Source organism: Quyinboa mangrovi, assembly GCF_042219825.1.
In the GTDB taxonomy this organism is placed as follows: domain Bacteria; phylum Bacteroidota; class Bacteroidia; order Bacteroidales; family UBA5342; genus JBHJHP01.
In genome coordinates this window covers 257924-373266 of sequence record NZ_JBHJHQ010000003.1, presented here as the reverse complement: position 1 = coordinate 373266, position 115343 = coordinate 257924, and the positions used below count along the sequence as shown (strand labels likewise).

The window sequence follows — 115343 nt, the reverse complement described above, 5'->3', positions numbered from 1 at the left end:
TAAGTTCTTCTATGGTGTAAAAGGCGTTTGGGTTGTGTTCATTGATAATATTTATAACCCTGGGCAGTTGTTTTCTTTTAACGATGGTGAGAATAATATTCACTGGACCTTTCCCTCCTTTGGCATCAAGGTAAGTTACACCAAATTTTTCATTTTTCAGGTTCTCTATGAGTTTTGTTGTATCTTTTTTAGGTATGATCCGAACCAGAACCGTTCCGAGGGAAAGTCTTTCTTCCAGCAGCATCCCGATGTAATTTCCTGTTGCAAATCCACCACCGTAAGCCAGATAGCACCACACATTATTGAGGTGTTGCATTATTTGCCCCATTGCCAGTAACCAGATAATTACTTCAAAAAAGCCCAACATAGGGCCAATCGCCTTAAATCCCTTGGAAACAAAAATAATGCGTAGCGTTCCAATACTTTGATCAGCGATACGTGCTAAAAAAATCAATAGTGGAATTAATATGTACGTATACATAAACGAATCTGTCGAAATCAGATCAGACATAATCGATATATTTTGTTTCCCGAAGGCGGTTATTGCTTAATGCAAAGTTACTTTTTGCGCATGAAAACGCGAATTGGAACGCCTGAAAAATCCCAGTTTTTTCTGATTTGGTTTTCAAGGTATCGCCGGTATGGTTCTTTGACATACTGTGGCAGGTTACAGAAAAACGCAAATGAAGGCGTGGTTGAAGGCAGCTGGGTCACAAATTTAATTTTGATGAATTTACCTTTTACGGCTGGCGGATGGTAATTTTCGATGGCTTCCAGCATTACCTCGTTCAGTTTCGAGGTAGGAACTTTTCTGGTTTTATTTTCATACACCTTCATTGCCATTTCAAGCACCTTTAAAATCCTTTGTTTATCAGGAACCGATGTAAACAGTATAGGGAAATCTGTAAAAGGGGCAAAGCGTTCGCGAACATCCCGTTCAAATTCTTTAGCCGTATGTGTATCTTTTTCAATCAGATCCCATTTGTTAACACAAACGACAACACCTTTCCGGTTCTTGTTTATGATGCTGTAAATGTTCATGTCCTGTGCTTCGACTCCACGAGTGGCGTCAAGCATTAATACACAAACATCGGAGTATTCAATGGAGCGTATGGTACGCAGAACAGAATAAAATTCAAGATCTTCACTGACCTTTCCTTTTTTACGCAGACCGGCAGTGTCGATCAGAATAAAATCGTGTCCGAACTTATTGAACCGGGTATTGATAGAATCGCGTGTTGTTCCTGCCACTTCAGTTACAATATTGCGTTCCTCGCCAATAAAGGCATTAATAATAGATGACTTGCCCACATTCGGTCTTCCAACCACGGCAATTCTGGGGAGTTCTTCCTCTACTTCAGTTGTGTCTTCGGTAAGATTTGCTGCTATTTCATCCATCAGTTCTCCAGTTCCTGAGCCGTTCATGGAAGATATCATAAAGTAGTCGCCCAGTCCGAGGTTGTAAAATTCATAAGCATCGTTGATAAGCATATTGTTATCAACTTTATTGACCACAAGAATTACTTTTTTCTCCGTTTTTCTGAGAATTTCTGCTACCGCTGAATCCATATCGGTGATGCCGGTGGTTACATCAACCAGCATAATAATTACATCAGCTTCGGCTATTGCAATAAGGACCTGTTTTCGGATCTGTTCCTCAAACACATCGTCCGAATTTACCACATAACCTCCGGTATCCACCACAGAAAAATCTTTTCCGTTCCATAACGACTTTCCGTAATGGCGGTCACGGGTCACTCCGGCCGTCTCATCAACGATAGCCCTTTTAGACTCGGTTAAACGATTAAACAGTGTCGATTTGCCAACATTTGGTCTCCCTACAATAGCTACAATACTCATGTCAAAATTTTTGCAAAAGTAATTAAATCAACAGAATTACATTCTTTTAAATAGTAAAAGTCTTTTCTATCTAAGTTTAATTCTCTTAGCGAATTAACTTTTATGAATATTTATCGTACACACCAGGAGTGTAATTTACAGATGTTCTTCCAGCGGATCATTTCCATTCCACGATCCAAGGGTTTTAAAAGGCGTGAAATTGGCAAACAGATCTTCTCTGAACCAGTCGTGTTGTCTCGTCATTTGAACTGCCTTCATGTGCTGTTCATTTCTGTACGCGAATTGAGCCATGTGTGATCTATCCTTCCATAAGCTGAATGTAACCTGCATAAATAAAGGGTATTCCCCGATTCCAATAGAAAAGATCAACCCCTGACTTTGTTTTAAATTATGTCGGACAGCAGGAACTTTAGTCCAGAAACGCGGTACATGATTCCATTTAATAGTGGCACGCGTTATAACAGCAATTATTCCAGCTTTGGTTTCACTAAAGTCGGTAAAAGGTGTTTGCTTCGACCAGGAGCCTCTGGAGTTTGCAGCATGCATAAATACTGTCCATGCATACTTTGAATGAGACTTAAACTGCTGAAACAGGTCCGAATGATTGAAAAATGTATCAGCAAATGTTTCATTATCCCACACGCACAAAATTGCAAATGTTGTAAAATCAGGAATTACCGAGAATCCTCCCTTTCTGCCACTTCCCAATAATTTAAAGAACCGTAATCCTTTGGTTTGCTCGAGGGCAGGTTTGGCTAACTGCATTTGAGGAAGCATCCAGAAAATCTCTTTCCCTTTAAATTTTAATATGGTAAGTGTTGTAACCTGCATGTGATCAGTAAGGATTATTACAAAAACAACAGCAGAAGAATAAAATAGTTTTACATAAAAAACAGTGCAACACCACCAACAGAAATAATTGCTCCTGCAATTTCTGCGATATGCACCTTCTCTTTATTGATAAGAATCGCAGGCGGAATAATTAATACGGGAACAATGGCCATTATGGTGGCGGCTATACCTGCATTGGTATTCTGAACAGCTAACAGCGAAAAAGCAACTCCCAGAAATGGACCGGTAAAAGATCCTAAAGCCATACGTTTAACGGCCGGGATATTCAGCAATCCTGCTCTGACATTTTTCCATCTTCGCATTACCGTAACAACTATAATAAAACCTGCAATTCCCGCAATGATGCGTATTTGCGTGGCCGCAAAAGCATCATAACTTCCCATTCCTTTTTTGCTGAGGACCAGTCCGGTTGCCTGACCTAAAGCACCACCAAAGGCAAAAAGTAATCCCAACATTGTTTTGGAGAACCGCTCTTTTTTAAGGGTTTTGTTGGACTCTTTTTGGTTGACCCGTTTGCGTACGAGCATAACAATAACTATCCCGGTAATGGTCAAACCCATTGCGAGAAAATCTTTTACTGTCAGGACTTCGCCGAGTGTAATCCAGGCGATGATAGCTGTGATGAGCGGTACCAGCGACATAATAAGCATTGATATGCGGGCACCAATCAGGATAAAGGCCTGAAAAAGCATTAGATCACCCAGGACAAAGCCTATAATCCCCGACAAAAAAAGCCAGAACCATTGGTAAGAAGTTGCATCGACCGGTAATAGCAAATCACGGCTGATAAGGCTGTAAATACTCAGATAGATAAAGCCCATAAAAAGCCTTATCAGGTTCAGAGAAAGAGCTCCGACCCGTTTACCTGCTGCCTCAAACGCCAGTGCTGTAACCGTCCAGAAAAGGGCAGTCAAAACAGAGGCAACTTCACCAAAATGGGTTTGAAACATGTCCGAAAATTTTCGCTAAGATAGAAAATGGTTTACACTATAACGATAGTGTAAGTGAATTAGCAAAAATATTCAGAACGTGTTATGCCCTGGTGCTGATCAAGCTGTTTGTATCTCCAAAGGCATTGGAAATGAAACCTTCTGCTTCAGAGTCGTTAATCCACGATGAATTATTGACCAGATAGCGGAACTCGATTTCCTGGTCAACCGGTAATTCAACAGTTGCGGTAAAATCACCGTTCTTCAATTGTTTCATTGGCTCAGCACCTTTATCCCAGTTATTGAATGATCCAAGGATCTTCACATCACTGGCACTTTCAACTTCAGATTTAGATAACCGGAATGCAACTTTACATACCGGTTTTGATTTTAAAAATGTTTTTTTAAAACTCATGACAAATATCTTTAGAATTAATAGATGAGATTTCTTTTTGGAAACAGAATGAATCCAATTAATCAGGTTGCGGTGCTGCAAAAGTAAAGTTTAATACTAAAATGACATAACAATTGTAAAATATTTTGCGTGATTACAAATATGTACATTTCTGTTCCGCTTATTCAGACACGTAAGAGTAAATGATAATTATTAAAAAAACATTAAAAGTGATATGTCAAAAAGGCATTTCGGATGAATTGGCATTTGATTTGAGGCAATTCTGACATTAAATTTAAAGGTTATGATGTCGTATATTTTATTGATCATTATTATTATGATTCCCGGTCTGATCGTACAGAGTACGCTCAAGCAAAAGTTTAAAAAATATTCCAAAGTTGGAATCAACGGGATGACTGGTAGGGATATCGCTGAAAAGATGTTACACGACCATGGTATTTATGATGTGCGTATTACATCTGTAAACGGGCAGTTAACAGACCATTATAACCCTGCAAATAAAACTGTGAATTTGAGTCACGATGTTTATTATGGGAGCAGTGTTGCGGCAGCAGCAGTTGCTGCACACGAGTGCGGGCATGCCGTGCAACATGCCAGATCGTATGCATGGCTGAATATGCGTTCTGCTCTGGTTCCATTTGTAAGTTTGGCTTCTAACTGGGTTCAATGGGTAATCATTGCAGGGATTATAATGATTAACACCTTTCCGCAGATTTTTATGGTAGGGATCATTTTATTTGCGATTACCACATTGTTTTCATTCATTACCTTACCGGTAGAAATGGATGCCAGCCGGAGAGCAATAGCATGGTTAGGACAATCCGGCATAACCACATCTCAGAACAATGCCATGGCTAAGGATGCACTGAAATGGGCAGGAAGAACTTACGTTGTGGCTGCTTTAGGTTCTTTGGTTACGCTGCTTTATTATATTATGATAGCCAGAAGCAGGTAAAGGAAATTACAAAATTTGGAAAAGCATTCCTCTTTAGGGATGCTTTTTTTGTGGCATTAACTTCATATCAGTTTCATTCATCTTTAATTTGGTTGCAATAAAAGCGTAATACGCAGGCTATACTTTTGTGATCAAAAGGTTATGTCTTTCCTCAATATCAACATAATACCTTCCCAAAGTGAGAAGTTGCAGTTCTGTAACTTCTCTTTTTTATGTCATACACTTAAAACAATAGAAGATGAGTAAAAAAGATATGATTTCAGGTAAGAAAAATCTGTTGATTCCCACAAGTGGCTATTATAAATCCTACATTGCAGATATCTCTGTATGTGGGTATGAAAAAATTCTTGTTGCAGGCTATGAAGCTGAAAAACTCGTAAAGCATCTCCATAAAAAATGCTTGACAGGTAAAATTACGCTTAGTGGATTATCGGATGAAGAAATCAAAGCCGCATCAAAAAAATACGTTCTGAAAAAACGTATTGATGTGAGTTCCGAAAGCATGAAGGCAATGTTGATTTCAGGCAGGGTATTTGATATTATCATTCTGCATTTGAACTACAACGACCTTGACATAGAACCGGACCTGAAGATTCTTAAGCAGCTACTGAATCATACCGGGACATTGTTTGTGCGGGAGCGTAGTCTGAGCTTTGATTTGGAAGATATGGGGGCTGCTGTTGAAAATGAAGACCTTTCTCTTATAAAGTCGTTGCAGACAAACACAAATCTGTTTGGTGATGTCTACGATTTAAAAATCCGACATAAATAATTGGTTCATAAGAAGATATTGTGTGGCGTAAACATTTGAAAGTTTTAAAGGTTAAATGTTTAGTTTCATATTAGTATCTTTTATAAGTTTTAACTAATTTTAGTCCATCAAAACTTAGACTGATTGATGTATTATTTTTTGTTCGAAAAGAAACCCTGATAAGTTTTATAATACTGTTTTTATGAGAATAATTTGTACTTCACTTTTTGTATTATTTTTTTCAATTATCACTTACGGCCAGGGGCAGGTAAGTGGTATTGTTGTAGATAAGGATACAAAAGAAACCCTGATTGGGGCAACTGTTGTGCTTAAAGGTACAACTATCGGTACTGTTGCCGATATGGATGGAGTCTTTACACTTAAAGCTCCGCGAGGCAAAAACACCATCATGGTATCTTTTGTGGGGTACCTTTCAAAAGAAATACCGGTTGAGGTAACAAACAAGGATATTGATCTTGGCGTAATAGGCCTGCAGTCGGATGCCATCGGTATTCATGAGATCAGTGTTTTGGCGAATGTGGCAATCGACCGAAAAACACCGATTGCAGTGACAAATATAAAGCCCAGGCAAATTGAACTTAAACTTGGCACACAGGAATTTCCCGAAATACTTAAGTCTACACCGGGCGTTTATGTAACAAAACGTGGAGGGGGCTTTGGTGATGCCGATGTGCGCATCCGTGGATTTAGCAGCAATAATGTTGCCGTTATGATCAATGGGATGCCTGTTAACGGGATGGAAAACGACAGGGTTTATTGGTCAAACTGGGCAGGTTTGTCTGATGTTACACGTACCATGCAGGTTCAGAGAGGTGTGGGTGCTTCTAAGATCGCAGTGCCTTCGGTTGGAGGTACTATAAATGTGCTAACCAAAACAACAGAGGCTAGAAAAGGAGGCAACGTTTTTTATAATCTGGGTAATAATAATTACAACAAAACAGGGATTACATTATCAACAGGCTTACTCGAAAACAACTGGGCGCTAACCATGATGTTCTCAAAGACTAAGGGGGATGGTTACGTGGAAGGGTCCCCGTTTAATGGCTATTCATACTTTTTTAGTCTTGCCAAAAGACTCAGCGACAGACAGCAGTTGGCTCTAACCATTTTTGGGGCCTCGCAGTGGCATGCCCGACGCTATAATTATCAACCGTTAAGTGTGCTTACAAAGCCGGATGGTCTTCGGTTTAATGAGGATTGGGGATATAAAAACGGACAGTTCTTCAGCAACTCTACAAACTTTTACAGTAAACCTGTTGCGATTATTAACCACTATTTCAATATTGATGAAACCACCTTTTTAAGTTCATCATTGTATGGGTCGTGGGGATCAGGTGGTGGCGGCTATACCAGTTCAAACGGGGTGAATTTGTCTTTCAATTCTGAAGGTCATATTGACTGGGACAGGATTGTGCAGAACAATAAACAATATGCTGCCCAGGGTACCGGAGGGGGAATATATTTTCAGAATTCCTATAATAATCATCAATGGTATGGTTTACTTTCCACATTAAAGAAGAGCCTTGGCGACATCAACCTGTTATCCGGCGTTGACCTGAGATATTATAAAGGGTCGCACTGGCAGCAGGCAGATGATTTGCTCGGAACCGATTTTGTAATCGACAAAAGCAATAAAGCTGCGGTGGCATTTTACAACCATCCGATTAGGAAAGGCGAAAAATTAAGTTATAATAATGATGGTGAAGTGGCGTGGGAAGGATTGTTTCTTCAGGGCGAATATTCCCGCAACAGGCTCTCAGCATTTCTATCGGGTACCATATCAAACCGGTCTTACCGGCGTATTGATTATGCCCAGTATTTTTCGGATGCGGAGAAAGCCCGTTTAGCGGCTGATCCGGAGCTAAGAGCAAAGTACGAAAGTAAGCTGATGGATTATATGCTCAGCCAGGACAAAACTTCAATACTGGAAACTGAGGCCTACAAGGTTAATCAGGTCACTCCCTGGCACAGCTTTATCGGATATTCATTAAAAACAGGTGCTAACTATAACCTGAACAGGAAACACAATGTTTTTATTAATGGTGGGTATATGGAGCGCCAGCCGGTTATGAATACAGTATTTCAGAATAACAGAAACCTGTTTAATGATGGTGCAGTAAACGAAAAAGTGCTGTCAACAGAAATCGGTTACGGATTCAGAAGTCAGTATTTCTCAAGCCACCTGAACATTTATTATACCTTCTGGAAAAATAAAACAAGAACCGGAAATGTGACAGATCCGACAAATCCTGATGAACGCCTGTTTTATAATATTGAAGGAATCAATGCACGGCACGAAGGTATTGAGCTTGACTTCAACGCAAAACCAACAGAAAAAGTTGAAATCAATGGTATGATCTCCGTGGGTGACTGGATTTGGGCTAATAATGTTGATTCGGTCAAAATTTTCAAGGATCAGACACTTGTATATACAATACCCAAAATGTACCTGAATGGAATTCATGTTGCTGATGCAGCACAGACAACCGCTGCCCTGGGAGTGAATGTGGAAGTATTATCAGGCTTGAAAGTAGGAGTGGATATGAATTATGCCGCAAGGTTGTTTGCCAATTTCAATCTTAATGCACGGACAATGCCGGAAGATGAGGGCGTGGATGTGGAAAAGGTTCCTGCTTACATGTTATTTGATCTTAATGCATTTTACGATTTTAAAATCGGAAATCTTAATGCATCATTACACGGTAACATGAATAACGCTCTTAATACAACTTACATTGCCGATGCCTACGAAGGGCAGGGCTATTATTTTGGGTTTGGACGCACATTTTCGTTTGGGTTAAAAGTGAGGTTTTAATTAGAAATTTTTAAAAGTATAATAATGAAAAATTACTTTTTATTATTAATTGTTTTTAGTTTGGCAATCGTCTCCTGTGAGGTTATTGATCCGCTGAGAGAGGACCTAAATAATTTGAATAATGAATTCAATCAGAATATAGATTACACCCTGACTGCTGCTGATTATACAGCGTTGCACGACAGGATATTATATCTTGATTCAAATGATGTGACTGTAGCAGAATTTATTGCCGCCAATGAATATTTCACTGATGAAATACAGGGTAGTAAGTACATTCCGATGTTGCTGGATGTAATTATGCCTAACCTGACAGGGACCAAGGCTTCGGTAACTTTTAACTATAATGGGGAAGCACCGGGAATGCTGACTGATATTGCCGGAATGGATTCGTATTCCATTACGCATAACGACTATCAAAGCATCGACTCAACTCTGGGCTACCTGAACTATTTTGCTCCGCCATACCTGCCTGAACATTATATATCGAATATTTTAAAACATAAGGTGAAATATCAGGGAAGCAGTGATACGATAGTCGTAAATTATATGTACTCCGATAACGAAGCAAACGTCGTGTTTAATAAGCAAATAATTCCAAGTTTATCTGAGTCATTTGATAATGGAGGATTTGGTTTATTCAGCAGTTTAGACATCAAAGGTAATCAGTCTTGGATATATAGTCCCAGGGATAATGGTTCGGTTACCATGAACGGTTATGATGGGAAGTACTTCGACAATGAAGACTGGCTTGTATCTCCTGTTATTGATTTGAGTGATGTGACAAATACATACCTCCGGATTAAGCATAATGTGCGGTATTTCGAAACAGGATGTCTGTCGTTGCTTGTAACAACAGATATTGATCGCAGTATTGATTCAGCACGTTGGTCTGAGTATGCAATCAGTGATCCGAAAACGGCGATTGGGGTATTTGTTAACTCTAAATTATTTAATCTTAGTGCTTATGATGGGAATAAGATAAAAGTTGCTTTCAGGTATATCTCAACGGCATCTTCATCTAAGGCACCGGAATGGTCAATCAGCGAAGTGAACGTAGGGAATTACGGTTACCCGGTAATTGGTGGTGGATATACTTACCAAATCCAGGATTATTATGCGTTTGATTCCATATCTGCAAAATGGATGCCTATGGATAATATCCACCGGTTGAACCGATCCGATTATGAAAGTCTCGGCATTGCTGAAGCAGCTTTTTCTGTAGCCAGTCCATCCCAGGAGTATTTACCGGAACTGGCCGATAAAATGTATCCATTTGCTAAGATGGATGATGAAGTATTTTTCGTATTTGATTACGATAACGGGAAAATTTTAACTTTAGCAGACAAGCTTACCAAAGCAGATTCCGGATGGATATCTACATATGCTTATATACAGCAAATAACAGAGCCCTACCGTAATGTTGATTCGGAATGGAGGTTTGATCCGACCGTGATTCTAAACATGGAAAAATCGGATTACCAGATTATTGTGGATTATGTGAACAGTGTACCGGAATATGCCGCCCAAAATTCGTCAACCTACAGTAATACTGAGTACTATTTTGGCACCTCGGCATATTATCCTGACTTTGATGTGAGGATCGGTCAGTATAACAGTAGCTTTGAAACCTGGCAGGATGCAGTTACAACGGCGCTGCTCGAAGGTTTACTGCCCAATAAGTATCCCAATGCAACCAAGTATGTCAGTGGAGTGGAAGTGTTCTATTATATAACATTTAAGGTGTATAGCGGAGCAACCCAAACGTACACCTGTATATTTGGGGTAAGCAAGGACGCGCCTAATCCGGAGTTCTACCTGGTAGATGGTCCTACAAAAGCAGAATAGAAATTTATTTATTAACACTAAAACATATTAAAATGAAAAAATTATTTACACTTTCAATTTTCATGCTTGTTGCTTATTTTTCAGGCTATGCACAGGTGAATGAAGATTTTTCCACTCTGGTTAAAAATGAAACCGTTGCCCTTGATGGTTGGGTTAATTATGCAGAAGCCGGTTCTAAGGTATGGGTTGGTGGATCATATAGTGGTGAAATCTACGCTTATTTTAATGCGTATAATTCCGGTGATGACAGCAATATCGGCTGGTTAATTACACCTGGTGTTAATCTTGATGAATTTCCCAACGATTCAGTTAAATTTGATCTGGCATACGGATATTTCGTTCAGGATGACCCTCTTGCAATAATGTATTCTACTGATTATGATGGAACAGAAGGCGGTATAGCATCTGCTACCTGGACAGATATCACTGCTCAGTGCAATATTCCAATCAAAGATGAGGTGACAAGTACTTTTACACCGTTTAAACATACCGCCATTAATATTGATGATATGTCTGGTACAATATACGTAGCCTTTGTATTTACTGGTAGTGGCAATGACGGTAATACTACTGCTGTAGAGGTTGATAATGTGGTTGTGGGAAATCCAAAGCCACAGAGCCGTGTATTGTCTTTTTCTGTTTCTGATCAGATTTTGGGTACAGATATTGACGTAGAAAATTCTGCAATTGCTTTAACTGTTTATCCCGGTACAGATGTTACTGCTTTGGTACCGGAAATGGAACTCTCAAAAGGAGCAACCGTTTCACCGGCTATCGGAAGTGCGCAGGATTTTACTAATCCGGTAGAATATACGGTGACTTCCAGCGATGAGGAATCGGTCACTACATGGACAGTAACCGTGGATGTACTTTCATCAACACCAACACCCATATACGATCTGCAGTTTGTAAGCGATCCTGAAACAAGTGATGCATCACCTTACGTTGGAAAACCGGTATTTACAACAGGTATTGTAACATATGGATCCGGTTCGGGTAGTGCGTACATTCAGTCAGCTGCAGGTGAATGGAATGGTGTATATGTCTATGTCAGCTCAAGCAAAACGAATATTTCGCTGAACAAGGGTGATTCTGTTTTAATCTATGGTACACTGAGTGAATATTATCACCTCACTGAATTTGTACCGGATTCAGTTTTAACTGTTTCAGATCGCAAATCTGTTGATCCGACAACGGTAACAGCGCCATTGAGCGAGGGAACAGAAGGTGTTTTGGTTAAAGTGAATAGCTTACAGATTAAAGACAATGGTGACACGTATGCCGGTTTTAATGCATCAGGTGATTCTGTGGTTATTGAGAAAGAATTGTATGCCGATTTAATGCTGACAGATGGTTCGTATTATAATATAACCGGTATAGTTACTTACAGTTATTCAAAATACAGGTTATATCCAAGGAGCAGTGATGATGTAGAATTAGCAACCAGCATTCATTCTCCAGCAGAAACAAGTTTATCAGTATATCCGAATCCTGTTTCAGATGTTTTGTATATTGAAGGAACGTCATCAAATAAAGTAAAAGTGATGAATATTCTGGGTTCAGTTGTAAAAACACTGGATGTTTCTAACAATCAAATCAATGTTTCTTCACTGGATAATGGTGTTTATCTGTTGTCTGTTGATTCGAACGTGGTACGTTTTGTGAAAAAATAAAATATAAGATTAAAGATGAAGGAAAGAGGTTGTCGTTATGATAGCCTCTTTTTTTATACCACATAATTCTTGCGTTGGTTGGCTTTGCGATAAATAATAATACCAACTCCGGTTCAGTAAAAAGAGATGTTGTAAAAAATGAATTTGATTCAGGTTACAGGTCCGGATAAAGACTGAAATGAGGCTTCTTTAAGAAATGGAAAGATGAGGGATTTTAAGAGTTCGAATGAACTGGTACCATAGACAGCAAGACCGTCCATGATCTGTTCTTCTGTCATCATAAAGCGTTCACCGGTCAACTCATCCCTGCATTTATCCACTATAGATTTTAATGCAGACTCATCCATCTCAAGGTGACACTGAAATGCAATAACATTTTTGTTGTATGTAAAAATCTGATTTTCGCATGCTGCCGAAGATGCAAGTAATTCGGCACCCACAGGAAGGTCGTAGGTTTCACCATGCCAGTGAAAGACAAAATGCAGATCATTGTTATTCAGACGTACCGGATACCAGCCAATCTCTTTTTCTTCTCCCAGGAAAACCGGCTCACCCAATGCGCCGGCTATAAGCTGTGCGCCCAGACAAATACCGATAACCTTTTTACCTGCATTAATAGCACTGCGAATAAATTGTTTTTCGGTCTCTAGCCAGGGGAAGTCGTCAGTATCGTTAACGCTCATAGGACCACCCATAATAAGGAATATATCGTAATCCTTTATGGCTGGGAGTGAATCTTTCCATATGTTGCAATAGGTTATGGTATAGTTTAAAGATTCAAAAATCTTTAAAAACCTTCCCGGACCTTCGAATTCAACATGTTTTAAAATAAGCACTTTCTTCATACACGTTTTATTTCGCCACAAAACAGTTAAAGTGTAAATACGCCTGAAGCTTCCAGTCGTGATGTCAGTTGTATATTGTACCTGGCATTTAATTCAGAAAATGTATTAACAGCTAACTCCGGTGTATTGTTCTCCTGAGACAAATGTGATAACAATACATGATTCAGATTAGCCCCTGCATGCTCTTTTAAAAGTGTCAAAGCCTGAATATTGCTCAGATGCCCGTTTGTTGAAGCCACCCTTTGTTTCAAATAGTAGGGGTATGGTCCGTTCCACAACATCTCTTCATCATAATTTGTCTCCAGGAACATCGCATCACATTGTTTAAAATGGGATATCATATTTTCGCAGGGTTCGCCAATATCGGTAAATACCCCAACCTGTTTGCCGTTAATTTCAATCCTGAAGCTACAAGGTTCAATGGCATCGTGATTTTTAAGGAATGGATGAACCGTAACGGATCCTATAGTTACCGGCTGATCCGGTTCAAAAAAAGCATACTTCCCGGGACGGTTTGGGTTCCAGGAAGATTCATATGTTTTTTTTGTCAGATAAACAGGAATATCCAAAACTTTTGAAAGAACTTTAACACCCCTCATATGGTCGGCGTGTTCGTGCGATATAAAAATGGCCCTGACCTTATGTTTATCTAACCCCATTGCTTCCATTCTCAGCAAAACCTGTTTACGGCTTATCCCTACATCTACCAGGACAGCATCGGAACCATTTCCAACATAATAACAATTTCCATTGCTGCCTGAAGCAATCGCACAAATCTCAACCATTCATCTCTCTCTTTAAAATATCTTCAACCATTGAAGCAGCTTCGCTGACAAATTTATCACAAAAATGTTTAGTATCATCATTTTGTTTGGGTTCGGTTAAAATTTTGCACTGTATTGATCCAAACTTTTCTTCGAACATTTGCATGAGTTCTTTCGACTGTTCGTAGGTCAGTTCTTTCGATTTTCCTTCCCCTGTTCCTGCAAGTCCCAGTGCCATTATAGCCCCGGTTACTGCACCACAGGTTAATCCCGACATGGCAATTCCACCTCCGAACCCTGATGCAATTTGTATACATTGTGATTGACTTAATCCTTTCTCAGTTCCAAAAGGAACCAGGACAGATTGCGCACAGTTATTGTCGTCACTGAACACAGCAACGGCATATTCCGATTTTGATTGTGGTTTCATAGTGGTTAGTATTTTGCTGCAATTTATTACAAATTTCTGCAACAAAAAAGGAGATCCGAAGACCTCCTTTCAACAAAATGTATAATCAAACTACTCTGCCAACCCTTCCTGGGACAGCAGAGTCCATCCTTCTATCCAGTTATCTTCCGGTCCGAAAGCGCCTTTATAATCCACCCAGTCGTACCAATCGGAGGAATAGGAGTCCATGTTTGTTTCCGGAAGAGAATCAGAGGTTACCTTGAACGATGATCCGCTGTAACCAATACCATAATTCTCAATTTCGTTCCCTTCGGAGATAATATCCAGAATAAACACATCGCTCTTATCAGGGATTTCATTGAATGACTGATCCACAACTTCCCCAAGGGATTCAAATGTGTTGTCGGCCACGTTATAAAATATGTTTTTCTTAAATGCCAGATCACCTGTCTCCAGTCTTTCGTAGCTCGAAGCATCTCCTACATATTCCACGGTGATCCCAAGATCCTGGTTCACAAAAATGGAATTGGAATAGACACCACCACCGTTATCCTGAAATGTGATCAGATTATGGATAAGCGATTGTCCGCTTCCTATAAATGTGGCATTATAAATTTGCGGTATGGTGTAAGGAATCCCGTCTTCAGGGGTTACTCCACCATCGTGTTCAGCCAGACAATCACCAACCTGTTCCCCCTGGATGGCCAGCAAAAACTGGCATCTGCCGTGATAACCCAGATCGAAGTCAAATGCATCGTCACCGCAAAATGCCACGGCAATATTTTTCAGGTTTACGGATCCCCCAAAAAGTTCTATCCCGTCATCTTTATTTGATATGATTTCAATATGACTGATTTTTGTTCCTTTACCTACGCCACCCAATGTCAGGCCATTAATTTCGTTATCTGTACCGATATCTGTACCTCCGTGACGAATAGAGACATATTCAAGAATCCCGGAATTGTCGGCTTCGTTGTCTCCACCATATACGCCACGGGGTTCTGATAATGGTATCCCTTCAATGTATGCTTCACCAGAAGTAGTGTTTACCGGTGCATTACCAAGAATGATAACCCCTCCCCATAAACCGCGGGTATATACATCGATTGAACCCTGCAGGTCATCACCGTCACACGTGAATATAATGGGTTCTTCTTTTGTCCCCTGGGCAAATATTTTACCACCACGGGCAACAATCAGGGCACTGGCATTCACCCCTTGTCCGGTCTTTGCCCTTATCACAGTTCCTTTTTCAATTATCAGGGTCTGACCCGGATTTACAAACACAAATCCGTCCAGCAAATATTCCTTGTCACTTGTCCATGTTGTTGTTCCTACACCACCTGCATTGGCTGCAACTACCTGAAGTTCATCCTCCGTTAGTTCATAATCACTTTTCCGGCAGGAAGATAAGACCATCAGGACAGCCATTAGATATAAAAATGTATTTTTCATGCTGGCCTGATTTAAAAGTTAATTTCGAGATTCAGATAAATGGCTGAAGCGTAGTCCAGGTTTTTAGCATAAGGCATCCAGTCCTGGTAATTTAACGATGCTCTCATGTGTTTGTTTACACTGTATTCCAGTCCTCCTACCAGGGCACTCCCGTCTTTGCTCAGGTTCCACGGACGTTCATCGCCTTCCAGAATGTTAGAATAAATCATGTCGTAACGGCCAAAAATGCTCAGTTTGTCTGACAAAAATAATTCACCGAAAACAGAACCTCCCTGCCGGGTGTATCCTTCACGGTTTTTGTAGTTTTGTTCGAGTGTGAAGTCTGCTCCCAGTTTGAATTTTTCTCCTTTGTAACCTCCGTAAAGCGTATATACTGTATTTATATTATCATTATTCGGAGCAAGGTCGATACCTGCCCTGAATTGAAAATCTGCAGGTTTGGCAACCACACCGGCAGAATACCGTAAGAAATCGTCGTATTGAAAATCCTTATAACCTTCGCCGTTGGCGATCATAAAATCAACATCAAAAATATCGTTCAGCGATTTCTTTACGAAAAATCCAAGGTCTGCTGAGGAGTTAAATTTAAATTCATCCTGAAATGATTTGCGGATGTAACGTTTTCCCCAAAGTTTCTCCTGAAGTTTAAACTGGTAGGTTCCAATTAATCCCAGTTGCAATTCCCAACCGTTTTTTTTGTATTTCAGTCCGGCATTTTTGAAGTAAGTGTATCTTCTGATGAGTGCGTATTCAGAATCGTCGTTAATACTACCAATGTCCAGAAGCACAAATGCTGACCAACCTTCAGCAAATTCGTTGCTGTAACCGAAATAGGCTCGGGTAACCTCAAATGCCATACTGGCAGAATTGTAATCTCCGATTGTATTCACATAGGCATCGGTAAAAATTCTACCTGTAACTTTACCTCCTGCCAGAGGAGTCTCTGCTCTGCCGATTGTAGATATACCAATGACTGCAAAGCACAATAATAAAATTCTCTTCATTGTTGTTTTGTTTGTTGCTGCTGTAAGAAGGCAGCCGGAATTATTCCGGCTGCTAAATTATGTTGTTGCTTTTATTTTTGCGATAAAAAGTCGCGCTGAGCTTTAATAAGGTTATTCAGATTAAGCAGTAACCCCTTAGTCTCCTGTAGAATAGTGATGAACAACATACTGGATCTTGTTCCATCCTCAGCTTTTTTGAGACGTTTAATCTGGTTCTTGTTGAATCGCTTAAGCATTTCAAGAATAGCTACCTGTTCTTTAAACAGTGCATCCATTTTTTCAAAATCCTTATCTTTCACAATTCTGGAAGCATGATATAAAAAGCTCTTGATGTTTTTGCAAACTTCTGCAAGTTCCTGCTGCTGAATATTAGAAAATGGTTTGTGAATATTTTCGAAGTGCGTGAACGTTGGCTCTACAATATATTCCAGTGAATGAGCTGTTTCACGTAAGTAATCAAGTATTTGAATATAGTAGAGTCCGGTTTCAAGGCCTGTATCCTCCAGCAATTTTAATTTCTCATGCGAGCGCTTTTTCAGCTTTTTAGCCCGCTTACTTATTGCTTCAGATTCAGCCAGCTGTTCTTTCAGTCCCTTGCGTTCTTCAACCCTGGCATGATTGATTGTTTTACAGAAAATATCACCCATTCTGTCAATCACATCATTTACTTCTGTAGAACAGGAATTGATTAATGAACTTTCAACTGAAACAACTTTGGATTTTTGTTCTTTGGTATCAGCCGCAATTTCTGCCTGACGTCTTTTGTAAATCTTTTGGGTTCTGATCACAAGGAATATAGCCAGAGCAATAAGGAGAATAATGGCAATGGTTCCTCCCCAGTAAATAATATTTGCAATGACAAATGCAACTGTAAATGCAATCAATGCCGTAAGAAACCAGCCACCAATTACGGATAATACCCCGGTAACACGATAAACAGCACTGTCTCTTCCCCACGCTTTGTCAGCCAGTGAAGTACCCATGGCAACCATGAAGGTAACATAAGTTGTAGATAAAGGCAGTTTTAATGATGTTGCAAATGCAATAAGAATACTTGCTACAACCAGGTTCACAGAAGCACGGATCAGGTCAAATGAAGGTGGTTCCTCCATTTGTGCTATTTTAGCATTGTACTCGGTACTGTCAAATCGTTTTTGCACAAACCGCTTCAACACACCAGGTGTTATGGCTGATGCTCCACTTGCGATATTACCTGAAAACCTGACAACCGAACGGGCCAGTAATGATGAACCAAAGCGTTCTTCCCCTTCATCCTGACGGGCAAGGTCGATAGATGTTTTAATAACTGATCTTGCCTTGCGTGAAGTCCACAATGTAACTACCATTACAAGACCTGCAATAACGAGCAGATAAGTATCCGTTTTAATTTTTCCTCCCAGGAAAGCCATTCCAAATGTATTCGGATCTGCACCTGGATTGGCAATAAATTCTTTAAAAGACTGGAATCCGGCCAGCGGAACACCAATAAAGTTTACAAGGTCGTTGCCGGCAAAAGCCATGGCCAAACCGAATGTACCAACAAGTACAATAAATTTCAGGATGTTGGCCTTGAATATCCATACTGCCAATTGCATAATCAGAGTCCATGCAATAAACCCAACACCAACTATGGTCCAGACGTGCTCATGTATCCAGTCCTTGGCCTCACTGGAAATAAATGTTACCTCTTTTGCGCCTTTGATAAGTATAAAATATGTGATAAATGTTATGGCAATACCTCCAAAAATGGATCCGTAATATTTCATGGTTTTCTCATAATTAAATGAAAACCATAAACGGGACAGGTACTGAACAATGGCTCCAACCGTAAAGGCTACAACCACCGATATGAGGATCCCCGATATAATGGCCAGTGCTTTTGAGGTATTGATGTATTCATACAGATGCAGGGCATTCGGATCTGTATTAATTTTAATTAATGAAATGGCAACGGCTGATCCCAACAATTCAAATACAATTGATACAGTTGTCGACGTCGGCAGTCCCAGCGTGTTAAAGGTGTCCAGCAGGATAATGTCGGTTAACATTACTGCAAGAAACATGTACATGATCTCTGAAAAGTAAAAATGTTCCGGGTGAAAAATACCTTTACGGGCAACTTCCATCATCCCACTGGAAAACGTTGCTCCGACAAAAACGCCGAGAGCGGCAACGATCATAATTACTTTAAATGATGCTGCTTTAGAACCAACAGCCGAGTTAAGAAAGTTTACTGCATCATTACTTACTCCTACAATAAGGTCAGAAATTGCCAGAGCAAATAGCACAATAACGATAAATAAAAACAGGGTCTCCATGATTATTTTTTATATTAACATTAAATCCTTTTAGATTTTTCCGCTGCAAAAGAGCGAAATAAATGTTACAAATATGTTACATGTTCATGACATAGGAATGACATTAAAGCCTATTCGCAATGATAAACTTACTGTCAATTCATTTAATAATCAAATATTTAATTAAATTAATCTAAATAATAATGAAATTGTAACAGGATTGTGTTATCTGATACAGAAAAGCATAATAGTTGTGATAGTTGTGTGTGGGACTAAATGCTACTTTCAGCGGTTTATTTTATTTTCCGAAAGCAATTTCAGCGTAAATTGAAACCGAAGACTTTTTCAATATTCTTTTTTACAATTCGTTTGGCATCTTCAAAATCAATTTCTTTTCCAAGTTCTTTTTGAACAGAAGTAACACCTTTATCGATAAAACCACACGGATTGATATAATTGAAATATTCAAGTTGCGTATTAATATTAAGTGCAAATCCATGCATGGTAACATAGCGACTGCTTTTTACACCGATGGCACATATTTTACGGGCGTTTTTGGTTTCCGGTTCCAGCCAGACACCTGTAGCTCCATCCAGACGGCTTCCTGTAATACCATATTCCGCAATACTCAGAATAATGCTATCTTCCAACAGGTGGATGTATTGTTTTAAACCAAGTCCTAATGCTTCCAGATCGAGAATTGGATAACCTACAATTTGTCCCGGGCCGTGATATGTGATGTCTCCGCCACGGTTGGTGTTAACAAATGTGGCATGTTTGGCCTGAAGCTGGATAGCATTAATCAGCAAATTATTTTCTGAGCCACTTTTACCCAGTGTATAAACATGAGGATGTTCTACAAATACCACATAATGATCAATAATATCCGGATCAGCTTTACCTTCCCGTACATCTTTTTTGGCATTCATTATAGAATCGAAAAGCACTTCCTGTTTTTTCCATGCCTCGTTATAATCTGTTACTCCCCAATCCTGAAAATATGTTTTACCCACAATAATTAGTTTTAAAACCAGTACCCAAGACTCAGATAACTGATAAATTCCATGTTGTTTGATGACGTAGTGAGTGTAAATGATAGAGGCCCGCCAAAGCTGTTAATTGAATACCCTAAACCACCTCCCCATATCATACGTCCGTTTTTTGTAAAATTAAAGTCTGACGATATCCCGCCAAAATTAAAAAAAGTATGCAAGTAATGGGTCTTAAATAAGTTATATCTAAGTTCTATTCTACCTATAGCAACTTCATTGGTCTGTATTTCAGCCAACCGCATACCATAGAACGGAATCTGGTTCTCAATAATTTCCACCCAGTCGTCACCACCTATTCTTGAATAGTGGTAGGGAGGAACATTATCACCATACAGAATTCGTGTATAAAATGCCGGTAGCACTGTAAATCTTGGTAATATTTCGTTGGCATATTTATATTTAATGCTCCCTATAATTAAAGGATTCGACCCGTATAACGATACAAAATCACTGGTGACAACTTTTGCGTAGGCTTGCAAAAAAGTTCCATCATGCGGGAAATACTTACTATCCCTGTCGTCAAGTTTGATAAAGAACTGATAGTTATAAAAATTTTCATCGCTCAATACCAGAGGATCTTCGCCATCAGGAACATTGTAATAATAGGAACTTACATCATACATTTCCATCTCAAATCCGGCCCCAATGGTAAAGGTATGGTTAAATATTGTATGTGTGTTCAGCTGAACTTTATTGTAGTTTCCCTTTACAAATCCGGCCAGGTTCCCGCCGTTATACAAGTCGAAGCTTGCGCCCGAAAAATCATACCTGAATTCCAGGCCAGGAATGGTACCTTTATCCAGGGTATACCTGAATTTAAAACCCGGAAGACGTGACAGGTTCAAATCTACTGACAGTAATGAACCCAGACCAAGTTTATTCTTCAGGGTCCCGTTAATTAGAAGAGAAGCCTGGCTTTCCACGTTGTAATGCAGACCAATGTTCAGATAACTGCTGTTGGCTTCCAAAAGGTCCAGAACAAGCGTTTTTTCCTTGTCGCCAATTAGTCTGTAATCCACTTTCTGATAGTTGGTTGTGGCATATAACTTTTCCACTCCTTCTTTTATGAGGTAAAAAGGAACAAATGATCCCTCCTGAAGCTCCAGTTTCCCCTTTACGTAATTTGTCAGTTCATCGTCTCCGTTTTCAACCGTTATTTTTCGTAAAAAGAATACATCGTCATCCGTTACAGGATTATATTTTGGGATAGGATTATAACTCAGATGCAGGGAATCACGCAAATGAATGAGTTTGTCCTTTTGCTGCATTACTGCATCGTAACCAAGCTGATACATAGCTGCTGCTGCAGGCTTATTAAAGCTCGTCATAGTATAACCGGTCAAGTCAGGTTTGATGTGAATGTCACAGTTCTTTACATTCTTTTCGTACAAATCCTTCGATAAAATGGCCACAAGCTGATTGACAAGATTTCGTGCATCATTCAGTTCATCTTTACTTTTAAGACCCGTTTGAATATCTATTCCAATAACGATATCCGCACCAATTTCTCTAACCCTGTCTACAGGAAATACATTGGTTACACCTCCATCCACCAGTAGTTTCCCATCAATCAATTCTGCACTGACAGCAGCCGGAACAGCCATACTTGCCCGCATGCTTTGGGGCAGAGATCCATGGTTTAATACAATTTCGTCACCATTTTCCAGATCGGTGGCGATACATACAAACGGGATTGGGAATTTTAAGAAATCTACATCATCATGATAGCCAACGGTCAGATCGGACAATAACTGCATTATGTTTTGGCCTTCCACAAAATAGGATGGCAGTTCAATTTTCTTTCCTGTAATTGGAAGTGAGATGATATACCTGTCCATTTCTTCTTTCTCGAAAAAGGGCATCTGATCACGGATCATCTTATCACTAAGCACAAACTCCCAATCCTGTTGATTGATCAGCTTCATCATCTCATCCGGTTTATAACCTATAGCGTACATGCCACCGACGATTGATCCAATGCTGGTTCCGCTAATGTAATCTACCGGCATCTGCAGTTCTTCAAGTGCTTTTATCGCTCCGATATGTGCAAATCCTTTTGCGCCACCTCCGCTTAATGTAAGACCAATCGTTGTGTCGTTTTTTGCATAAGCAAATGAAAAGCACACCTGCAAAGCGCAAAAAATGAGCACCATCAAACTGTTTTTATATATGGTTATTTTTTTCATTCAGCTAAATAAACCAATACGTGTTATTGTATAACAAAAAAGTGATTTGTCAGGTTTTTAATATATTGACCAAAAGTACAAAAATTAATATCTATTTTTGAATTAAATTAATATAATTATGAGGAACCGGATTACGGAGTTATTTAAGATTAAATATCCTGTTATTCAAGCAGGTATGGTGTGGTGTAGTGGATGGAGACTGGCTTCGGCAGTGGCAAATAACGGAGGCCTCGGGATACTGGGTGCAGGATCGATGTATCCGGAAATTTTAAAAGAAAATATTCTGAAAACCAAAGCGGCAACAAATAAACCGTTTGGGGTGAATGTCCCTTTATTATATCCCAATGTGGATAAGATAATGGAGATCATAAAGGATGAGGAGATTAAAATAGTTATTACCTCGGCAGGTAATCCCAAACAATGGACGTCTTACTTAAAGGATCTTGGTGTGACGGTGGTTCATGTGGTCTCGGCAACCCGATTTGCAGAAAAATGCGAAGCTGCCGGAGTGGATGCCATTGTCGCCGAAGGTTTCGAAGCAGGAGGGCATAACGGAAGGGACGAAACAACAACCATGACCCTAATCCCCGCCGTAAGAAGGGCTACATCGTTACCTCTTATTGCTGCAGGAGGAATTGGTTCAGGCGAAAGTATGCTGGCAGCTTTTGCGCTGGGAGCCGAAGGTGTGCAGATTGGTTCATTGTTTGCTGCTTCAGAAGAATCGTCTGCACACGTCAATTTTAAACAGAAAGTCGCCTCTATAAGCGAAGGAGACACTATGCTGTCTTTAAAAAAGCTTACCCCGGTGCGTTTAATTAGAAACAGCTTTTACAACAGGGTTGCTGAAGCCGAATTGCGGTGCGCAACAGTTGAAGAACTTAAGGATATTTTAGGAAGGGGAAGGGCAAAAAGAGGAATCTTTGAAGGCGATATGGAAGAGGGCGAACTGGAAATTGGCCAGGTATCGGCAACGATAAATTACATTAAGCCGGTTAAAGAGATTATGAAAGATTTAATGGAGTCATATAATCAGGCTTTGACCCGGATTACAAATTCAGGAACCTTATAAAATGGATATTTACGATTATACAGAACCCGTGGAAGTTGCAAAACAATCCGGACATCTTTCTAAAGGTCAGTCGCTTGGTGAAGTTTTAAAATCTGTTGTTTCTACACAGGTGGATTATGATGTGGCGATCATCGGAATTTCGAACGATACTAACGGGACCACTAATAAAGGATCGGCGAAAAGCACTGAGACCATCAGACAGGCACTGTACGGTTTACGCGGAAGCTTCAAGAACATTTATGTTTCTGATTTGGGTAACATAAAAAGCAAAACGGTAAAAGATGCTTATTTTGCACTGGAGGAGGTGGTTGCCTATCTGATAACAAACAGGGTTATTCCGGTTATATTAGGCGGATCCAACGATTTTGCACTACCGCTTTTCAACGGTGTGAAAGAGGCATGTGGAAAGGTCAACATGGTTGCCGTGGATCAAACACTGGATGCTAACGATTCGGAGGATTTTGATCATCGGAATTATCTGAATCAGGTGCTGAATGATCCGGACCTGTTATCGTTCAGTTTGGTTGGCTATCAAAGTTATTTGTACGACGAGACCTATTTGAAGCCCTTTACAAATTTTCCGAAGAATGTGATCAGATTGGGACAGTTGAGAAAGCAGATTCATATTACAGAACCACTTTTTCGTGATGCGGATATCGTAGCTATGGATATGGGTGCCGTTCGTTTGGCAGACGGACCGGGTGTGGAATACGGATCACCAAATGGTTTGTTTGGAGAAGAATTGTGTCAGCTTGCCCGCTATGCCGGTTTCAGCGACAGGATTTCATTATTTTCGTTATTTGAGACTAACCCGGAATGTGATCTGAATAACCAGACCTCAAAACTTGCAGCCCAGGCCATATGGCATTTTTTGGATGGTCTGGATAAGCGTTACAAAGATTATCCGGTCAGGGACATTTCAACATATAAAAAATTCGTGGTGCAGCAATCTGATATTGACCATGAGATGGTATTCTACAATAACCCGCAGAATAACCGCTGGTGGCTGGAGATTGATGCGGTGAAACAAATGATCGTGTCCTGTACCATTGATGATTATCATTATGCCCGGGCCAATAAAATTCCGGATGTGTATTATAAGTGGCACAAACACCTTAAATAATCAGTAAAGGGGAATGATGAATTACGAATTAACCGAGGGCTTCGTTTAAAACGAAACCCTCGGTTCGAATTAATTCGTAAATCGTAATTGATTTCCTACTTTTGTAGCCGTAAAAATTTAAATAACCATGATTACAATTGAAAATATCAAAGAACTCTCATCCCGACGGGATGTTCTGAGGAGGTACCTTTGACATCGACCGAAAGCAGATAGAACTCGAAGAACAGGAAATGCGTACCCAGGCGCCCGATTTCTGGGATGACCCTAAATCAGCCGAGGCTCAGATGAAAGAGCTGAACGATCTGAAAGACTGGGTTGGTAGATACAACGACATCAATACTTCCATTGAAGATTTACAGGTGCTTTACGATTTTCAGAAAGAAGGGGAAGCTTCCGAAGATGAGGTGGACCAACACTATGCTGAAACAGTTAACCTGATTGAGGCGCTGGAGCTGAAAAATATGCTGCGCCGCGAAGAAGATCGCATGGGTACTATTATTAAAATCAACGCAGGAGCCGGAGGAACAGAATCCAACGATTGGGCTGATATGCTGCTGCGCATGTACCTGCGCTGGTGCGAAAGTCATAAATACAAAGTTACTGAAACACATTTTGTACCTGGTGATGAAACCGGTGTTAAATCGGTTACGCTCCAGGTGGAAGGCGATTATGCCTACGGTTATCTCAAAGGCGAAAATGGTGTGCATCGGCTGGTTCGCTTGTCGCCGTTTAATGCGCAGAACAAACGTATGACATCGTTTACTTCGGTTTTTGTAGCGCCTTTGGTGGATGATACCATTGAAATTGAGGTTAATCCGGCTGATATTACATGGGAAACCTTCCGTTCGGGTGGTGCCGGAGGACAGAATGTGAACAAGGTGGAAACCGGTGTCCGTTTGCGGCATGCGCCTTCCGGGATCATTATTGAAAATACAGAGAGTCGTTCCCAGTTGGGCAATAAGGAAAATGCCATGCGAATTTTAAAGTCGCAACTGTACGAACTTGAACTTCGCAAGCGCATGGAAGAGCAGGAAAAGATTGAAGGAACGAAGCAGAAAAACGAGTGGGGATCACAAATTCGTTCGTATGTGTTTCAGCCTTACAAAATGGTGAAGGACCTGCGTACCGGTCATGAAACATCCAATGTTCCGGCTGTTATGGATGGCGATCTGGATGATTTCATCAAGGCTTATCTCATGATGTTCGGTGCCAGCGACAGTGTGGTATCAACACGTTAATTTTCGGTTTGAACACAAACGCAACATCCGTATTAGTGGCCATGAGTGGCGGCGTGGATTCCACGGCAACCGCACTGATGTTAAAAGATCAGGGGTATGTGGTATACGGCATTCACTTTGTTTTTTATCACGAATCAGATAACCTGCAACCGGTTTTTGATGTGTTTGAAAATCTTGCCATCCAAACAGGCATTCCCATTGATGTAGTGGATGTGCGGGAAGACTTTGCCAAAACCATCATTCAACCGTTTATTGATCAGTATATAAACGGTATTACACCCTTTCCGTGCGCATTGTGCAACAAAACGCTGAAATGGCCCTTGCTGCTGGAGTATGCAGATCGGCTGAATTGCAGGTTTGTAGGCACGGGGCACTATTCGCAGATTGAAAACTGGCAGGAACAACAGGTCATTTCTGTGGCCGCTGATCCTGATAAGGATCAAAGCTTTTTTTTGTGGAGCATACGTAAAGAGTGGATGCCCCGGATTTTATTCCCGTTGGGACAGACCACTAAAGTAAAAGTCCGCGAATACCTGGACAAAGTCGGATTTACGTCCATGGCTAAAAAGAAGGACAGCCTGAGTGTATGTTTCGCCGGCGAAGGATACCAGCAGTTTTTAGAAAAATATGTGCCGGAGGGGAAGCTGAATGCACTAAAAGGAAACTTTGTTTCGCCGGAAGGAGAAGTTCTTGGTCCGCATAACGGCATTCATCTGTATACAGTAGGCCAGCGCAGAGGGTTTAATCTCAATATTGATGGCCCGCTGTTTGTCACTGAAATTGATCCCACAACCAAAAATATTACGCTGGGCCCACACGATCAGCTTTACAAATCTGAATTTTTTATCACCAACTTCTATTTTATCGATCTTGAAAAAGTGATGGAAACGGAGCTGGATGTAAAAATCCGCTATCGCAAACAACTGGCCAAAGGACGGCTGTATAAAACCGATGATGATCAGATTTTAAAAGTTGTTTTATCCGAACCCGAATATGCCATCGCCAAAGGCCAGACTGCCGTTTTTATGCAGGGGAATTTGATTTTGGGAGGAGGGTTTATTATCAATTAGGAATTATATCCACAAAATCCTCAGTCTTAATTCATGATTATTTTTTGTGCTGCAATATTTAAATTGAATTTGGTATGCCATCAGGAAGCCAGTATTTTTATTATCATTGCAACAATTGCAATGGCAACAAGCCCAAGTACATAATACTTTATCCTATCAAAGTCCCAGTGGTTGCGATATGCTGCTTCCACTGAAATACCTTGCTTAATATAAGTTCGACGCATAATTTGCTCTTTAGTAGGCGTTTGTATCTCAACCTTTTTATTGTATTGTTCAACATTGTTTAATAATTCAGATTTATTGAATCCATGGCATATTTCCTTTTGATAGCTTTCTAGATCTTTATTATTATTCTGATGCCACTTTTTAAAGTAATTTGAGAACTGTTCTGTGCAGTTATAACACCAAATATGATTTGTATGCTTTATTTCTGTCAGGTAACCACAATTTTCACACTTGTAATAATACTTTGTTTGATCATTTTCCATTAGTCCTTAATTTAAAGTTGTAGTATTGGTTTAAATTTATGAATGAATAAATTAAAAACAAGCTCGCTGCTATTGCAAATACGTAAAACAAAGCTTTTGAGTAAGTCAGATAATTCCTAATTCCTCATTCGTAACTCGAAATTATAACATTTTCCATCGCCAGTGTTTACTTATCCAGGGCTCGCCGGCATAGTCAATACCAATGCGTGGTGTGGTGACAAGATCAGAAATCACCGGAGCATCTTCGATCCAGATACGGTTGGAAGTAGTCAGATCTTCGCCGTAAAATGATTTGTCCAGTCCAAGTGCTTTTCCTGCTTTCCCGGGACCATCGAACCCTTCAATACCGCGGATCAGAACAGCCTGCGGAATATCTTTTGGTCCGGTTACAATATTCAGCATCCAGTACATGCCATAGATAAGGTACATGTATACATGGCCACCTTCGTGAAACATGATTTCGGTGCGCTTGGTACGGCCCTTGGAAGCATGGCAGGCTTTGTCTTCGAATCCGTTATAGGCCTCAACTTCAGTAATTTTATAGCGCAAAATTTCATCGCCATGATTTACAGCAATGGTTTTTCCCAGCAGATTCGGAGCTACCTTAAGCACATTACGTATGTAAAATTCCCGTTTAAGTCTTTCAGCCATAACCAGCATTTAGTTTGACTAAAATAGTGAATTTCTTTAATAGTTAGCGAGGGTTTCGCTCAAAGCGAAGCCCTCGCTACGACATTGTTCCGGAGGGACATAATATCGGTAGAGTTTGATGTTAAAGTTTTAAATGGTAAAAAATCCCCTGTCATGACATTGCAGTCATGACACCCCCTTTTTCTAAGGGGGACTTTGAAACCTTTAATTAGTGGATGACTGTCCTCCTTGCCTGAAAGGAGGTGGATCCCGACCAAAGCGTCGGGAGACGGAGGATTTAAAACTATTGTTTTCTAGATTTGTGTCGCGCTCCCACCAAAAACAAATTAAGGGCCCCGCATATGCGAAACCCTTAATTATCTAACCTCTAACAATCGCTACTATAACAAAAACTGGTTTGTAATTGGCTGTATTACGAAACCGGATGTTATATTTTATACTGCACTAATGGCAATTTCTTCTTCTTTTTCAACGAATACACTGCGCACGTAATCTGATGTTGAAAGTGCTGCAATGGTACCATCTGCTACGGCAGTGGTTACCTGTCTGTATCTTTTTTGAATGGAATCACCAGCTGCAAACACACCGGGAATATTAGTTTTCATATCGGCATCAGCCAGAATTTCTCCCCGGTCGTTTGTTTTAACCAGGTGTTTGATATTATCAGTGTTCGGCACATAGCCGATGAACACAAACACACCGTCTGTTTTTAGTTCGGTTTGTTCGCCGCTTTTCAGGTTTTCAATTACCACAGATTCCACGCCATCTGTTCCGCTGATTTTGCGTAATTCACTTTCCATTACGAAGGCAATCTTTGGATTATTTTTGGCCTCATTCACTGCATGTTCAAAAGCCTGAAAATGATCGAACTGATGAACGATAGTCACCTTTGTGGCATAATTCGTCAGTGCCACAGCCTCTTCCAGCGCAGAGTTTCCTCCGCCTACCACTACCAGTTCCTTTCCTGTAAAAAAGTCACCATCGCAGGTGGCACAATAGGATACGCCGCGGCCTTTCAATTCGGCTTCACCCGGTATACCCAATGGGCGGGGTTTACCACCAGCAGCTATGATTACCGATTTTGCCTTATATACTTCTTTTCCGTTCACCTCAATCTCTTTGATATTTTGGTTCAACCGGTAACCGGTAACTGACAGGTTGGCTTTGATTTTACATCCGAACGATTTGGCCTGGTTCTTCATGGTATTCACCAGCATGTATCCGTGTGTGGTTTCAACACCCGGATAGTTTGCAATCTCCTCTGTAAGCGTAACCTGCCCTCCAATCGCTCCTTCATTCAAAATCAGTGTTTTAAGCTTACTCCGTGAAGCATAAATTCCGGCGGAGAGTCCTGCCGGTCCGGCCCCTAAAATGATTACATCATATAATTCTTCGTTCATGGTAAAATTATTTATTAAGCAAGAAAATTGGGATAAATGAATTTGGTTCACGCATGAAAGCATGAACCAAATAATCATTTGACCTGGGTCTTATTTTTCTACATTAGCAGCGGCGAATTCTCTGTCAAGAATTGAAGTCACCATATCCATACTCTGGATGCTTGATGTAGCGTGTGCTGTTTCTCCGTTTTTGTAATACATGGTAAAAGGCAATCCCATAAAACCTGCACATTTGGGATCGTTACGAACGATGTGTGCTTCAGGGCTGTCAAATGCCATTACAGCAAATTTAACATGGCTGTATTTCTCTTCTTCTTCCAGTTCTTCCATGATTCCGTAAACAGGAATACACATAGGACCCATACGGCCTGTACAAACCATTACGTTTTCATTTTCCTGAATAAACTTCTGCAATTCTGCAGCTGTCTCAAACTCATGTAAGCCAGTTCTTAAATACTTCATTTTACTTTATGTTTAATTGTTATACAAATGCATTACTTTTTGATCCGAGGTGAGCTGTCCGTCTAAATATTGACGGACAAGCACATCCGGATCGCTGTTTTTAACCCCAATAAAAACCTGAATTTTGTGCTGAGCCAAATATCCTATGATGCCCGGCTCTATGAAGTTTGTGATCACAATACCAATACCCATTGCATTCAGTTGAGTTGCAATTTCCTCGGTTGATCCGGTTACAGGAAGTAATGTTTCCTTTCCAACAACTTTTCTGCCTTCCGTTGCATAGACAGTCAGAAAATCGCATGTTCCGTATTTGGAACTCAGCCTGTTGTCTTGTATTGGAATTGCGATGCGTTTCATTCACTAAATTTCTATGCAACAAAAGTACGGCGCTACCAAATTCCGGTAAAGAAAAAGCCATTGAAGTATTACAATCCAAAAATTGAAATTTTACAAAGCAATTTTTAGCGAGGGTGGTAGCGAGGGTTTCGCTTTAAGCGAAGCCCTCGCTAAAACATTAAAATATTTGCATAAATAAAATTAATTACTACATTTGTAGTATTAAAACTACATTTATGGTTATAAGGCAGCTTAATAAGTCCGAACTTCAGATTATGGGATATCTCTGGGAGATAGAAGAAGGATTTATGAAAGATATCGTTGAAAAGTTTCCTGAACCAAAGCCGGCGTATACTACCATCTCAACACAGTTGAACAGAATGTGCTCCAAAAAATACATCGGATTCAAGAAACTTGGAAGGGATAAATTGTATTTTCCAATCCTACAGAAAAAGGACTATTTTTCAGGATATTTGAAAAGTATCATCTCTCTCTTTTTTAATGATTCAGCAACGCAGTTTGCATCCTTTTTTACAAAAAACAGTGACCTCAGTGTTGAAGAACTGGAAGAGCTGAAAGAACTGGTTAAGTCACAAATTTCCCAAAAAAACCAATGATATGGTTGAATATATTTTAAAATCCACCATAGGTTTAGGAATTGCGATTCTGCTTTATTACACCTTACTTAAATCCCTTAAGAATTTTATTTTCATCAGGTTCTTCTTGTTAACAGCATTGGTGCTAAGCTTAATTGTTCCAACAATGAATATTAAGGTAAATAATATGCCTTCCGTAATTAAAGATCTTGGTCTAAGAAGAACAGAAAAAAGTTTTGTACAGAAGGATTTTGTACAAAATGAGGAGATTATGTTTGGGGAGCCAGAGAATATCAAATTTTCAAAACGGCAAAAAATATTATTCGGATATTTTCTTGTTGCTTCAGTCTTTTTGATCCGTTTTGTTTTCAACCTTATGTTGATCCTTTTTAGTACCAGACATGGGCGGGTAAAAATTGACGGATTGAAAATGATAGTAAAAGAGAAGCGGATTAAACCTTATAGTTTTTTGAATTATCTGTTTATAAGCAGCCATGATTTAAAAAATGATGCATCGGCTTCTATATTGATTCAACATGAGAGGGTCCATATAAAACAGTTTCATTCTTTGGATATCATTTTGGTGGAACTGATAAAATGTACGTTCTGGTTCAATCCGTTGATTTGGGTATTTAAAAGAATAATGGTGTTGAACCATGAATATCTGGCAGATGATGGTGTTGTGAAATCGGGAACGGATAGAGAGAAATATTTTAATTGTCTGATTAATAGTTCAATAAAAAAGCAAAGCTATCAATTGGTCAGTGGATTTAATTTTACGCAAACTAAAAACAGAATACGTATGGTAAACCGAAAAAGTCCTGCAAAATTCAGAAGATGGGTTACTCTTCTTTTTGCATTGTCATTGTCTGTTTCCTTTTTTATTTTAACCTCCTTCGATCTGGGTGCAGAACGTGAACCTTTCGTAGTTGTAATTGATTCCGGTCATGGAGGGAAAGATCCCGGAGCTGTATTGAATGGCATACAGGAAAAGGATATTAATTTGAGTGTGAGTAAGCTTCTGTATTCCTTGAGTTTAAATAATGACGATAATATTAAAATTATACTCACTAAAACAGACGATGAATTTTTGAAGTTACAAGAACGGGTGGATATCTCAACTGAAAATCATCCTGACTTTTTCCTGAGCATTCATTGCCAGGATAATATTTCGAAAGGAGTCAACGATTTTATATCCTATTTTAATGATGGTAAGTATTCTTCAGAATCGTTTTCCTGTTGTGAAGACTTGCTTTCAGAATCTTTGAACAAGGAAACTAATAAAATTATAAGCGGGCCATTTTATGTGCTCAAGCATAGTGAATGTCCTTCTGCATTATATTCTATTGATCTTTCAGTTGATGATCTGGATGTAACAACGTTTTCGGATCCCGATTACCAAACACAAATTGCAAAATCCATTTATAACGGACTTCTGAAAATTCAGGAAAACAGAAAGTAAATTTGCATAAACTAGGGCTTCATTTAAAACGAAACCCTCGCTAATGCTGTCTAAAACAAGACTCTTAATATTTTGTGGTTTTTTGTATCTTCGTATTTTAAATAAAATGCGATGGAAGAACACCAGGTACCCCACCTGAACTCTATTTTCAGCAAGAGCAGTTGTTTTATGATGCTGACAGAGGATGAGCTCGATTTTATCAGCACCAAGAAACGTCAGATTGTGTATAACAGTGGTGAGACTGTATGCAAGCAGGGCGCGTTTGCCCCGTATGTATTGTATGTGCTGGATGGTCTGGTGAAGGTTTTTGTGGAAACGGGCAGAGGAAAATTTAAAAGCATCAGCCTGATGAAAGGCGGTGACTTCATTGCGTTTTCAACGGTATTTGGGGAGAGTGTTTACAATTATACCGCCATGGCATTGAAAGAGTCTGCAGTTTGCATGATAGATAAAGAGGGCCTTAAGAAGATCCTGAAAGATAACCGCGATTTTGCATTTAATATAGTATCACGTAATTACAGAACGGAAAACCATTTGCTGGAGATTATCAAGACGATTACACACAAACAAATGCCTGGAAAGCTTGCAACAACGTTGCTATATCTTGCACAGGAAGATTTTCTGGCGGAAGATGTGTTTCATCATTTAACCAGAAAAGAGATCGCTGAATTTGCCGGAATAACGATGGAAAGTACCGTAAAACTTTTAAAGGAATTTGAACAGGATAAATTGATATCACTGGATGGTAAGGACATCAAAATTCTGGATAAACACGGTCTTGAAGATGTAAGCATCAAAGGATAAAAAATTAATTTGGAATTATGAATTACATCGTTCCAATTCTTAATTCTTAATTCTTAACTCGTAATTAACTAAGCTATTTCCTCGGTGACTTTCCTTGTAATTTTTTCGTGATATCTCGAAAACCGTTCATCCAGCATATGAACTTCAAGCTGTTTTTTCCATTCTTCAGCTTCTGCCGACAAGGCCATCAGTTTTTTGTTGTTTTCAAGGTTGGTAAAGTCAGCCTTTTGTTTTTTTACAAACCCGTGAAATTCACCAAGCCACTTTTCATACGTCTGTAAAAAATCTTTCTGTACATCATTTAGCTTATCATCTTTCATATAACCAATATCTGATGCAGTAGCGAGTGGCGCAACAGCTGCTGCTCCCAGTGTCAGTCCTATTCGCTTCAGAAATGATTTACGGCTTTGTTTATCGTTTGCCATGTTTTAAAAATAAAAGGTTCTTATTTTAAACGATTCCGGATAAAAATGGTTTATAGTAGGACAGAAAAAACTTTAAAATAATTAAGATGAAACCATATTTGGCAAATTTGATTAACAGTATCGTTCTTATAGCCTTAGGCTTGTGGTCGTATTTTGGAAGCGAAACTCCCTCCGTTACAGCTTTGATACCTGTGTTTGTTGGCGTAGTACTCTTGGCAATGGTTAAACCAATGCAGGGAGGAAACAGGGTAGTGGCACATATCGTGGTCACACTAACATTTTTGTTACTGGTGTCACTTGTTAAACCGCTTACAGGTGCAATTGGCCGCGATAGTCAGATTGGTGTGATTCGGGTGGTTATCATGATGGCAACATCACTATACGCCATGATCATCTTTATCAAAAGTTTTGTAGATGCGAGGGTGAAGAAATAGTTTTGGTGAGGGTTTGACCCCCAATAAAATCCATGATACATTTAAAATTGCTATTTTCGAAAGACTTACTTATCTTTGGCGTTAGTAATACAGTGCGTCAGTATGATAATATCGTTTGGATCAAAAACTACTGAAAAGATATGGGATGGAGAAAGAGTAAAATCTATCCCAATAGAGATTCAACAAACCGGGCGTAGAAAATTAAGGATGATTAATAACTCATTGAATATTAATGATCTGAGAATTCCTCCTTCAAACAGGCTCGAGAAACTTAAGGGAGATAAAAAAGAGTTCTTCAGTATCAGAATCAATAATCAGTGGCGTATAATCTTTAAATGGGAAGGCAATAATGCTTATGACGTTGAAATACTGGATTATCATTAACAGATCTGAAAATGGACAAATTAAGTAATATACATCCCGGAGAAGTGTTGTTGGAAGAATTTTTGATTCCAATGGAAATTTCTGCCTATAAGTTGTCTAAGGATACAGAAATACCTCAGACAAGAATATCTCAAATTATAAAAGGAAAGAGGCGCATTACGGCTGATACGGCCCTGCGATTCAGTTCATATTTTGGAAATTCAGCAAAATTCTGGTTAGGCTTACAGGATGATTTTGATTTGGAAGAAGAAAGGATCAATAAACATGATCTTTTAACAAAGATCAGAAAAAATGCACCGGATGAATTGGAGCTATAAATGTAAAGAGAGCTTCATTCAAAACGAAACCCTCAATTAAGTCTATAACACACCTTTTGTAGAAGGCAGTTCAAATTTAAAGACATCGCGTTTTACCGCCATTTTTATGGAGCGGGCCAGGGCTTTGAAAATGCCTTCAATTTTATGATGTTCATTATCTCCTTCCGCTTTGATATACAGGTTGCATTTTGCAGCATCTGAGAAGGATTTAAAGAAGTGCAGAAACATTTCAGTTGGCATATCACCCACTTTTTCGCGCTTGAATTCAGCATCCCAGACCAGCCATGGCCGGCCACCAAAATCCAGTGCAACCGTTATGAATGAGTCATCCATGGGCAGGGCATAGCCGTAGCGTTCAATGCCACGCTTATCGCCAATGGCTTTATATATGGCTTCTCCAAGAGCCAGTGCAGTGTCTTCAATGGTGTGGTGTTCATCCACTTCAAGATCTCCTTTAACTTTAATAGTCAGATCCGAACCGGAATGTTTTCCAATCTGTTCCAGCATGTGGTCAAAAAAGCCAAGACCGGTTTGAATATCGCATTTCCCAGTACCGTCAAGGTTGATCCGCACATAAATATCTGTTTCTTTTGTTGTGCGTTGAACTTCGGCAGTTCTTTCCCCTGCTTTTAGAAAAGCGTAAATATCATCCCAGTTTCCGGTTTGCAGCACACAAACATCAGACAGTTCATTGGTTTTCAGGTCATCAGATGTTATTGCATCGGATAATAAAATGGCATTACATCCCAGATTTTTTGCCATCTGCACATCTGTTAGTCTGTCTCCGATTACGTAAGAGTTTTCCAAATCAAAATTCCCCTTCATATAATCGGTCAACATCGCAGTTCCGGGTTTGCGGGCAGGTGAATTATCTTCGGGCATGGAAGGGTCAATATGCTCAGCTTCAAAATAAACACCTTCATTTTTAAAGGTATTGATTATCATATTATGGCTTGGCCAAAATGTATGTTCCGGAAAAGAATCTGTACCAAGTCCATCCTGATTGCTCACAAGAACAAGTTTAAAATCAAGCTTTGCAATATAATGCATGTTTCGGATAGCTCCCGGGTAAAACTCCAGTTTTTCCAAAGCATCCAGTTGATAATCAACCGGAGGTTCTTTTACAAGTGTTCCGTCGCGATCTATGAATAATATGCGTTGTTTGCTCATTTTTTAAGCGTTTAATGCGGTCAGTGCTGTGATTAATTTTATGTTTTCTTCCGGTGTTCCAACCGTGATGCGAAGAGAACCTTGACATAATTTTACACGGCTGCGGTTCCGAACGATCACCGAATTATCGATCAGTTTATGGTATATTCCATCAGCATCCTTAACCTTCACCAGTAAAAAGTTGGCATCCGAAGGATATATCTGTTCAACATACGGAATGCTGAGCAGTTCACCTTTCAGACGTTCCCTTTCTTTTAAAATGGCATCCACCCAATTTGTTTTTTTGACATCATCTTTCAGCAGTTCCATGGCTTTCTGCTGCGTGAGAATATTCAGGTTATAAGGATATTTAATTTTATTCAGAACCTGAATGATTTCAGTTGCGGCAAAGGCCATTCCAAGACGGATGGCAGCCATTCCCCATGCTTTCGAAAAAGTCTGAAGAACCACAAGGTTGGGATATTTATCCAGCTGCTTCAGCCATGTTGCCTCAGGTGCAAAATCAATATAAGCTTCATCAATGATCACTAATCCTTTAAAGCGGTCCAGAATCGGTTCTATCGCCTCTTTTTTGAGCAGATTAGCTGTTGGATTATTGGGGGAACACAAAAAGATCAGTTTTGTATGTTCATCAACAGCATTCAGAACAGTATCGGTGTTCAGACTGTAATCGCTGTTGAGTAAAGCCGGTTTTACTTTTATATTGTTAATGTCAGCTGCAACGGTATACATGCCATAACTCGGTTCCATGGCCACAATGTTATCCTTGCCGGGTTCACAAAATGCCCTGAAAAGCAGGTCAATGGGTTCATCACTGCCGTTTCCAAGAAAAATCTTTGCGGCATCCACACCTTTGATTTGCGATATACGAGACTTCAACTCCCGTTGCAACGGATCAGGATAACGGTTGTACGGTTCATTATACGGATTTTCATTCGCATCCAGAAAAACCGAAGCTGTTCCCGAAAACTCATCGCGGGCGCTTGAATATGGTTTTAACTGCTTAATGTTAGCTCTAAGCAGTTTATTCAGATCAATCTGGCTCATTTTTCAGAATCTTCTATATCTTTTAATCGTAGTGTGACAGCATTTTTATGCGCCATCAGCTGTTCGGCTTCAGCCATTTTCTCTATGGCCGGACCAATATTCGTTAATCCCTGTACTGTGATTTCCTGGAAAGTAATCTTTTTAGTAAAACTATCCAGGTTTACCCCACTGTAAGCCCTTGCGTAGCCATTGGTCGGCAGGGTATGGTTGGTTCCTGATGCATAATCACCGGCACTTTCAGGGGTATACTGACCCAGAAATACAGACCCGGCATTAATTACTTTATCAGCAATTTCACTGTAATTTTTGCTTTGTATGATCAGGTGCTCCGGCGCATAAAGATTGGTGATATCAATAATCTCTTCCGTGTTTTTTACCACGATCATCCTGCTGTTGGCTATGGCTTTCCTGGCCATATCTTTACGTGGTAATTTTGAAAGCTGACTTTCAAGTTCATACAGTACCGGAGCAATCAAATCTTCTGTGTCTGTCACCAGGATGACCTGGCTGGTTTCACCATGTTCTGCCTGCGAAAGAAGATCGGACACGATAAATGCCGGATTGGAATTCTTATCTGCAATCACTTCCACTTCAGAAGGTCCTGCCGGCATGTCAATGGCAACTTCTTTTAAACTTACCAATTGCTTGGCAGCTGTCACAAACTGGTTTCCCGGACCAAAAATTTTGAAAACCTTTGGGATGGATTCGGTTCCGTATGCCATGGCTCCAATGGCCTGAACACCACCGGCTTTAAATATGGAAGTTACGCCAACAAAGTGAGCGGTCCATAAAATAGCCGGATGAATACTGCCATCTTTTGATGGAGGCGTACAAAGCACAATCTCATTACATCCTGCAATTTTAGCCGGAATAGCCAGCATTAACACAGTGCTGAAAAGTGGAGCAGTCCCTCCGGGAATGTATAACCCTATTTTTTCAATGGCTACACTTTTTTGCCAGCAGGTTACACCTGGAGCTGTTTCAACAGGTTTCCCTTCAAAGACCTGAGTTTTATGGAATGTTTCAATGTTTTTAGCAGCCAGTCTAATGGCATCCTTCAGGTCTTCACTTACAAGTTTTGAAGCTGTTTCAATTTCCTCATCCGTAACCTGCAAATGTTCAATGTCGGCTCTGTCAAATTTTTTCCCGAATTTGAGAACAGCCTTATCACCGCCTGCTTTTACCTCGTTGAGTATGGATTGAACCGAGTCAAAAACACCGCTGTTATCGTTGTCCGGCCGGGTTGTTATTTTATCCCATTCCTTTCGGTCAGGGAATCGTAAAACTTCCATTGTTTTTTGTTACAAATTTACATTATCATTTTCTCAATCGGAATGACCAGAATGCCTTGTGCTCCAAGGGCCTTCAGCTTTCCAATAATTTCCCAGAATTGTTTTTCTTCGATCACCGAGTGCAGTGAGCTCCAACCTTCTTCAGCCAGTGGCATTATAGTAGGGCTTTTCATGCCCGGAAGCAACCCGATAATCGCATCGATCTTTTCATTGGGGGCATTCAATAAAATGTATTTTTTGTTATTAGCCCTTTGAACCGATTCAATCCGGAAGATCAACTCGTCGATAATGGCTTTTTTCTCATCACTCAGACTTTTGTTCCCGATGATGATGGCTTCCGAAGGCGTAACCACCTCAACTTCCTTAAGTCCATTGCTGACCAGTGTTCCCCCAGAACTGACAATATCAAATATGGCATCTGCCAGACCAATTCCCGGAGCAATTTCCACTGATCCCATAATCTCATGAATCTCAGCACTGATGTTCTGTTCTTTCAGATAATTTTTCAGGATGACCGGATAGGACGTAGCGATTTTTTTACCCTTAAACCATTCGGGGCCCTGATAATCTTCACCTTTAGGAATGGCAAGCGACAGACGGCATTTGCTGAATCCCAAACGTTTGATGATTCCCGCATCCTGCTCTTTTTCCAGATATTCGTTTTCACCCACTATCCCGATATCAGCCACGCCATCTGCTACCGACTGCGGAATATCATCGTCGCGCAGGAACAACAATTCGCACGGGAAATTTTTTGCGGGAGACAGTAACTGGCGTTTCCCTGGTGTGAGTTTAATACCCACTTCTTTTAATAACTCCATCGACTCTTCGTGTAGCCGACCTTTTGTTTGTACTGCAATTCGTATCATTTGTTATTTAGTTATATGCAAATAAAAAAGGCTCACCGGTAAACGATAAGCCTTTGAATATTTTTACACATTAGAATCACGGCCTACCGCTGAAGCAGGAAAAAATGATGACCGTGATGTAAAGTGTTCGTAATCATGTTCAATTAATTGTGCTGCAAATGTAAGTTAAAATTTAAAATCTGCAAAAAAACCTGTCAATTGTCATGGAATTTTAATCAATACACATGCTCATGTTACACAGCCGAATGAACTTCATCATATTTCATTTTGTTTAGAAGCTGTATTTTTATTAAAAAATTTACCATGCTAATAAAACTGTCTGACCTCAACAAATTGTTAAAAGCCGATATGCCAACCAAGCGTCTTGTTTTGGCTGTTGCTGATGATCCACATTCCTTAGGTGCTGTAATAGCTGCGCAGGAGAAAAATATTATTGATGCAGTTCTGGTTGGTGACCAGAACAAAATTGAAAAAGTAGCTTATGAACATGAGATATCCATCAAAGGGACGCAGATCATTCATGAACCGGATAAATTGAAAGGTATTCGGTTATCCGTTAGTCTGGTTCATAACAAGCAGGCAGACATACTTATGAAGGGTAATGTTAAAACACCGGATTTATTGCGCGGGGTATTGAATAAAGAATGGGGTTTACGTACCGGAAAGCTGCTGTCGCACTTTGCTTTATTTGAAGTTCCCACTTACCATAAACTAATTGCAATTACGGATGTTGCAATGAACATATCACCAAACCTGAATGAGAAAATCGGTATTCTGGAAAATTCCGTTAGTTACCTGCACAAACTTCAGATAGCTAATCCTAAAGTAGCCGTTTTGGGTGCCATTGAGGTGGTTGACGAGAAAATGTCTGCCACTCTGGATGCTGCATTGCTTTCAAAAATGAATCAGAGGGATCAGATAATGGGATGTATTATTGATGGTCCACTGGCGTTTGATAACGCAGTAAGCAGCGAGAGTGCCAAACATAAAGGCATCAAAAGTGATGTGGCCGGCGATTGTGATATACTACTTGTCCCGGATATTGAGGTGGGAAATGTGTTGTATAAATCTTTGGTATTTTTCTCAAATGCGAAGGTGGCGTCGGTGGTGCTGGGTGCAAGTGCGCCAATCGTACTGACTTCCAGAAGTGATTCTGAAGAAGCTAAGTTTAATTCTATTCTATTGGCAGCCGTAGGTGCATAATAGACAAATACCTGATTGGGAAATGTAATTTATCCTTGAAAATTCATAGTCAGACTATGATATTTCAAGTACAAGCTGTATTAAAAATCTGACTATTCTTTCGCCCTTATCGGGCTCCTAATAATTAAATCACTCAATTTTTCTACCATACATGCACACCCTACGGTGTGCTTCTGTTTTTGTGTAAATGCATTTAATGTGGAGAAAAAGACCGGATATTTGAAAAGAGGGCCGTTGGTCCCGACTGAATGGTAGAAAAAATCGATATAAAAAATCAGAGCTCCGTAGGTGCGAAAGTGCTGGGATGAATGAAGCTTTTACTCGCATTAAAGTCCTTGATAACAAGAATGAGTTTTTTTGTTAACTTTGGTTATTACTAAACAACCTGAACATGTGGAAAGACTGGTTTTTTTACTCGCGCCGGGAACGCAACGGCATTATTATTCTCATCATCCTGTTGCTGATTTTGCTGATTGCAAGGTTATTTATGCCAACACTTGTCAACCATAAACCATATGACTATTCCTATTACCAGTCAAAAATAGATTCGTTTAAACATGCAATGTACATGGATTCTTTAAGGCAGGTGTGGCTCACAGAGGATCATTTTAATAGAGATTCCCTTTCGGTGTTTGATCCGAACACAGCTGATTCATTAACTATGCGACGGTTGGGATTTGGTTCAATCAGTATCACTAATATTACACGTTACCGAAATTCCGGTGGATCATTTCGTGAAGCTAAAGATCTTGGAAGAATATATTCTATATCAGACAGTGAACTCGTGGTATTGAAACCTTTCATCCGGATCAGCAGAAAGGAGAAAAGTTTACCTGATAAAGTAGTGGAAGTGACTGAAGTAAAGGCTAAAGAGGAAAAGCGGGTTGAGTATGTGAGTATTGAAAAGGAACCTGAAATTGTCATAGAACTCAACAGCGCTGATACTGCTCTGCTGAAAATGTTGCCCGGAATTGGCTCAGTACTTTCTGAGCGTATCGTGAAATACCGGAGTTGGCTGGGAGGTTTTTACAGTCAGGATCAATTAAAAGAAGTTTATGGCCTGAAACCCGATGTGGTACATAATATTTCGGATCAGCTTACCATTGACACTACGTTGTTGGTAAGGCTAAATCCAAATACAGTGTCTGTCAATCAACTGAAAGGCCATCCATATCTGAATTTTTACCAGGCTAAAGCCATATATGAATACCGAAGAGATAAAAAACCGATTGAAAATTTTGAAGAGCTTATGAGGATACAAGGTCTGGATACAGTAAAACTGGGAAGGATCAAACCTTACTTGTCATTTTCTGATGTAGGAACCAGTGAATAGTAGGTGAGTTTATCCGTAAAATGGATGCGGATAATGTTCATGGCAACAAGGTCTGTTAGTATCCGGTTGGCCGTTCTGGAGTTGATCTCAGCCAAACGTTTAAACTTTCCGGCTGTTACGGTTTCTTCATTATTGAGCAGATCGAGCAGTTTTTTTACAGGTTCAGACAACAAAAAGGCCTTGCCTTCAGGTCGCTTTTTCTGCTTTTGTGCATTGATATAGATGGCATTTGCCAGCAAATTCTGATCGTTTACCCGAACATACACTTTAAACTTCCCGTCGTTATCAGGTGCCTTGTGGAGTTTATAGTCACTTTTTGCGATTTTTATTTCCAGTACAGTCTTCCCGTTCACGTCCCACTCTTTTGCCTGAAAGGGAACTGGGGGCTTACAATACATATGTGCAGCAGCCTCTATCATGTAAAACTCCTCTTCGGAGCGCACACCAGAGATATTTCCATTGTCCTTTACACCGACGAGCAAACGTCCGCCCTGCGTGTTGGCAAAGGCTGCAAGTGAACGCGCAATTTTTTTTGAATCAGAAATTTCAAATTTGAAATCCTGTTCCACATGCTCTCCTTCTGTAATATACTGCAGTATTTTGTTCGTATAAGGCATGGTGCAAAGATAGCTTTAAATAAAATGATATACCTTCTTAATGTATAATGATTATAAATTAAGGAGACGGCTTATAATTTTAAATACCTGAAACATAAAAACATTGGGTTTTTAATAAATTTACAGCACCTCATTGTATCCATTATGAAATATATCGTATCAACACTTTTTGTGTTTTTGTTGCCATTAGCCTTATTGTCACAGACTGATTCATTGATTAAGGTTGTAAAAAAGCATCCGGTGATTAGCGAAGGAGGTGCCGAGGTTATACCTTTTGATGGGCAGGCCTATATTGTAGGTGTAGGGTTTGTGGAAAATAAGGGACAATCGCGTTCCATTCTTGAACGAATTGGGAAGGTTAAAGCTGAAAAAGAAATTGCAGTATTGATTAATGGTTCTGATTTTACGTCGTCAGCTGTGGCGGTAATAGAGCAAATTGTTACCACGGAAGGTAACGAAAGGAAAGTAGAAGAAAAAACATCATATTTTCAGACAATTAAAGAGAATTCAGAAGGATTTATTCACTCTATGTCCAAGCTGGCAAGCTGGAAGTCTGATGATAAGTCTATGTTTTACTACGCAATCTACAAACCCATAAATATTGAATAAAATGAAAAAACAATTATTGCTTTTTGCGTTTTTGCCTTTTTTGATGGCTAAAGCTCAAAATCCCGGAGATATGGCGGCGTCAAAGGCCGTTTCTGAGACACAGGATGTCCAGGTAGAAGTGCTTGAATTCCCGGAAGATAAATTAACGGAATCAGTTATGAATTCACTTGCAAGACAGGGGAAGAGTCTGGATGCAATTAACAGCGATGGTTCCATTTATGTGATAGCATCAGGAACTACTACCAGGCCTAGTAATATGCCGGGATTTATTTTATCAAGAAATGTGGCATATTCAATTGCTGAAATGACTGCTAAAATGAATTTGCTGAGAATGGCAGGTGAACAGATCACCTCAGGTAGAGGATTTGAAATGATCGATGATAAAATAATTGGTGAAGATCCGGATCAGAAAAAGAAAGCAGGTATGCTGAAAAAGGCCAAAATGGTAATGGATAAGTCGCTTGATAAAGCTTTGAGTGCACTCGGTGTTTCGGATGAGGAAATACAGAAATTGAACGAATCCAATAAGAAGGCTGTGTTTGAACAGAAGTATAATGAATCGGTCCGTTCTTTTGTTTCCGGAATGGTAAAAGGTTGTGCAGTCGTCCGTATTTGTGAGGGAGAGGCTGGGAATAATGACTATCAGGTTTCGGTATGTATGAAATATTCACCGGAGTTTCAGTCACTGTCAGCCATGATTAAGAACCGGGATGATTCGCAGGCAAAGCAGGGGAAATCGACAAATTCGATGGACAAGATTTTAGGTATGACACCCGATAAACTTGTCGGCAGAATGGGAACCTATATTACTTACGATCAGAATGGTGATATGGTTGTATACGGATTTGGGCAGGAAGAGGTGAATGCAAGCGGGACCAGAGCTTCTGCTGAATTCTCCAGAGCTTACAGTAAAGCAAGACTTTCGGCTGTAAATAACATTAAAAATTTTGTGGCTGAAGATATGATTGCTGATGAGGTAAGTGAAACAACTGAAAAATTTCAGCAATATGCAGATGGTACTGATTCCTATTTTTCACAGCAGAAATGGTCACAGGCGGTACAGTCAAAATCAACCACACTGAATTTACCTACAACCATGGTAAGGAAGTGGAAAGGTATTCATCCGGTTTCAAAACAAAATGTTGCTGGGGTAGTGGTTATGTGGTCACCTACTATTGCAGCCAGGGCAGATGAATTAAAGGAAACATTTACAGAACCGGAACCTGCCAACGGTAACAATCAACAGGCTCAACCTCAAAAAACCAAGAAAAGCAACTACACTGTAACTGGTGAAGAGGAAGAGTTATAGCATATTATATTTACTATTGTTTTTTAATTGCCCGGTAATTACCGGGCAGTTGAATTATGAGTACAACGGTGTTACGTATGCGCTTAGTAGTAGCAGGACGATGTTGTTTTCGGATGTAGTATTTAATGATCCGGTTAGTTCATCACGGGTGCTTACTGCACAAATCAGTCAGGCACGGTTAAAGTCGGCAGAACTGATGGGTTTGTATTTGATCTTTAGTCGTTCTTATACTCAGGATCAAAAAACCCAGGACCTGTTTCCCCTATTCGTTAAATATTACGGAAAGGGATTTAATGTTGAAGTTTCAGATTTGATAACTAAAAGAAATACAGGTGACAGTGATGCCCGTAAAATCAGATTTGAGTGCCCGGTAAAAAAATATGAAATTTCAGAAATTGATATGGCAGATTTGCCGGATCTGAACGCTTTATGCGAAAAGGAATACAGGAGTTCCAGGGATATTTATTCTGCTGAAATGTATATTTCATATTGCCCGGTTTCTCCTGCGGATCAGCTTAGAATGAACGCCGGATTTCTTTCCAGGCAAAACGCTCCTTTGCCGGTAATGGCAAAATGTTACGGTCTGGAGCCGGGAACTGTTTTTGAATCTACCCTGTTCGGATCAGCTGAGGCTGGAATTCAATTGGTATATGAACTCCTGGCAGAAAAGGAGGTAGCAGGTCAGTTTTCTGAGCGCTTGATTCTAATGGATCTTATAACAGTATCAGATGGGTTTGAAGCCAAAGACGCATATTACACAGAATTTCTTAGTAACATTGAAAAAAGTGACGAGCTTTGGGATGATATTTTGTTGTTTGCATCCGAATATGCCGAAGGAGAGGAACCTTTTGATGCATTTAGTGCCATACAACGTTATCCCGGAGCTTTAAATCTGCATCTGTTTTCTGGTTCAAATGATGTGATTTACAAAAAAGCATTACTGCTATTTAATGACAACAAGCAGGACAGTGCCATTATCAGTTTACGCGATGCTGTGAATTTTAACGGAGTTACGCTGGAAAAAATCATTTTATCCGCTGCAGTTTACCGCATACAAAAAGATTATCAAAAGTCACTTATTATGTCTGTCATAAGTGCATTCAATGGGATTGACACAGATTATGTTCCCGGAAACCTGTATTTGTCGCTTAAAGCGCTCAATTATAATAAAACAGAACAATTAAAAACGTATTTACTTAATAACATAACGTGCGATAAATGGTCATTTGAGGTTATTAGTAACAATTAAAGCAAAAATTATGAGAAGATATTTATTAGTCGTATTCTTTATCTCTGTAACGGTTCTTTCGTATGCTCAGCTTAAGGTCCCTTCCAATCTTGAAACCGAAGATATCGAAGGTGAACGTTTGGTTGCAGGCGACGGGGAAAAGAAAATTATTACATCGGCCTATGGAGAGACTTCAGATAAAGCCATGGAAAATGCGTTGAGAAATGCCGTGGAGGAAGCTGTTGGAGCATTAATTTCCAGCGAGACAAAAATTGAAAATGATGAAATCGTAAAAGATGAGGTTTTATCCTATAGCAAAGGTTTTATTAAAACCTATAAAAAGCTTTCCGAAGAAAAGGATGATGGTGATTTTAAAGTAACAGTAGCTGCTATTATCACGCAAAAGCAACTCATAGAAAAGTTGGAAGCCACAGGTGTTGAAGTGGCATACCAAACATCCGGAATGTTTGCTCAGCTACAGGCATGGGACAAGGCAAAAGAGGATGAGTTTTCCCTGGCAAAAAAAATATTTAGTGTTGATCCGTTAAAGCCTTTCCCTATTGCGTATAACTTTCAGGTAAATGTTGGAGAACCGGTACGTAAAGGGGAATATTATTTCATAAATACAAAGGTAATAGCAAGTCCTAATCCCAATTATATATCAATAATACAGAATACCAAGGCAATGCTTAATGAGTTAGCCTATGAAGTTAAGGAGTTTGCATATTTCATTGATTTGTCGCATAACAGATCAGCAAACAGTCAGTCGAAAATGACCTATTCTGCATGGGTCAATGTGCAAAAAACAATTGAGATTAAGCGAAATGGCAAGGAGAAGGTAAATAAGGATTATCAGTTTCTGCACTGTAATTTCCCTGAGTTTAAACCCCGGTTAATGAGTGGTACTTATGATATGCTGAACCGACACGGAAACCAGCGGCTTGAATTTTTGGGCAATCTGGATTATGAACTTTTAGGAATGCTGAGCAAACGCAGCTACGAAAAACCCCTGAGCCAGGAAGACAAGAACAGGTTGAACGACCGCAGTCTTCGGACAGACAGGGTGAATCTGGTTTATGATGTTTTCAGTAAAAATTATACGCCATATTTATTCATTATAAGGGAACCCAAAAAAATAACAGTCTACAAATTTATTAATCCGGCTACGATTGACGTTATTGGACGCTATTTTACTTATTTACTCGAAGGACTCCATGTGAAAACCGTGTTTGATATGAATGGTATGGATGATATTGAGGTTATTAATCCCGTTTATCACCAATGCATGTATTCTTATTCATCAGGAATTAAAACAACAACTCCCGAAATCAGCAACTTATACACAGGAATGGTGCTGGAGTCAAATCCTGCTGTTATAACGGTGGATGAAGAACATAAGTTTAAATCTGATGATTTTTCAAGAATAGCCAACATAGCTGTAAAACCAACATACGATGGGTATACGTTTTTTGAGACGAAGCCGTAGGCTATTTGTTGAACAGCCGTTTTAAAACGATCAGCAAACCCAGAAATACAAGATTTAACACAATGGAAATGCCCAGGATGAGGGAAAATCCTGAGGCCAGGCGACCAACAACAAGCAAAAACTCCGAAGCAAAATCGGTGAGCCATAATGTTGCAAAATTGATGATAAATAAAACAAGAAGCAATATCCATAAGCCTCCGAACGTCCCTTTTAAATCGGCTTTGCTTAATGTTATGTTATTCCCGATTGCGAACACCAGGTAAAGAAAGATAAAGGATTTCCAGAATGAACCGGAACTGAAGACACCTGCCAAAAGGCCAAAGGCTCCTTTAAAAATCAAGCGCACCTGGTCAAAAATACTCAGGTCTGAACTGAATTTTTCACTCAGGTCATATGAAAATAAAATACGTGAAAGGATATACAAAATGAGCGTTCCGAATATAACCGGCCCTATACCTATAAAAAAGTTACCAATGTTTTGGTATATGTTTTTTTTGTTGTAGGAATGATTTACATAACCCAATCGTCCATCAGAAGTATCTCTTTTGAACAGCTTGATTTCTGTGATTTTGTGGCCAAATATCAGCGCAAAAATGGCATGTCCTGTTTCGTGTATAGGGACACCGATGCTGGCCACAAAAACCTTATAAATGGTTCCACCTAAAATGTCATTGCTCAGCTTTTCGCTGGTGCCGGATATAAAATTCTGAATAAAAGCCAGAAAAAGTGGAATCCCAAATGCTAAGAGAAATGTAAATACGGTCACATAAAAACTCTGCCAGATATACAGAATAAAGTCATTCATCGTTTTTCTTATAAATATAAGCTGAATTATGAATTACAGCAAAAAAACATAATTAAACTAAAAAAATAGTTGAAAAATTTTGCAACTAATTATTTAGTTGTATATTTGAACTAAGAATTTAGTTGAATGTTTGATAAAACGGTTACAGAAAGTTGTAACGTTATTAATGAATAACACAATGTAAAATTGAATCTGTATTTGAATCAACAGAAGAAGCAATTTATTCTGTCTTGATTCTTTTATCTTGATTCCTGATTCTATTAAAAATGAAAGAACTAACGAAAGCAGAAGAACAGGTAATGCAGGTCATCTGGGAGAAGGGGAAACTAACAGTAAATGATGTGCTGGAAGATTTACCGGAACCAAAACCGGCTTACAATACGGTTTCAACCATAGTACGAATTCTGGAGAAGAAACGATTTGTGGATCATGAGCCTTTTGGCAGAGGTTATCTTTATTTTCCGTTGATAACAAAGCCAGAATACACCAAAAAGTTTATGAAGAACTTCATTGGTAACTATTTTGGCAACTCGTTTAAAGACATGGTTTCATTTTTTGCAAAAACAGATAAAATGGACCTGGAAACATTCGAGAAGATGATGGAAGAGATCAAAAAGGAATTAAAGTAAAGATTTGAGACACAAGACGCAAGATGATTTTTCTGCGAAAATCAGCGAAGATTTCCGCGTTAATCAGCAAGAACCTTGTATACGTTGCTTTTATTTAATCTGAGCAAGTCATGTTACCTGATTCTTGATCCTGATACTTTAAAATATATGAGTATGAATATCGTAATTAATTATATCGTTGAATCGGCTTTAAGCCTGGGAATTCTGACCCTGTTTTATTACGGGTTTTTGCGCAACAGGAATATTCCGGGTTTTAACCGTTGGTTCCTGCTGGTAGCCTTAGTATTTACTTCGGTTTTGCCATTGTTTCATATCACCTTGATGCGACCTGAAATGGCCACGGTAAAAGAGCCGGTATATTACGGTTTTATGCTCGATATGGTTAATATATACGGAACTTTAATGAAGCAGAATGTTGTTCCTGCAGTTCAGCAACATTCAGGTCTTCACTGGTTATATATGGTTGGATTAGCCTTGCTTGTTATCCGGTTAATCTTTGCACTGTCTAAAATCGGGATCCTTCAACGGAAAACGATGATGCAAAAAGTGCAGGGGATTAACCTGATACAGAGTGAGAAGATATTCCAGCCATTCTCTTTTCTGAATACGGTATTTGTGCCTAAAAGCTTTATGCAGAACGATGACATACAAAGCATAATACAGCACGAATCCATTCATGTCAAACAAAAACACACATTCGACCTGATTCTGCTGGAATTGGTATTGCTGGTCCAATGGTTTAACCCGTTCGTATGGTTACTACGCAAAGCCATTGTTGAAAATCATGAATTTATTGCCGATCGTGCTGTCCTTAAAGGTGGTGTTTCGGTGGCTGATTATCAACGATCTCTTTTGTACCAGGTTATGGGAACCAGGTTTGATCTGGGTACCGGTTTCAGTTATTCCTTAACAAAAAAACGATTTAAAATGATGAAAACTAAAGTGAATAAGAAAGGTGTATTAATAAGTGCTCTGTTGAGCCTGATGCTTTTCTCCGGAATATTTTTTGTGGCTGCTTCTGAATTATCGGTAAGTGATATAGTAGCACCATTGATAAGTGAAAATAATAATGACAATTCGGCTGCAACTCCGTTTGAACAGAATGATGAGCGGCAGATATTTCAGATTGTGGAAAAGATGCCGGAATATCCTGGGGGGGCAAAGGCAATGATGGAATATTTATCAATGAACATTAAATATCCAACAATAGCACAGGAAAAGGGCATACAGGGGCGCGTGTATGTGAATTTTATCATTAATACTAAGGGCGAAGTCAGCGATGTAAAAGTTGTTCGTGGTGTTGATCCAGCACTGGATGCAGAAGCTGTACGAATTGTCAAGGGGATGCCGAAATGGACTCCCGGTGAACAAAGAGGTAAAGCTGTGAATGTGGCGTATAATCTGCCCATAAATTTCGCGTTGGATAACGGTAAGAAAGAGGTGACCGATGGAGCAAGTATCGTTGCCGGAGATATGATTGTTAAGAACGAAAAGATTGAGAAAACTGATGATGGCGTAATTGTAAGTGCTAATGTTCTGGATCATAAGAGTAATCCCATACCCGGAGCTTCAGTAATCTTAAAAGGCAACACCTTAGGGACTGTTACAGATATGACAGGTCGCTTTATATTAAAGATCACGTCTAACGTGTTGGAAGAATCTGATAAGGCATTGGTTATTAGTTTTGTAGGATTAAAAAGTGTGACGATAGACTTAGAGAGTACCGGAAACAAAATGGATGAAATAGAAGTGGTTGCACCTGGTAAACCAGTTGTTTTTCAGATTGTTGAAAAAATGCCTCAGTTTCCGGGAGGAGAAGCCGCTATGATGAAATACCTGAATCAGAATATTCACTATCCTGATGTTGCCAAGAAAAACGGTATTCAGGGACGGGTATATATTAACTTCATTGTTGAAGAAGATGGATCTTTATCTAATATAGAAGTTAAAAGAGGTGTTGATCCGTCATTGGACAAGGAAGCCGTAAGGGTTATAAAAGCGATGCCAAACTGGAAACCAGGTGTTCAGAGAGGAAAGATGGTTCGGGTTAGCTTCATGTTGCCCATTAATTTTGTTTTAAACGATGGAAAATCAAAGAGTGAAAAACTAACCATTATTGAGGACAAACCTGCAGTGGATGAGAATGTGGTTTTTCAGATTGTCGAACAAATGCCGGAGTTTCCTGGAGGAAGTGATGCTATGATGAAATTTATTTCGGATAATCTGGATTATCCTGTTGAAGCCCAAAAGAATAAGATTCAGGGGAAGGTATATGTCAATTTTATTGTGGAAAAGGATGGTACTGTAGATAACATTAAGGTTGTACGGAGTGTCGATCAATTGCTGGATAAGGAAGCAGTGAGATTAATTAAAGCTATGCCTAAATGGAGCCCTGGAAAACAACGGGGTAAAAATGTGCGGGTCAGCTATATGTTACCAATAAATTTTCTCTTGAGTTAAAAGAAAACAGATTAATATCAGGTACGTAGAATAAGACTCATTCGTTGGAATCAGACCAACGGATGAGTCTTTTTAAAGTCGTTCCTTTAAAATGGAAGCCATTGATTCTGCATCAAATTTCACCGGATTATTTTTATTCCCGGATCCGGATACAATTTTTTCAATGTCATTGGTTGTAATTCCAAATTCACCAAGCGTTGGAATCCGCAGCTGTTCTGTTATGGCATAAAGCTGTTCAATGAACAGGTCAATCTTTTTGTCTGTTGGAGCATTGGAATCCAAGAAGATATTTGAAACTGTAAGATATTTTTTAAGCGCATCCTGTTTATTTTCTGCGCGTAATCCGGCAACGGTAAATTTATTATTGGCTGCCATTAAAGTTCCGCAAACTACGCCGTGAGGGATGTCAAAATAAGCACCTATAGGGGATGCAAAGCCGTGAATGGTGCCCAGTCCTGCATTGGCTAAAGCAATACCTGAGATCATTGCCGCATAAGCCATATCGGTTCTGGCTTTCAGATTTTCACCTTCGGTAAACACAGCAACAAGGGAACGTTTAATGGCCTTTAAACCGGAAAGTATTAGCGACGAGGTCATTTCATCGCACGTTGGTGACAGATAGGCTTCTAAAAGTTGCGTAAAGGCATCCATTCCACTGGCAGCGGTTACGTTTGGCGGACAGCTCAGGATCAACTCAGGATCAATAATGGCTACATCTGGAACATAGTTATCGTGGCGCAGCGACTTTTTAAAGCCATCTTTTCCAATCTGAGAAATTACAGCATTTTTAGTCGTCTCACTTCCGGTACCCGAGGTGGTTGGAACGGCAATGAATGGTATTTTTTTCCCGTTGGGATTCAGATGTCCCACACCTTCGAGATAATCTGTTATTTTCCCGTTGACCGCAAGCATGGCTGAAATCGCTTTTCCTGCATCCATCACACTTCCTCCACCAATGGCAACAACAACATTAATGTCTTTATCGGTATAAGCCTCTGTAATTGCGTCTATCATCGCCGGGGATGGTTCGCCGGATATTGGTTCAAGATATGCTGAATTGCTTTTCAGAATAGGAGCGATAAGTCCGGCATATTGTTTTGAGGCGTGGAAGGATTTTCCTCCGGTAATAAACAGGATGTTTGAACCGAAAGGTACAATCACCTTCTTAAGTTCGGTCAGCTTTCCCGGTCCGAATAATATTTGGGGAAGTTTGGCAAATACAAAAGGATCGATCATAAGACTTATGGATTTTCAGGAAGTAAAATCTTGTGTTTAACGCCTTCGCGGGGTTTTGCCATCCAGTCAGCCACGGTATCACGCCATGTTTTATAATGTGCAGTTTCTTTGTGAGCTGCTGCAGCTTCTTCCGAAATATAGGCTTCGTAAAATGTAAATTTAAGCGGATCGGCTTTGTCCTGTAAGATATCAAAGCGCATGTTTCCTTTTTCTTTAACAGAAGCAAGATGATTTACTTCGGAGGCTTTCATAAATGCACTTAAGTATTCTTTTTTTACCCAGATATGGACAAGTGTTGCAATCATTAGGTGTATTTTAAATGTGATGTGATACAAATATACGGGAATAATTCTGCAACGACTAAAATGTTTTAATTCACACATAATGAGGCGTGTATGAAATTGTCGGGTAAATGTCGGGTTTTTTCATTATGTTTTTTTATGATCTTAAGGATCAACTTATTAACTTTAAAAGAAAATCCTAATGTTGAAGCAACCCGAACTTGGTGAGAGGATTACAGAATTACGTAAAACAAGCGGACTTACTCAGGAGGAGTTGGTTGAAAGATGCAATATAAGTGTGAGAACGCTCCAGCGCATAGAATCAGGAAAGGTAAATCCAAGGCCTTATACGATACGTATAATTCTTAGTACTCTTGATCTGGATGAAAATTTATTGACTGAAAACAGAATTACGATTATTAATAATGCAAAACCAGACAAAAAGCATGGTCTGATTAAAACTGATCGTGTTGTTGTTCGTACTTCTGTTTTGCTTATTACTGTTGCATTGTTGATTGCATCAAAGCCCTTTATGTCTCATAAGACTGATGGAAGATCTGAAATTGAAGGATACTGGGAATTTGCAGGGAACTATTATGGTGATTATTTTATTGAAAACGGTTCAACAAGGTACCTGAAATTTGATGATGATTCAAATTTTATAAGTTTCAACAGAGATGGATCTCTATATAATTCAGGTAAATATTTTTTAAATAAGGATCATACGTTTACAACACGACATTTCAATATGGGAGGAAACCTTGGCAATTCTGCCAATTTGTACAATTACAAAATTAAGAATGATACCTTAAGGTTTTATGGTTATTACTTAAAATCTTATGGGAATAACAATTATAAGTCAGAATTTTTAGATGAAGTATGGATTCGTAAGCATAACTGGGCGGAAATAAGTCAGAACTTTAAACGAAAAAACAATAAAAATTTTGCATTCAAATAGGAATTAATTAAGTATAATATTAAATCAAATCTCATGAAAAAAATTATTTTTTATTGCTTGTTTGTAATCCTTGTATCATGCAGTGCAGGCAGGATGGCCCTGGAGAAGGAGATAAAAGGTACCTGGATAATTACCAGCCAAACTAATCCTAAAAATTATGATTTACGAAAAGTAACCATGAAACACGGTAAATTTGAATCGAAAGCCATTTCAGGTGATCGGTTATGGGTGTATAATCAGGGCGATTATGCTGTGATCAATGATTCGCTTTTGGTTACTGTGCACAAAGACAATAATGGACATCTAAGTCGGTTTTCAAATCTATACACTATAAAAATTCAAGGGGATACATTGCATTTTTATGGGTTATACATCAGCCCGTTTATGTCAGTTAATGACGATGAAGCCAGGCTGCTGACCCGTCCGTCTTTGGTGGATGAGATTTGGGTTAAGGAATAAACTGAATCTATTGTTTTTAGAAGTGAGACAGCCTGTTGAATAAATTACTGTAAAAACATGAAAATTAAATCACAGTTATTATTAACGCTGTTGTTTGTGCCGCTCATGCTTAACGGTCAAATGTCAGAAAATGCACTTTCGTTTGAAGAAGAGGCATTTAATACATATTTTTTCAATAAAGATGTTCCTGTTGTAAAAGGGAAAGTATTAAATGCAGGTCCTGAAGAACTCAAAGACTGGACGATTAAGTATTCCATAGTAACTCCTTTTTACGAATTACAAACGGCTAAAACAAGTCAGCTAAATCCTGACGGAACTTTTGAACTGGATTTGGATTACGCGTTTCCGAATCAGCAGGTCTGGTTCAGGATTGATCCATTAATCTATGCAGGTTTATATGTAAATACGGATTTATATATTGAACTTGACGCGAGGCTCATTAAAGAAAAGGGGATGGTGCGATTTAATGGAGAAGGTGTTCGCTTCTTAGGATCTGATGGAGAACTAACAAGCTTTATGAATAACCATGTGATTTACCAAAGAAGGCAACAACTTGACGTCCAAAGTAAATTACGAAAAATAAATCTTGAGAGTGGCTATGAAAGTGTTTTCTTAGAGCTGGAAGCTATTGATGATAATTATATTAAAGAAAATCCATCGGAATATGCATGGCTCGTAAAAAATGAACGCCAATCAGAGTATTATGAAGGTATTTTAAGACAGTCACGGGGTCAAAAAATAGATGAAGAAGTATGGAAACAACTAAACCAGCATAGGCCATGTTTAATGTCAAATAAAGGCATGAGTTTTTATAATAACTTAGGGTTGTATTTTACTTCATTTCCTCAAAGAGTTGATTTCACGGGTTTTGAAAAGTATTCTAAGCTCACGCCTGATCAGAAGTTATTAATTGATTCTGCGATTGAATTAAAAACAAAAAACGATCAGTTGGATAATCCTGATTGGCTACTTTATGGAACTTTAGTACATAAAGCATTGAAATTTTTAGGAGATACAATGGAAATATCACGTGAGGTAAATAAAGCCTTTTTGTATGATAGCTTATATAGTAAACCAAAGTCAGATTTGCTAAAACTACATATTAGCAGTAAAGATCCAAAGCAGCATAAGGTTTTGCTTGAGTTTCTTTTGCAAAACATGCAAACAGAATGGTGTATAAATGTTGTACAGAAGGATTATGACATGACTGTAGCTAATGTTGAAAAAATTAATGATTATTTAAATAAAGGAAAGGAATTAGAATCGGATGCGACGATTGGAACTCCAATAAAAACCTTTCCATGGGGAGCCGATTTATACTCTACAGATAAGATTAAGGCAGATCAACTATTACAAAATATATCAGCTAAGTTTAAAGGCAAATCATTAATTATTGATATCTGGGCTACCTGGTGTGATCCTTGCATCAGAGAAATGCCATTAAGTACACAACTGCATAATGAAATGAAGAACATGCCGGTTGAATTTATTTATATCTGTACAACAAGAAGTTCAAATATTGAGAAATGGAAATCAAAAATTGCAGAATACCAACTAAGTGGGACACATATTTTTTTAGATGCCGGAATTGTTCAGGATCTATTAAATTTATTTTCAGCAAGTGGTTATCCAACTTATGCTTTTATCGATCCTAAAGGTAAATACATTCCAGGCTTTAATGTGAGACCATCTTCTGTTAATAAAGAGGAGTTAATGAAATTGGTTATGGTTGCAGGTGAATTAAATAAGTAATTGACTGAAATGCAACGGAATTTTCCATATCTCAATTTTGTTCCTGAAAAGGAGTAACATAAAATTACTTTACCAGAATATTTGAGAAGCTGATTCAAAAATAGTTCAATTAGGTTAAATTATAAGAAATCATGAAATTCCAAACCATTATCCTGTTCATCCTGTTTTCTCTAAATGCCTATTCGCAAGACAACAAAGGTGAGTTTATAATGATTAATGACACACTCAATCAATACGGAGATATTGATAAGATTCTTAATTTGGGAGTCTTTAAGAATAAGGTGGTATATGTTGATATTTGGGGAACAAAGTGTGGCCCCTGTCTGAATGAATTTCAATATCTGGACGATTTAAAGCAACGGTTTAGGAATGATTCGGTTGTATATTTATATATGTGTTCAAGGTATGGTAAAACCAGAGACAAAGCCAATGAAAAACTTTGGGAAGAATTAGTTTTTAAAAATCGATTGAAAGGCGTAAATATCCTGATTTCAAATGAATGCTATAAGGATGGTTTCTGGCAGTTATATAAAAACAATTACAGTGAAAACAGATTGTATGGAATACCAACTTATCTCCTGGTGAATAAAGATGGGGATATCATTAATTTTGATGCTCCAAGACCTTCAAAAAAGGAGATATTATATTCTGAAATACAAAAGCTTCTGGACGAGTAATAAGTGGTTCTAATTATACCGCTGCGATCCCGAAGAACTTGAACCGCGGACCATAATGACGCCGTCACCGGTTTTAAGGGTTTTACTGCCGCTGCTTCCAAAAGCTTTCAGACTTCCCGATGTGGCTCTCAAATCAAATGTAAAATCATCGGCATTATTATCGAGGTTCATGGTTATGCTTCCCGAAACAGAGTGGAATTCTGAATCTGCTTTAAGCTGAACATTTTGTCCGGATTGGCTGCCGCTTGACGATGTCAGGTTCAAAGCGCCTTCAAAATCAGTTACCCTGATGCTTCCAGAACTTGTTACGGCGCTGATCTTTCCTTCAACAGAATTAAAACGTAAAGAACCTGACGATGCGTTGGTTCTTATTTTTCCTTCTATGTCTTCAAACACCTGGCTCCCACTGGATGATCTGGCACTGATATTACCTTCTGCATCGTATACTTTTATGCTCCCGGAACTGGTTGTAACATCAAGTTCTCCTTCAATACCTGAAAGTGAAATGCTGCCGGAACTTGCTGAAACATTCATCTTGCCCTGCAGGCCTTCAGCATGAATACTTCCTGAACTTGAGGTTAAGCCCAGTTTGTCGTTTTTTAAGTTTCTTGCAGTAATACTTCCGGATGAGTTATTAACCTTTACACGAATATACTTAGGAACTTCAAGTTTCAGGTGGCCGGAAATGTTCTGAAACATTTTGTTATCCTTTTCAACCCATACAGACAAAGTCCCGCCCTTTACTTCATAAAGGATTTTTGAATCGTCACCTGCTTTTTTGGTTGTCAGTTCACCCCAAAGATGCACATTATCGGCATCGTGACTTTCAACTTCCACATTCATAAAGGATCCGTTTACCTCTACAGCATTGATGTTGTTAAACGTTTCGTCAATCTGCTGACTCATTACATCATCTGTTGTAACGTAGTTGCCAACTATAAAAATTGCCACAACAAAAACTATAGCTAAAGATGTTTTCATGATAAATCAATTAATTAACCGTGGGATTGTACAGTTATTACGTACAAAAACGGATTTTGTTACAGATTTTGCTATGAAATATCGGGTGAACCAAAATTTAAAGTTGTCCTATCAGATTCTGTCAATTTTTGCAGCCATAATGAAATCATTGGCTGTTAATCCTGACGCACTATGGGTTGTTAAGCTTATTGTAACCTTCTTAAACCCCAAAAGAATATCGGGATGATGATTCTGCTGCTGTGCTAATTCTGCGATTTTATCTACAAAAACAACGGAGGGACCGTATTCCGTAAAGGGATACGTTTTTACCAGTTTATTACTGTCTTCGATGACCCAGCCCGAGGTAAGCATTGAATAATATTCCTTTACTATGATCTCTTCCAATAACTCTGCACGATGAATACAAGTCTGCTCATAAAGTGGTTGCATAATACAATGTTTTTAAGTTTAACATTAAACACATTCACATAATGAAATGTGGAATAACGGAAATCTTTAAACCAAAATTATTGGTTCACTCAACTCCCTTAATTTGAAAGTATCAAGTTAAAACAATTAGGATCAAATAATTGAAAAAGAGCTGTTAAACAAATGAAATAACTGTTAATGCAATGAAAGGTATATGTCTTTGCATTGTTTTACTTAAAGTAAGTATTTGATATTATTAACCTAAAACAAAAAGTAATGATAAGTAAAGGTTTTGCACAGTGGGAAGGAGATTTGAAAAAGGGAAGCGGGTTGATCCGGTTGGAATCATCAGGGCACATATCACCTTATTCATTTAATTCCAGGTTTATGGGAGGTTCAGGAACCACTCCTGAAGAACTGATTGGTGCAGCTCATGCCGGTTGTTTTTCCATGGCACTAAGCAATATTTTGTCATCTCACGGTTATAAAGTTGCTAGCATCGAAACCACTGCATCGGTTAATCTGAAGGAAGAAGGCGATGGTTTTGCTATCAAGGAAATTGTTCTGACAACGATGGGGAATGTTCCTGAGCTGGCGCTTGAGATGTTTTTGAAATATGCCAATGAAGCCAAGGAGAATTGTCCCGTTTCAAAGGCCATAAGTAAAGACGTTAAAGTGTCGTTGGAAGCTAACCTGGTTCGGTTGGATAAGTAAACCGTGTTTTTATTTCGTCAGTTCTCTGAATACATCCTCCAGGGAAGATTTCTCAAGCGACATAGACAGAATTAGCCAGTCATTGTCGGCAGCCAGTCTCGATATTTCTTTTCGGATATCGTTGCTGGCTTTAATGTTATATACAGATACGGAAGTTTCTATCTGCAGAACAGAGCCAATAGCCCGAAGTTTTGCCTCATCAATGGGATCTTCAAATTCTACTCTGATGTTGAAACTCTTGTTCAATTGCTGACTTAACTTACTTACCGGAGCATCCGCTACAATTTTGCCTTTGTTGATGATGATGGCTCGTTCGCAAATAGCCTGTACTTCCTGCATAATATGGGTAGAAAGCATTACGGTTTTCTCTTTCCCCAGGTTCTTTATCAGATCTCTGACTTCAACAATCTGGTTTGGATCAAGCCCTGTTGTCGGTTCATCCAGAATGAGTACCTCCGGATCAGGAATAAGTGCCTGAGCGATGCCAACACGCTGACGGTAACCTTTAGACAAAGCCCCGATTTTTTTATGGCTTTCAGGAGCAAGACCTGTGATCTCAATCAGTTCTTCTATCCTTGCATTTATATGATCAACCGGATAGAAACCGGCGACAAAGCGCAGGTATTCCCTCACATACATATCTGTGTAAAGCGGATTATTCTCAGGGAGATATCCAATCTTATACCGCGAAGCAATATCACCCTTTTTTACTTCAATTCCTGATATTTCAGCCCTCCCGGAATCCATTTGAATGTATCCGGTCAGTATTTTCATCATTGTGGACTTTCCGGCACCATTGGGACCAAGAAATCCAACAATTTCACCTTTCCCTATAAAGAAAGAGACTTCATCAAGAGCTTTCTGTTTGCCGTATGTTTTTGTTATGGATTCTACTTTTATCACAACTTCATGTTTAAAACTGTAAGAACAAAGATAACTGCTTTTTGAAAAGCATAATAACTTCCTTTTCAATTTGGACTAAAGTCCAACGTTAATGTCTTTCAGGTAACACGGGGCTTAAGCCCCGTGTTACAATGTGATAGGTATAAAATGGACTTTAGTCCTGATAGTTATATTGAGCAAACAATTAAAGCTTTTTAAGAATAGAACCTGATTTATGTATCTGTTTTTATTGGTGTTTTTTTATCACCTTTGCACCATGAAACAAAATTATTCAGACAGAGGCAGAAAAGGGGGCCGGGATGGTTCTCCTAAAAAGGACTTCAGAAAAAAAGAAGGACAAGCCGGATCACCTAAAAAGGATTTTCAGCGCAGTGAAGGTAAGGGTGGTGCTCCTAAAAGGGATTACAGGAAGAAAGACGGAGCTGAAGGAGCTCCTGGCAGGGAATATAAAAGAAAAGAAAGATTCGATAAACCTCGTAGAGATCCCGGAGAAGGTGGTTTTAAAAGTCGTTCTGTCAAAAAAATGCCTAAATCGGATCTTAGGCTGAACCAATACATTGCAAGGGCAGGAATCTGCTCTCGTCGTGAGGCAGATAAACTGATTGAGCAGGGGCTAGTAAAAGTCAATGGAAAGTTGGTGACAGAACTGGGAGTGAGGGTCAATCCGTCTGACGAGGTTCGGGTAGACGGAACCCGGATCAAGCCGGAAAAAAAGGTGTATATATTATTGAATAAACCTAAGGATACAGTTACAACGCTAAAGGATCCTAATGCCAGAAAGACCGTATACGACCTGATTAAAAATGCCTGTGAGGAACGCGTTTATCCTGTCGGACGGCTGGACAGAAACACAACCGGCGTGTTGTTGCTGACTAACGATGGTGATTTATCCGCGCGATTAACGCATCCAAAGTACAACCACAAAAAAATATATCACGTGTTCCTGAACAAGGATGTAACGAAAAATGATCTTCAACAACTGGCGGATGGCTTTGAACTTGAAGATGGTTTTATCGCTGCCGATGTGGTGAGCTATGCTCATGCCGAGGATAAATCGCAGATTGGAATTGAAATCCATTCCGGAAGAAACCGGGTCGTAAGGCGCATGTTTGAACATCTTGGGTACGATGTGGTTAAACTTGACAGGGTATATTTTGCCGGACTGACAAAGAAAAACCTGCCACGGGGTAAATGGCGTTTCCTTACCGAACAAGAGTTGAATATGTTTAAAATGCTAAAAAAATAAAGTTATGTTTCAGAAAAGTGTGTATGTCAATCGGAGAGATCAATTGAAAAAAATGATGGGTAGTGGGTTAATTCTGCTTCCCGGGAACAACGAAATGCCAATGAATTACGAGGATAACACCTACAGATTCAGGCAGGACAGCACTTTTCTGTATTTCTTTGGCCATGATCAGGGCGGTCTGACAGCCGCAATAGATGTGGACAATAATGAGGATATCTTCTTTGCCGATGAATTTACATCTACGATGATTCTGTGGATGGGATCGCAGGAAACCATGGCAGAAAAGGCGCAGAAAGTTGGCGCCAAACATATGCCGATGAAAGCATTCGGCGAGCTGATAGCCAACGCATTAAAAAAAGGACAACGCATTCATATATTACCACCTTACCGTGCCGATCGTAAAATCTGGCTGGGAGAGTTGCTGAATGTTCATCCGAATAAAGTGGAGACTTTTGTTTCAGAAAAGCTGCTGAAAGCATGTATTAAAATGCGTTCGGTTAAGGAAGCAGTTGAAATAGAGGAAATCAGGAGTGCTATGCCAACTGCCTATGCCATGCATACAACAGCCATGAAGATGGCTAAGCCGGGATTGTTTGAACGTGAGATAGCGGGACGTATCGAGGGCATTGCTGCCAGTGATGCTGCAGGAATTTCGTTTCCCATAATTCTAACGAAGAATGGTCATATTCTCCATAATCACGTTCATCCGAATGAGCTTAAACAGGGAGATCTGATGGTGGTGGATGCCGGTTGTTCTTCATTTCTGAATTATGCAACAGACCATACACGTACAACTCCTGTTGGTGGTAAGTTTACTCAAAAGCAAAAAGAGATATACCAGATTGTTCTGAACGCTAATGAGGCTGCAAGAGAGGCGACCAGGGCAGGTGTATATTACAGGGAATGTCATCTGATTGCAGCGAAAACTATTGCATCAGGACTAAAGGATTTGGGATTGATGAAAGGCAATGTGGACGATGCTGTGACAGCAGGTGCACATGCACTGTTTTTCCCTCATGGACTGGGCCATCATATGGGCCTGGATGTGCATGATATGGAAGATTATGGAGAGGACCTGGTTGGTTATGACGAAACCATACAGCGCAGCCAGCAGTTTGGTTTAAAAAGTCTTCGCTTAGGAAAGAAACTGGAAACCGGTTATGTGATCACCAATGAGCCCGGGTGTTATTTTATACCACATCTCATTGATGCCTGGCAGGCAGATGGAACCAACGCGGAATTTCTGAACTTCGATAAAATCAATTTCTACCGCGATTTTGGTGGTATTCGGCTGGAAGATGATATTCTGGTGACTGAAAACGGATGCGAGCTGCTTGGTGAACGTATTCCAATTACTGTTGAGGAAGTGGAAGCCATGTGTGCTTCAGGAATGTAATCTTTAGCAACACTTCTTCTGCTCCGCTACTATACATTAAATATACATTATGCCAAAACAAAAAGGTAAAAAGCCCAAAATCAATAAACGCAACCTGTCAGGGTTAATCATGAATGAATTCATTCAGACCCCTAAGCAGGTTATGACTTACAAGCAGCTATCTAAAAAGCTGGATCTGAAACGCATGTCTGAAAAGCAACTGGTGAATGTTGTACTGACAGAACTAGCTGATGCCGGACATTTAAATGAAATCTCAACCGGTCGATTCAGGCTTAATAATCAGGGTGCTTTTATTACCGGTACACTCTCCCGCGATGGAAGTGGTGCTGCTTACCTGGTTCCTGATGAGGGAGGGGAAGATGTGTTTATCCCGGATCACGCTTTAAATAAAGCATTGAATGGCGATACTGTGAAGGTTGTGGTATACGCCAGACGTAAGCGCCGCCTGCCTGAAGGTGAAGTCGTTGAAATCATCAAGCGGGGCAAAAACGATTTTGTTGGAGTAGTGGAGGTATCGCATAATTTCGCTTTTTTAGTGCCTGATACCAAACGCCAGGGATACGATATTTTTATTCCGCTGGATAAACTGGGTGAAGCGAAGCAGGGACAAAAGGCCATAGCCCGTATTGTGGACTGGCCGCAAAAAGCCAAAAACCCGATTGGGAAGATTATTGAAGTGCTTGGAAATGTAGGGGACAACAATGCGGAGATGCACGCTATTCTTGCTGAATACGGATTGCCACATAAATATCCCGAAAATGTTATTCAGGCCGCAGAAAAGATAAGTGATCAGATTGACCCAGAGGAAATAAAAAAGCGGCGGGATTTCAGAAAGACCACGACGTTTACTATTGATCCATGGGATGCAAAGGATTTTGATGATGCACTCTCAATTAAGAAACTCGAAGATGGTTTATGGGAAGTTGGCGTTCACATTGCTGATGTAACTCATTATGTCCGACCCAAAACCTTACTGGAAAATGAAGCCTATAAAAGAGCAACATCTGTTTATCTGGTAGACAGGGTTGTTCCGATGCTGCCGGAACGCTTATCCAATAACATATGTTCCCTGCGGCCGAATGAAGAAAAACTGACATTTTCAGCTGTGTTCAAAATGGACGAAAATGCCGAAGTGAAAGATAGCTGGATAGGCAGAACCGTTATTAATTCGGATCGCCGTTTTACATATGAAGAGGCTCAGGATATCCTCGAGGGAAAACCGGGTGATTTTGAACAGGAGTTGAAGATACTGAACAGTCTTGCTAAGAAATTAAGGAGTAAACGATTTGCTAATGGTGCCATTAATTTTGAACGATCCGAGGTGAAGTTTGAAATTGACGAACATGGTAAGCCATTGCGGGTCTTTTTTAAAGAGCCCAAGGATTCCAATCAGTTAATAGAGGAATTCATGCTGCTGGCAAACCGTACTGTCGCTGAATTTATTGGTAAAGTTCCGAAAGGGAAGAAGGCCAAAACATTTGTTTACAGGATTCACGACAAACCATTGCCGGATAAATTTGATACCTTCAGACAGTTTATAAAGAAATTTGGATACAAAATTAATGCAGCCAGTGAGGAAAGCATATCTGCTTCTTTAAATGAGGTACTTACCAAGGTTAAAGGTAAATCGGAACAAAATCTGATAGAAACCATTGCGATCCGTTCTATGGCAAAGGCTGAGTATTCTACATTCAATATCGGGCATTACGGACTGGCATTCAAGTATTATTCACACTTTACCTCACCCATCCGACGTTATCCGGATATGATGGTTCACCGGCTTCTGGATCGTTACATGAATGGTGGGCGCAGTGTAAATGAAGAACAGTATGAGGACATGTGTCAGCACAGTTCCGATATGGAACAACTGGCTGCTCAGGCCGAACGCTCATCCATAAAATATAAGCAGGTGGAGTTTATGAAAGACAAGCTTGGGGAAGAGTTTGACGGTGTTATCTCAGGCGTTACCGAATGGGGAATATATGTAGAACTGGAAGAGAATAAATGTGAGGGGATGGTTCCGCTGCGTGACCTGGATGATGATTTTTACGTGTTTGATGATGCCAATTATTGTATTACCGGCAGAAGAACAAATAAGACATACCGTTTGGGAGATGCGGTAAGGATTAAGGTCGCAAGCGCTAACCTGGAAAAGAAACAGCTGGATTTTCAGTTATTAGCCAAGCAATAGTGCATGTTTTATTTGGTAAATTTGGGCTAATTCTGTAATATTGCACTCCGAAATTTTCAATGAAAATTTAGGGCCTCTCCCCGAATGTTCGGGGCAGCTGGTTATACCGATAGCTATCGGGACTGACTTTACCGAATATTCGGTACAGGTGGTCAGTATAAATCAAAACCTGAAGTATAAAATGTTACTAAATGGGCCTATAGCTCAGTTGGTTAGAGCACCTGACTCATAATCAGGTGGTCCCTGGTTCGAGCCCAGGTGGGCCCACAAAAAAAGCTTCTGCAAACGCAGAAGCTTTTTTTGTGGAAGAGTTTTTGGTCCTTGGTTCGCCCCGCATTTGCGGGGCAGGTGGGCTCACAAAAGATCAAGAGGGAGAGAACGAGAGAGACCACGCTTTTGCGGTTTTCCCTCAATACTCACCCTCAAACTCAGTTTAGTAGCAATATTTGCAATCGAGAACGTATAGAAAGGCTTTTTATTCCTAGTATTGTAATTTTGCCTGTATCATTCGCTTTCTTGTATAATAAGGCAGAATTTCTAAACCATGAAAGCGTATTGTTACATAATATTTAGTGAAAAGTTGAATCGATATTACATAGGTTCCATTGAACTTGAAGTGGAAGTGAGATTAAAAATGCATAATGAACGTCATTATGGCAGAACGAAATTTACAGCAGCTGCAAATGACTGGGTTGTTTATCTCGAAATTGAATGTGAGTCAATTTCGAAAGCTTAAAATATTGAATCATTCATTAAAAGAATGAAATCAAGAAGATTTATTAAATTTTTGAAAAATCCCAAAAGGATTGAATGGCTTAAAGCTAATTGTTAAGTTTCTGGTTCGCCCCGCATGTGGGGGCAGGTAGGCTCACAAAAGAGCAAGAGGGAGAGAACGAGAGAGACCACGCTTTCGCGGTTTTCCCTCAATACTCACCCTCAAACTCTTATTTTTATAAATATATGAATTCACGAAAGTTTTGCAGTAAACTAGTTTATAGGTAAACACAAAAAAAACTTCACGCAAGTGAAGGTTGTGCTGATGTGCAAGTATCCTCAATCGTGTATAATGTTTTTGTAAATATATTTTGTAATTCAGTAATTGCCCAGTTTACAATATATTTTGGTGAAATAATTATTATAAGCTTTAATCTATGTAAAATGAATATAAATAAAATCATGTTTTATAACATATCTTTTAGTGAGAATGTAAATAGAAACGGCCCGGAAATTTTTATTCTGAAGAGGAGTAATTATATGTTCTACAACACCTTTACATTATTTGTAGAGTAAAAAGTACGCATTTTTTTCTGATATGTTGTCTTAAATACTGAACGAAAGGGATAATAATAAAAAAATATTTTGTTTATATTAAATTTATATTTATCTTTGAATTAACATTTAAAGAACTATTAATTAGTATTTGGATTTAAATGTGTTTTTTATATTAAGGATTTAGTTTTTATATTGAGGGAATAACACTTTTGCTAACATTAAAACAAGAGATCATGATTTACAATCAAAAACAACGTCAGCTTATTATTTGGGATCAGAGGGGAACACGGGAAAAGTTTGTGAGCTATTTTTTGTTGTTTAATCTGGGACTTAGATTAATGGTCAGAGATGCTTTCAGAAGGTTAAAATATGCTGAAGGTACAGTTCATGCAGATGCTATGTATCACAAGGAGCCTGTTGTAAATTCATAAAGAGTAACAGGGTTCTGTTGATTCAGAATTTATAAAAAAATTCAGCAATATGCTGAAAAATCCGTAAGGGTAGTATTACTTTTACGGATTTTTTTTGCAAACTGTAATCTAAAGTTTAGATAAACGTACATTCCCAAGCTTACACATTATATAAATAACCAGAGGCTTAAATAATTAGCAAAGAAGATGTTTAAATCACCGTTCTGTGTTTATACAGGTTTTGGATAAAGCCATAATATAATTTCTATGTTGTATTTAATCCTTTTAAGAAGTAGATTCCAATATAATGATGTGTAATAACAGGGTTTTAGTTCAATCCAGTATATTTTAATCCGGAATTGAGATGTGACTGTAATCTTATATAAATGCTTTGTGCTTCTTCAAGCAACTCTTTTGAAGCATAAGAATTTTCACTTCTTATATTCTTAAAGGGTTTATATTCAGGAATTATTGTTTGTATTCCGACTTTATTTGCAATAAGCTTAATTACATTTTCGGGATTCTTACAATAAGTGCTATAATTGACCAGTAATGTATTTGGGTGTCGAATAGTTAGCACATAATTGTAATAGTTGATCCAGGTTTTTAACCAATAGTCAATCGAGTCTTTGTTGGTGCTGTTTAAAAAATATGTATCACTAAATATGAAAGGTTTATGATTCAATCCAAATTCATGGTGTCCTAACCAGTTCATATAATCTAAAATAAAAGGATCTTTCTTTTGTAAGGCTGAATAATATTGGTGTTTTTCCAATAATGAAGCCGCATGTGTTACAGGATCACGATATAAAATAACCATTATAAAATCGTCATTAAACTCGCGTATAGAATTGTATCTTAAAATAAAGTTATTATTCTTTGCCAGATATATTTTAGTGTTATCATGCTTAATATTTGTTTGGTAATCAAGATAATCGATATAATCTTTTTCTGATATCTTATAAGCAGACAAATAAGTTTCATGGATAAATGAGTCGTTTGCTTTTACCTTAAAAAAATACTCTTCAAGGGCTTCATTAGAGTTGTAACCAATCATTATTCCGTCTTTATGACTTCTTTCCTTTAAATGTTTAGTTCTGGGTTTGTAAAATTTAGCCCATAGGTTGGGGCTCATTAAAAAGGGCATATTGGCATAGCTCAAGGTTACCAGTTTATTAATTTTTGACAAATCGTTCATTAAGCTGGTAGTACCTGCTCGGGCTAAACCTGAAATAATTACAAAGTCTTTTCTGGATTTATATTGTTTTCTTTTAATTTTTTGGGTTTCACGTTTGAAAAGTTTCTCTGATATTTGATAATTGTCAAGTGCGATTCGGTGTAACAATTGAGAAAGTTCAGAATAGCCGCTTTCGTTCTTTTTACTATAAGGAATAACGAAAGGTACAGTCGCTCCAAATGTGATAGAGATCATGGGATAAAAAGTAAAGAACTCTAAGCTGTTAATCTCTCGTTTACTTAATAGGATGTAAGTAACAACGGGGATACTGCCTAATACAAAGCATACAACTAAGAATATAAGAATCTTCAGAAGTGAAATAGCCAGCTTATTAGTCCTTTTCTGTATCTGTTTAATTTTTACATCTTCCTCGGAATCAGATAAAAGTTCATTTACCAAAGCTACACTGTTTTGAGCCAGATTATAAAAAATTAACCTATTTAAACGGATAGTCGTGGCAATGATTAAGAAACTGAAGAAAAGGATAGTATAAAACAGCATCATTTATTCTTTTTTCTGAATAAGCGCTTAATCTTAAGCCAAAAAACATATAAAAAAGAAAATACTACAATCCCTGCAATTATAAATATCAGAATAATTGTTCCGATTCCAAGTCCTGGACCGATGTATAATAAATTACTCATAATTATTAATTATTCTTGTCCAATTGGGTAAATTATGGAATCCTTCATGACCTGATTTCATAACATTTTTATAAATTACGTCATTGTCTTTTATAATCCATAGGATCCCTGAATTTTGCTCTTCTACAAAGTAGGTATTATTTTCAAAAAAGTCAACTAGCCCTTCTGACAAAGTGTAGATTTTATTTGCTTTAAATACCTGGTCTCCAATAAAAGAAAAGCTTTCGTTATTGAAATTATAACGCACTAATTGCGAATAATGATCACCAGCAAATACGAATTGGGATGAATCTATTTGGGCCGGATTCTTCTCCCAATTTGAAGCGGGATGTTTGTTATTGTTAAAAAATACGAGGCTATTATCATTATAAAAATCTACGTCATGCTGACCAACAAAAGGTCCCTCAATAACTTTTATTATCTTGTTTGTTGCAGGGCGATAGTGAAATATTGCTGACATACTTCTGGCACTGATAAAAACATCTCCTCTTTGATAGTAAGGAGTCGTTTTTAATGCGGGTTCAATATCGTTAATATGAATTGGATCCTCCACATTACCAGATTTCAAGAGATAATTGGATAAGTTATTCTGTGTTAAAATATCGGTGAATGATTTTTGAAATAGGATGCTACCTGTCTCCACGTCAATCTTATTGATATACTCGTCTTTGAAAAAGACATATCTTTCATTGATACTAAATAATCCGACGCCATCACTTTTATGTGTGCTAATCCATATATCACCTTGATCATCAATGTTTATTGCATGGTGCGGCCATAAGCTATCAATCTTCCAGATTACATTTGATAAAGAATCGATTCTTTTCAGGCTCTCATAGTTCTGATAATAAACTAGGTTCTTTTCTGGTAGAAGCAATGGGTGAAAAATGCGAACATGGTCAGACATGCGATCATGTAATGACCATGAATATAAAATCGAATCATTTTTCAGGTTTATCAATGCTACAATACGTGAATTATCGGTATCGGTATAAGAGGTTAATGCAATAATATTTGAATCAAGTTTATTAATGGACTGAAAGTTTTCCGGTGTTTTTATAAATGTTTCCGGCAGACCTCTGAATTCATTGACTGAGGTAGCAAATAAGTCAGGAAATGTATACATGTATTTTACAGTCTTACCAATAAGTCTGAATTCTTTATCTCCGTTAGATATATGAACTGAGATCCATCCAAATATGGAAAGGATAAACAAGCCAATAATGGTAAGAGGCACTATTTGAAGTATCTTTTTCATGTTAGCAATTCATATAATAAAATTGTGGTTATTTTACTGGTTATCCTTTTTTAAAACCTCTAAGAATCGATGTAAAATACTCGTATCAATACTCCAGTCCGGTTCTTTTATGTCACCCCATGCTCCAGGTGTGTCACTCATATTAAAATAATTAACACCAACCACTTGAGGATTTTTATTTAACGTAATGGCTGCATCTTCCATCCATTTTAATTTATATTCATTGGGTCCCTTAACTCCAAATTCTGTAATAAAAACAGGTTTGTTCATATATCGGTAGTTTATGATTTTATCTTCGAATATAGTGCTGAACATTATCTGTTTGTTAAAGTCCGTGATGTTCTTATCTGGTAGGCCATAAGCTGCGAAACTTACATAATCCACCACATCATCTCCGGGATAATAATCGGGTGCACCCCTGTCGCCGGCAGGTCCCCAAACTTTCTTTACATTTAAAGGAAATGGATTTGGGAATTGCATAAAATAACGAAAAGCCTTAATATAAATAATAGGATCTTTACTTTGCCAGGCATATCGCGTAATCGGGATTTCCATTTCGTGCGCAAATCGTAAATAAACAGTATGGTTTGAATTTGAGATATCATTATAAAGTAAATGTATAAGTGTGTCATATTTCCCATCAACAATATTTGCAAGCACATTAGGATCCGTTATCCGGCCATAATCTATCCATGGTTCAAATGTAAGTATGACATCATGGTTTCTCGAAAAAACATCATCAAGGTACGTTTTAGAATCCCGGGACTGTAAGTGTCCAAAATCCAGAAAAAGGTGTTCTGTTGTTATAGATGAATCCGTAAGCAGCAATTTTCTTGGGTCGTATACCCCGATTTGAAATTCCTCATTAGGGATGGAAAGCTGTGCGTTGTTCCAAAGTGTTTCATCGTATGCAATATCCTGATATTTGGCAATGCTATCAATTTCATCATTTACAGCATTTGCAACTTCTGTTTTATCGAACATCTTATCAGATGTTATGATCATCACGGGTTTATTAAAAAAGCGCAGACGGTGTAGTTTACGATGAATCTCATTTTCTAAAGAACCATAAGCCGGATATCTGGTATACATCTTCTCCGCTTCGCTTTGAAGCGTAATGCTAATCAGATCAACTACATCATCACCTGGATAATAGCGTTCACATCCATTGAAACCGGCTGGACCCCAAATAAATTTCAGATTTGGATTTTTCTTTTGCCAGAATGAAACCACATGCCGGTACGCTTCGATGTAATTATCTCTATTCTCCCAGGGTGTATTATAAACCCATAATTCCATTTCGGGATTAATTCTGACAAAGATTTCCCTATCGCTATCCAACAATGTATTATATATCTTTTGAAGTTTTGCATCAAGAGAACCGTCAATAATTTCCTTTAAAGGTTCATTCTTGATACTGTATTTATTATAAAATAGATTTCCCCAAAATTCGACAGTTAAAAGGATATTATTTTTTTCATGGGCAGCATTTAAAATATTTTTATTGATTCTAAAGGATGAATTATTGTTTACCTGTAGTACCAGATGATTAAATTTTAAAGAACGGTCATAACCTTTAGCATTTTTTTTGTAAAAAATTCCGGAAACCTCCTCGTTTTCTCTGGCCAGTAATTTATTGGAAACGATGTGGTGATTATGTATTAATTCGGATAAGTAATATCGAATTGTTGTCCTGTAAATTAAGGCAAATGCTGCGGATGCAGCTAAGGTGAAGACCATGAACCATATTAATATTCTCTTTTTAACAACCTGCATAGTTGGAAATATAATACTTTAAGTTAATAAGACTGTATGAAGATTCCAATGAAAGTATTGGGTTTATATTCTTGTCAATCACCTAAACTTAGTAATTCTTCAAAGTACAGAATGGTTTTTGTTAGTCCTTCCTGTAATTGTACTTTGGGTTCCCAGCCATTCAGTTTTTTCCTGGCCAGCGTAATGTCAGGCTGACGTTGCCTTGGATCATCTTTGGGTAATGGTTTAAATACCAACCTGGATCCTGAACCTGTAATATCTATGATCTTCTGTGCCAGCTCCAACATAGTAAATTCATTGGGGTTCCCCATGTTAACCGGACCTGTAAAATCATCCGGGCTATACATCATACGTATCATCCCTTCAACCAGGTCGTCTACATATTGAAATGAGCGGGTTTGTTTTCCATCCCCGAAAATGGTTATGTCTGAACCTTTTAAAGCCTGTACAATAAAATTAGAGATAACACGTCCATCGTTCATGTTCAAATTAGGACCATATGTATTAAAAATTCTGATGATCTTTATGTTTACCATATTTTGTATATGATAATCCATAAAAAGGGATTCAGCACACCGTTTCCCTTCATCGTAACAGGAGCGGGGTCCAATAGTGTTTACATTGCCCCAGTAACTTTCAGGTTGTGGATGAACTACAGGATCACCATATATTTCACTGGTACTGGCCTGTAATATTTTTGCGTTTAAGCGCTTTGCGAGCCCCAGCATATTGATAGAACCCATAACGGATGTTTTAATCGTCTGTATGGGATCAGACTGATAGTGAACCGGGCTGGCAGGACACGCCAGGTTATATATTTCATCAACTTCACAAATGTAGGGCTGTGTTACGTCCTGCCTGACGATTTCGAAGTAAGGATTGTCAATTAATTTAAGTATGTTTCGTTTTGAACCTGTAGAGAAGTTGTCGAGACAAATTACGTCATTCCCTTCATTTAAAAGTCTTTCGCAGAGGTGTGATCCAATAAATCCTGCACCTCCTGTTACCAAAATTCGTTTCATATTTTATTTCTTGTCAAGGTAGTTCAGTTATATTAATGTAATTAAATTCTAATTTATAATAATATTCAGGACGTACCAGGTTTGCGTTTATCAAAGAAGTTAGCCTTGTTCCCATATTTCAATCCTGAAAGTTTTTAAAAGTTGGTTAATTTCAATAATATCTGCACGTAAATTTAAAATTTAAACCCTATATAACCTATTATACACTATAAAAATAATTTTACAGATTGCTTAATGTTCTCGAAAAAAATTGCCAATTTTAGCCTGTAGAATCTAATACTATTGAGAAATCTTAATTGCTTAAAGAGAGCGACATATACATTTTTTGAGCTTGTTATTCGATTTGTCATATCAAGCAATCGGTATAAACTTCGGATTAGTTATGTATGTTAATGTTTAGAACATATAAACTTTATTATTTTTATTGAACCTTTAAATACAAAAATGGATAACATTAGCAACCGAAAAAATAATCCACATCCAAAAGAACTTTTTATATCAAAAGCGCTTATTGTGTTTGGGATATATTCTGCTATCTTTTTCTTGTTATGGTTGTTAGACGCTTCTTATAGACAGGATAACTTCTTATATGTAATCATCATACTGTCTTTTGCTTATAAACTTATTTTATTGATTACTGAATGGTTGCTAATCTGGCACCCATCGGTTCCAGATAAGGTGGAATTGAAACGGAAATTTACTGTTGATGTACTTACCACTTATGTAAAAGGGGAACCAAAAGAAATGGTTAAAAATTCACTTTTAGCCATTAAATCCATGACTTATCCTCATGAAACCTTTTTGTGTGATGAAGCAGATGATGCCGAACTGAAAGCATTCTGTAACGAAAACAAAATCCACCATGTTACGCGGGAGAAAAAAATAAACGCAAAGGCAGGAAATATTAATAATGCTTTGGAAACAGTTGCATGCGGTGAAATTGTACTGATTCTTGATCCTGATCATGTCGTCTATCCAAATTTTCTGGATGAGGTACTTCCATATTTCGAGGATGATAAAATGGGGTTCGTGCAAGTTGTTCAGGCCTATTATAACCAGTACGACACAGTAATTGCAAAGGCTGCGGCAGAACAAACATACCAATTCTACGGGCCGGTCATGATGACCTTGAACAGTTATGGTGCTGTTCCTGCTATTGGTGCAAATTGTACATTCAGGCGGACGGCACTTGACAGCATTGGTGGTCATGCCCCGGGTTTGACAGAAGATATGCATACAACTTTGAGATTGAAGGCAAAGGGCTGGAAATCTGTGTATAATCCCGTAATTGTTGCAAAGGGGCTTGTTCCCTGGAATTATTCCGGGTATTCATTGCAACAACTAAAATGGTCACGGGGTTCCTTCGATTTGCTTTTTAACGTTTTCCCCAAAGTGGCGAAAAACCTGTCATGGGCTGAACGTTTGGCTTTTCTTACGGTTCCCATGTTTTATTTATCCGGAATTGTAGCACTGTTTGATTTTCTGATTCCAATACTTGCTTTGCTCTTAGGTTGGATCCCAATACATGTAAGCATATTTGATTTTTTTATTTACTACACCCCTTTGTTTGTGATATCTCAGGTTATTCGATTTTACCATCAAAAATGGTATTTTGAAGAGCACGAAAAAGGCACTGCCATACTAGGAGGTGTATTGTTTAAATCAACATGGTGGGCCACCATGCTGGGTTTTCTCTATTCACTTGTAAACAAAAAAGTTCCATATATTCCTACCCCCAAAGATTCACGTATAGAAACCCCATGGAGGCTTCTGATTCCAAATTTTACTGTTATAGCCGTATCTGTTTTTGCAATAATATATGGATTGAAACAGGATTTTACGCCATTTACTTTGTTCATGGCATTTCTGGCATTTTTGAATATAGCTATTTTAAGTTTTGGAAACCTTATGGCCATGCAAAAGCAGATTGTTGCTTTTCATAAATTATTTCAGGGATCTCCGGTTAGCAAGGATAGTGCAACAAGACGTTTTCTTTTTAAACAAAAGAACGTGGTTTACAGTCTTTTTAGTAAAAATGTTGTTGTATTCCTATTGCTGTTATTTGTTGTTTTAACAAATGTTTTTATCATCGGTATCACCCCGGAAAGGTTTCAAAGAGGCATTAAAACCAACTATATTGGGCGTAAAGTTTCAGAGATATTTGGTAACAAAACCCTTATTTATAATAAGGATTACTGGCAAATTTATACCGGGGTAAATTACAAAAGCGGAATGAAAATTAGTAAAATGCCGGTTTCATTTATTAAGCGTGATTTTTATCTGAACCAGATGACCGAAGTTGCCCTGAACAGATTTATGGATAGTTGTTATTCAAACAATATACTCCCATTTTTAGCTCTGTCTGTTGATACTTCGGGAGTGACATTGGGTTCTGGTCAAAGGGATAAGCTAAAATTAGTAAATGTTCTTGAAGAGGTTAAAAAACGCTATTTGCCCCTGTTTATAATGTTTGACAGAAATCTGACCCCAGTATCTGATGATGTTTATGCCGGGATTTACAGAAAATCCTTCCATTTGGCTGATTCAATAGCTGTTCGTTCACTTATTACCTGGGTTTGGCATTCAAAAGATATTGATTCGGATTACTGGCTGGGTTATTATAATTATTACGAAGAATTTTTAGTTGATTGGATCTACGCTGAAAATGATACTGCTTTTTTTGTGGACAAAACCTACTATGGAAAAGAACGCGAGGGCATGTATAAACCCTTATTATTGGATGCTGCCAACATTAACAAGATTGAAAAAACTAGTCTGGACGAGGATAAATATGGTCAAAACATTGTTGGCATATTAGGTTCAGGACCAATAAAATCAACGAAGCTGAAATACAATTTTTCGGATTCTTTTGAAAAACCAATACAGTCGAATGCGCAACGTTTAAGCTTACCGAATTATGTAAAAGGGATCGCATATAATCCGGGACAAGGATCAGGGAATAGTGATAAGCTGCCACCTACTGCTAAAAAGTTGAAAAGAGATTTTGCCCTCATTGAAGATATGGGTTGCAATACGATTAGATTATTTACAAGCTCTATTTATGATTATAACATATTAAAAGCAGCAAAGGAGGTAGACCTGGATGTGCTGTATGGCTTTAATCTAATGCATCATTCCTTTGATTTCCTTAGGGACAGTACCGGTATGGACAGGCTTAAAAAGGAGATATTAAGGCAAGTTCAAAGTCATGTCTCGGACTCCAGTATTATAGCCTGGGGACTTGGAAATGAGACTTGGGAAAATTTGAGCTATGCATTTGGGCAGCCATATCTGAGTACGGTCAGGATCGCATACCTGCAATTTTTAAATGATGTAATTGAGGATATAAAAGTCATAGATGATAAAAGACCTGTATACACGTCCGAAACTCTTAATTCCAGCAGTATGCTTGCATTCTCAAGGTACCTGCCAAATATGGATTTTTTTGGGGTCAATGCGTATTACAAGGATAATTTGAAACGGGTAAGTGAGCTGGCAGAGCGCAATCTTAAAGGTATGCCCTATTTGTTTACAGAATATGGAAATAAGGGATACTGGGATTTGGCATTAAGTGATTTTGATGAACACGAGCGGATATTGGAACAAACCAGTATGCAGAAGGCGGATGATTATATTTCAAACTGGAATAATTACATTTTTTCTGATAAAGAGAACAATCTGGGAGGTGTCGCTTTTTGTTGGCAGGACAGATTTGAAGAGACAGCCACATGGTTTGGTGTGATTGATATTTTTGGGCATAAAAAACCAGCATATTATGCATTGAAGGAGGCTTATTCTGGAAACAAGACAGCGTATGTCCCCAGACAGTTTCCAATTCCGGAATATAAATTATTAGTAAAATATGACGATAGCTCTAAAAGTCGAATTACTGCCAGTGCTTTAATTGCAAAAGATAATCTGAATCCTGCATTATTTCAGTATAAGTGGATTGTTTATACAGATGTTTCGTTTTATAAGATCATAGAGACTGATTTTAAAGAAGGACTAACAGACATTTCATTTTCATTGCTTGATGAAGATGATGCGTACAGAGTTTACCTTTACGTTAAAGATGATTCGGACAATGTAATAACTGAATCATTACCTCTCTCCCGGGAGTGATTCATTCACAGGTATAAATAAATATTTCAGTCAGGCATTTTTAATAGTTTAGAGTCTGAATGCCGTTTTGTAAATTATCTTTTTCAAAGAATTTACTTAAATTGAGAAAATAAAAAATTGATGCGTATGGATTCAGTAACCTCCGGTGGCGTTAGTGATGTGGATTTGGGGCTTGCAATAATAGTTCCTTGTTATAACGAATCACGGCGATTAAACCCTGATGAATATGCTTCTTTTCTAAAAAAGCAATATCCTGTTAAAATAATTTTTTCAAACGATGGTTCAACTGATGATACATTAATAATTCTTCAGAAGATTCAGGATATAGACGAAAAAAGGGTATTCATTCATACCCTTGACCAAAATAAAGGTAAGGCGATGGCAATTTTTGAAGGGTATAATTACTGTACAAGAGAAAATATTTCTTTTGACAAGCTGGCATACCTGGATGCTGATGGTGCTACATCTTTAGAGGAATGTTATGAATTAAGTCAGAAGATAAAAGACAATGTTGTGTTTGTATTTGGTTCAAGGATACTTAAAATCGACAACAATATTAACAGAAAACGATACAGGCATCTATTAGGGCGTGTCATTGCAACATTTATTTCCATCCAGCTTGACATTAAAGTCTATGATACGCAATGTGGGTGTAAAATTTTCGAAAAACAACTTGCTTCAAAAGTCTTTAAAGAAAGATTTATTTCAAGGTGGTTATTTGATGTCGAAATTTTTCACCGCATATTAAAATTGTACGGCAGGAAAAATATAAAAGCAATTGCAAGAGAGGTCCCTTTACAACGTTGGATTGATCCTGGAGAATCAAAAGTTAGTTTTGCCTATGGAATAAAGCTGTGGTTTGACCTGTTAAAAATTGGCAGAAAGTACAGACAATAGAATTATTTCTATCAATCCAACTTCACTCTATTCAGTCCAGGGATGTAGGATTTTAGGTGATCTATATTAGGAAGGACCAACAATATGATAATTAGAGTAAAATTTAACTGGAATAAACTAATTGATGACATTACCAAGATACTTGCTCCAATCAATAACCAAAATTTACTTAAATAAGCATTCAGTTCTGCTAAACTATAAATGATTAGTGGCAATAATATTATATTGTAATGCGCTAAAGTTCCCGGATAAACTATTAATGACAATGGAATATATGACAACAGGGCAAGCCGGTTGTTTATTTTTTGTAATCTTTTTGTATTCCATAAAGTAACCAGTAATAAAACAGAAGAGATGCTTCCGACGAGCAATTTTATTTGTTGAGGTGATAAAAAATCACCATGCGAAGCGTTTACCCTTAAGATGACAGCATTCAGTGAATTATTGATAGGCTCAGAAAAAACAAATTCGGGTAATCTTGATGATGGTAGCGAAGAGAAATAATCTATGAAAATATCGAAGTTAAAAACCAGACCTGTTATCATCAAAATAGCCATTCCGGTCAGAAAAGATATAAAGATGAGTTTCCATTTTCGAATAACTATAAAGTAAATCATAAAAATTACCGCAAAAGGTTTTATCAGAATCATTAACGGGAGAGAAATTCCGGATATATAGGTGTTTTTAAACCTTACAGTCATGAGTACCAGAAATAAAAGTAATGTATTAGTTTGACTCAGTGCAATTGTGAAAGTCAACCCAGGGAAAAGAAAAATTATAAGAATTAATAATGCTGTAATTTCAGGCTTCAGATTGCGAAATATGGATTCTTCCCATATAATTTTTATAAGTAAGTATATGTCGAGAATAAAAAAAAGTGTTATCAAGGATTGCCACACTACATACCCCGTCTCAAAATCAAACCATCCAAGGGGGTAAAACAATAGCATAGTCGGAGGTGGATATATAAAACCAACTTTAATAACAGCAGGTACAAGATATTCATCCGTATAAGGAATGATTCCTATTGAGTTATATATTTGTTTAAAAAGGTCTGGGCTATAAAAATTGTTACCGGTATGTCCTGTTTTAGCATACAGGTATATACTCGGGAAATCCCATGGTTGTATCTCAGTGAAGCTTGAGTAAATATTTCGAAGTTGTAAAAAGGCAAAAAAGATTATGATGCCATAAACCAGATTGCTTATTAAGGGTTTGGGAGGCTTTAGTTTATAATCTAAAAAAACTGATAGCGCAGCCGTTAAAAATATAAATGGCGACATATAAAACTGAAGATTTATTTTGTTCAGAATCTGACTCAAAATAAACGAGAATGCAAAACCGATACTTACGTATATGATAGAGGAGATGGATATATTATTGATTGCTTTTACGCGTCGTTCCATTTTTATATGGATTTTCGTAATTATTATTTTCCTATGTCGATGCCAATTTAAGCCAATTTACTGATTTTGGGAAATTCTTTTTTATCGGTAGTAACTGAGACAATAGCAAAATTCTTTACAAAAACAGACCGTTTAAAAAACTTAAACGGTCTGTTAAAAGATTTATTTATCCATTAAGTCGGTGTTATTAACAACTCAATGTCAGATGTTTATTGTTTTGAAACGCGTTTGACATCAATTGACCTACCTGTATCAACATCAATCAATTGAATATTGTACAAACCTTTATCCAGGTTCCACATATCCAGTTTGTAATTATGATAACCGGATCCGATCATAATGTTGTCAATAACTGCACCACTCATGTTATAGACTATAATTCTTATGCCATTCTCATAATCCTTATTCCATCGTATATTCAGATCTCCTCTGGTTGGATTTGGATATGTTTCTATATTTTCAAGAACCTCTTCGTCAATCGTTTTAGGTGTTTCGGTATTTCCAAAATTTGAAGATTTCGTTGAAGTATAGTAAAAGACATTTGCATATACAGAATACGTATAGTTAGCCATATATGCAGTTCCAAAATCGGCGGGAATTCCATCGCTCCAAGAAGCTCCACCTTGGGCCCTGGTTACAATACCTACGGAATATCTGACATTTACTGTATTTTCAAAAAGCCATGATAGCCAGATAGTTTGTCCGCTGGTAATGGGAGCAGCATTTTGCAGAGAAACGGTTTGCCAACCCTCTCCAGTATTAACAGATGTTACTAAAGATTTACTAATTAAAGTACCCGGGATTCCATTGTTGTCATTGAAAACACCTACAAGTACATTGCCTGTTCCCCCTTCATGGTAGACTGATATACTTTCTATATCACCTTCACCTGTACTAATAACCGGAATAGCTCTTATTTTGGAAGAACTTGTACTTAATCCAAATACTTCAGCGTTACCTAAATCACCTGCAACATAAGAATTATTGTTAGTCTCACTGGAAAGAATGTTGGCAAATACAGAGTACGTATAACTTGCCATATATGCAATTCCAAAATCAGTTGGAATACCATCAGTGTATGAGGCCCCTCCCTGTGCCCTATTAGTTGTACTTACAGAATATCGTACATTAACGGTGTTTTCAAATAACCAGGCCAACCAGACTGTCTGTCCACTTGTAATAGCAGCAGTGTTCTGCAACATCACTGTTTGCCATCCTTCTGAGCTATTGACAGTCGTAGGAATAGACTTACTGATTAAAGTTCCAGGTGTCCCATTATTGTCATTGTAAACGCCTACAAGCAAGGCCCCTGTCCCTCCTTCGTGATATACCGATATACTCTCAATATCACCAATACCTGTGCTCGTAACCGGAATAGCTCTTATTTTAGACGAATTGGTACTTAATCCAAATACTTCATTACTACCTAATTCACCGGTAATATATGTGTTATTATCAGTTGTGGATGAGAGAAGGTTCCCATATACTGAATATGTAAAATTAGCCAAATACGCCGTTCCAAAATCAGAAGGTATCCCATTACTCCAGGATGCTCCTCCCTGTGCTCTGTTTGTAGCACTTACAGAATACCTGACATTTACAGTATTTTCAAATAACCATGCTAACCAAACTGTTTGACCACTGGTTACAACAGCAGTATTTTGCAACATCACAGTTTGCCATCCCTCCGTATTATTAACAGATGTTGCAACAGATTTACTTAGTAAAGTACCTGGCGTTCCGTTGCTATCACTATAGACACCAACGAGCACAGTTCCGGTTCCTCCTTCATGATAGACAGATATACTTTCGATATCACCAGAACCGCTACTAGTGACCGGAATAGCTCTTATTTTAGATGAATTTGTGCTTAGACCGAATACTTCATTACTTCCTAACTCTCCAGTGACATTTGAATTATTATTTGTTATGGCTGGTGTTAGATTTCCATACACTGAATATGTATAATTAGCCAAATAGGCTGTTCCAAAATCTGCAGGTATTCCATCACTCCAGGAAGCTGCTCCCTGAGCTCTATTTACAGAGCTAACAGAGTATCTTACATTCACTGTATTTTCAAATAACCAAGCCAACCAGACTGTTTGCCCACTGGTAACAGACGCAGCGGTTTGCAAAGCAACGGTTTGCCATCCTGCGGTAGAATTAACAACAGTTGGGACAGATTTACCAATCAAAGTTCCTGGTATTCCGTTATTATCACTATAGACTCCTACAAGCAAGTTTCCAGCTCCCCCTTCGTGGTATACAGATATACTTCCAACTTCACCCGCAATAGAACTTGTTACTGAAATAGCCCTGAGTTTAGATGAATTTGTACTTAATCCAAATACCTGATCAGATCCAATAATATCAGTATTAGTAGTATCAACTTGAGAGGTTTGAGTAGTGTCTGTTGTACTAGTATCAGGCGGATAATTTATGGAACTGGTTTCAGTTGATTTTAGTATTAATATTTTACTGCTAAACGGTTCCAGATTTATTTTCCCGTTATATGTATTCCCGTCTAAATCCTCCCAAATACCTGAAAAAGTAAAGTCTTTTGCAATTTTTGTATCGTTATAAACAATGTCATGTTGTTTTACCGCATCTCCCAATTTGCATTTTTTTAGCTTCACATTATCCAAACTGATTGCGTTAGGGAATCTGACATTACTGCTTGAATAAAAGGTAATCTTCAGTCCGTTATCATTTTTAACAAGATCATAAATAGGAATCCTATATGTAGTCCAGTCGGGATTTAGAAAAATTCCAAAATTATTATAAATAATTTCTCCATCGGAATAAGCTATTTTAATTAAACTTTCTCCAAGTTTAGATACTTTCATGTCAAATTCCAGAACATAATCAAATCCTTGTTGTACTGCGGCAGAAGTGGTTGTAATTCCCCCATAAGTTTTAGTAGCTGCCAGGGTATCATAAAGAAAGTAATCGCCTTTGTTCTGATTGTGCTCAATCCGGGTTGATACTGTTCCCCAATCGCTCCATCCATCCTTACTTGTGTCAAACGTTCCATTAGAAATCAAGGTAGAATCATAAACATCTATAATACTAAAATTATCAAACGTTACAGTATTTGAAGATGAATTCTCCTCCTGTCCTGTAACATTCTGCCAGGATTTTATATCGTATGATGCACCGCTCCATTCTTCTTTAGCCACGGCAAATCCTTTACCGTTAAAATAATTATTTGACCTTAACTGATACCATGAACGGGAGGGATCAGTCTTGGATAAAAGAAGTGTTATAAAAGGGATAGAACTAAGGGTATTTGTGAACACATTATTATCTCTTGATATAATGTCACTCACCCCTGGAATAATGCTGTTTGATTCCGTAATGTAAATTCCTGCAATGGAAGGATTGTAAACAGTATTGCCAATAATGGAATCGTTATTGGTATCGTGAGTTAAAATAATACCACACAATGAGTTTAATGTTGTGTTGTTTTTTACGGTAACATCCTTCGAATAATTGTCAATATAAATTGCCTGTGATAATTTTCGCTCTTCTTTGAATGGATAACCAATGACAATATTGTTTTGAACTACAGCTCTTTGGCCTTCATAACAGTAAATTCCTCCTCCATCTGTTGTGGTCAAGTGAAAATTTTGTACCAGGTTGTTCTCAAGTATTGGATGATATCCTCTAAAACCCAAACCATTGTAGCCAATATTTATAATTTTGTTATAAGATACGTGGTCTTCATCTCCCTGGGTTGATATTCCAAAACCTGTGATGAAACCTTTTTTACTCAAAACATCTACAATCCCAATGTCTTCAACCAAATTATCCTTAATTATACTATGGTCATTGGCATTTGAGATGCCAACATCGTTACTTCCTATTACGGAATTACTAAGTAAATTCGCATTGCTCCCATTTTGAGTTCGAATACCCATTTCATAGCAGTAAAGTATGTTACAATTAGAAACAGAAAAATTATTCGTTCCAGAAGAATATATACCTGTTTTATTGTAATGTTGTATTTTAATATTGGATACCTCAACATAGCTACCTCCACTTAAAGTTATCCCATTTTTATCCTGACTGGCCCCATAGATATTAGAAGGGGATGATGTCGAGTAAAGGTACAATTTATTGGTAAGTTCATCATAATACCAGTCACCTTCGCTGTTAAGCAGGTTCTTACTGGCATTGATAAAAAATCTGTTTCCCGGCACAAAATTTGCAAAAATATCTGTAGCCACGGTCACTTTCCCGGAAGAACTTTCAAAAGCCGATATTACAGCGGTTTTCAACAGCCATTCCCAGGTTCCGACATGTAGGATTGCGCCGGTTAAATCAGGAGCACCAATTAAATCAGTTGAAATGAATGAGTAATTTGAATTAATTACCGAAGTGATGTGGTAGAAGTTTTCTTCAGCAGCAAATTTATCAACAATCTCAGGAATTCTCGCCGTAGTCAATGGCTGATCTCCCTTAAATAATTGATAAACTGGTCCGGAGTTGCTTACTGACCAGATATTGGCTGATTCATAATTCCATCCACTTAATAATTTACTTCCGGTTATAATAGCCTGGCCTGTGCCATAACTCGTTAATTTGATTGGAGAACTTAATGTTCCATTCAAATTGCTTAACGAAAGTGAACCATAAAATAAATCACCACCTTTGAACGCTATCACATCGCCCGCAACAAATGTTGATGATGCACCCTCAACTTTTGATAATGTTTTCCATGGGCTTGAAGTAGAAGTTCCATTATATGAATCATTTCCAGAGCTACTACTTACGTAATACGTTTTCCCACTTATACTAACAGAATACATCAGAACTGTTAATAATATCACTCCCTTAACTAACCCTCGTCCTTTATCCTTCATTCTAATAAATGCTTTTAATCTTTTCGTCCTAAGACAATATGGTGAGTAAACATACGTAGGCAAATCTCAATGATAATAAATGTTTAATGTATTATTTACACTTATTGACTGAGGATGTGAAATTTAATATTGTTCTCTAGCAACAAAAAACCCCTGAATTGATTCTTTTTCAGGGGGTTTTTGATGATAAAAATTGTGCCCTAGCGGATGTCAATTTTTGTGTCTTTGTTAACGTTAATTTCATATCCGCTTCCGGGGATAAGTTTTCCAATAGAATTCACCCATTCTCCTGATTCAGTTTTAGCAATCGTGTGATATAAATTGTCTTCAACCTTTATAAGGCTTCCTTCTTTTATAAGAGGCATTAAAACGGTCAACGCATCCTTTTCAGAACTCAAATTGTAAGGGATTAAATTCCAGCCTTTTGAAAGTATAATGGATGTGCTGGGTTCTGTTTCGTATCCATAAATGGTCAGGGAACAATCTTTTGATACTTTTACTTTGTAAGCTTTATCCGTAGAAACAGATCCAATGTTGTTTACCCAACCATACTGATTCCCACTGTATTCCAATGAGCTCCCGAATTGATCCTGAACTTTTATTAGAGTACCGTCATTTATCAGAGGTTGAAAAATTACATTAATATCTTGAATTTCAGGTTGCAATAATAATGACATATAATTCCAGCCTTTTTGTAAATTCAAATTATATGAAATCGGTTCAACTTTAAAAAGAATAAGTGCTTTGTAAGGTTCTAACACCAAATTATTGCTGTATAGGTTATCATATATACATTTCCATGAACCATATAAATTAAATGTCTTTTCAGTTCCGGTTTCATTATAAGCTATAGTAAAATTATTTGTAGAATCTAGTTCTGCTTCAATTAATTTCACATTATCAAGATAAAAAGCATTAGGTGTAGAGTTAGAAAAACTTGAGAAGCCGCAATAGTATTGTAAACTTATATCGTTACCGCCTTCAGTGATATTTTTGATTGGAATTCTGTATGTTTCCCAGTCTGGTTTTATAAAAAAGCGATATGCGTCAAGGATGGAAAATCCATTTTCTGTCTTTAGATCAATATAACCAAGTGATGTCCTGTTTGTTTTCATATCAAATTCTAAAACATAATCTTTTCCTTCCTCCATTTTAAGATTCGATACCTTTAAGCTGCCATAAGTCTTTCCTGCTGCAAGCGTGTCATAAACACACTTATTCCCTGTTACTCCGGAACGATCTTTAAGCGTTGCAACACTGGCCCAACTTGTCCAACCCGATAGATCACTATTAAAACCAGAATTAAGTACTTCATTTTTTTCTTTAATGTTACAGCCTATATATAATGCGGAATTTTCACGGGAATGTAAGTCATTATTTGTTTTGTACTGCCATTCCTTTAACCCATAATAGCCATCAGAAGAAATATATGCTGTAGCAAAACCACTGGTGTTATAATACAGGTTACTGTCGCACTTAAGATTGCTCCAATCAGTTATTCCGGTTACGTAAAGTGGAGGGGTATTGCTTTCAATGTTAAAAACAGTATTATTATAAAATTGAATTGATTTAGCTGTGGTAATAAGACAACCTGCACTGCTAGCGTCATATGCAATGTTATTTCGTATAGAAATGCTGTATGCATTTTTATTCACAAAAATATTGTTATTAAAGCCGATAACTGTATTTCCTGAAATGTCAACATCGTGGGTATAGTTATCCATGTAAATACCATTGGATTTAAGCTCAGTAATGTTGGGATGGCAAATCACAATGTTATTTTTAATAGTGCCTCCTTTTCCCTGATAGGAGTAAATGGCTCCACCATCTATTGTTGTCAGATTAACATACTTAACGACATTATTCTCTACCGTTGCATGGTCTTTAAAAGAAATAGCATTGTATCCAATGTCAGTAACCTTATTATTTATGATGCTATCCATATAACCCACTGAAGAAATAGCAAAACCAGTGATATAACCTTCTTTATTTAAGTAACTGGATAAGCCAACATCATGAACATCACAATTTGATATTTTAGAATAGTCATTATTATTTCTGATTGCTATTTCTGTTGTTCCGGTAACCTCACAACTATCAATATATGATTTTTCACCATCCTGAAGTCTGATCCCATCTTTATAATTGTCAATGATTTGACAATTAATAATTTTTAAATTCGTCGTCCCCGATGAATATATACCACCGTCATTAAAATGTTGTATTATCAGATTTTCAACGGTAACATTACTTCCGGACTTAATGGTTATTCCATACTCTGATTTATTGGCGTATGCCATTCCGGAGGGAACGGATGCAGAGTACAAGTACACTTTATTATTTGCTGCATCATAAATCCAATCGCCTTCACTGTTAAGAAGATCCCAGTCATCATTTATAAAGAAACGGTTTCCGACATGAAAAACATCAAAAATGTCTGTAGCAACCGTTACTTTACCTGTAGAACTGTCAAACGCAGATATTTTAGCTGTTTTTAAAAGCCATTCCCAGGTTCCAACGTGTAAGGTTGCTCCTGTTAAATCAGGTGCCCCAATTAAATCTTCAGATGTAAATGAATAATTGGAGTTAATTACCGTTGTAATATGATAAAAGTTAAGTTCTCCTGCATATTTATCTTTGATTTCAGGGATTCGGGCTGTGGTAAGTGGATTCCCATTTTTAAAAAGTTGATATGCAGTTTCTGACACTGTTGCAGACCATATATTCCCCCCTTCATTTATCCATCCCGTAAGCTCATTGCTACCACTTATAACAGCTTTCCCGGAACCGTAACTTGTAATTTTGATAGGTGAAGAGGCTGTCCCGAACTTAGACGACAGTGTCAGTGATTCGGTAAAAACATCATTACCGTTTAAAAATACATTATCACCAGCAAATAAAGATGCACCCTCGACCATAGCCAATGATCTCCATGGCTTATCAGGAGATAAACCATCGTTAGCATCATTACCGGCGGTACTCACATAATAGTTCTTAGCAAAGAACGTAAACGGCAATAACAGGAAAATACTTATAATTTTAACTGTTTTCATATCATTTTTTGTTACACAAATCCATTAACGGGATAGGTCGCTATTATATTGTAAAGCAAATTACAGAAATAAAATATGAAATAACAAAAAATTAACGTTAAAATTACTATAAGCATACAAATTTGATGTCACGCAAAGTGTTAGCAACGAAAAATTAACATGGAAAGAGATTTCATAGAATTATTAAATCTCTGTTTGAAAAGAAAATCGATTGAGGTACACTATTTACCGATTTTGATTAAAAATCGCTCAATAGCATCATAGAAGGGGAGTTTTTTAAAAATAGGTGCTAAATATGATATTTTACCTATAATGGTATTTTTGGGAGCATTATAATTCTTTATTGGTGTACGCCATGTTTTCCCGTAAATAATTTCAAGCATATGTTCCGGATTGGCTGGAACAGGGAAGGACATGCCTAAAAAATCGTAACATTCCTGGTTTTCCATTAATTCAGCATCAAATTCCCAGGAATAGTAATTTTTACGTAATTCCTTTCCTCCAATATGTTTAATCTTTTTAAAAAAGTACAGATCAATGTATTCGTCTTTACGCATTAAAGAGATCATATAATCTTCGTAACGAATCATCTCCAGTCCCACCTCTCTTAACTTTGGAATTAATGATTTAACTTTAAGCTTTTCCTCATCAAACACATAAATATCAGTATCCTCATCATGGGCAATAAAATTCTTTTCACGTACGGCACCCAGTAATGTACCAAAGAACAGTCCATAAGTTATATCGGTTTTTTCGATCACGTTGTAGAAAATCTCTATATTTTCCCGCGCAATTTCACGGTCTATCTGCTTCCTTCCATGTTCAAGATGAATCTCGTTATAGTAAAAACGTTCACCATCTATAACAATATATTTTCTTGTTGTGGTATCCATAACTTCAGACTTCATAATTCTCTTAATTAAATCAAACAGGATGTTGCAAATATACTAAAGCAAATTATTTATTTTTAAAATAGTAAAAAGTTTTAACAAATTACTTCTTAAGATACTAAGAATAAAAAAAAATTATCCATCTTTTTATTGTAGTATTATTTTTTTCAGTAATGAACTTTGAATAATTAGGTATTTCAATCCAAAAATTTGGATCCTGATCACAATTCCCTTAATTTGTGTATAAAACCTATTTTATTTTCCCTCGGAGAGTTTTTGGGACGCATTAAACCTGATTTTGATCCTTTGCTAATCATAATTTCAACAAACACAGGGCCTTTATTCTTCTCAATTACACTGAATATCATTTTTATATCCTTTTTATTAGAAACCTTAAACGTTTGTTTGTAACCACAAGCTTCGGCAATTTGTTGAAAATTGATTTTAAAACCAACTGTAGGCTGTCCTCCAACGGATTCATGGGACCCGTTATTAAACAATACATGGATGTAGTTTTGTGCTTTACTGTTCCCTGTGATTGCAAATGCACCCATATGCATTATTGCAGCGCCATCACCATCTAAACAATACACGGTTTTATCGGTATTCAGAGCGATACCCATAGCAATCTGTGATGCATGTCCCATGGAACCAACAGTAAGGAAATCGCCCTTGGAAGATTGATGGTTAAAGTACCTGTGTTCATATAATTCACGCGATAGCTTTCCGGTTGTAGAGACAACCAAAGATGATGGACTGATGTATTTCAAAACTTCGTGGATAGCTTCTTCACGTGTCATCTCAAAAGGATCGTTTGAGTATGCTGATTTGTAGGGTTGAAATACTCCTTTTTTTACAACAATGGCTACCGGTTTGTTGTGTTGCGATGCAAGTTCAATCACCGGTTTCAAAAAGCCAGAGACATTATTAACTCTGTTATCCAGAATAAAATAAGGTATCTCCATAGCATCCAGTAATGCATTTTGAACGGCTCCCTGTACCTGATGTTGTGGCTCATCATTTGTTCCTGGTTCTCCCCGCCATCCAATTAACAAAACCATTGGGATGCTGTAAACACCTTCTGATGCCAGAGATAGGAGAGGATTGGTAGCATTACCTAATCCTGAATTCTGAAAATATACCAACGGGATCTTTTCAGTTGCCAAATGATATCCGGTTGCCAATGCGACAGCACCACCTTCGTTGGCTGCAATAACATGATTTTCTGATGTTGTATGATCTGTAATATAGGCACAGAAGTCTTTTAACAATGAGTCGGGCACTCCAGTGTAGAAGGAGATGCCGTTGTTTGTTAAGGCATCAAAGAATGTTTTTGGATGTATCATCATTGAATGTTGAAGAGGTTAAAAAGGTTAAAGCAGTTAAAATGGTTAAAATGTATAATTTCGAGTGAGATTAACTTTTATGCTTGGGTGCCAGATACTTAATAAGATTGTAAATACTTATGGAGAGTTTTCTGCATTTATTCTGGATAGCTTCCGAATTTTCCTTGTCCAGATAATTGAGGTCAACTCCAATATATGTCATACTTCTTACTTCGCCACAGGAAGCTTTAGCAATATAAAGGAATCTCATAAAGTCCTTTGTTGAATTTCTTTCAAATCCTTCTGCTACATTACTTAATACAGAAACGGAAGCTCTTTGAATTTGATCTTTAAAACTAAAATCTTTCAAATTATAAAAAGCCTTATATACTTCATTAACCAAAATTCGGGCATCTTTCCAGATTGCTAAATCTTCAAATTGTTTTACGCTGTTCATATCATATTGGTTTTGAGTAATTAATTATGATCTAAATTTCAACAAGTTAAACTATTTCTACCTTTTCGACCTGTTTTAATTCAAACATTTTTAACCATTTCCTCCTCTTTAACCAAACACAGTGCTTTAACCTCTTTAACCTGTCTTTCTATTTTCCTCCGGGTATCAAATTAATTATCTCTTTGATCGACATCATAGATTCCCGTGCTTCAAACGCTCTTTTATTTTCAAGTATGGATTTGGCTGTTTTTAACATGGCAGGGTAAGCACTACTTATTAACTGATCTGCATAAATAATGACATTTACTCCCATTGCACTAAAGTCATCTTCAGAGAATTTCGAGCAGGAAGATAATTCCACGAACAGAGGAACCTTATCATTCATATTTTTATATGCATTGCATATGGTTTCAAGTACTTCACAACTATCAGAATTTGTAGATATTAAAATGCCGTCGGCACCGGCTTCGATATATTCTTTGATTCTTCCAACCGCCACTTCAGGTTCAGTTTTATCGTTGATGAGATCTATTTTAGCAACGATCATGAAATTTTCATTTAACCTGGCATGTTTTCCGGACATAATATTTTCACAAATATTCTGAAAGCTTTTAAGTTCTTTTTCTGAAGGTTCCTGTTGGTGATAGCGTTGGATGTTACGCTCTTTGACTGTGATAAGAGAAACACCCAAACGTTCCAGTGTGCGTATAGTAAATGCAAAATGCTCCGGTTTCCCTCCCGTATCACCATCAAATAAAATAGGCTTTGTTGTGACTTCCATCAGGTCGTTGATATTGTTCAGTCTGGAGGAGATCTCCATAGGTTCAAAATTGGGTCTGCCTTTTATGGTGCAGTCCAGAATGCTACTATTCCACATGGCATCAAAGAATTTCTTTTCATCCGGAGTTTCCACCAGTGCATTTTCGATGATGAGTCCGGTCAGACCATTGTGCGCCTCAATAACCCGAATCAGTTTTTTAGTAGACAACTGTTTCCTGAACTGTTTTAGCCGTTGTTCGGGTGTTGTACCTGTTTCCTTTACGCCTTTATTCAACATCGTCGAAGAAATACCCTTTGTATATGGTATTTCAACCAATTCACCTTCCCATTCCTTTAAACAGTCAATAACCTGATTTCTGGTTTTTTGTAATACCCCTTCTTTCCAGTCATCTCCATGAACCACATATGCTGGTTTGTATTTTCTCAGGTTTGGCCTGTAATCCAGCACTTCCTGAAGAACCACCTGGTGTACATCTTTAAGGTTCTCAACCACGGCCTTGCGCTGGTCGTAGTTAAGATGCGGTACCCGTTTGTATGAAGCAACAGCCTGATCAGTCAGAAGTCCAACGGTAACCTTCCCCAGTTTAGCCGCTTCTTTAATTATATTCAGATGACCGGTATGAATTAAATCTGCTGCCATGCACACATATACCATCTCGTCGTTTTTCTCTGTTGGTTTCATGTTTTTATTTATTATTCGAATTGTTATTAAAGGAAATCTGGTTATGGCTTTTAATTTGATCCTGAATTTTTTTGATATCAGTCTCCTGCGGTTTTACGGAACCCGATTTTAGGATGATATCAGCCATTTTTTTCATTTCGGGATAAGCACTGCGAATGAGTTGATTGGCATAAATCACAATGTTAACACCGTGTTTTGCCAGTTCATCTTCTGTAACAGTATCAAAACTTGACGGTACTACAACCAGCGGTACCCGGTCCGCTAGCGAATTATAAATGTCACAGAATTCAATAATTTCATCAGGTGTTTTTTCCCTTGAATGGATCATTATACCATCCACGCCAGCTTTAATATAAGCTTTTGCCCTTTGAATGGCGTCATCCATTCCTGCTCTCAGTATCAGACTTTCTATACGTGCAATGATCATAAAATCTCCGGATACCTGTGCATGTTTCCCCGCTTTGATTTTATCACCGAATGCTTCTATGCTATCTTGTTCCTGAACAACATCTGTTCCAAAAAGTGAATTCTTTTTCAGACCGATTTTATCTTCTATTATGATTGCTGAAACGCCCAGTCTTTCAAGGGTTCTGACAGTAAACACGAAATGTTCAATTTTTCCGCCGGTATCACCGTCAAAAATGATGGGTTTGGTAGTGACTTCCAACAGATCATTCACGTTATTCAGTCTCGAAGTGAGATCAACAGCCTCAATATCCGGCTTCCCCTTCGCTGTTGAATCTGTTAAACTACTGATCCAGATGGCCTCAAACTCCCTTTTTTCACCATTAACATTTACGGATGTATGTTCCACGAGGTGACCGGATAATCCGCTGTGTGCCTCTATGGTTCTTACAATTGCTTTGGAATGAATTAAACGTTTCAGCCTTTTTTGTCTGATCTCAGGAGTTGTGCCAATTTCTTTCATGATTTTATAAAGCTGCGTGCTTGATATACCCTCGGTATAAGGTACCTCATGAATCTTACCTCCCCATTTTTTCAGTGTGTCTATGACCCGTTGACGTTCTTCTTTCTGAAATCCTTTTCTCCAGTCATCTCCGTGCACCACAATATGAGGTTTATACCGCATTAGATTTTCCGTATGATCCAATGTATCCTGTTCAACAACATCACAGACTCCCTGAATATTTTCAGCGATTTCCTTTCGCTGATTAAATTCCAGGAATGGAATGCTCTTATAACTTGCGATGGCCTTATCTGTAAGCAGTCCAATCATTACCCTTCCCAATTTCGAGGCCTCTCTTATAACATTAAGATGGCCGGGATGTATTAAATCGGCACTCATACAAACATAAACAAGCTTTTCTTTTTTTTCAGGTTTTGGCATTATATTTAATGTTATGGTCTTTATATGAATTATTGTCCATTAGTTTCAAAGTCAAAGAGTCTAGAAGATTAAATGATTTGATCTGTATTCCCACTACTTTACCCTACATGTCCCATGACTAATAACTGAGCAAGTCATTCACTCCAAAACAATGAGGGGTGTCGCTTATCAGGTTCATGGAGAAAGATTGGTAACATCTTTAACATTCTTACATTTCAACACTTTTACATATTATTTACCCAAATAATGCTTATACATCAATTTAATACCTTCCTCCAGTTCTATATTATGCTTCCAACCCAGATTATGCAATTTAGATGGATCAGTTAATTTACGCATGGTTCCATCCGGTTTCGATGCGTCCCATAATATATCACCTTCAAATTCGATTTCTTTTTTGATGGTTTCTGCCAGTTCTCTTATGGATATTTCCTTTCCGGTTCCGATATTGATGTGTGTATTACGGATTTCTTTTGAATTGCTGTAATCTGCTGAATTGATGACATCCTGAAAATCGCGGTTTTCCAAAAGGAATACACAGGCATCAGCCATATCTTCAGACCACAGGAATTCACGGTAAGGTTTACCACTTCCCCAAAGCGCTAAGCTGACCTTTTGACTTTTTGACTCTGTGACTTTTCGACTTTCAATCCCATATTTATCTAGGATCCCCAAAATATCCTTTTCACTGGCTGATCCATCCACACCTTCAACGGGCCTTTTATTCAGATCTTCCCGTACCGCATACCAGTTGTTATCTTCCAGACTTTTTGCCAGATGGATTTTTCGAACCATGGCAGGAAGGACATGGGATGTTTCCAGGTTAAAGTTGTCGTTTGGCCCGTATAAATTGGTTGGCATTACCGAAATAAAATTTGTCCCGTACTGCAAATTATAAGACTCACACATTTTTAATCCTGCAATCTTGGCAATGGCATATGGTTCGTTTGTATATTCCAGTACATCGGTCAAAAGACAATCTTCCGGCATGGGCTGCGGTGCATTTTTAGGATATATACAGGTTGAGCCTAAAAATAGTAGCTTTTTCACACCATTCAGATAGGACTGATGAATCACATTATTCTGAATCTGGATATTTTCGTATATGAATTGCCCCCTGTATGTATTATTTGCAATGATACCTCCAACTTTAGCTGCAGCGAGGATAACATATTCCGGTTTTTCTTGCCTGAAGAATTCTTCAACAGCTTTCTGATCTGTCAGATCAAGTTCCTCAAACGTTCGGAATACCAGGTTAGTATACCCTTTTTCTGTTAAATTCTTTGTAATTGCCGATCCAACGAGACCACGATGGCCGGCGATGTATATTTTTGATAATTTATTCATTTTTAAATTAATTTTGGTTTTAAAGTCAGAAAGTCGAATAGTCATAAGGTCGAATAGATGTAATGCCAACAGACTTATTTAATGTCCTTCTCCAAATATTTAATAAAATTCATAATTGAAGAAGATAAGCGTGATGATTTTTCCAACAGTTTTAACTGGGTTTCTTCCAGAATATAACCAAGTTCTTTTGCCAGATAAATCATACTTCGAATTTCACCACAGGATGCTTTCGCAATAAACAAGAAACGTTTGAATTCAATGTCAGATGATCTCTCGAAACCCTCTGCAATATTTATTCATAATTGATACTGCAGCTCTTTGTATTTGATCACCAAAAGCGTAATCCCGGTTTGATTTAAATAACTGATATATCTGCAAAACCAGGTCTTTAGCTTCGATCCAAATAAATAATTCTTCAAACTTTTTGATTGATGACATATTAATCTAACCTCTAGTATGGTAAGGTTAAAGGACTCTACTAATCGTCAAAATATCATAAATTGTCAGACTCTTAGACTTTTCGACTTTATGACCTTTAGACCCTTATTCAAAATAATTCATCACCTTAAAGCCGCCAGCTTTCAGATATGCATCCTTTTTGAACAGTTTAATATCCGATTGCATCATGTCCTCAACCAGGCCAGCGAGGTCATACTTAGGTTTCCAGTCCAGCTTTGTCTGTGACTTTGTTGGATCACCAATTAACAGGTCAACCTCTGTCGGACGGAAATATTTGGGATCCACACCAACGATCTGAGCATTTTGATTCACACGCTCTTTTATTGCTGTTAAGAACTCTTCACCTACACGTTCTTTGAATTTTGATTCATCGATACCGGTCAGAATACCCTGTTCATCTATACCTTCGCCTTTAAATGTCACTTCAAGACCTACCTCGGCAGTAGCCAATTTTATAAAGTCACGTATGCTGGTGGTTATACCGGTAGCAATCACATAATCATCCGGTTTATCCTGCTGAAGAATCAGATACATGGCACGGATATAATCCTTGGCATGTCCCCAGTCACGTTTGGAACTGAGGTTACCCATATATACTTCTTTTTGCATGCCCAGTGCGATACGGCTGATTGCCCTGGTAATCTTACGTGTCACAAATGTTTCACCCCTGATTGGAGACTCGTGATTGAATAAAATCCCATTGCTGGCATGCATGTTATAGGCTTCCCTGTAGTTTACAGTGATCCAGTAGGCATACATTTTAGCTACAGCATATGGAGAACGGGGATAAAATGGCGTTGTTTCTTTCTGAGGCACCTCTTGTACAAGTCCGAACAATTCTGATGTGGAAGCCTGATATACCCTTGTTTTTTCAGTTAGTCCCAAAAGACGAACTGCCTCTAAAATACGTAGTGTCCCTAACCCGTCGGCATTTCCTACGTATTCAGGCGTTTCAAAACTTACGGCAACGTGACTCATTGCTGCAAGATTATATATTTCATCCGGCTGAACTTCTTGGATCAAGCGTGTAATGTTCATAGAGTCAGTTAAATCACCGTAATGAAGAAAAAAACGTCTGTTTTCTTCGTGTGGATCCTGATAGATGTGATCTATTCTATCAGTATTAAACAGTGATGATCTTCTTTTCATACCATGAACAATGTATCCTTTTTTTAAGAGATACTCTGCCAAATAGGCACCGTCCTGTCCGGTAACACCGGTTATTAAAGCTACTTTCTGATTCATAACGGTTATGTTTATTTGTTTATAATTTTATATTTGATAAGGTTTGTCAGATATTTATTGTCGTCATTTTTTAATTGTTAGACTGTTTCAATGTTGCATTGTTTCAATGTTGTATTGTTAAAATGTTGTATATTTTATGAACTATGAACTTATTCGTCATTACGAGCCATTTTTAAAATGCGTGGTAATCTCATTTTGATTTACCCATTAATCTTTTTTCACCCATTTTCTTACTGTGGTTCCCAGATGGAATATTTCCTCATAGTACCGTTTACTTTGTAATGAAATGAATCCTAAACCTAAAAACTGAAGTGATGCCAGTAAGGTAATGCCACCAACAATAAAGGATTGCGGATTTTTAGTAAATTGTAGTTTCAGACTTTCCGAGAAGGGTGACGCCAACTCTGTAAAAAGAGAAATATCAAGTACAGTATCAATAAATAACCATATAATCTGATACATGGAAAGTAACATCAGAAATGCACCTATTCCTATAAAGAAAATGTATGGACGGAATATAAATCCTGACATCATACCTGAAAAGACACCTCTTAGAACCCTTATACCTGAAGTTCTTGTCTCTTTAAATTTATTTTGTTCTGTCCAGTCCAGGTGGGCAGGTACTTCAACAATTCTGGCTCTGAGAATCATTGCTTTATACATAATCTCCGGATTTATTTCGTAGTCTTTGGTTTTCAGATTTAATGACTGAATAAAGTCTCTCCTGTAGGCTCGTACCATACCGGTAAATGTATGGAACTTTTCCTGTGAAGCCATTCGCATGAAGCGGTTAACCCATTTACTCATTATTTTTCTGATAAACGGAACAGCCGTAACTTTACCTCCTTTCATGTATGGAGAAGCAATCACCATATCAGCATACGTTGTTTTTAGAGTCTCAACCATGAGACCTATGTGTTCCGGTGCGTAGCTCAGGTCAATATCCAGAACAACTAGGATTTCACCAGATGCATTTGCAAATCCGGTTTGCAAGGCATGTCCCAGGTTTAAATTCACAGGGTGATGAAATACATGTATCTGCTTGTTTTCAGAGGATATCTTTTTTGCAATTTGTGCTGTTTTGTCTTTACTGCCATCGTTAATAATAACGATTTCCCATTCGTCCCTGTAATTTGACTTATTGAGGTATTCAATGACCGTGCCAATATTTTTTTCAAGAATCGCTTCTTCATTGAAACAGGGCAGAATTAAACTGACATATGGAGTATTGGTAATCAAATGGTTATATTTTTTGAGTGTCCTTTATGCGTGTTTAATGATACAGGCGATGTTTAAACCTTTATTTATTAACAAACGGAGCATGAAAAGGTTAGCTTTTGTTAAAATATTTCATGTCTGACAATATTCCAAATAAATAGAACATTACCCACTAAATACCTTCTCCACATTCTTTTGGGTTCTTTGTATAATCGGTAGAACCACTCCAATCCTGAATTGATCATCCACTGAGGGGCCCTTTTTACCGTTCCAGCATAAAAATCGAATACGGCTCCAATACAACCAATGTGAGAAGCCTTTAATTCAGTAAAATGCTCATATACCCATTTTTCCTGTTTCGGAGCGGTCATCCCTACAAATAGTACATCCGGTTCAAATGCATTTACTTCCCTGATCATGCGCTCATTTTCCTCCTTGCTGAATTCTTTAACATAAGGAGGAGAAAATGTTTGTACAATGACATTGGGAAATTCCATTGCTGCACGTTGTCTTATTTTTGCCAAAATAGCATCAGAACTTCCGAGAAAAAAACATTTGCCGCCTGTACTGTTTAAGCGATTCATTTCATAATAAAACAAGTCTGCTCCGGCAATTTTTTTCAGCTTTATACCCTTGAATAAGCGCATCAACATGACAATACCTATTCCGTCAGGGATTAGTATTTCTCCGTTTTTCAATGCATCCTGAAAGTTTTTATCTTTCATAGCCACATTATAAGAGTGAGCATTGATTGTATTTATAACAGTACCTTTTTTTCTGTCTAATGTACTTAACGGAGCATTGAAGATATTTAATTCAGATACCATATTTCAGAAAATATATAAATATGAGAGGGATATTCATAAAATCAGATTAGGTGCATTAGTATAACAGTCTGTTTACAAATTTAGTTTTTGCCTGATTTCATCGAAAACAAGATCTCTGCCTTCTTTATGTTTCAATAATTTTAATCGCAAAGCAACCTTATGACGCAAAGTAAAGTAATGTAAAAAATCCTTTGTTAAATTTTCATCAGGTTCCGAAAACGGAATCAGGTTGAAATTTGTTTGTTCCGGATCAGCATAAAATGAAGTATATGGATTTATACCTTTACAGTGCGTTCCATCAATTCCGAATCCAATGTTACGGATAAGTGATTTTGAAGGGATTACGGAATACCTCTTTTCAAGAAACTGATTGAAAGCCCATCTTACAAACCAGGAATCATTTTTATTGTCTAAAGAACCCAGTAACATTTTCCCCAGATTATCTCCACAAAAATGTTTAAAACCATCAATAAGTGAAATGTTATTTTGAAGTTGCTCTTTAATTTCTTTTTTATCAAAGATTGAAGTGTTCCAATAATCTTTCCAGGTTGCCCAGCCCCATGAAAAAGGTCGGCGTTGGAAATATACATCATCTGAATAATGGTCAATTGCAACTGAAAAGCCACATACTGTTTGAATATTATCCTGATTCTTATAGCGGTCAAGCGCCTGATTCATAAAGTTTAAGAAGTTAGGTGATGTAATCAGATCGTCCTCAAGCACAATTACTCTTTCATACTTCATCAAAACATCTGAAACACCATTGATGATAGATCCGGCCAATCCAAGATTTGTTTCCGAGTTGTTGATAGTAACAGATTTAAAACCTGTTATGGTTTTAAGATACTCCCTTATCGAATCAACTTTAGATGAATCAACTTCATATTTTGGACCATCGGAATAAATATAAATGTCTGTTTTCTCAGACAGATAATTATTTTTAAGTGCATCAATGGCTAATTTTGTTTCAGAGAGCCTTTTATAAGTAAAAAAACAAACCGGTGCTGGTTTTTTGTCCATTGGCTATTATTTAAGATAAATCCTGAACTTTATGTTTTAATAATAATTCGTATAACTGGCGATGTTTTTTTACAATGACTTCCAGGATGATTCCACATATCCATAACAATAATGCGACAATTCCGGTTATTCCTGACACAATTAATGTCGGGAATCGGGGGACTAAGCCAGTCTCTAAAAACTCAATTAAAATAGGAATAAATAAAAGAAGTGAAATTGCCCCAGTCAAGATTGCGAGGTAGGTGAAAAATAAAAAGGGTTTGTAGTCTCTGAATAAATAAAAGATTATTCTTAAGACTTTAAAACCATCCATAAATGTATTTAGCTTAGAATCACTCCCTTCAGGTCTGTCTCTGTAATTAACATGAACTTCTTTAAGTAGAAAATTCTTATCAAGGGCATGGATTGTCATCTCCGTTTCTATTTCAAAACCTTTTGACAGAACAGGAAAATTTTTAACAAAATCATAACTGAAAGCCCTGTAACCAGTCATAATATCTTTGATATTATTCTTAAATAGTTTATTAATCAGAAGACGAACAGTTCTATTACCCAGATTATGAAATGGCCTTTTATTTTCTTTAAAATAGGTTGATGATAATCTGTCCCCAATTACCATATCTACACTTTTATTGAGAACAAGGTTAACCATTACTTTTGCATGTTCCGCAGGATAGGTGTCGTCCCCGTCAATCATTAAGTAGCAATCAGCATCAATATCCCGAAACATACTTCTGATTACATTACCTTTTCCCTGACGATATTCGTATTTAACCACAGCGCCTGCTTTTGCTGCAATTTCTGCTGTACCATCTGTTGAATTATTGTCATAAACATAAACAACAGAATCTGGCAGCTCGTTTTTAAAATCTGTAATTACTTTTTCGATTGTCTGACTCTCATTGTAACATGGGATCAAAACTGCAATCTTTTTAGCATCATTCATGTTTCCTGAGTTTTAAAAAGGTAAGTTTAAAATTCTTTATAGACGTTGTATTGAGGATAAATAGTATCAGTGCAAATACAGAAACAACCAGTGCACGCCAGGTAAACCAGCCATGTTGAATGGAATGATTCCGTAGTACAAGATACCAGAAAGGCACCATGCCTGCAATTAAAAGAAGGAATAAATTTTTTTGAATGACTTTTTGATTTCTTACCAGGAGAATAGAATATACAATAAATATTAAAATAATTGTTATTATTCCAAGCCAAAAGTAGGTTGTGAGATTCATCTCTTCAATTGTCTTCCAAATAAATTTAAAAATATTGGTTATTGTCATTTCCATTCCCCTGTAATCATTTGACGTTCTTTTAGCAGTTGATTCCATGGCGCTACTCCATATATCGGTCCTTGTTAATAATCCACCAATTATCCATTTCGAGGACCATGTTAAGGCATACCCAACAAACCATAGAATGGAGGCTTTAATGACGGTCATGATCTTTTTTAGTTTTTCTTCACCAGACAAAATATAAATTGTGAGAGGAAGGCCTAAAGTAACCAACGGTGCTGTCAAAAAGTCTAAAAAGCTTGTAACAGAACCAATACTGAAAAACAGGATGAAGAACTTATCATCTTGTTTAAATGTTTCTCTGTTGAGTAGTAATATTATGATACTTGTGAACGCGATGTAGAAGACCGTTGAGAATTGCATGCTCAAAGGAACAATTGGGAAATTTATAAATAGTAATGATATAAGAAACACATAAGCAACTTTTGATGATATAATTTTATATATTAAAATACTCGCTATAGACAGGAGTGAAAATAGTAAAATAAAATGAAGTATCCTGATCTGTTCATAACTAAAAATTAATAGAGCTGGGCGTAAAAATATTAGATAACCCTGCCAGTATCTTCCATAGCTCATCATTGATAAGCCGGATTTGTCATTATTAATAATTTTTTCAGTATCATTTGCAAGATTCATAAAGTTATCAGATCTCCAATAATAATTGTCCATTGCGGCTTTTAATGGTTCTTTTGAATCTGCAGATGCTACGATATTTAACATCATGACATCAGTAAAATTATCCAGTTGAAAAAGCTTAAAATTCAGAATTTTAGGATATAATCCTTCCTTTTGAATAATTTTAGTGGATTTGAGTATATTTTGATCCAACTTACTTGTTGGTATTGAATGCACTAATACCATTAGCACTAAATATACAGCGATTAGGCCAATATAAGTAAATAAAACTTTAAGAATTATATTTTTCATTATTCTTGTTATTAAGTTGATATTCATTCATTTAAGTATGATTTGGTAAATATCTTTACTTCGAATTCATGACAGTCCTAATTAATAAAAAATTGATTGGAACCACGGTTGCATATACTGGAATTGGTGCAAGTGTATTTTTAAAACCGATGTAAATATAGAAGTTAAGAAAAAGGATATGTAGCAAATAATTGATAAGATGGCTAATCCCAAATCCTAACCCTTTCTTGATACTTGACTTTGTTTTGAATGTATACGAAACGGTTAAAAAATAATTAACGATAAAACTTAGGAAATATCCTGTAGAATAAGCCAGATTTGTTTTAATATGTAGTTGTAAGAGAATATAATAGATCCCGTAATGCAGAATTGTTGCTATAATTCCGACTACAACAAATCGGAATATTTCCTGTCTTGCTGTAAGTATTTTACTAATTACTTTTTCGAATATCAAAGTAGTATTTTTTTATAAAGGTCATATACTGTTTGCGCTTTTTTCTCCCAGGAAAGTTCTGATTGACGTGTGTTACAATTTTGAGAGAGTTTAATCAGTATTTCAGGATTTTTATACAGGAAAGCAATTTGTTGAGCAAAATCAATTCGGGATTGTTTCGGATTGGAAAGTTCAATTTTGATCCCAATTTGATCATTTACAACATCTCCCTGTCCACATGTATTAAAGCATAGTACAGGTAGGTCATTCCCAATGGATTCCAGAACAACATGGGGGGTTCCTTCTGCAACGCTTGTAAAGAAAAGTAAATCTGAGGATCGCATGAGACTCTGCACTTCACCATGAGGTATTATTCCATGCCAAATACATTTGTCCGATATATTTAGTTTTTCTGCAATAGTTTTGAAATGGTCTTCTTCTGAACTTTTCCCGCCAACAATATGCAACTTAATATGATATGATTTATCGATTTCAGCCAATGATTGGAGCGCCAAAGTAAGTTGTTTCCGAAAATCAAATTTTCCAACCCATAGAAGCGATAATTCATTGGAAGAATTCTTGTAAGCCGGTTTTTTATTTGTGACATAACATCCGGTTTCATTGATCATCAGCGTATCTTTATTAAAATACTTTTTAAAGGTATTAGCAGACTGTGAAGATGCAGTTAAAATTATAGTAGACCTTCTTACTGCATTTTTAATACGCCACCAGGTTTTAAGTTGGAAATATGTAATTATGTTTTTCAGGTGGATGAAGTATTTTTCACCTGGGGTTGCGCCATTGAGATATGCAACAGGGAATTTTTCTTTCGCATCAACAGGTCCCCAAATGATTGGTTTATTTAACCTGTATAAATATCCCGGCTCACGGAATCCAATCATATTCAGCTGGTGGATGATATCAATTTTATGTTCGGCAACAATTCTTCTGGAAATTTTCAGTGTTTTCTTTTGCCACGACCTGTAAAAAAAGTAGAAACGCCAGTCCCCCTGATTCCAGCACATATTTCTAATGCTTTGCGAGACGGGGCTAAAATAGAAATGAATATTATTTTTTTGTGTTAAATACTGTAACTCATGTTCGATTTCATTCTGCCATTCTCCTTCTGTAATAACATAAACATTACAATATTTTGCAATATTTATGATCCAGTTCCATGCCATTCCTGGTTCAGATCCTTTATTAGGGGAACAAGCATATGCATTGATCAGTACATTAATCATCTAATATTAATTTATAGATTTTTGTAAAAATTCAATTGACTTGATAATTTCTTCATTCAGCAAACGAGATGAATTATTAAAGTCGACTACCAAAGAAAGCTCGTTAAACTTATTATTATCTTCTTCATAAAGTAATCTGTTATAAAGATTTGTTGTCTCAAGGAAGCTTTCTATTCTTGAGTTATTTTTTCTCTTTTTTGATAATATTGCTGTAAAAGGTATTTTGAAATTTACAGAAAATGCTGTTCCATGAAATGAATTGGTAATAATAAAAGATGCATTTAAAAAGTAACTTATGAATTCTCTAGGTCCTGCATCTGTTATGTTTGTTATGTTTGCATCTTTGGAATTGAAAAAAGGATTCTTAGTTATACGATAAATAGGCATCCCGGTTTTATCTTTAATGAAATTCGCCAAGCTGATTATTGTATTAGAATCAGATAATTGGTAAATTAAAATATAATTTTTGAATTTGAAATTATTCAGGGAGACTAAATTGCTCCAGTCTTCTTTGTTTAATAATAATGTCGGATCAAGTACTTGTGTTACTCTTTTGCCAGTAAGCATCTCTGCAAGCTTAACTCCTTGTTTTTCGCGCGCAGAGATAAAATCGAGATTATTTAACAACTCACGATAGATTGAGTTCTGCTCCGGATTTATCATTGAAACACCGAAGCTTGAAGCATATGATAGTTTTTTTCTGTTATTTGGAGCAAATGTTAAAAAATAAGGCTTCAACGAAGTTCCTGTATTTGGATTCCATAATTGATCACTGCCAGCAATATAGACATCATATGGCATTTGTGCTGAATATAATTCATCAAAACTTTTGTAGGTTTTTGAAAACTTCGAAACTTCAGTATTAAAATAATTGAAGTTATACATTTTACGTTTTAAACGAGGAAATATTTGGGGCATAATTAAGTCATAAACCGGCGAAAGGATGCGATACAATATATATTCTTTTATAATCTGCGTTTTCGAAAACTTAAATAAAGGTTTTGCAGATTTTGTAAATTTGTATTTACTGTTTTTAAAATAGAGATAATCAATTATTTCAGCCTGATAACCCATCAAGCAAAGCTTCTTTTGTAACGCAAAGGCCTGCAATTCTGCCCCAAAATTATAAGTTTTGGACACAGTTATAATTCCAATTTTTTTCATTAAGTGACCTTATTAATTTTAATGTTAATCTTTTTTAATAATACTTTTTCAGATATTTTAGTTAAGAGTCGATAAAATCCCCAAATAAGCCTCCAAGGCATTTTATTAATTAAAATGGAATGGAATACTTCATAAGGTAAAACTTTATGCATAAGATGTCTGAATAATATTAAAGGATGGTATTTTATAAATGTAAAACCCGTATAGACCCTCGGATTTGATTTCATCGCATCATTTAAACTGATATCTCCCAAATAAAGATCTTTAACTGAGGTTATAAAATCAGCCCCTTTTTTATTATTTGCAAAAATTACAGACACCCCTTTAAATTGGTCTTCATATTTACTGCTAGTCCCCCAAAAGTCTCCAATCGTTATGTCTGCATAACGTGGTAAAGTTGAAAATTTGCAATTACAGCAGCTTGTTCTGGAAGAAAGGCCTGTCAAAAAATCCCGGTAAAACAAATCAGTTCTACGATCAAATCTTTTAGTTAAAATCTTTCCTTTTTGAAACTGGATCGTTGTATTTTGTGATTTTATTCCCCACCATCCTTCCGTTTTATCTCTAAAAGATACAATTTGAGCATCCTTATATTTTTTTAAGTGGTAAGTTAATGCTTCATCACTTGGCACTCCATGACATAGTAGATCTACTGTGATAAGCTTTTCTGTATTAATGGATTTTACGTTTAGGAAATTATTTAGACCTGCAACTTGGCATGACGTACCTGAAAATAATACCCATGCTCCAGTATTTAGGAGTGTTTGGGTTTTATTAAATATACCAGAAGTATTGCTTTGTAAGTATTTACTATTTTGCAACCTATTTAATTCATTAAAACTGTTTATATCCTTATGATAAACTTCATTATTCCAAAACATTGCTCCAATTGCAAAACCACTTTTATTTATAATTTCCCGTGCGAAAGCAGTAAATGCACCACCGCTGGCAGATTTTAACCGTAGATGTTCTATTTCTATCCATCCTTCAAATGCTTTTATACCAGGTAGCTGGTTGTGGTTAAGTGGATTATTTATTGGGCATACCTTTTCACATAATCCACACTGGGTACATTTATCTTTACTCAACTGAACAAATCGTAAGCCATGCATTCTTGATATTGATAAAGCATTATGTTTACAAATATCTGTGCATGCTAAGCATCCAGTACATTTATTATTGCTGGGTAAATGAGGGAAGTTATTTTTCATTTAAGTAATTACTTAGATAAGAAAGATGTTGTAGCTTATCTTCTTCAGAATTAAAACGATCTTTAATTTTTTTAGCAGGAATACCTCCCCAAATCTCACATTCAGGAATATCCTTAGTAACTAGTGAGCCTGCAGCAACAACTGAACCTTTACTAATTTTTATACCAGCTAAAATTATTGCTCCAGTGCCAATCCATACATCATCTTCCACAATAGTCATGGAATCTTTCCCTCTTGGCGAGCTCCAAATTGTTTGACCTGGTAAATCTGTAAGATGATCCTGTTTCCCGACAAAGGCAACCCTGCTTGCTACTAATATATTATTGCCGAATACTACATCTGCAGCGATACTACAATATTTCCCAAACTGTACGTTATGACCAATACTTATTTTACGTTTTGCAAAACCTGTAAACCGCATTATTCTTACAAATCCATTATAGTTAACCCATGGATATTTTAAATTAAGTAGAACCCAAGTCCTTAAATAGTTTAACAAGTACTTAATTTTGAAAATACTTTTATTTTGCCCCTTGGGCATATTTGAATAATCAATTTTCATTTTCTATAATCTCTTTAAAAACATAGACATATTCTTCAAAAGAATGTACCATAAGGTTTTTAGCTTTTTTATCTGCAAGTTCAAACTTTTTTAATGCCAAATCCAATGTATCAACGAAGTTTTGTTCATTTAAGGGGTCAAATATCAGTCCGTTGTCTCCATCTTTAATAAAGTCCAAAGCTCCGATGTATTTACTTGCAATGACAGGACAACCATAAACCAATGCTTCATTCACAACAGCACCGAAAGGTTCATACCGACTCGGTAAGACGAAGAATTGGGCTAATCTGTACCACGCATATAATTCAGCGCCACTATAATAACCTGCAAAGATGACTTTTTCGTTCATATTTAAGTTTTCAGCCAATTCTTCCAAACGTTCTTTTTCCTTACCATCCCCTATTAATAAAAGTTTGCAATTGTCACAACTAACTTTTGAGAATGCATTAATAAGCAGATCCAGCCCTTTAACATGCACCAATCTCCCGGTATAAAGTATGATTCGATCCTGTATGTTAAGAGAAAACTTTTGCCGGTATTGATACATGAGTTCCTCAAATTTATTTTGGTATTTCAGTAAAGATTCCGGATTCTGAATATTTGGGCAAACACTTACTTTAAGTTTGGGGAACTTATGGATATACCAGTCTTGAACCTCCTTACTATAAACAATAATGCCGAGGGACTGTGATAAAATATACTTTCTCATTAGTGCCTTTATACTTTTAACCTCTTTAGCCATTTGAATATTGTCAGAAGTAGTAATAACCAATTTAAAGGTAAATACTTTGAGCTTTAAAAGTGTAGATAATAGGACGCTGGCAGGAGAATATTCATGAGAAAAGATAACTTCCGGTTGTATTGATCTGATTATTTTAATTAACCCAAAGCGGAAAGGTTTAGTTCCTATTTTAAAACCATTATCAATAAATTTATACTTAGCTTCCAAAAGGTCCAGCAGTTGTTTTCTGTTATAAACAAAACCATCACTATTTGCATTTAAAAAAAGAATAGTAAGATCATAATACTTTGCCATTTCGTTGAATACATCAATGCGCCAGGGAGGCAAATAAGTATAAAATATAATTGCTTTTGGCTTTTCTGTACTATTCATTTTAAGTTATATTTCTATTATACCAGTTGTTCAAATCCATTATCAGATACTTTTAAAAAGTGAGGATAAGATTAAATATTTTGTTTATTCAGTTCTGAGAGTAGTTAAAATTAAATTTAAAGTTTATTTGGAAAGTAAGGTAAGAATTTTACTAAGACTGGACTCAAAAGTATCAAAGGTAAACGAGCCTTTATATTTCTCTAATCCGGCTTCACCCATTTCAGTTCTTAACGATTCATTGTTTATTAGCAGTTCTAATTTTTGTGCCAGTAAATCAACATTCTTTTGCGGAACTAAAAAGCCGGTAATTCCATCATCAATAATATCGGGAATGCCTCCTTCGTAAGTAGAAATTATCGGTAATTTGGATTGCATCGCTTCTAACAGAACAAGAGGGAAACATTCACTTGAATAATACGTTGGTAAGGTAAAAATATCAGCTGTTAAAAATAGTTCCGATTTTTCTTCTCCAACCTTTAAACCGACATATTCTATTTTATCAGATAAACCATGTTTTTGAATCATTCGATCCAATATTTTTTTTGTAACATCACCCTCTGCCCCTGCCAGTGTGCAGGTGAATGCAATATTTTTTTGAGCTAATACTTTACAAGCCTCTATCAAGATATAAACACCTTTGGCTTCAATTAAATTAGAAAGAAACAGGATATTCGGTATCGTGCCAGAACCTTTACTAACTGGAGGGCAAAACTCCTTTATTCCATTTGGACAAATAAAAACCTTTTTAAAATCAATATAATCGGATATATCCTGGTATAAATTCTTCGATAACAGAATGGTGTAAGCATCTTTGAAGATACTTTTATATATAGTTCGTTTAATTGCGTTTTTACTATTGGTGTAAACGCCTTTATTGTGTAAATGATAGACTCTTTTTATATTAAGAATCCGAAGTAAGCTTATGATAATCAGATCCCTGATAAGTGCTGCTCCGGTTGTGGTTAAAGCGATATAACATAAATCTGGTTTGTTTCTGAGAATTTCTTTTAACAGTTTATATATAACAGTAATAGAGTAATAAATCTTTCTTAGCGTTACTTTACCTGATTCATTCATGTTCTTTGATGCCATCAGGTCGATGTATGTACAATTAAAATTACTGTTGATAAGTCTGCTTTCCTTTATTGATAATCCTACCATGGATGATCCGTGAATGGGAGGTGGAAAATGAATTAGAAATAAGATATTTGGTTTCAAAATGTTGTAATGGTTTAATTTAATATAGGATTTAGGAATTTAAAAATTTTAAAAGCTCTGCTATTTTTTCGCTGAAATTAAAGGCCATTAAATGTTGTCCGTTTTTTGATTTTTTTTTCAGTTTAACTAATATATTTATCAATTCATTTTTGTCGTGTGGATTAAATACAAATCCATTGTCAGCATTTATTAAACATGTTGCTCCGGCAACCTCAGAGCAAATTACCTGATCCTCAAAAATCAAAGCCTCATTAACTACCGCGCCAAAAGGTTCATATATACTTGGGAGTATCAATGCATCCGCAACATGATACCATCTATAAAGTTCTTCAGCTTCAAACCTTCCTGGGAATATAATGCTTTCCGACACATTTATTTTTTTAGTTAAACGAACTAATTCCTCGCGTAGTTCACCGTCTCCAATTAAAATTAATTTAGACGCCTGATCTGCCACGTTTAAATATTCTGAAAAGGCATGAATCAAGAAGATAAGATTTTTTTCCGGAGCAAATCTTCCAACATACAGAAAAATCGTATAAGCTTCTAATTCTTTAAACCTCATGTCCATTGTAGTCGAATCAATCGCTCTAAACAAATCTTTTCTTAATCTGACTTCATCCTGAATAATTGGGAAAGTAACGGTTTTTATTTTTGGGAATGTTTTTTTATACCACGATTCCACTGCATTATTACACAAAATTACACCGTCAATCCACCTAATAATAATAGCCCGGGCTAGTTTACGAATACCGTTGGTGTCTTTCGCAATTTGAAGACTATCGTCGCACAACGTGTAAACTTTAGTCTTCCTCATGAACATTTTAGTGTATAGAATACTTTTGAAGGTGGTAATGCTGTACTCAGAGCATAAAATAATTTCAGGTTTGTATTTTAATATTTTATGAAGAATCCCAAAGCGTATGACTCTGTCCCGATATCCCAGGGGAATTCCGTATTTTAAGAATTTTGGTGCAAAATTTAGTAGGTGTATTAACCTGTTCTGGTTAAAGTTTTGTGATGAAACCTGTTTCGTGTAAAAATAGAATATTGCATTAAAACTTTCATGGAGTGCATTAAACAAATCTATACGGTATGGTGCCAGAGCCGGATGTAATACAAGTAATCTTCTCATTTCCATAGCTTTGGGAACAATGCTCTTGTATGTATTGTGACGAGATGCTTAAAAGCAACTAAGATTCCATAGTGCTTTTTTTCAAAGTAAAAAAAGTAACGGGGATGACTGTTCCCTAACGGTGAGTAAAGTGTTCGGAATCTTTTCTTAAGAGGAATCTCCGGCAGACACCAATCCGGAAGTTTTTCATGAACTTCACAAATTCCGGAAGCAGTTGGTGCAATCAAACTTTTAATTCCATTTCTATTAGCCCTTAATGCATAATCAAAATCTCCAATGGCATGAGGGTATTTCGGATCAAGATTCCCCACCTTATTATAAACGTTTCGTGGAATTAATACCAGATTCCCATGAAATTTCTTACATACCTGAGGACACCCATTAGGTTGCAAAAGCTGGTCCCTGTCATTAAACCCACCGTAAGTAATTTGGTTTGTCAGTTTAGAAACCATGGTCCCGGATATTATGGCTTCAGGTTCTTTCACTGAAGTTTCCAGCATCTCAGGGATTGCATTATTAAATAGTTCCACATCATCATTCAACCAGAGAAAATAATCAAAATCCTCCTTGTTCGCAGCAGTTTCCCAGGCTAAGTGCATTCCTCTGTTCCAGTATAGGTGACCATTTCCCTGTATGACATTTACATCAGGGAACATGTTTTTTACGGCTTCACCGGTACCATCTGTAGAGCCGTCGTCTACAAGAAAAACTTCAAATTTATATGAATTTGAAAAGGGTACTGCATACAAAGATGTAAGACATGTTAAAGTTTTTTCACGTCTGTTGTAACAGGTTAATAATATTGCAATTGTGTTCACTGATTTCATTTCTTCAAATGTTAATTTGATTTCTGATACCGACAAAGTATAATTCATGATCCTAATAGCGTCTACATTTTATTAAATAATTTACGTATCAGCACTTTTTTTGTTTGCTGAAGAATACTGGATACTGTTCCGAAAATCCCCTCAACTTTAAATGAAAACAAAATTGGATGTTGCACATGATTAACCATTTTATTCAGCTGTTCGGTGCCAAGATTAAGAACATATTTTAAATTCGATTTCAGGAAAGGGATACCATGGTGGCTGGTTCGAAACGGGATAACATTTAAGCCCAGATCTCTTACGTGGTTATGCTGATTGATATCCCACTTACTTCGGTCCGAATAGAAATAATATACTCGTTCTGGTGATTTTATAAATGACCTTAAACTATAATATTTATTTATTTCAGGATTATTCTGTTGCCTGAAAACCGTAGGATTTATGGATTCTGATGACGTATTTAATAAATCACTGATAAAAAACTGCCCGTTAAATGTCAATATCGTTTCCGCATCAAGCATAGAACCAAATAGAACGGCTGCAAAGCCTCCTGCTGAACTTCCCATTGTAATAATGCGATAACCTTTGGTCTCTTTTTTTAATAACTCCAGAACTTTCTCTATAGAATCTGTTTCTTTATTGATGCCTTCGAGATACCACTGCTTCTTTATATCCCTGATAAAAATATGTTTGGATCCCTTATTAATTCTGAGCTTATACCATTCATACCGGTCTTTTTTAACCAGTTGGCTGAGAAATGCTTCTTCTGTGTTGGGGTAATATATATCGTTGCTGCTGAAATAAAGTATACAGTACCTCTCAGAACGATTTTGAGGATTAGCACTTTTGTCAACTAAGTAGTTTGAATTATTATCATATATCTTTTTTGTAACTATTGAATCGGTTTGAAAAACAAATGTATCATTCATGGTATTAAAAGATTAAATTTTTCAATAAAACTTGATTGTTCGGACCTTTATTTTTCCACTAAGAATCTGTAACGTCTGTCAAAAACGCCGCGTATCCAAATTTTGACATCTTCATTGTTCATTGCTCTGAAAGATTGTGACATACAAAGCCCGATCATCATCCACAAGGTTAAATAGTTCAGATTGAATACATTAAATTCTTCCACCCATGCATACGCCCATCTGAATGCGATATACAGGCCAAGAATTTTACTGAAAATATTACTGGATTTATGTATGGCGAGGTATGTAGCTCTAAAAAATACAAGGAAATATATAAACACACCAATTATCCCCGTCCATGTAAAAATATTTAAAATGGAAACTTCATTACTATTTCTTTCGCGTCTCCCTGTAATTTTTTCCATTACATTCCCGAATATTTCAGTATCATTTCCCCGGGCCGGGCTCCTGCCTATCCACCAGCTGTTATGTTTTTTTGCTGAAAGCAAGACCTCAAGGTATATGGCTGTTCTCGTATCAGCTGTCAAATTTTCTTTAACTTCCTTACCTTCCTTATTTTTGGATATAGTTTCGTAATCTCCCTTAATATATTCGTTCATGGCAAAAGGATTAAATATTCCAGAAAGGGCGAGTGCAAGCAAGATAACAGGTGCAAAAAGGAGTATAAGGCGAAAAAATGCAAAAATGAACTTTAAGTTTATTTGTCTGAAATAATAAATAAACGATAGAATAATGGCAAGAAATAATTTAATGATTTCACTTCTGGCGCCAAGAGACAGTGAAACCAGGAATGCGAATACAGCAATTATTCCGCGATCTCTCATAGTTATTCCAGGAATAAAAAGTGCCAGTAGACTAAAGGGGGCAAGATAATCTCCATAAGCACTTGGGGATATAAAAGGAAGATAGAGGAAAAATATTGGGATGCCGATTTTTAAATATTTTGATAATAATATCTGATTAATTTTAATATTAGTCCCTAAATATGCAAATAAAGGAAGTAGCAAAGCAAACGTATTGTTAAGGAGTGCTTTAACGTCCCAGTATATTTCAGCCATATAGATACCATGGAAAAAGCTGAATACGTTCCAGAACAGGTATAACTGTATAAAAAACATGCTTTTGCTCTGAGAACGGTCGAAAAACACAGATTTTCCATACCAGAGCATGAGGAGTATCCCTGTTTCAACAAGCCACCAAATTGTGGTATTACCCAGTTTTAAAGTGGTGTATGGCTGTACCGAGATTATTGCAACAATAATCATTACGAAGGGTAATATTTTCAGAAGTCTGTATTTTAACATTATTAAACTGCGCTAGCTAAGGGCATGATGAGTCAAAGGAAAATCTGTTTTGGAATTAATATTTAATTGAGAACTAAATTATTATTTATGGTACAACAATTCTGTTAATTTGGTCCTCCTGATATTTTTTTAATCAATTTAGCAGGATTCCCGGCCCATATTTCATTCTCAGGTATACTTTTTGTTACTACAGAACATGCTCCAACTATGGAATTACGACCGATGGAAACTCCTTTTAATATGGTAGAATGTGCACCTATAAATACATTATCTGAAATAGTAACCGGACTTTTCTTTGCACTGGTTTTATCATCCTTCGAAGATCTTATACCCGGATCTAAAGAGTGAAAGTCGGTATCATATACTACCGTGTTCTCACCAATTTTAACATTATTCCCAATTAATATACTTTCTTTGCAAATAATTGCTACACCGCTCATTCCAACATTATCACCTATTGACAATTCCCCGTCAATCCAAAAAATACACTTTTGCTGACGTCCAATTATGTTATAATTATTTCCACTATTCAATTTGAGAGAGTTACCAATTTTTAGACTGCCTTTTCGGGTAACAGTTACTTTAATAGGTCCTTTAATCAATATACCTTTTCCGTAACTCACGCCATTTAATACCAATAAAAGTTTGGAGTAAAAATTAAAAACCGGAGTAAGTATTTTGAACCGGATTCTTCGGAATGCTCTGTAAAAATAAATTATTATATGTTTCATGCCTTAGCAGAATTTTCATTTATCATTTTGTCTTTGATTGTATTGAGGTCCCAATTCCACCATTGCATCGCATTTAGTTCATCGATTTTTTCAACGTCAAACCTGAACTTTAAAACTTTTGCGGGGACACCTCCAACTATGGCATATGGCGGCACGTCTTTTGTCACCACAGAGTTGGAAGCTACGATGGCTCCGTTTCCAATTTTTACACCATCGAGAATTATTGCCCTTGCTCCAATCCAAACATCATTTTCAATTTCAATCTCACGATACTCATCAAAAGCTTTATCTTCATCAACCAATGATAATCCAAATGTATTTTTTTTTCGGTATAAAAGAGGTGATGTGGAAAAATAGTCAGTCGGATGGGTCCCAAGTCCAATGAATACGTCGTTAGCAATGGAACAAAACTTACCAATTTTTGTATTTTGTACCAAACAATTTCTCCCAATATAACTATATGAAGATATACTACAATTGTTAATGATTGAATTGCCCAAAATGTGTGCATTTGAATGAATAACTGTTTTACTGTCAATTGAACATGAGCTATCAATTTTTGCACCTTTAAATCTGATTTTATTCGTAATATCTCTTGTCCCTGATTTGGTTAAATCGGAAAGTTTTTTAATAAAGCCCAGTGGCAATAGGATGAATAAATATAATCTGTTCTTCATAATCATTAATTTTTACTACCAGTAACACGCACCTTCCACCTTATTCGCTCCAACAGGTTTTTCTGTATCTCCGGGTCTCACCCAATGTTCATTAAAAAGATTCGTATATGGCCAGACAATATAATTTTCCCACCGGTTCCCTATTATCCCAAATAAAAGTTGTGTAACACCAGCCATATGGATGGCTTTTTTTCCGCTTCTTTTCACATGCGCTGCAAGAGGAAATCCATATGCCCCGGCACCGATGATACAAATGTCATAATCAATCGCATCAATTTGCCTTTTCATTGATTCCAAAGCTTCAAACCAGTCTGCAAATTCTGTTTTTACACCAGCAATACTTTGAACAGCTTTTACTGTCCTGATCTCAAAATCAGGAAGTAAATCATTTTCGAACAACAACTGTCTTTTTTTGTATTGTTGTTCAATGGTTTTTGCAAAAGGGTGAACTATTAAAACTTTTTTTCCTTTTAGCGCCTTTGTCCATGGATTTGGAGCAAAGAAGGGCTCAATATCTTCAAGTACTACCTTTTTGGCATTTTTCAGATAATCGTCAAAATATTTTTCTGTTAAAAGCCATGATCCTAATAGATCCACTTCATGGACGTCATTAAACATCAACTCGCAGAATTGTTCAACTTTAGAAATTTCTGCAGGGAAAAAGCCTGACCAGTTCTGCAACTGATCAATATTAGATTGTTCCCACCACCATGGCGGCGTTTGTCCTTTAATATACGTCTTATAATTTTTAAACCGGGCCTTATGTTTCACACCAATATAATTTACGAGATTTAACATTTCTGTTGAACCGAAACGTGCTATCATACAGGGTTTTTCGGATAGTATCATGTTGTAAATTAAGTCATTGGCATATGTTTTGTTGGAAAACATTTTCCAATTTCTTCCACTCATTGTATTGCCGTGCTGGATTGTGGAATATATTTTTCTTGTGGTTTTTAACCCAAATTTTAAAGCAGGATTAATCATATATTCTTAGTTTAAAATTTTATTCAACTGATCAGAATTGAACTCTCCATAGTCATTTGCCAAAATCCATGAGTCACTTTCAGGATAACCATGCCAGAAATTTTCAGGACAAATTTTGATGCCATTAGATAGTAACGCAGGTTTATAAGAAAACGAACTTTTACTGGTAATTAACAAATCTGCATAGACCATGTGTAGAAAAGAATCTGTTGCAGACATTTCAAGACAAAAATGAATGTTTTTAATAGATTGGAACTCCTTAAATTCATTTTCGTCTCCTTGTGAAAACAAATACACATGAATTGGGCGCTTACTTTTTAAGGAGCTTAATGTCATATCTAATATTTTGTAGAAGTAATCGGTAGTCTGCCAACGCATTTTATGATTTTCGATGCCCTTGTTCATGCCTTTCACGATATCACCCCGTCGAACATGTATTGCTATGTTGAAATTATCTTTTTTGAATATTAGTCTGTCATCTTTTCTTGAAGTAGCGTGATAAAATTTGTATTGAATATCATTTATAATCTCAAACTGCCTGGCGTAAAACTGATCCTGTTCACAAACAAATACAGCTTTCTTATTTTGATAAGATGAGATAATTGCCTTAATCATATCAAGATGCGTTGTGTTATTCTCATCAAACAGAGGTAACCGAATCTTTTTGAACCCTTTTTTTAACAAATCTGATACCTGAACTTCGTTTTCACTGAAACCTAGAAACTTTTCCCATTTGTCTGAAGAAAAAGGAATATGCGCGAAGCTAAGACTAAATTGCTTTGCAAACCAATACCCGGCAATCCAATTAGCCATTTGATGACCAATGCCGGCTCCCTGATTTGGCACGGCGGAAAAATAATTGTTAGGATTGTTCCCTTTTGAATGAAACACACTGTGCCAGTAGGAACAATATATAAGTTTGTAGTATGGTTTGAATTTGGTGAAAGATACAATCTTACTCCAAATCTTTTTTCTTATTTTGGTTATAATATTCATTTTATTTAACCCTTGGATAGCCTTTCATTCTCCATCTGAATTTACCGATGAGTAAAAGGAAAACAGCGAGATATTTCAATTTTTCCGTTTGGTAAATTTTTAGTTCAAAAGCCCTAAAGTAGGCAATAATATCATCAGAAAGATTATTTATAAACGTATTTAAAATTGGGTATTTCTGTTGTCTGACAAAACTTAAGATATAATGCCTTATTTCATATTTAGTGAATATAATATATGTTGGGTTCTCAGGATATTTTTTTGATTCGTTTTGTACATAATTGAACCGGTTTATGATATGATCAATTACTTTCTCCACAGGAGTATTTGTCGTTTGACCTTCAACTTCTCCAACGTAAACGCTAAGAGGTATACCGCAATAGGCAACCTTCCCCTGTAGTCCAATTGAGAAAAACAATGCGAAATCCTGATTTCTTTTCATCCCGACCGGAAAACCGCTTGTTTTTAAAAATGCATCTTTTCTTACAATTGTTGCACTTGTATGCGTAAAAACATGGGGATTCTCGAAATAATCAATTGCTGTTTGCTGCGACTGGTATTTGTCTGCCAGTCTTAGATGTTCACCCTGGTTATCCTTTACAATACCCGCACAACAAATCATTCCGGCTTCCGGGAATTTATGAATTGTTTCTGACATTTTTAGTAAATAGTCAGGGAGCCATTCATCATCGCCATCTAAAAAAGCAATGTAATCATGTATTGCCATGTCGACGCCAAGGTTGCGGGCTGCACTAACACCTTTATTATTTTGAGAATGTATCTTAACTCTGGCGTCATCAGTATATTCTTTAATGACTTCAACACCATTATCAGTTGAACCGTCATCAATTATTATTACTTCAAAGTCAGAGTATGATTGTTTAAGTACCGATCCTAGGGTTCGGGTTATTGTATGGGCTTTATTATATAAAGGAATAACAACAGATATCATTATATATCGTTTTTAATGTATTCATTTTGTATTTTAGGAACAACAGTTGTGTTCGGGTTAATTTTTTCATTTGATATGGTTGTTTGATATCCAATAATACATCTGTTTGAAATATAACTCCCTTTCAAAATCGAAACATTGCGTCCTATCCAGCAATCATCGCCTATGAATACTGGTTTAGTTTTTGGTTTTTCGAATTCATAACCAAAAACGGGATAGTGTTTTATTGCAAGCTCCCTCCTGTAATCAGCTTTATAAATAGAATGTGTATTAGTATCCCATATATTAACTTCGTAAGAAACCTGGTTAAAACTACCGATTTCTAATTTTTCGTCAACACGTAATTCAGAATGGTAATTAATGTTATTATAATCTTTGATTTTTAATACTCCTTTATATCGCAGTAAAATTCTACATTGTATCCTATT

The 115343-nt window shown here is 37.3% G+C and carries 103 protein-coding genes and 1 tRNA gene (2 of these 104 running past the window's edge); 36 read left to right on the top strand and 68 right to left on the bottom strand.

The annotated features are described in order from the left end of the window. From ACE1ET_RS07670 to ACE1ET_RS07650, 5 genes are all read right to left on the bottom strand, one after another. Positions 1-511, bottom strand: partial view of a DUF2179 domain-containing protein gene (locus ACE1ET_RS07670; protein ID WP_375727794.1) — the 5' portion only. It extends 83 nt beyond the left edge of the window; only the first 511 of its 594 coding nucleotides appear in the window; it begins with the start codon at positions 509-511; its stop codon lies off the left edge, out of view. Positions 512-558: 47 nt separating this feature from the next. Then, a complete protein-coding gene (gene der, locus ACE1ET_RS07665) occupies positions 559-1860 on the bottom strand; it encodes a ribosome biogenesis GTPase Der (protein WP_375727793.1) in 1302 nt (433 codons plus the stop codon). Positions 1861-1995: 135 nt separating this feature from the next. Further along, complete coding sequence (locus ACE1ET_RS07660; RefSeq protein ID WP_375727792.1) at positions 1996-2691, bottom strand: hypothetical protein; 696 nt, start codon at positions 2689-2691, stop codon at positions 1996-1998. A 50-nt stretch (positions 2692-2741) separates the two neighbouring features. After that, positions 2742-3662 carry a DMT family transporter gene (locus ACE1ET_RS07655; RefSeq protein WP_375727791.1) on the bottom strand — a complete coding sequence of 307 codons (921 nt, stop codon included), beginning with the start codon at positions 3660-3662 and terminating at the stop codon, positions 2742-2744. An 82-nt stretch (positions 3663-3744) separates the two neighbouring features. Further along, complete coding sequence (locus ACE1ET_RS07650) at positions 3745-4056, bottom strand: isoamylase early set domain-containing protein (RefSeq protein WP_375727790.1); 312 nt, start codon at positions 4054-4056, stop codon at positions 3745-3747. A gap of 283 nt (positions 4057-4339) precedes the next feature. On the opposite strand from ACE1ET_RS07650, the gene ACE1ET_RS07645 reads away from it, so the two are divergent. From ACE1ET_RS07645 to ACE1ET_RS07625, 5 genes are all read left to right on the top strand, one after another. Further along, positions 4340-5011 carry a zinc metallopeptidase gene (locus tag ACE1ET_RS07645; RefSeq protein WP_375727789.1) on the top strand — a complete coding sequence of 224 codons (672 nt, stop codon included), beginning with the start codon at positions 4340-4342 and terminating at the stop codon, positions 5009-5011. A 238-nt stretch (positions 5012-5249) separates the two neighbouring features. Beyond that, a complete protein-coding gene (locus ACE1ET_RS07640; RefSeq protein ID WP_375727788.1) occupies positions 5250-5783 on the top strand; it encodes a hypothetical protein in 534 nt (177 codons plus the stop codon). 181 nt (positions 5784-5964) lie between these two features. Next, positions 5965-8598 carry a TonB-dependent receptor gene (locus ACE1ET_RS07635; protein WP_375727787.1) on the top strand — a complete coding sequence of 878 codons (2634 nt, stop codon included), beginning with the start codon at positions 5965-5967 and terminating at the stop codon, positions 8596-8598. A 24-nt stretch (positions 8599-8622) separates the two neighbouring features. Beyond that, positions 8623-10446, top strand: a complete 1824-nt coding sequence (locus ACE1ET_RS07630; RefSeq protein WP_375727786.1) for a choice-of-anchor J domain-containing protein — start codon at positions 8623-8625, stop codon at positions 10444-10446. Between the two features lie 32 nt (positions 10447-10478). Next, positions 10479-12119: a T9SS type A sorting domain-containing protein gene (locus tag ACE1ET_RS07625; RefSeq protein ID WP_375727785.1), complete on the top strand. Its 1641-nt coding sequence runs from the start codon at positions 10479-10481 to the stop codon at positions 12117-12119. Positions 12120-12268: 149 nt separating this feature from the next. On the opposite strand, the gene ACE1ET_RS07620 is transcribed toward ACE1ET_RS07625, so the two are convergent. The 8 genes from ACE1ET_RS07620 to ACE1ET_RS07585 all read right to left on the bottom strand — a co-directional run bounded on the left by ACE1ET_RS07620 (position 12269) and on the right by ACE1ET_RS07585 (position 22131). After that, positions 12269-12964, bottom strand: a complete 696-nt coding sequence (locus ACE1ET_RS07620; protein ID WP_375727784.1) for a type 1 glutamine amidotransferase — start codon at positions 12962-12964, stop codon at positions 12269-12271. Between the two features lie 26 nt (positions 12965-12990). Next, positions 12991-13749, bottom strand: a complete 759-nt coding sequence (locus ACE1ET_RS07615) for an MBL fold metallo-hydrolase (protein ID WP_375727783.1) — start codon at positions 13747-13749, stop codon at positions 12991-12993. After that, entirely contained in the window at positions 13742-14158 is a 417-nt protein-coding gene (locus ACE1ET_RS07610) for a C-GCAxxG-C-C family protein (protein ID WP_375727782.1), read from the bottom strand. The genes ACE1ET_RS07615 and ACE1ET_RS07610 overlap by 8 nt, the downstream gene beginning before the upstream one ends. 90 nt (positions 14159-14248) lie before the next feature. Beyond that, the gene (locus tag ACE1ET_RS07605) at positions 14249-15592 is read right to left on the bottom strand and encodes a hypothetical protein (RefSeq protein WP_375727781.1); all 1344 of its coding nucleotides are present in this window, start codon (positions 15590-15592) and stop codon (positions 14249-14251) included. An 11-nt stretch (positions 15593-15603) separates the two neighbouring features. Further along, positions 15604-16596: a hypothetical protein gene (locus ACE1ET_RS07600; RefSeq protein WP_375727780.1), complete on the bottom strand. Its 993-nt coding sequence runs from the start codon at positions 16594-16596 to the stop codon at positions 15604-15606. A 71-nt stretch (positions 16597-16667) separates the two neighbouring features. Then, a complete protein-coding gene (locus ACE1ET_RS07595) occupies positions 16668-18914 on the bottom strand; it encodes an inorganic phosphate transporter (RefSeq protein WP_375727779.1) in 2247 nt (748 codons plus the stop codon). Positions 18915-19210: 296 nt separating this feature from the next. After that, positions 19211-19906: a lipoyl(octanoyl) transferase LipB gene (gene lipB, locus ACE1ET_RS07590; RefSeq protein WP_375727778.1), complete on the bottom strand. Its 696-nt coding sequence runs from the start codon at positions 19904-19906 to the stop codon at positions 19211-19213. Between the two features lie 11 nt (positions 19907-19917). Beyond that, positions 19918-22131: a patatin-like phospholipase family protein gene (locus tag ACE1ET_RS07585; RefSeq protein ID WP_375727777.1), complete on the bottom strand. Its 2214-nt coding sequence runs from the start codon at positions 22129-22131 to the stop codon at positions 19918-19920. A gap of 118 nt (positions 22132-22249) precedes the next feature. Between ACE1ET_RS07585 and ACE1ET_RS07580 the strand changes: the two genes are divergently transcribed. The 4 genes from ACE1ET_RS07580 to mnmA all read left to right on the top strand — a co-directional run bounded on the left by ACE1ET_RS07580 (position 22250) and on the right by mnmA (position 26631). Beyond that, positions 22250-23200 carry an NAD(P)H-dependent flavin oxidoreductase gene (locus ACE1ET_RS07580; protein WP_375727776.1) on the top strand — a complete coding sequence of 317 codons (951 nt, stop codon included), beginning with the start codon at positions 22250-22252 and terminating at the stop codon, positions 23198-23200. A gap of 1 nt (position 23201) precedes the next feature. Beyond that, entirely contained in the window at positions 23202-24323 is a 1122-nt protein-coding gene (locus ACE1ET_RS07575) for an arginase family protein (RefSeq protein ID WP_375727775.1), read from the top strand. A 127-nt stretch (positions 24324-24450) separates the two neighbouring features. Next, positions 24451-25561 (top strand): peptide chain release factor 2 gene (gene prfB, locus ACE1ET_RS07570; protein WP_375727774.1). Its coding sequence is split into 2 segments (ribosomal slippage): positions 24451-24513 and positions 24515-25561, totalling 1110 coding nucleotides; the frame shifts between segments, so codons are not numbered across the junction. Positions 25562-25569: 8 nt separating this feature from the next. Continuing rightward, positions 25570-26631, top strand: coding sequence for a tRNA 2-thiouridine(34) synthase MnmA (gene mnmA, locus ACE1ET_RS07565; protein ID WP_375727773.1), 1062 nt, complete (start codon positions 25570-25572; stop codon positions 26629-26631). A gap of 80 nt (positions 26632-26711) precedes the next feature. Here mnmA and ACE1ET_RS07560 read toward each other — a convergent pair whose 3' ends face one another. The 5 genes from ACE1ET_RS07560 to ACE1ET_RS07540 all read right to left on the bottom strand — a co-directional run bounded on the left by ACE1ET_RS07560 (position 26712) and on the right by ACE1ET_RS07540 (position 29989). After that, entirely contained in the window at positions 26712-27119 is a 408-nt protein-coding gene (locus ACE1ET_RS07560) for a hypothetical protein (protein WP_375727772.1), read from the bottom strand. Positions 27120-27260: 141 nt separating this feature from the next. Then, complete coding sequence (locus tag ACE1ET_RS07555) at positions 27261-27770, bottom strand: DNA-3-methyladenine glycosylase (protein ID WP_375727771.1); 510 nt, start codon at positions 27768-27770, stop codon at positions 27261-27263. A 434-nt stretch (positions 27771-28204) separates the two neighbouring features. Next, positions 28205-29170, bottom strand: coding sequence for a thioredoxin-disulfide reductase (gene trxB / locus ACE1ET_RS07550; RefSeq protein WP_375727770.1), 966 nt, complete (start codon positions 29168-29170; stop codon positions 28205-28207). Between the two features lie 90 nt (positions 29171-29260). Continuing rightward, positions 29261-29632, bottom strand: a complete 372-nt coding sequence (locus ACE1ET_RS07545; RefSeq protein ID WP_375727769.1) for a thioredoxin — start codon at positions 29630-29632, stop codon at positions 29261-29263. A gap of 12 nt (positions 29633-29644) precedes the next feature. After that, positions 29645-29989 carry a NifB/NifX family molybdenum-iron cluster-binding protein gene (locus ACE1ET_RS07540; RefSeq protein WP_375727768.1) on the bottom strand — a complete coding sequence of 115 codons (345 nt, stop codon included), beginning with the start codon at positions 29987-29989 and terminating at the stop codon, positions 29645-29647. A gap of 215 nt (positions 29990-30204) precedes the next feature. Here ACE1ET_RS07540 and ACE1ET_RS07535 point away from each other — a divergent pair, with 215 nt between their 5' ends. The 3 genes from ACE1ET_RS07535 to ACE1ET_RS07525 all read left to right on the top strand — a co-directional run bounded on the left by ACE1ET_RS07535 (position 30205) and on the right by ACE1ET_RS07525 (position 32830). Then, on the top strand, positions 30205-30585 hold the full coding sequence (locus tag ACE1ET_RS07535) for a BlaI/MecI/CopY family transcriptional regulator (protein WP_375727767.1): 381 nt from the start codon (positions 30205-30207) through the stop codon (positions 30583-30585). Between the two features lies 1 nt (position 30586). After that, a complete protein-coding gene (locus tag ACE1ET_RS07530; protein ID WP_375727766.1) occupies positions 30587-32026 on the top strand; it encodes an N-acetylmuramoyl-L-alanine amidase in 1440 nt (479 codons plus the stop codon). 111 nt (positions 32027-32137) lie between these two features. Then, positions 32138-32830, top strand: coding sequence for a Crp/Fnr family transcriptional regulator (locus ACE1ET_RS07525; protein WP_375727765.1), 693 nt, complete (start codon positions 32138-32140; stop codon positions 32828-32830). Between the two features lie 68 nt (positions 32831-32898). On the opposite strand, the gene ACE1ET_RS07520 is transcribed toward ACE1ET_RS07525, so the two are convergent. Continuing rightward, positions 32899-33255, bottom strand: a complete 357-nt coding sequence (locus tag ACE1ET_RS07520) for a hypothetical protein (protein ID WP_375727764.1) — start codon at positions 33253-33255, stop codon at positions 32899-32901. Positions 33256-33341: 86 nt separating this feature from the next. Here ACE1ET_RS07520 and ACE1ET_RS07515 point away from each other — a divergent pair, with 86 nt between their 5' ends. The 3 genes from ACE1ET_RS07515 (at position 33342) to ACE1ET_RS07505 (ending at position 34390) form a co-directional block, all read left to right on the top strand. Continuing rightward, positions 33342-33689 carry a hypothetical protein gene (locus tag ACE1ET_RS07515; protein ID WP_375727763.1) on the top strand — a complete coding sequence of 116 codons (348 nt, stop codon included), beginning with the start codon at positions 33342-33344 and terminating at the stop codon, positions 33687-33689. Between the two features lie 102 nt (positions 33690-33791). Further along, entirely contained in the window at positions 33792-34073 is a 282-nt protein-coding gene (locus tag ACE1ET_RS07510) for a type II toxin-antitoxin system RelE/ParE family toxin (RefSeq protein ID WP_375727762.1), read from the top strand. Between the two features lie 11 nt (positions 34074-34084). Further along, the gene (locus tag ACE1ET_RS07505; protein ID WP_375727761.1) at positions 34085-34390 is read left to right on the top strand and encodes a HigA family addiction module antitoxin; all 306 of its coding nucleotides are present in this window, start codon (positions 34085-34087) and stop codon (positions 34388-34390) included. A gap of 42 nt (positions 34391-34432) precedes the next feature. Here ACE1ET_RS07505 and hisB read toward each other — a convergent pair whose 3' ends face one another. From hisB to hisG, 4 genes are read right to left on the bottom strand one after another with little or no spacing between them, the layout of a single operon-like run. Next, positions 34433-35560 (bottom strand): bifunctional histidinol-phosphatase/imidazoleglycerol-phosphate dehydratase HisB, encoded by a 1128-nt coding sequence (gene hisB / locus ACE1ET_RS07500; RefSeq protein ID WP_375727760.1) that lies wholly within the window; start codon positions 35558-35560, stop codon positions 34433-34435. 3 nt (positions 35561-35563) lie between these two features. Beyond that, positions 35564-36607 carry a histidinol-phosphate transaminase gene (gene hisC / locus ACE1ET_RS07495; RefSeq protein ID WP_375727759.1) on the bottom strand — a complete coding sequence of 348 codons (1044 nt, stop codon included), beginning with the start codon at positions 36605-36607 and terminating at the stop codon, positions 35564-35566. Continuing rightward, a complete protein-coding gene (gene hisD, locus ACE1ET_RS07490; protein ID WP_375727758.1) occupies positions 36604-37899 on the bottom strand; it encodes a histidinol dehydrogenase in 1296 nt (431 codons plus the stop codon). The genes hisC and hisD overlap by 4 nt, the downstream gene beginning before the upstream one ends. A gap of 17 nt (positions 37900-37916) precedes the next feature. Then, positions 37917-38768, bottom strand: a complete 852-nt coding sequence (hisG, locus tag ACE1ET_RS07485) for an ATP phosphoribosyltransferase (protein ID WP_375727757.1) — start codon at positions 38766-38768, stop codon at positions 37917-37919. Between the two features lie 303 nt (positions 38769-39071). Here hisG and ACE1ET_RS07480 point away from each other — a divergent pair, with 303 nt between their 5' ends. Together ACE1ET_RS07480 and ACE1ET_RS07475 are read left to right on the top strand one after the other, a co-directional pair. Continuing rightward, complete coding sequence (locus ACE1ET_RS07480) at positions 39072-39971, top strand: bifunctional enoyl-CoA hydratase/phosphate acetyltransferase (protein WP_375727756.1); 900 nt, start codon at positions 39072-39074, stop codon at positions 39969-39971. A gap of 391 nt (positions 39972-40362) precedes the next feature. After that, entirely contained in the window at positions 40363-41304 is a 942-nt protein-coding gene (locus ACE1ET_RS07475) for a helix-hairpin-helix domain-containing protein (protein ID WP_375727755.1), read from the top strand. Here ACE1ET_RS07475 and ACE1ET_RS07470 read toward each other — a convergent pair. Then, positions 41268-41921, bottom strand: a complete 654-nt coding sequence (locus ACE1ET_RS07470; protein WP_375727754.1) for an AlbA family DNA-binding domain-containing protein — start codon at positions 41919-41921, stop codon at positions 41268-41270. The two genes, ACE1ET_RS07475 and ACE1ET_RS07470, sit on opposite strands and share 37 nt — an antisense overlap. Positions 41922-42065: 144 nt before the next feature. Here ACE1ET_RS07470 and ACE1ET_RS07465 point away from each other — a divergent pair, with 144 nt between their 5' ends. The 4 genes from ACE1ET_RS07465 to ACE1ET_RS07450 are packed head-to-tail and all read left to right on the top strand — an operon-like array spanning position 42066 to position 46553. Continuing rightward, complete coding sequence (locus tag ACE1ET_RS07465) at positions 42066-42530, top strand: hypothetical protein (protein WP_375727753.1); 465 nt, start codon at positions 42066-42068, stop codon at positions 42528-42530. A 1-nt stretch (position 42531) separates the two neighbouring features. Further along, the gene (locus tag ACE1ET_RS07460; RefSeq protein WP_375727752.1) at positions 42532-43839 is read left to right on the top strand and encodes a DUF6844 domain-containing protein; all 1308 of its coding nucleotides are present in this window, start codon (positions 42532-42534) and stop codon (positions 43837-43839) included. Beyond that, on the top strand, positions 43820-45088 hold the full coding sequence (locus ACE1ET_RS07455; RefSeq protein WP_375727751.1) for a hypothetical protein: 1269 nt from the start codon (positions 43820-43822) through the stop codon (positions 45086-45088). The genes ACE1ET_RS07460 and ACE1ET_RS07455 overlap by 20 nt, the downstream gene beginning before the upstream one ends. Before the next feature lie 10 nt (positions 45089-45098). Further along, entirely contained in the window at positions 45099-46553 is a 1455-nt protein-coding gene (locus ACE1ET_RS07450) for a hypothetical protein (RefSeq protein ID WP_375727750.1), read from the top strand. Position 46554: 1 nt separating this feature from the next. On the opposite strand, the gene ACE1ET_RS07445 is transcribed toward ACE1ET_RS07450, so the two are convergent. Next, positions 46555-47358, bottom strand: a complete 804-nt coding sequence (locus ACE1ET_RS07445; protein WP_375727749.1) for a hypothetical protein — start codon at positions 47356-47358, stop codon at positions 46555-46557. Between the two features lie 266 nt (positions 47359-47624). Between ACE1ET_RS07445 and ACE1ET_RS07440 the strand changes: the two genes are divergently transcribed. Further along, positions 47625-47987, top strand: a complete 363-nt coding sequence (locus ACE1ET_RS07440) for a BlaI/MecI/CopY family transcriptional regulator (RefSeq protein ID WP_375727748.1) — start codon at positions 47625-47627, stop codon at positions 47985-47987. 153 nt (positions 47988-48140) lie between these two features. Beyond that, positions 48141-50447: a TonB family protein gene (locus tag ACE1ET_RS07435; RefSeq protein WP_375727747.1), complete on the top strand. Its 2307-nt coding sequence runs from the start codon at positions 48141-48143 to the stop codon at positions 50445-50447. A 72-nt stretch (positions 50448-50519) separates the two neighbouring features. Here the strand turns inward: ACE1ET_RS07435 and ACE1ET_RS07430 are convergent, their stop codons facing one another. Both ACE1ET_RS07430 and ACE1ET_RS07425 read right to left on the bottom strand, forming a co-directional pair. Then, complete coding sequence (locus tag ACE1ET_RS07430; RefSeq protein WP_375727746.1) at positions 50520-51683, bottom strand: iron-containing alcohol dehydrogenase; 1164 nt, start codon at positions 51681-51683, stop codon at positions 50520-50522. A gap of 5 nt (positions 51684-51688) precedes the next feature. Further along, the gene (locus tag ACE1ET_RS07425; protein WP_375727745.1) at positions 51689-51988 is read right to left on the bottom strand and encodes an antibiotic biosynthesis monooxygenase; all 300 of its coding nucleotides are present in this window, start codon (positions 51986-51988) and stop codon (positions 51689-51691) included. Between the two features lie 178 nt (positions 51989-52166). Here ACE1ET_RS07425 and ACE1ET_RS07420 point away from each other — a divergent pair, with 178 nt between their 5' ends. From ACE1ET_RS07420 to ACE1ET_RS07405, 4 genes are all read left to right on the top strand, one after another. Then, complete coding sequence (locus ACE1ET_RS07420; protein WP_375727744.1) at positions 52167-52922, top strand: helix-turn-helix domain-containing protein; 756 nt, start codon at positions 52167-52169, stop codon at positions 52920-52922. A gap of 33 nt (positions 52923-52955) precedes the next feature. Beyond that, positions 52956-53381, top strand: a complete 426-nt coding sequence (locus ACE1ET_RS07415) for a hypothetical protein (protein WP_375727743.1) — start codon at positions 52956-52958, stop codon at positions 53379-53381. Positions 53382-53438: 57 nt separating this feature from the next. Continuing rightward, the gene (locus ACE1ET_RS07410) at positions 53439-55133 is read left to right on the top strand and encodes a redoxin family protein (protein ID WP_375727742.1); all 1695 of its coding nucleotides are present in this window, start codon (positions 53439-53441) and stop codon (positions 55131-55133) included. 131 nt (positions 55134-55264) lie between these two features. Next, complete coding sequence (locus ACE1ET_RS07405) at positions 55265-55810, top strand: TlpA family protein disulfide reductase (RefSeq protein WP_375727741.1); 546 nt, start codon at positions 55265-55267, stop codon at positions 55808-55810. A gap of 9 nt (positions 55811-55819) precedes the next feature. On the opposite strand, the gene ACE1ET_RS07400 is transcribed toward ACE1ET_RS07405, so the two are convergent. After that, positions 55820-56791 (bottom strand): DUF4097 family beta strand repeat-containing protein, encoded by a 972-nt coding sequence (locus ACE1ET_RS07400; RefSeq protein ID WP_375727740.1) that lies wholly within the window; start codon positions 56789-56791, stop codon positions 55820-55822. A gap of 111 nt (positions 56792-56902) precedes the next feature. After that, positions 56903-57220: a 4a-hydroxytetrahydrobiopterin dehydratase gene (locus ACE1ET_RS07395; RefSeq protein WP_375727739.1), complete on the bottom strand. Its 318-nt coding sequence runs from the start codon at positions 57218-57220 to the stop codon at positions 56903-56905. A gap of 255 nt (positions 57221-57475) precedes the next feature. On the opposite strand from ACE1ET_RS07395, the gene ACE1ET_RS07390 reads away from it, so the two are divergent. Further along, positions 57476-57913, top strand: coding sequence for an OsmC family peroxiredoxin (locus ACE1ET_RS07390; protein WP_375727738.1), 438 nt, complete (start codon positions 57476-57478; stop codon positions 57911-57913). A 9-nt stretch (positions 57914-57922) separates the two neighbouring features. Here ACE1ET_RS07390 and gldA read toward each other — a convergent pair whose 3' ends face one another. Then, complete coding sequence (gene gldA, locus ACE1ET_RS07385) at positions 57923-58816, bottom strand: gliding motility-associated ABC transporter ATP-binding subunit GldA (protein ID WP_375727737.1); 894 nt, start codon at positions 58814-58816, stop codon at positions 57923-57925. Positions 58817-59072: 256 nt separating this feature from the next. Between gldA and ACE1ET_RS07380 the strand changes: the two genes are divergently transcribed. The 6 genes from ACE1ET_RS07380 to ACE1ET_RS07355 all read left to right on the top strand — a co-directional run bounded on the left by ACE1ET_RS07380 (position 59073) and on the right by ACE1ET_RS07355 (position 65352). Then, entirely contained in the window at positions 59073-60062 is a 990-nt protein-coding gene (locus ACE1ET_RS07380) for a pseudouridine synthase (RefSeq protein ID WP_375727736.1), read from the top strand. A gap of 4 nt (positions 60063-60066) precedes the next feature. After that, entirely contained in the window at positions 60067-61458 is a 1392-nt protein-coding gene (locus ACE1ET_RS07375; RefSeq protein WP_375727735.1) for an aminopeptidase P family protein, read from the top strand. 49 nt (positions 61459-61507) lie between these two features. Then, complete coding sequence (gene rnr / locus ACE1ET_RS07370) at positions 61508-63649, top strand: ribonuclease R (protein ID WP_375727734.1); 2142 nt, start codon at positions 61508-61510, stop codon at positions 63647-63649. Between the two features lie 193 nt (positions 63650-63842). Beyond that, positions 63843-63916, top strand: a tRNA-Ile gene (locus ACE1ET_RS07365). Between the two features lie 277 nt (positions 63917-64193). Next, on the top strand, positions 64194-64385 hold the full coding sequence (locus tag ACE1ET_RS07360; protein ID WP_375727733.1) for a GIY-YIG nuclease family protein: 192 nt from the start codon (positions 64194-64196) through the stop codon (positions 64383-64385). Between the two features lie 769 nt (positions 64386-65154). Beyond that, on the top strand, positions 65155-65352 hold the full coding sequence (locus tag ACE1ET_RS07355) for a hypothetical protein (RefSeq protein WP_375727732.1): 198 nt from the start codon (positions 65155-65157) through the stop codon (positions 65350-65352). Positions 65353-65659: 307 nt separating this feature from the next. Here ACE1ET_RS07355 and ACE1ET_RS07350 read toward each other — a convergent pair whose 3' ends face one another. The 4 genes from ACE1ET_RS07350 to ACE1ET_RS07335 all read right to left on the bottom strand — a co-directional run bounded on the left by ACE1ET_RS07350 (position 65660) and on the right by ACE1ET_RS07335 (position 71268). After that, the gene (locus tag ACE1ET_RS07350; protein ID WP_375727731.1) at positions 65660-66967 is read right to left on the bottom strand and encodes a hypothetical protein; all 1308 of its coding nucleotides are present in this window, start codon (positions 66965-66967) and stop codon (positions 65660-65662) included. Positions 66968-67204: 237 nt separating this feature from the next. Beyond that, a complete protein-coding gene (locus tag ACE1ET_RS07345; RefSeq protein WP_375727730.1) occupies positions 67205-68470 on the bottom strand; it encodes an arylsulfotransferase family protein in 1266 nt (421 codons plus the stop codon). Between the two features lie 33 nt (positions 68471-68503). Continuing rightward, on the bottom strand, positions 68504-70246 hold the full coding sequence (locus tag ACE1ET_RS07340) for a glycoside hydrolase family 26 protein (RefSeq protein ID WP_375727729.1): 1743 nt from the start codon (positions 70244-70246) through the stop codon (positions 68504-68506). A 74-nt stretch (positions 70247-70320) separates the two neighbouring features. Beyond that, positions 70321-71268, bottom strand: coding sequence for a UDP-glucuronic acid decarboxylase family protein (locus tag ACE1ET_RS07335; RefSeq protein WP_375727728.1), 948 nt, complete (start codon positions 71266-71268; stop codon positions 70321-70323). Positions 71269-71712: 444 nt separating this feature from the next. Between ACE1ET_RS07335 and ACE1ET_RS07330 the strand changes: the two genes are divergently transcribed. Together ACE1ET_RS07330 and ACE1ET_RS07325 are read left to right on the top strand one after the other, a co-directional pair. Then, positions 71713-75390, top strand: coding sequence for a glycosyltransferase (locus ACE1ET_RS07330; protein WP_375727727.1), 3678 nt, complete (start codon positions 71713-71715; stop codon positions 75388-75390). Positions 75391-75516: 126 nt separating this feature from the next. Continuing rightward, positions 75517-76287, top strand: a complete 771-nt coding sequence (locus ACE1ET_RS07325) for a glycosyltransferase (protein ID WP_375727726.1) — start codon at positions 75517-75519, stop codon at positions 76285-76287. Positions 76288-76298: 11 nt separating this feature from the next. Here ACE1ET_RS07325 and ACE1ET_RS07320 read toward each other — a convergent pair whose 3' ends face one another. The 34 genes from ACE1ET_RS07320 to ACE1ET_RS07155 all read right to left on the bottom strand — a co-directional run. Further along, on the bottom strand, positions 76299-77693 hold the full coding sequence (locus ACE1ET_RS07320) for a glycosyltransferase family 87 protein (protein WP_375727725.1): 1395 nt from the start codon (positions 77691-77693) through the stop codon (positions 76299-76301). 209 nt (positions 77694-77902) lie between these two features. Next, on the bottom strand, positions 77903-82558 hold the full coding sequence (locus tag ACE1ET_RS07315; RefSeq protein WP_375727724.1) for a right-handed parallel beta-helix repeat-containing protein: 4656 nt from the start codon (positions 82556-82558) through the stop codon (positions 77903-77905). Positions 82559-82758: 200 nt separating this feature from the next. Beyond that, on the bottom strand, positions 82759-85611 hold the full coding sequence (locus ACE1ET_RS07310) for a right-handed parallel beta-helix repeat-containing protein (RefSeq protein WP_375727723.1): 2853 nt from the start codon (positions 85609-85611) through the stop codon (positions 82759-82761). A gap of 221 nt (positions 85612-85832) precedes the next feature. Continuing rightward, entirely contained in the window at positions 85833-86519 is a 687-nt protein-coding gene (locus ACE1ET_RS07305; protein ID WP_375727722.1) for a LicD family protein, read from the bottom strand. A 203-nt stretch (positions 86520-86722) separates the two neighbouring features. Next, entirely contained in the window at positions 86723-87850 is a 1128-nt protein-coding gene (gene aepY / locus ACE1ET_RS07300; RefSeq protein WP_375727721.1) for a phosphonopyruvate decarboxylase, read from the bottom strand. Positions 87851-87917: 67 nt separating this feature from the next. Next, positions 87918-88283, bottom strand: a complete 366-nt coding sequence (locus ACE1ET_RS07295) for a four helix bundle protein (protein ID WP_375727720.1) — start codon at positions 88281-88283, stop codon at positions 87918-87920. Positions 88284-88431: 148 nt separating this feature from the next. Next, on the bottom strand, positions 88432-89745 hold the full coding sequence (locus ACE1ET_RS07290) for an isocitrate lyase/phosphoenolpyruvate mutase family protein (RefSeq protein ID WP_375727719.1): 1314 nt from the start codon (positions 89743-89745) through the stop codon (positions 88432-88434). Positions 89746-89749: 4 nt separating this feature from the next. Beyond that, positions 89750-91093: a phosphoenolpyruvate mutase gene (gene aepX, locus ACE1ET_RS07285; RefSeq protein WP_375727718.1), complete on the bottom strand. Its 1344-nt coding sequence runs from the start codon at positions 91091-91093 to the stop codon at positions 89750-89752. A gap of 231 nt (positions 91094-91324) precedes the next feature. Next, entirely contained in the window at positions 91325-92440 is a 1116-nt protein-coding gene (locus ACE1ET_RS07280) for a GDP-L-fucose synthase family protein (RefSeq protein ID WP_375727717.1), read from the bottom strand. Between the two features lie 74 nt (positions 92441-92514). After that, a complete protein-coding gene (locus ACE1ET_RS07275) occupies positions 92515-92730 on the bottom strand; it encodes a four helix bundle protein (RefSeq protein ID WP_375728024.1) in 216 nt (71 codons plus the stop codon). Continuing rightward, positions 92702-92878 (bottom strand): four helix bundle protein, encoded by a 177-nt coding sequence (locus ACE1ET_RS07270; protein WP_375727716.1) that lies wholly within the window; start codon positions 92876-92878, stop codon positions 92702-92704. The genes ACE1ET_RS07275 and ACE1ET_RS07270 overlap by 29 nt, the downstream gene beginning before the upstream one ends. A 105-nt stretch (positions 92879-92983) precedes the next feature. Further along, positions 92984-94144, bottom strand: a complete 1161-nt coding sequence (gene gmd / locus ACE1ET_RS07265; protein ID WP_375727715.1) for a GDP-mannose 4,6-dehydratase — start codon at positions 94142-94144, stop codon at positions 92984-92986. A 207-nt stretch (positions 94145-94351) separates the two neighbouring features. Beyond that, on the bottom strand, positions 94352-95383 hold the full coding sequence (locus ACE1ET_RS07260; protein WP_375727714.1) for a glycosyltransferase family 2 protein: 1032 nt from the start codon (positions 95381-95383) through the stop codon (positions 94352-94354). A gap of 101 nt (positions 95384-95484) precedes the next feature. Beyond that, on the bottom strand, positions 95485-96189 hold the full coding sequence (locus ACE1ET_RS07255) for a WecB/TagA/CpsF family glycosyltransferase (RefSeq protein ID WP_375727713.1): 705 nt from the start codon (positions 96187-96189) through the stop codon (positions 95485-95487). A gap of 72 nt (positions 96190-96261) precedes the next feature. Then, the gene (locus ACE1ET_RS07250; RefSeq protein ID WP_375727712.1) at positions 96262-97209 is read right to left on the bottom strand and encodes a glycosyltransferase family 2 protein; all 948 of its coding nucleotides are present in this window, start codon (positions 97207-97209) and stop codon (positions 96262-96264) included. A 10-nt stretch (positions 97210-97219) separates the two neighbouring features. Beyond that, positions 97220-98155, bottom strand: coding sequence for a glycosyltransferase family 2 protein (locus ACE1ET_RS07245; protein ID WP_375727711.1), 936 nt, complete (start codon positions 98153-98155; stop codon positions 97220-97222). Next, positions 98148-99434, bottom strand: coding sequence for a hypothetical protein (locus ACE1ET_RS07240; RefSeq protein WP_375727710.1), 1287 nt, complete (start codon positions 99432-99434; stop codon positions 98148-98150). The genes ACE1ET_RS07245 and ACE1ET_RS07240 overlap by 8 nt, the downstream gene beginning before the upstream one ends. A 55-nt stretch (positions 99435-99489) precedes the next feature. After that, entirely contained in the window at positions 99490-99888 is a 399-nt protein-coding gene (locus ACE1ET_RS07235) for a GtrA family protein (RefSeq protein ID WP_375727709.1), read from the bottom strand. Next, positions 99885-101111: a glycosyltransferase family 4 protein gene (locus tag ACE1ET_RS07230; RefSeq protein ID WP_375727708.1), complete on the bottom strand. Its 1227-nt coding sequence runs from the start codon at positions 101109-101111 to the stop codon at positions 99885-99887. Before ACE1ET_RS07230 ends, ACE1ET_RS07235 begins: the two co-directional genes overlap by 4 nt. A gap of 6 nt (positions 101112-101117) precedes the next feature. Then, a complete protein-coding gene (locus tag ACE1ET_RS07225; protein WP_375727707.1) occupies positions 101118-102275 on the bottom strand; it encodes a polysaccharide pyruvyl transferase family protein in 1158 nt (385 codons plus the stop codon). Continuing rightward, positions 102275-103486, bottom strand: a complete 1212-nt coding sequence (locus ACE1ET_RS07220; RefSeq protein WP_375727706.1) for a Coenzyme F420 hydrogenase/dehydrogenase, beta subunit C-terminal domain — start codon at positions 103484-103486, stop codon at positions 102275-102277. Before ACE1ET_RS07220 ends, ACE1ET_RS07225 begins: the two co-directional genes overlap by 1 nt. Further along, positions 103476-104048 carry an acyltransferase gene (locus ACE1ET_RS07215; RefSeq protein ID WP_375727705.1) on the bottom strand — a complete coding sequence of 191 codons (573 nt, stop codon included), beginning with the start codon at positions 104046-104048 and terminating at the stop codon, positions 103476-103478. The genes ACE1ET_RS07220 and ACE1ET_RS07215 overlap by 11 nt, the downstream gene beginning before the upstream one ends. Continuing rightward, a complete protein-coding gene (locus tag ACE1ET_RS07210; protein ID WP_375727704.1) occupies positions 104038-105162 on the bottom strand; it encodes a glycosyltransferase family 4 protein in 1125 nt (374 codons plus the stop codon). Before ACE1ET_RS07210 ends, ACE1ET_RS07215 begins: the two co-directional genes overlap by 11 nt. Before the next feature lie 123 nt (positions 105163-105285). Continuing rightward, positions 105286-106254: a glycosyltransferase family 4 protein gene (locus ACE1ET_RS07205; protein WP_375727703.1), complete on the bottom strand. Its 969-nt coding sequence runs from the start codon at positions 106252-106254 to the stop codon at positions 105286-105288. 157 nt (positions 106255-106411) lie between these two features. After that, positions 106412-107512 carry a glycosyltransferase gene (locus ACE1ET_RS07200; protein ID WP_375727702.1) on the bottom strand — a complete coding sequence of 367 codons (1101 nt, stop codon included), beginning with the start codon at positions 107510-107512 and terminating at the stop codon, positions 106412-106414. After that, on the bottom strand, positions 107509-108339 hold the full coding sequence (locus tag ACE1ET_RS07195; RefSeq protein ID WP_375727701.1) for a glycosyltransferase family 2 protein: 831 nt from the start codon (positions 108337-108339) through the stop codon (positions 107509-107511). Before ACE1ET_RS07195 ends, ACE1ET_RS07200 begins: the two co-directional genes overlap by 4 nt. 62 nt (positions 108340-108401) lie before the next feature. Further along, a complete protein-coding gene (locus ACE1ET_RS07190) occupies positions 108402-109268 on the bottom strand; it encodes a hypothetical protein (protein ID WP_375727700.1) in 867 nt (288 codons plus the stop codon). 47 nt (positions 109269-109315) lie between these two features. Next, complete coding sequence (locus tag ACE1ET_RS07185) at positions 109316-110575, bottom strand: hypothetical protein (protein ID WP_375727699.1); 1260 nt, start codon at positions 110573-110575, stop codon at positions 109316-109318. Between the two features lie 104 nt (positions 110576-110679). Further along, a complete protein-coding gene (locus ACE1ET_RS07180) occupies positions 110680-111306 on the bottom strand; it encodes an acyltransferase (protein ID WP_375727698.1) in 627 nt (208 codons plus the stop codon). Continuing rightward, on the bottom strand, positions 111303-111983 hold the full coding sequence (locus ACE1ET_RS07175) for a DapH/DapD/GlmU-related protein (protein ID WP_375727697.1): 681 nt from the start codon (positions 111981-111983) through the stop codon (positions 111303-111305). Before ACE1ET_RS07175 ends, ACE1ET_RS07180 begins: the two co-directional genes overlap by 4 nt. A 15-nt stretch (positions 111984-111998) precedes the next feature. Beyond that, entirely contained in the window at positions 111999-112970 is a 972-nt protein-coding gene (locus tag ACE1ET_RS07170; protein WP_375727696.1) for a hypothetical protein, read from the bottom strand. 6 nt (positions 112971-112976) lie between these two features. Further along, positions 112977-113966 carry an O-fucosyltransferase family protein gene (locus ACE1ET_RS07165; RefSeq protein WP_375727695.1) on the bottom strand — a complete coding sequence of 330 codons (990 nt, stop codon included), beginning with the start codon at positions 113964-113966 and terminating at the stop codon, positions 112977-112979. A 1-nt stretch (position 113967) separates the two neighbouring features. After that, entirely contained in the window at positions 113968-114915 is a 948-nt protein-coding gene (locus tag ACE1ET_RS07160) for a glycosyltransferase family 2 protein (protein WP_375727694.1), read from the bottom strand. Continuing rightward, positions 114915-115343 carry the 3' portion of an acyltransferase gene (locus ACE1ET_RS07155; RefSeq protein ID WP_375727693.1) on the bottom strand. Its footprint extends 312 nt past the window's final position, so 429 of the gene's 741 nt are visible here — the last part of the coding sequence; its start codon lies beyond the right edge, outside the window — the gene reads right to left on this strand; the stop codon is at positions 114915-114917. Before ACE1ET_RS07155 ends, ACE1ET_RS07160 begins: the two co-directional genes overlap by 1 nt.

Bases quoted from the DNA above. Each gene is read 5' to 3' on its own strand.
- der (WP_375727793.1), bottom strand. From the start codon at position 1,860: ATGAGTATTGTAGCTATTGTAGGGAGACCAAATGTTGGCAAATCGACA.
- ACE1ET_RS07660 (WP_375727792.1), bottom strand. From the start codon at position 2,691: ATGCAGGTTACAACACTTACCATATTAAAATTTAAAGGGAAAGAGATT.
- ACE1ET_RS07655 (WP_375727791.1), bottom strand. From the start codon at position 3,662: ATGTTTCAAACCCATTTTGGTGAAGTTGCCTCTGTTTTGACTGCCCTT.
- ACE1ET_RS07650 (WP_375727790.1), bottom strand. From the start codon at position 4,056: ATGAGTTTTAAAAAAACATTTTTAAAATCAAAACCGGTATGTAAAGTT.
- ACE1ET_RS07645 (WP_375727789.1), top strand. From the start codon at position 4,340: ATGATGTCGTATATTTTATTGATCATTATTATTATGATTCCCGGTCTG.
- ACE1ET_RS07640 (WP_375727788.1), top strand. From the start codon at position 5,250: ATGAGTAAAAAAGATATGATTTCAGGTAAGAAAAATCTGTTGATTCCC.
- ACE1ET_RS07635 (WP_375727787.1), top strand. From the start codon at position 5,965: ATGAGAATAATTTGTACTTCACTTTTTGTATTATTTTTTTCAATTATC.
- ACE1ET_RS07630 (WP_375727786.1), top strand. From the start codon at position 8,623: ATGAAAAATTACTTTTTATTATTAATTGTTTTTAGTTTGGCAATCGTC.
- ACE1ET_RS07625 (WP_375727785.1), top strand. From the start codon at position 10,479: ATGAAAAAATTATTTACACTTTCAATTTTCATGCTTGTTGCTTATTTT.
- ACE1ET_RS07620 (WP_375727784.1), bottom strand. From the start codon at position 12,964: ATGAAGAAAGTGCTTATTTTAAAACATGTTGAATTCGAAGGTCCGGGA.
- ACE1ET_RS07615 (WP_375727783.1), bottom strand. From the start codon at position 13,749: ATGGTTGAGATTTGTGCGATTGCTTCAGGCAGCAATGGAAATTGTTAT.
- ACE1ET_RS07610 (WP_375727782.1), bottom strand. From the start codon at position 14,158: ATGAAACCACAATCAAAATCGGAATATGCCGTTGCTGTGTTCAGTGAC.
- ACE1ET_RS07605 (WP_375727781.1), bottom strand. From the start codon at position 15,592: ATGAAAAATACATTTTTATATCTAATGGCTGTCCTGATGGTCTTATCT.
- ACE1ET_RS07600 (WP_375727780.1), bottom strand. From the start codon at position 16,596: ATGAAGAGAATTTTATTATTGTGCTTTGCAGTCATTGGTATATCTACA.
- ACE1ET_RS07595 (WP_375727779.1), bottom strand. From the start codon at position 18,914: ATGGAGACCCTGTTTTTATTTATCGTTATTGTGCTATTTGCTCTGGCA.
- ACE1ET_RS07585 (WP_375727777.1), bottom strand. From the start codon at position 22,131: ATGAAAAAAATAACCATATATAAAAACAGTTTGATGGTGCTCATTTTT.
- ACE1ET_RS07580 (WP_375727776.1), top strand. From the start codon at position 22,250: ATGAGGAACCGGATTACGGAGTTATTTAAGATTAAATATCCTGTTATT.
- ACE1ET_RS07575 (WP_375727775.1), top strand. From the start codon at position 23,202: ATGGATATTTACGATTATACAGAACCCGTGGAAGTTGCAAAACAATCC.
- ACE1ET_RS07560 (WP_375727772.1), bottom strand. From the start codon at position 27,119: ATGGAAAATGATCAAACAAAGTATTATTACAAGTGTGAAAATTGTGGT.
- ACE1ET_RS07555 (WP_375727771.1), bottom strand. From the start codon at position 27,770: ATGGCTGAAAGACTTAAACGGGAATTTTACATACGTAATGTGCTTAAG.
- trxB (WP_375727770.1), bottom strand. From the start codon at position 29,170: ATGAACGAAGAATTATATGATGTAATCATTTTAGGGGCCGGACCGGCA.
- ACE1ET_RS07545 (WP_375727769.1), bottom strand. From the start codon at position 29,632: ATGAAGTATTTAAGAACTGGCTTACATGAGTTTGAGACAGCTGCAGAA.
- ACE1ET_RS07540 (WP_375727768.1), bottom strand. From the start codon at position 29,989: ATGAAACGCATCGCAATTCCAATACAAGACAACAGGCTGAGTTCCAAA.
- ACE1ET_RS07535 (WP_375727767.1), top strand. From the start codon at position 30,205: ATGGTTATAAGGCAGCTTAATAAGTCCGAACTTCAGATTATGGGATAT.
- ACE1ET_RS07530 (WP_375727766.1), top strand. From the start codon at position 30,587: ATGGTTGAATATATTTTAAAATCCACCATAGGTTTAGGAATTGCGATT.
- ACE1ET_RS07525 (WP_375727765.1), top strand. From the start codon at position 32,138: ATGGAAGAACACCAGGTACCCCACCTGAACTCTATTTTCAGCAAGAGC.
- ACE1ET_RS07520 (WP_375727764.1), bottom strand. From the start codon at position 33,255: ATGGCAAACGATAAACAAAGCCGTAAATCATTTCTGAAGCGAATAGGA.
- ACE1ET_RS07515 (WP_375727763.1), top strand. From the start codon at position 33,342: ATGAAACCATATTTGGCAAATTTGATTAACAGTATCGTTCTTATAGCC.
- ACE1ET_RS07510 (WP_375727762.1), top strand. From the start codon at position 33,792: ATGATAATATCGTTTGGATCAAAAACTACTGAAAAGATATGGGATGGA.
- ACE1ET_RS07505 (WP_375727761.1), top strand. From the start codon at position 34,085: ATGGACAAATTAAGTAATATACATCCCGGAGAAGTGTTGTTGGAAGAA.
- hisB (WP_375727760.1), bottom strand. From the start codon at position 35,560: ATGAGCAAACAACGCATATTATTCATAGATCGCGACGGAACACTTGTA.
- hisC (WP_375727759.1), bottom strand. From the start codon at position 36,607: ATGAGCCAGATTGATCTGAATAAACTGCTTAGAGCTAACATTAAGCAG.
- hisD (WP_375727758.1), bottom strand. From the start codon at position 37,899: ATGGAAGTTTTACGATTCCCTGACCGAAAGGAATGGGATAAAATAACA.
- hisG (WP_375727757.1), bottom strand. From the start codon at position 38,768: ATGATACGAATTGCAGTACAAACAAAAGGTCGGCTACACGAAGAGTCG.
- ACE1ET_RS07480 (WP_375727756.1), top strand. From the start codon at position 39,072: ATGCTAATAAAACTGTCTGACCTCAACAAATTGTTAAAAGCCGATATG.
- ACE1ET_RS07475 (WP_375727755.1), top strand. From the start codon at position 40,363: ATGTGGAAAGACTGGTTTTTTTACTCGCGCCGGGAACGCAACGGCATT.
- ACE1ET_RS07470 (WP_375727754.1), bottom strand. From the start codon at position 41,921: ATGCCTTATACGAACAAAATACTGCAGTATATTACAGAAGGAGAGCAT.
- ACE1ET_RS07465 (WP_375727753.1), top strand. From the start codon at position 42,066: ATGAAATATATCGTATCAACACTTTTTGTGTTTTTGTTGCCATTAGCC.
- ACE1ET_RS07460 (WP_375727752.1), top strand. From the start codon at position 42,532: ATGAAAAAACAATTATTGCTTTTTGCGTTTTTGCCTTTTTTGATGGCT.
- ACE1ET_RS07450 (WP_375727750.1), top strand. From the start codon at position 45,099: ATGAGAAGATATTTATTAGTCGTATTCTTTATCTCTGTAACGGTTCTT.
- ACE1ET_RS07445 (WP_375727749.1), bottom strand. From the start codon at position 47,358: ATGAATGACTTTATTCTGTATATCTGGCAGAGTTTTTATGTGACCGTA.
- ACE1ET_RS07440 (WP_375727748.1), top strand. From the start codon at position 47,625: ATGAAAGAACTAACGAAAGCAGAAGAACAGGTAATGCAGGTCATCTGG.
- ACE1ET_RS07435 (WP_375727747.1), top strand. From the start codon at position 48,141: ATGAATATCGTAATTAATTATATCGTTGAATCGGCTTTAAGCCTGGGA.
- ACE1ET_RS07430 (WP_375727746.1), bottom strand. From the start codon at position 51,683: ATGATCGATCCTTTTGTATTTGCCAAACTTCCCCAAATATTATTCGGA.
- ACE1ET_RS07425 (WP_375727745.1), bottom strand. From the start codon at position 51,988: ATGATTGCAACACTTGTCCATATCTGGGTAAAAAAAGAATACTTAAGT.
- ACE1ET_RS07420 (WP_375727744.1), top strand. From the start codon at position 52,167: ATGTTGAAGCAACCCGAACTTGGTGAGAGGATTACAGAATTACGTAAA.
- ACE1ET_RS07415 (WP_375727743.1), top strand. From the start codon at position 52,956: ATGAAAAAAATTATTTTTTATTGCTTGTTTGTAATCCTTGTATCATGC.
- ACE1ET_RS07410 (WP_375727742.1), top strand. From the start codon at position 53,439: ATGAAAATTAAATCACAGTTATTATTAACGCTGTTGTTTGTGCCGCTC.
- ACE1ET_RS07405 (WP_375727741.1), top strand. From the start codon at position 55,265: ATGAAATTCCAAACCATTATCCTGTTCATCCTGTTTTCTCTAAATGCC.
- ACE1ET_RS07400 (WP_375727740.1), bottom strand. From the start codon at position 56,791: ATGAAAACATCTTTAGCTATAGTTTTTGTTGTGGCAATTTTTATAGTT.
- ACE1ET_RS07395 (WP_375727739.1), bottom strand. From the start codon at position 57,220: ATGCAACCACTTTATGAGCAGACTTGTATTCATCGTGCAGAGTTATTG.
- ACE1ET_RS07390 (WP_375727738.1), top strand. From the start codon at position 57,476: ATGATAAGTAAAGGTTTTGCACAGTGGGAAGGAGATTTGAAAAAGGGA.
- ACE1ET_RS07380 (WP_375727736.1), top strand. From the start codon at position 59,073: ATGAAACAAAATTATTCAGACAGAGGCAGAAAAGGGGGCCGGGATGGT.
- ACE1ET_RS07375 (WP_375727735.1), top strand. From the start codon at position 60,067: ATGTTTCAGAAAAGTGTGTATGTCAATCGGAGAGATCAATTGAAAAAA.
- rnr (WP_375727734.1), top strand. From the start codon at position 61,508: ATGCCAAAACAAAAAGGTAAAAAGCCCAAAATCAATAAACGCAACCTG.
- ACE1ET_RS07360 (WP_375727733.1), top strand. From the start codon at position 64,194: ATGAAAGCGTATTGTTACATAATATTTAGTGAAAAGTTGAATCGATAT.
- ACE1ET_RS07355 (WP_375727732.1), top strand. From the start codon at position 65,155: ATGATTTACAATCAAAAACAACGTCAGCTTATTATTTGGGATCAGAGG.
- ACE1ET_RS07345 (WP_375727730.1), bottom strand. From the start codon at position 68,470: ATGAAAAAGATACTTCAAATAGTGCCTCTTACCATTATTGGCTTGTTT.
- ACE1ET_RS07340 (WP_375727729.1), bottom strand. From the start codon at position 70,246: ATGCAGGTTGTTAAAAAGAGAATATTAATATGGTTCATGGTCTTCACC.
- ACE1ET_RS07335 (WP_375727728.1), bottom strand. From the start codon at position 71,268: ATGAAACGAATTTTGGTAACAGGAGGTGCAGGATTTATTGGATCACAC.
- ACE1ET_RS07330 (WP_375727727.1), top strand. From the start codon at position 71,713: ATGGATAACATTAGCAACCGAAAAAATAATCCACATCCAAAAGAACTT.
- ACE1ET_RS07325 (WP_375727726.1), top strand. From the start codon at position 75,517: ATGGATTCAGTAACCTCCGGTGGCGTTAGTGATGTGGATTTGGGGCTT.
- ACE1ET_RS07320 (WP_375727725.1), bottom strand. From the start codon at position 77,693: ATGGAACGACGCGTAAAAGCAATCAATAATATATCCATCTCCTCTATC.
- ACE1ET_RS07315 (WP_375727724.1), bottom strand. From the start codon at position 82,558: ATGAAGGATAAAGGACGAGGGTTAGTTAAGGGAGTGATATTATTAACA.
- ACE1ET_RS07310 (WP_375727723.1), bottom strand. From the start codon at position 85,611: ATGAAAACAGTTAAAATTATAAGTATTTTCCTGTTATTGCCGTTTACG.
- ACE1ET_RS07305 (WP_375727722.1), bottom strand. From the start codon at position 86,519: ATGAAGTCTGAAGTTATGGATACCACAACAAGAAAATATATTGTTATA.
- aepY (WP_375727721.1), bottom strand. From the start codon at position 87,850: ATGATGATACATCCAAAAACATTCTTTGATGCCTTAACAAACAACGGC.
- ACE1ET_RS07295 (WP_375727720.1), bottom strand. From the start codon at position 88,283: ATGAACAGCGTAAAACAATTTGAAGATTTAGCAATCTGGAAAGATGCC.
- ACE1ET_RS07290 (WP_375727719.1), bottom strand. From the start codon at position 89,745: ATGAAACCAACAGAGAAAAACGACGAGATGGTATATGTGTGCATGGCA.
- aepX (WP_375727718.1), bottom strand. From the start codon at position 91,093: ATGCCAAAACCTGAAAAAAAAGAAAAGCTTGTTTATGTTTGTATGAGT.
- ACE1ET_RS07280 (WP_375727717.1), bottom strand. From the start codon at position 92,440: ATGAATAAATTATCAAAAATATACATCGCCGGCCATCGTGGTCTCGTT.
- ACE1ET_RS07270 (WP_375727716.1), bottom strand. From the start codon at position 92,878: ATGTCATCAATCAAAAAGTTTGAAGAATTATTTATTTGGATCGAAGCT.
- gmd (WP_375727715.1), bottom strand. From the start codon at position 94,144: ATGAATCAGAAAGTAGCTTTAATAACCGGTGTTACCGGACAGGACGGT.
- ACE1ET_RS07255 (WP_375727713.1), bottom strand. From the start codon at position 96,189: ATGGTATCTGAATTAAATATCTTCAATGCTCCGTTAAGTACATTAGAC.
- ACE1ET_RS07250 (WP_375727712.1), bottom strand. From the start codon at position 97,209: ATGGACAAAAAACCAGCACCGGTTTGTTTTTTTACTTATAAAAGGCTC.
- ACE1ET_RS07245 (WP_375727711.1), bottom strand. From the start codon at position 98,155: ATGAATGATGCTAAAAAGATTGCAGTTTTGATCCCATGTTACAATGAG.
- ACE1ET_RS07240 (WP_375727710.1), bottom strand. From the start codon at position 99,434: ATGAAAAATATAATTCTTAAAGTTTTATTTACTTATATTGGCCTAATC.
- ACE1ET_RS07230 (WP_375727708.1), bottom strand. From the start codon at position 101,111: ATGATTAATGTACTGATCAATGCATATGCTTGTTCCCCTAATAAAGGA.
- ACE1ET_RS07225 (WP_375727707.1), bottom strand. From the start codon at position 102,275: ATGAAAAAAATTGGAATTATAACTGTGTCCAAAACTTATAATTTTGGG.
- ACE1ET_RS07220 (WP_375727706.1), bottom strand. From the start codon at position 103,486: ATGAAAAATAACTTCCCTCATTTACCCAGCAATAATAAATGTACTGGA.
- ACE1ET_RS07215 (WP_375727705.1), bottom strand. From the start codon at position 104,048: ATGAAAATTGATTATTCAAATATGCCCAAGGGGCAAAATAAAAGTATT.
- ACE1ET_RS07210 (WP_375727704.1), bottom strand. From the start codon at position 105,162: ATGAATAGTACAGAAAAGCCAAAAGCAATTATATTTTATACTTATTTG.
- ACE1ET_RS07205 (WP_375727703.1), bottom strand. From the start codon at position 106,254: ATGGCATCAAAGAACATGAATGAATCAGGTAAAGTAACGCTAAGAAAG.
- ACE1ET_RS07200 (WP_375727702.1), bottom strand. From the start codon at position 107,512: ATGAGAAGATTACTTGTATTACATCCGGCTCTGGCACCATACCGTATA.
- ACE1ET_RS07195 (WP_375727701.1), bottom strand. From the start codon at position 108,339: ATGAAATCAGTGAACACAATTGCAATATTATTAACCTGTTACAACAGA.
- ACE1ET_RS07190 (WP_375727700.1), bottom strand. From the start codon at position 109,268: ATGAATGATACATTTGTTTTTCAAACCGATTCAATAGTTACAAAAAAG.
- ACE1ET_RS07185 (WP_375727699.1), bottom strand. From the start codon at position 110,575: ATGTTAAAATACAGACTTCTGAAAATATTACCCTTCGTAATGATTATT.
- ACE1ET_RS07180 (WP_375727698.1), bottom strand. From the start codon at position 111,306: ATGAAACATATAATAATTTATTTTTACAGAGCATTCCGAAGAATCCGG.
- ACE1ET_RS07175 (WP_375727697.1), bottom strand. From the start codon at position 111,983: ATGAAGAACAGATTATATTTATTCATCCTATTGCCACTGGGCTTTATT.
- ACE1ET_RS07170 (WP_375727696.1), bottom strand. From the start codon at position 112,970: ATGATTAATCCTGCTTTAAAATTTGGGTTAAAAACCACAAGAAAAATA.
- ACE1ET_RS07165 (WP_375727695.1), bottom strand. From the start codon at position 113,966: ATGAATATTATAACCAAAATAAGAAAAAAGATTTGGAGTAAGATTGTA.
- ACE1ET_RS07160 (WP_375727694.1), bottom strand. From the start codon at position 114,915: ATGATATCTGTTGTTATTCCTTTATATAATAAAGCCCATACAATAACC.